A 111490-nucleotide genomic window follows, 5' to 3' on the forward strand; every position below is an offset into this window, starting at 1 on the left:
TCTCATCTCCACTCTCTGATGGTTACGATGAGCCTGAAATCCTCCGCTACGCAATCAACCTAGTCTGTTCCATGGGTGCTGATGGCGGACAACTTATGGGGTGCGTGAAGGTTTGTGCGCGTCCCTACACATCCCTAGAAATCCAGATTTTCCACGCTTAGCGCATTTTGCTGGATGAATTCTCGGCGCGGTTCGACTACATCGCCCATCAGTTTGGTGAACAGGTCATCCGCCTCGACCATGTCATCCACGCGGACCTGCAACAGTGTACGTGCATCCGGGTCCAGCGTGGTTTCCCACAGCTGATCAGGGTTCATTTCGCCCAGACCCTTGTAGCGCTGCAGAGACAGGCCCTTTTCGCCTTCTTCCAGAATGGCGCGCAACAGGTCCAGCGGGCCGTGGATGGCCTGCGTCCGGTCGCGGCGGATCAGGGTGGCGGGGGTGTTGTAGACCTCTTGCAGGCTTTGCGTGAAGCTGCCGGTTTTGCGCGCCTCGCCAGACCGCAGCATGGGGCCGTCCAGTGTACGGACCTCCTCGACGCCGCGCAGGATGCGGGCCAGACGAATGCCGTGATCCTGTGTGATCCGGCCCTGCCAGCCGCGTTCATATTCCAGCGCGATCAGGTCCAGACGAGCGGCCACCTTGTCCGCGACGCCTTGCAGGTCGGCATCGACCGCACCGGGCACAAAGGCACCTGCCACCGCAGCCTGTTCCAGAATGTGACGCGGGTAGTGGGTTGGGAAGGCGTCCAAAACACGTTTCAACTGACGCGCTTCATCGACCACGCGAGTCAGGTCCTGCCCGATGATTTCCTCGCCCGAGCCCAGCTTCAGCACCGCGCCCTCGACCCCTTGATTGATCAGGTAGTCATCCAGAGCTGCCTGATCCTTCAGGTAAACCTCTGATTTACCACGCGAAACCTTATAGAGCGGTGGCTGCGCGATATAAAGGTATCCACCTTCGATAAGCTCTGGCATTTGCCGGTAGAAGAAGGTCAACAGCAGAGTCCGAATATGCGCGCCGTCCACATCGGCATCCGTCATGATGACGATCTTGTGGTAGCGCAGCTTTTCGATGTTGAACTCGTCCCGACCAATGCCGGTGCCCAGCGCCATCACGAGGTTGCCAATTTCCTGAGATGACAACATCCGGTCAAACCGCGCGCGCTCGACGTTCAGGATCTTACCACGCAACGGCAGTACGGCCTGAGTGAGACGGTCCCGACCCGTCTGGGCGGAACCACCGGCCGAGTCACCCTCGACGAGGAAAACTTCAGTCTTAGACGGATCTTTCTCGGAACAGTCCTTCAGCTTACCGGCCAAATAGTTCACATCCATCGCCGTCTTGCGGCGGGTCAGTTCGCGGGCTTTGCGGGCGGCTTCACGGGCTAAAGCGGCCTCGATGATCTTGCCGACGATCCCCTTGGCCTCATTCGGGTTCTCTTCGAACCACTCGGCCAGCTTTTCGTTCATCAAGCCTTCGACCGCTGGGCGCACCTCGGACGACACCAGCTTGTCCTTGGTCTGGGATGAGAATTTCGGATCAGGTACTTTAACCGACAACACGCAGGTCAGACCTTCGCGCGCGTCATCGCCGGTGAAGCTGACCTTTTCCTTCTTCGCGATCCCGCTGGACTGCGCGTAATTGTTGATCGTCCGGGTCAAAGCACCCCGGAACCCGGCCACATGCGTGCCGCCGTCCCGCTGAGGGATGTTGTTGGTGAAAGGCAGGACCGTCTCGTGATAGCTGTCATTCCACCACATGGCGATTTCCACGCCGATGTCGTCGCGTTCACCCTTGATATAGATCGGCTCAGGCATCGCTGGTGTCTTGGACCGGTCGAGGTATTTGACGAATTCTTTAACACCGCCCTCATAGAACAGCTCGGTTTCCAGCCGTTCGGCGGGGCGCTCGTCGATCAGGATGATCCGAACGCCCGAGTTCAGGAAGGCCAGCTCACGCAAGCGCTTTTCTAGCGTATCGAACGAATATTCGAGGTTCGAGAATGTATCGGTCGAGGCCAGAAACCGCACTTCGGTCCCGGTCCGTTCACCACACTCCTGAACCACTTTCAGATGCTCTGCTGTCTCGCCACCTTCAAAGCGCGCCACATGTTCCTTGCCGTTGCGCCAGACGCGCAGCTCTAGCCAATCGGAAAGGGCGTTCACCACCGAGACACCCACGCCGTGCAGACCGCCCGACACCTTGTACGAGTTGCTGTCAAACTTACCGCCCGCGTGCAGTTGGGTCATGATGACCTCAGCGGCGGACACACCCTCTTCGGGGTGAATATCCACCGGAATCCCGCGCCCATTGTCGCTGACTGAAACACTGGAATCGGCGTGGATTTTTACGGTTACATGGTCGGCGTGACCGGCCAGCGCCTCATCAATTCCGTTGTCGACGACCTCATACACCATATGGTGCAGACCCGAGCCATCATCCGTATCCCCGATATACATACCGGGACGTTTGCGAACAGCTTCTAAGCCTTTGAGAACTTTAATGGAATCAGCGCCGTATTCCTGTGGTGCCTGTGCGTCGTCGGACATGCCGTTAGTACCTATATTATTTTGGTAACTTATACGTTTTCTGGTGGGGAATGTCACGCGCTCCCCCAAGATTTTGTGGTTTTCTCCGCCGTTTTCGGCCGATCAAAGCCGGTCCAAATCCGACGCGATATCTGCGGCGATTTCTGCGGCATTCACATCGTTGCGTTCGGCGGACAATCGCAGGCCCAGAATGTCCGACTGATACCGTGCAGCCAGCCGATCCGGGTCGTGATCCGGCCCGATCTCTCCGGCTTGCTGGGCACGACGGAAGAGCGTGGCGAAACACTCTTTCATCTCGACCATGTGGCCACTCGCCTTGTCCGCCAACTCATGACCTTTGGCCTGCAATTCCGCATAGGTCTTGGCCAGCATACAGGCATGCGTCGGCACAGCACCCGCGTCGATCACCACATGCGGTTGCGCTTTTAGTGCCCGCAACGGACCCATCTCATCGGCCATTGCCATCAGACGCGCTACGCCGTCCTGCGCGTATCGCTCTAACGTCAGTGCGTAAAGCGCATCCTTCGACCCGAATGCGGCATAAAAACTGCCGGGTTTCAGGTTCAGCGCGCGTTCTAGATCTTTCAGCGACGTGCCGGCCCACCCCTGTCGCCAGAATATATCCCGCGCCTGCGCAATCAGCGCATCCCGGTCGTATGAGGGTTTTCTTGGCATCGCCGTCACCAATTCTTGAACGTTTGCTCAAATATATACTTGAGTGATCACTCAAGAAAGCCTAAATGTGATTCACTTCGCCAGAAACAGGAGCTTTGACATGGCAAACTTCCCCTCTCATGACCTCGAAACAGCGCCCGAAGGGTCCAAACCGCTGCTGGAAAAGTCGCAGGCCGCATTTGGGCGCCTGCCCGGCCTGCACAAGGTGATGGCCGAAAGCCCCCAGCACCTGGAAGCTTACCAGATGCTGCACCACCTGTTTCTGCAAACCGATTTCGACAATGACGAGAAAACCGTCGTATGGCAGACCATCAACGTGGAAAACGAATGCCACTACTGCGTGCCCGCCCATACCGGCATCGCCAAGATGATGAAGGTCTCGGACGAAATCACCGAGGCGCTGCGCAACGAAACCCCGCTGCCGTCCGCCAAGCTTGAGGCACTGCGCACCTTCACCCTGCAAGTGATGCAAAGCCGCGGCAACCCGAGCGAGGAACAGCTGCAAGCCTTCTTTGACGCAGGTTACTCGCACCGCGCGGTGCTGGACGTGGTGCTGGGTCTGGCTCAGAAAACCATGTCGAACTACATGAATCACATGGCGCAAACCCCGGTCGATCAGGTGATGCGCGGCTTCCTGTGGGAACGCAAGGTCAGCGAACCTGCCTAAGCGACGACCGAGGCCCCGTCGCTTTCGGTCACAACCAACGTCTGGGCCCGGTCGCCCAATTCCACAAACAGCTCAGGCCCGGTGCCCGTCATCCAGGCCTGCGCACCCAAGGCGCAAATCTCGTCATAGAGCGCCGCTCGCCGTCCGGCATCCAGATGGGCGGCCACCTCATCCAGCAGCACAATCGGCGGTGCACCCACCATCCCCGCCAGCGCCCGCGCATTCGACAGGATCAGCGAGACCAGCAGGGCCTTTTGCTCTCCGGTCGAGCAATCCTTGGCCGGAACACCCTTGGCCGCGAAGACACCGTACAGGTCCGATCGATGCGGCCCCACCAAGGTCCGCCCCGCCGCCAGATCGCGAAACCGGCTTTCATTCAGCGCCTCACGCAGATCCTCAACCGTACCCGGCATCGCACCCTCAGACTGCACCAATTCCAGATCAGCCGAGGGAAACGCGGTTTCAGCTTGCTCCTGCGCTCCGCGCAAATGCTCTAAGGCCGCCAAACGCGTCACATGGATGCGGTGCCCGGTCTCGGCCATCTGCCCTTCTAACGCGGCATACCAATGGGCATCTCGCACCTGCTCTTTCAGCAGGCGGTTGCGTTCGCGCATTGCCTTTTCATAGGTCAGTGAAGCCTCGGCATGGGCGGGATCAAAACTCAGCGCAATACGATCCAGAAACCGCCGTCGCCCCTCAGCCCCTTCGATCCACAGTCGATCCATCGACGGGATCAGCCAGACCACGCGCGCCAGCTTGCCCAGATCAATCTGACTGGCCGCCTTGTCATCAATCCGAACCTGCCGCGCAGCGCCCCCTTCGGACCATGTCTCGATCTCATAGCCTTGCCCCTGTGCGTTCAGCAGGCCTGACAGCTTCCACCCCAGCGCTTCGGGTCGTCGCGTCATCTCAGCGGCACTCGCCCTCCGCATGCCGCGACCGGGCGAAAACAACGACACCGCTTCCAGAATATTGGTCTTCCCGGCCCCGTTCGGCCCATGGATCGCCACCGGCCGCCCATCCAGAGACAAACGCGCCAGCTTATGAGACCTAAAATGCGAGACCGTAAGCTCGGTCAGGGCCAATCCCATGACCCCTCCCTTCTTCTGTTCAAAAATACCTCCGCCGGAGGCATCGCGCGCCAGCGCGACTAGACGCGCATCGGCATGACAACATAAACCGCGCTTTGGTCATTGCCCTCGCGCATCAGGGTTGGATCACCGGCCGAATTGAACAGGAACACCGCATTCTCGCGATCCACTTGAGACGCAATCTCCAGCAGGTATTTCGCGTTGAACCCGATCTCCAGCCGCTCATCGCCATATGCCACGGCCAGTTCTTCCTCAGCCGCACCGCTATCGGGCGCATTGACCGACAAAACCAGTTTATCCGTATCCAACTGCAACTTCACCGCGCGCGAGCGTTCGGACGAGACGGTCGCCACCCGGTCCACAGCCTGAGCGAACTCGGCGGCATCCACTTCCAACTGGCGCGTGTTGCCTTGCGGAATAACACGAGTGTAGTCGGGGAAGGTGCCGTCGATCACCTTGGAAGTCAGCGTGATATCGGGAGTAGCAAAACGCACTTTCGTCTCGCTGACCGAGACAGCGATGTCCATCTCGTCATCGTCCAGCAGCTTGCGCAGCTCACCTACGGTTTTACGTGGTACGATCACGCCCGGCATGTCTGCCGCCCCATCAGGCAAGTCCGCATCGATGCGCGCCAGACGATGCCCATCGGTGGCCACACAGCGCAGCACCTTGCCGCCATCTGACCCGTCGGCCACATGCATATAGACGCCGTTCAGATAATAGCGCGTCTCTTCCGTCGAGATTGCAAATTTCGACTTGTCGAACAGCCGCCGCAGCAGCGCCGCAGAGGCTGTAAAGTTCGATTGATATTCCGAGGACGCCATCACCGGGAAATCCTCTTTCGGCAGCGTCGCCAGCGAGAAGTTCGACCGCCCGGCCTCGACCGTCAGACGCCCTGCGGCGCTTTCAGCTGTCAGCGTAACCAGCGCGCCATCGGGCAGTTTCCGCACAATTTCATGCAAGGTGGTGGCGGCCACTGTGGTCGCGCCCGCGCGTTCTACCTGCGCAGGGGCCTTGTCGACCACCTCGATATCCAGATCGGTGGCCCGGAACATGGCCTGATCACCTTCGGCCTCGATCAGCACATTGGCCAGTATCGGAATGGTGTTGCGACGCTCCACAACGGATTGGGCCTGCGAAACGGCCTTGAGAAGGGTGCCGCGTTCGATGCTGATCTTCATACCCTCAATTCCTCTGACTTGCGTGCCGATAGGGGCGGGACTGGCACGTTAGCGGTTCCACCCTGAGGCACAAGGATTTTTTATGGATTTCTGAGTCGGATTGCCCAAAGGGTCAAGGGCCACGTGGCCGCTTGAGCACAGTTCCCAATCAACCGTGGAGTTTATCGCACAAGAAAACGCCCCGGATGTGAGGCGCCGGGGCGTTTTCCTGTTTTCTGAAGATACGTCCTACGCCTCCAGAGCGCGGCGCAGCATTTCCACGTCTTCGGCGATTTGACCGTCGGTGGTCTTCAGCTCTTCGATGCGCTTCACACCATGCATAACGGTCGTGTGGTCGCGCCCGCCAAACCGACGCCCGATCTCGGGCAGCGAGCGGCTGGTCAACTGCTTGCACAGGTACATCGCCACCTGACGCGGGCGAGCATAAGACCGCAAGCGCTTGGGGCCGATGATATCCGACAGACGGATGTTGTAGTATTCGGACACTTTGCGCTGAATCTCCTCGACGGTGATCTTGCGCTCTGAGGCACGCAGCACGTCAGCCAGACAATCCTGCGTCAGTTCCATATCGATCTCGCGACCTACCAGCGAGGCAAAAGCAAACAGACGGGTCAGCGCACCTTCCAGCACCCGCACATTGGTCGAGATGCGGTGGGCCAGAAATTCCAGCACGCCATCAGCGATCTGCAGGTCGGGATAGGTGGCGCTATAGTGCTGTACCTTGTTCTGCAAAATGCCCAGACGCAGCTCATAGTCAGTGGGATGCAGATCCACAACCAGACCACATTGCAGGCGCGATTTGACACGGTCTTCCAGATCCTTGATCTCACCCGGCGCACGGTCGGCCGAGATGATGATCTGTTTGTTCTGATCCACCAGCGCGTTGAAGGTGTGAAAGAACTCTTCCTGCGTGGAATCCTTGCCTGCGATGAACTGCACGTCATCAACCATCAGCACGTCGACCGAGCGGAACAGGTGTTTGAAATCCATCATCCGGCGTTCGCGCAGGGCCTGAACGAAACGATACATGAACTGTTCTGCTGACAGGTACAGCACGTTCAGATCAGGGCGCTTGGTCTTCAACTCCCACGCAATGGCGTGCATCAGGTGGGTTTTACCCAGACCAACACCACCATACAGAACCAGCGGGTTGAAGGTCACCGGACCGCCTTCGGACACGCGGCGCGCGGCGGCATGGGCCAATTCGTTGGGTTTGCCGACAACAAACGTATCAAAGGTAAAACGGGTATCCAGTGGAGCAGCTTGCAGGGACTCAAGCGCCTCGTTTCCGACGGCGGCCTGCTGCGACAGAAGCTCATCCTGCGGGACTTCGACCGCAGGTGTAGCTTCGACCGAAGGGCGCGCAGGCGAGTTGGCCGCGACCCTAAAGGCCAGACGCTGAACGGATTCCCCGGATGTATTCATCTCATACAGAATCAGGTCGGCAAAATTCTGGCTGACGTAATTGCCCATAAAGTTCGTCGGCACCGAGAACACCGCGACGCCATCCTGAACTTCTTGGAATTGCAGAGGTTCAATCCAGGTCGTGTAATTGTTCTTGCCGATTGCCTTGAGCAAATTGTTTTGCAGTAGTCCCCATTTCTCTTGTGTCATTCAGCGCCTCACGCATCCCATTCTTTATTGGCCTGTCGGCCTTATTAATGTGTCCGGTTGCCCGGTTCTGACGCTCACTCGCAAAAGGATACCCACCCGCCGAACCCGCAAAGTTCAGCGCCTTCGTCCCAGAAAGCCTGCACAGACCAATTTCGCAGACGTTCCATAACCGGATCGCCCCGAAAACCGGGTCGTAGCTCGCAATCTCAATTTTCGACAGGGCCTAGGTTCTTGGTGCGCCAAGTCCCACAGCAGACCGGCAATCCGGTGCAACCGGTTGCCGACAATTGTTCCCTGACCATCCTGATGCCCGTCAGTCCGGTCGGTGAAACAGCCTGTCCCCCCAAGCGAGTGAATCGCTAAAACAGTGGTAGCAAGAGGGTGACGCTCGGGGCAACGAAACTCTGATATTGACTCGGGTCTGGGGGCGAAAGAATCTCTCGGTTTCGTGAGGACGCGGTATTCTGGCAACAGCAGAAAGGGCGCCGCACTGCGCGACGCCCTTTAAATAGATCAGTCTTGCTTACGTGACCTAAGGTCACCAGCGGTCACTGTGCGACTCAGCCCAGCGCTTTGACGCGGGCCGACAGCCGCGACATTTTACGCGATGCGGTGTTTTTGTGGAAAACGCCTTTGGTGACGCCGCGCATCAGTTCGGGTTGTGCTGCGCGCAGGGCAGCAGTTGCTGCGTCCTTGTCTCCGGAAGCGATCGCTTCTTCGACTTTGCGCAGGTAAGTGCGGATGCGCGAACGGCGTGCTTTGTTGATTGCAAAACGCTTTTCGTTCTGACGTGCGCGTTTCTTTGCCTGGGGCGAGTTAGCCATGTGTCTCTGACCTTTGTTCGGTACGGTTATCTAGGGTTGCGCGCCACGGAATTATCCGCACCGGATCAGAAATCACGAGTGTGAGTCGGGCCAAGCGGGCCGCACGCGCATGTATAGCGGCGCTTACTATCCAAACTGCCGGGGTTTGCCAAGCAGATTCTTGTAGCCGCATATCAGACATGAAAAAAAGGCGGGCCCTGCCCGCCTGATCCGATATGCCGCCCGCTTACTTGTCGCGGAATTGCGCGGCGCGTTTTTCAAGAAACGCAGCCATACCCTCTTTTTGATCTTCAGTCGCAAACATCGAATGGAAGACGCGGCGTTCGAACAGCATCCCCTCGCTCAGCGTCAGTTCGTAGCTGCGGTTGACCGCCTCTTTCGCGGCCATTGCACTCAGCTGAGATTTCTCTGCGATCTTCTGTGCCGCGGCCATCGCCTCTTCTAGAAGTTTCTTGGCCGGCACCACGCGGCTGACAAGACCGGCTCGTTCTGCCTCGTCCGCGTCCATGAACCGACCGGTCAGGTTCATGTCCATCGACTTGGACTTGCCCACGAAGCGGGTCAGTCGCTGGCTGCCGCCCAAACCTGCGATCACGCCCAGATTGATCTCGGGCTGGCCGAACTTGGCGCTGTCCGCGGCGATGATGAAATCGCATAGCATCGCCAGTTCACACCCACCGCCCAACGCATAGCCTGCCACGGCTGCAATGATCGGCTTGCGGATGGCCGTCATGCGGTCGTTCAGATCCGCAAACAGATTCGTAGTGTAGACGTCGACAAAGCTCATCGTGGACATTTCCTTGATGTCCGCGCCTGCAGCAAATGCCTTGTCCGAGCCGGTGATGACGATGCAGCGCACCTTGTCATTGCTATCGGCATCTTCCAATGCCGCGCACAATTCGCCGATAAGCTGCGAATTCAGCGCGTTCAGGGCATCGGGTCTGTCCAGCTTGATAAGAGCGACGTGGTCTTCGATTTCGACGATGATCGTCTCAAAAGCCATGAGGTGTAAGCTTCCGGTTGTTCCGTTCAGATACGATTCATTATCACGCGCAAAAGCTGGATCAAGTTATCTTTGGCATTGCGCGCAATAGAAGGATGAGCGACCGGACTGGGTGATTCTCTTGATCGGCGCGCCGCAGCCTTCGGTGCGGCAGGGTTCGCCTTCGCGCCCGTAGACATCAAAGCTGTGCTGAAAATATCCAAGTTCTCCATCGGCTTGGCGGAAATCACGCAGGGACGACCCGCCAGCCTGAATGGCATCTTGCAGGACCTGCCGGATAATCGGGACCAGTGCTGCAACACGCGGCGTCGAAATTTTCCCAGCTTTGCGACGTGGCGACACTCTGCCGCGATAAAGCGCCTCGCAGACATAGATATTCCCTAATCCGGCAACGATTCCCTGATCCAGCAGTGCGGATTTGACAGGGGTGTTCTTGCCCATGAACGCATCAATCAGGTGCTGCTCGTGAAAGTCATTGCCCAAGGGTTCCGGCCCCAGAACCGAGAGCAGCTTATGCGCCTCGGCATTCGCGGTGGGCAACAGGTCCATCGCCCCGAACCGGCGCGGGTCGTTAAAGGTGACGCGCGCACCATTAGCCATGTGAAAGACCACATGGTCATGTTTTTGCGCCGCAGGATGATCATGCACGAACTGACCCAACGGATCGCCCGAGACCGTCATCCGCCCCGACATGCCCAGATGAATCAGCAAGGTCTCGCCGCTGGAAAGATCGGCCAGAATGTATTTTGACCGCCGCCGCAACCGATCTATCCGCTGCCCCGTCAGCCGCTCGGCCATACGGTCGGGGAAGGGCCAGCGCAGATCGGGACGGTTCACATCTGCGCGTTCGATCACCACCCCCTCCATCGCCGGGGTCAAACCGCGTCTTACTGTCTCGACCTCGGGCAATTCGGGCATTAGATGGCTCCTATTCCAAAGGGCCGCATTGTGCCCGCCTCTTATGGCCCTATAACAGAGGCGAAATTCGACGAACGGCAAGGCTTATGTCCGACAACAGCGACAAGACCACTCATTTCGGGTTCGAAACCGTACGCGAGGCTGAAAAGGCCGGGCGTGTGCAAGGCGTGTTCAACTCGGTTGCCTCGAAATATGACGTGATGAACGATGTCATGTCGATGGGGATCCATCGGGTCTGGAAAGACGCGATGATGGACTGGCTGGCTCCGCGCCCCGGTCAGCGCCTTCTGGATGTCGCGGGCGGTACCGGAGACATTTCCTTTCGTTTCCTCAAGCGCGCGGGGCACGGCCACGCCACCGTTCTGGACCTGACCGAGCCGATGCTGGTCGAAGGCCGCCAACGCGCCGAAGCAGATCAGATGGCCGACAGCCTGAACTGGGTGGTGGGCGACGCCATGTCCCTGCCCTTCGAGGACAACACCTTCGACGTCTACACGATTTCCTTCGGCATCAGAAATGTGACCCGCCCGCAAGAGGCACTGAACGAAGCCTACCGTGTGCTGAAACCCGGCGGCCGCCTGATGGTACTGGAGTTCAGCCAGTTGCCAAATGACGGGCTGCAAAAGCTCTATGACCTCTACAGCTTCAACGTCATCCCGCGCATGGGCAAGCTGATCGCCAATGACTACGACAGCTATCAATATCTGGTCGAGTCGATCCGCAAATTCCCCGATCAGGAAACGTTTCTGGGCATGGTCCGCGCGGCCGGGTTCGAAAACGCCAAATACCGCAATCTCAGCATGGGTATCGCCGCGCTGCATTCCGGTTGGAAGATCTAAATGCGCGGCCCTCACAACATCATCCGCCTGATCCGCACAGGCGCCACGCTGGAGCGCACGGGCGCCATGAGCGTGGTGCTGGACGCGTTCGAGGCTCCGCCTGCGCTTCGCTTTGTAGCCCACGCTCTGGGCAAACCTTTTCAATGGCTGGGCTACAAGGGCGACCCCGACATGCCCCCCGCCACCCGCGCCCTGACGGCGCTGGGTCCGGCTTATATCAAATTCGGTCAGGTGCTTTCGACCCGCCCTGACGTGGTTGGCAATGAACTGGCCGCCCAATTGCGCGTGCTGCAAGACAAACTGCCCCCATTTTCCCGCGATGAAGCCATGGCCGAAGTCGCCAAAGAACTGGGCCAACCCGTGGATGAGGTGTTTTCGGAATTCAGCGAACCCATCGCCGCGGCTTCCATCGCGCAGGTTCACAAGGCCAAGCTGTCTAGTAACGGTGAGAATGTCGCCGTCAAAGTCCTGCGCCCCGGCATCGAACGCGCCTTCCGCAAGGATGTGGACGCCTTCTATTTCGCCGCCCGCATCGTGCAGCTGTTCGCCCCCGGTGCACGCCGCTTGCGCCCGATGGAGGTGATCGAACATTTCGACGGTGTCGTGCGGGGCGAACTGGACCTGCGTCTGGAAAGCGCCGCAGCCTCGGAATACGCGGCCAACACCAAAGATGATTCCGGGTTCTGGCTGCCTCCGGTGGTTTGGTCGCTCTCTGCCCGCAGGGTCATGACCCTTAGCTGGGCGGACGGTATCCCGTTGGGCGACAATGACGCCTTGGACGCCGCCAATCATAACCGTCGCGATCTGGGCGAACGCGTCCTGCGGCTTTTCCTGTTGCATGCGCTTCGAGACGGCTATTTCCACGCCGACATGCATCAAGGCAACCTCAAGGTCGCGGCCAATGGCGATATCATCGCCTATGACTACGGCATCATGGGGCATATCGACGAATATACCCGCCGGGTTTACGCCGAAATCCTCTTTGGCTTTATTCGCCGCGACTACAAACGAGTTGCCGAGGTGCATTTCGAAGCGGGCTATGTCCCCGCCAATCAAGATGTCGACGAGTTCGCCCGCGCCCTGCGCGCAGTCGGAGAGCCCATCTTCGGCATGGACGCCACCCATATCTCGATGGGCCGCCTGCTGAATTACCTGTTCGAAGTCACCGAACGCTTCGGCATGGAAACCCGCACCGAACTTATCCTGCTGCAACGTACAATGGTCGTCGTCGAAGGCGTGGCCCGTTCGCTCGACCCGCAGGTTAACATCTGGGAAGTCGCCCGCCCCGTGGTCGAGGATTACATCAAGAAATCCATCGGCCCCCGTGCCGCCCTGCGCGATTTCAGCAAAACTGCACTGGTCCTTGCCCGTTTCGGCCCTCGTCTGCCTGCGCTGGTCGAAAACGCGCTGATCGCCCAAACCCAAAAAGACGACCCCAAGTCTGCTCGCTTCTGGTCCGCGGCGCTTCCTGCAACGATCGGAGCCGCCGCAGGCGCAGCCATCGTGCTGATTCTTTCGGTGCTCAGCTAAAACCGATCCGCCCTTCATCTGGCTGAAAATATCCTCGGGGGGATTCGCGCCCAAAGGCGCGAAGGGGGGCAGACAGCCCCCCGACACGGTCTCAGATCAGAGCAGTTCGAATGCAATGGCGATACCTTGACCGCCGCCAATACACATGGTCACCAGGCCTTTCGAGCCGCCGATGCGTTCCAGCTCATACAGCGCTTTCAGCGTGATGATCGCCCCGGTTGCCCCCACCGGGTGGCCCAGCGCAATCGCGCCGCCATTCGGGTTCACCTTGGTCGCGTCCAGACCCAGTTCCTTGTTCACCGCCAGCGCCTGCGAGGCGAAGGCTTCATTGCTTTCGATCACATCGAAATCTTCGATCGACAGACCCGTTCGGGCCAACAGGTTCTGCACCGCAGGCACCGGACCAATACCCATCACCTCAGGGCGCACACCGGCGTGGCCATAGCCTAGAATACGCGCCTTGGGCTTCAGACCCGCCTTTTCAGCAGCATCAGCCGTGGCCAGAACCATCGCCGCCGCACCGTCGTTGATGCCCGACGCATTGCCCGCCGTCACCCGACCATCCTTCTTGAACGCCGGGCGCAGACCTGCCAGCGCCTCGATTGAGGTCGTCTTGGGATGCTCGTCGACCATGAAATCGACCATGTCGCGCTTGACTTTGACCTGAACCGGCGTGATCTGGCTCTGGAAGTACCCAGCCTCAATCGCCGCAGCAGCACGGGTCTGGCTGGTCAAGGCGAACTCATCCATCTGCTCGCGCGTGACCTGGTGCTCATCCGCGACGTTCTCAGCCGTGACACCCATATGACCAGTGCCAAACGGACAATTCAGCGCACCCAGCATCATGTCCAGCGACTTGATATCGCCCATTTTTGCACCCCAGCGCGCCTGCTGTAGGATATAGGGGCTGCGCGACATGCTTTCGGCACCACCGGCCACAGCAAAATCTGCATCACCCAACTTCAGCGACTGCACTGCCGACACAATCGCCTGCGCACCCGAACCGCATAGTCGGTTCACGTTCATCGCAGGCGTTTCGACCGGAATTCCCGCCTGTTTGGCAGCGGCCCGAGACAGATACATATCACGCGGTTCTGTGTTGATCACATGGCCGAACACAACATTGCCGATCTGACCACCTTCGACGCCCGACTTCTCCATCGCGGCCTCAGTCACAACGGTCGCCAGATCAATCGGCGCGGTCGAGGCCAGTGCCCCGCCAAACGTACCAACCGCGGTGCGGGCACCATCCAGAATAACGATGTCTTTCATATCTCATCTCCTCTTGGGTCTGGCGGCACTATTACGTCCTGCAGCGTAGCTGTCCTATACGACGTACCGTCACAAGCAGAATTGACATCGCTCCTCCAAAGGCGCATGAGTTTCCGTAATGACGGAAACCACAGACGATATCCTGACACGCCTGCCTGCCCGCCTGAAAGAAGCGCGCCGCGCCAAAGGCCTGTCGCTTGAGGCCGTCGCCAACCTCAGTGGCGTGTCCCGCTCCATGGTCAGCCAGATCGAACGCGGGGAAAGCAGCCCCACCATTGCGACATTGTGGAACCTGACACGTGCGCTGAATGTAGACTTTGCCGGGCTTTTGGATGAAGAGGTTCAGGGCGACACAATTGAAGTACTGAAACAGTCGGATGTGCCCAGTATCGACAATATGGGGTATGGCTGTCGGATCGGCATCCTCTCCCCGCCAGAAGATGCCGGTGGGCACGAAGTGTACGATATCTGGTTCGAGCCGGACGGAAAACTGATCAGCCAACCGCATGCAAAAGGCTCTCGTGAACATTTGACTGTTTTGATGGGATCGGTCGAGATTGAATCAGGCACCGCAACTGAGGTTCTGCATCAAGGCGACACAGGGCGTTATGCAGCGGATGTTGCGCACTCGATCATTGCACATAATGGACCGGCACGCGTTTTTCTAATTGTGAAAACCGGTCTATAGGATCGACCGGCCGCCTGAACAGGCGGCCAGTCCGGATTGATAAATTATTACTCGTCGGGTAGGTCGTTTGCGCCGCGGGTTCCTCCACGGTTGGACACCTGACCGTCTGTACCGGTAATGCTGCTGAGACTGCTTCCAATATTGCCCCAGCCGCCATTTCCGCCGCCGCTCACCGCCGAAGCAGTGCCTTTGCCTTTGCTTCCAAAGTCCCGACCGAGCGTGGCCGCGCCACCTGAAACAGCCCCGGCCATCGACTGAGCAAGCCCACTGTTACCACCACCGGTGTTGCCATTGCCAGGCCCTGCGAAAGCCGCTGTTGCACCGAACATCAGAGCCAATGCCGCGACTGTTGAGATCTTAGTCATATCGTTTCCCTCCCAGTTGATATGCAAATGAATACGCGGCGTGGAAAAAAGTGGATCACATTGAGTTCAGCAAAAAGTTATCACTTAAAGCTTCCTTCAATCCGCAATGTAAGAAAATTTTCCGTAATACTGTAATTCTTCTATTTCGGAAATGCATCCGCTATGCTAGACACCGGGGAGCTATGGAGGCCCAGATGGCAAATGCATTCCTATCACACATCACGGACACGCTTTCGCAGATCGAATCCGAGGGTCTGTATAAACGCGAACGCATGATCACCTCGCCTCAGGGCGGTGAGATTACGGTGGGCGACAAGCAGGTCATAAACTTGTGCGCCAATAACTATCTGGGTCTTGCCGATCACCCTGCGCTGATCGACGCCGCCGTTGGTGCGATGGGCCCCAAAGGGTTCGGCATGGCCTCGGTCCGGTTCATCTGCGGTACACAAGACATCCACCGCGAGCTGGAACAGAAGCTGGCGCAGTTCCTGAACAAGGATGATGCGATCTTGTTTGCAGCTTGTTTCGATGCGAATGGCGGGCTGTTCGAGCCGCTACTGGGTCCTGAGGACGCCATCATCTCGGATAGTCTGAACCACGCTTCGATCATCGACGGGGTACGGCTGTGCAAGGCCAAGCGCTATCGCTACATAAACAACGATATGAACGATCTGGAGGCGTGGCTGAAACAGGCGCGCGCGGATGGGGCGCGGCATATCATGATCGCCACCGACGGCGTGTTTTCCATGGATGGCTATCTGGCCAACTTGCCAAAAATCCGTGAACTGGCCGATATGTATGACGCAATCGTCATGGTCGATGACTGCCACGCCACCGGCTTCATGGGGCCGAACGGTGCCGGCACGCCGGATCATTTCGGCGTCGATGTGGACATTCTGACGGGAACTTTGGGCAAGGCACTTGGGGGGGCAATCGGCGGTTATATCGCCGGGCCGCAGCCAGTGATCGACCTGCTGCGGCAGCGGGCGCGGCCCTATCTGTTCTCGAACTCGCTGCCGCCTTCAATCGTCGCCGCCGGGCTTGAAGCGATCCGTCTGGTCGAACAAGGCGACATGCTGCGCGCCCAACTGTTCGGCAACGCCAAATACTGGCGGGAAGGTCTGGAAAAACTGGGCTTTGACCTGCTGCCTGGCGAACACCCGATCATCCCGGTGATGCTGGGCGAGGCGACGCTGGCGCAGGACATGGCCAACAGGCTGTTTGACGAGGGCGTATATGTCTCGGGCTTTTTCTTCCCGGTCGTCCCGCGCGGACAGGCGCGGATCAGAACACAAATGAACGCGGCGCTGACCCGCGACGAGTTGGACCGCGCCTTGGCCGCGTTTGGCAAGGTCGGCAAGGAACTAGGAGTGATTTCGTGATCCTGCCCTCTGTCATCGACGCGATTGGGAATACACCGCTTGTTGACCTGTCGCGCGTCTGTCAGCACCTAGGTCTGGAGGGCCGCATTCTGGCCAAGCTGGAATACCTGTTGCCGGGGTTCTCGAAAAAGGATCGCGCCGCAAGGTCGATCATCGAACTGGCCCGCGCGGATGGCACCCTGTCACCGGGGCAGACGGTGGTCGAGCTGACCTCGGGCAATATGGGCACCGGGCTGGCGATTGTCTGCGGAATTCTGAGGCATCCTTTTGTAGCGGTGATGAGCGCCGGAAACTCGGTCGAACGGGCGCGGATGATGCGCGCCCTTGGGGCAGAAGTTGTGATCGTGCCGCAAGCCCAGGGCAGCAAACCCGGCGAGGTATCGGGCGCTGATCTGGCACTGGTGGATGAGACCGCACAACGCATCACGGCCGAGCGTAACGCCTTCCGGGCCGATCAATTCGGACATTCCGGCAATCCCAAATCCCACGCAACCGGCACTGGACCCGAAATCTGGGAGCAATCCGGCGGCACCGTCACAGCCTTTTGCGATTTTGCGGGCTCTGGCGGTACTCTGGCCGGGGCCGCCGCCTATCTGACGCCGCATGGCGTGCGCTGCTATGCCGTGGAACCCGAAGGCGCGCGGGCCATCGCTGGCGAAGCCATCACAAACCCCGATCACCCAATCCAAGGTGGCGGATACGCAATGGATGATCTGGTTCACCTGAACGGCATCTCATTGGCCGGGCATCTGTCCGTGTCAGGCGACGCGGCGCGGGGTGGGGCGCGGTTGCTGGCCCGAACCGAAGGCATTTTCGCTGGCTATTCGGCGGGTGCCAACCTTGCCGGCGCGATCCAGCTGCTGCGTGGCCTAGAAAAGGGCGGCTGCGTTGCGATTGTGATGTGTGACAGCGGGTTGAAATACCTGTCGACCGATTTGTGGGAGTAATCCAATGCGACCCAACACCATGAAAGCGCTTGAGAAATCCAAACCCAAGGAAGGTCTGTGGATGGTACAGGCCCCGGTGCCTGAGATCGGCCCGGATGAAGTTCTGATCCGCATCAACAAGACTGGCATCTGCGGCACCGACATTCATATCTGGAACTGGGATGAATGGGCCTCGGCCACGGTGCCGGTTCCGATGATCACTGGCCATGAATTCGCCGGTGAGATCGTGGAATTGGGGCGCAACGTGACCGGTCTGGCAGTCGGTCAAAGATGCTCGGGCGAGGGGCATCTTATCACCAATGACAGTCGCCAAAGTCGCGCGGGCAAGTTCCATCTGGACCCTGGCACGCGCGGAATTGGCGTGAACGAACAGGGTGCCTTTGCCCAATACCTGAAACTGCCCGCCTTTAACGTGGTGCCGCTGCCCGACGATATCCCGGATGAGATCGGGGCAATCCTCGATCCGCTGGGCAATGCCGTTCACACCGCGCTCAGCTTTGATCTGCTGGGCGAGGATGTTCTGATCACCGGCGCTGGCCCCATCGGCATAATGGCGGCAGCCGTGGCCCGCCATGCCGGTGCGCGCCATGTGGTGATCACCGATATCAACCCCGACCGCCTGAAACTGGCCGAACATGTGGTGCCAACCGTGCGCAGCGTCGATGTCTCGAATGAAGACCTGCAAGATGTTATCGCTGATCTTGGTATGACGCAGGGGTTCGATGTGGGGCTGGAAATGTCGGGCTCGCAAGCCGCGCTGGACCAGATGGTCGAGGCACTGGTGATGGGCGGCAAGATCGCCCTGCTGGGGATTCCGCCCGGCAAATCGCCCGTCGACTGGTCGCGCATCGTGTTCAAAGCGATCACCATCAAAGGCGTCTATGGCCGTGAGATGTTTGAAACCTGGTACAAGATGATCGCCATGCTGCAGAACGGTCTGGATGTCAGCCGAGTGATCACGCACCAGATGAAAGTCGACGACTTTGCCGACGGCTTCGCCGCGATGAAGTCCGGCCAATCGGGCAAGGTGGTGCTGGACTGGACCTGACACACTGGATAGTTGCAAAATGGCGCCTTAGACAGGTGCGAAATACCGCATCAAGGGGGCGTCATGAGCGACAAGACCGACAGATATCTGGAACGTGGGATCGAACCATCCCTTGTAACCGATTTCACCCAGACCCACCGCAAGAGCTATGGCGACTTCCTTCAGCTCAAGACGCTTCTGAACCTGCAAAAGACCTTTCAGGACCCGGCCCAACCCGATGAGATGTTGTTCATCATCATCCATCAGGTCAGCGAACTGTGGCTGAAATTGATGCACCACCAACTGGTCGAGGTGCGCCACTTTCTGCAACAGGACGAATTCGGCCCGGCGATGAAGAATCTGGACCGGGTGAAGGCAATCCAGCGTCAGTTGATCGCCGCGTGGGAAACCCTGCTGACCATGACCCCGGCCGATTACATGACCTTCCGGCAGGCGCTTGGCAGCTCATCAGGGTTCCAAAGCTATGGCTATCGTCAGATCGAGTTTATTCTGGGCAACAAGGACGCCGCGACCCTGAAAGTGCACGCCCATGACCCCGAAGTGATGCAGATACTGACCGCCGCGCTGACCAAACCATCCCTCTATGATGAGGTTCTGTTCATGCTGGCTCGGCAGGGATTTGAGGTGCCCGAGGATCTGTTGAACCGAGACTATGCGCAGCCCTATTCCGGCGATCCGCGCGTTGTGAAACTGTGGGTGCAAGTGTTCCGCAACACGGACAAGCACTGGGACCTCTACGCGCTGGCCGAAAAACTGATGGACGTGGAATCCCTGTTCCAGCGCTGGCGCTTTGACCATGTCACCGCGGTCGAACGTGTAATTGGAAACCAACCGGGTACCGGAGGCTCCAGCGGCGTGTCATTCCTGCGCAAAGCCTTGGATTTGCGGTTCTTTCATGATCTCTACGATGTACGCACCGAATTGATGTATGCGGATCAGGAGTAGCCCATGCTGTACCGAGGTTTCACCCAGGCCGAACTGGATCAGGAATATTCCCCGCGCTCGATGATTGGCGGCGACCTGACGCCCTATGTCGAAAGCTGGGCGGCGCTCAGCGCGCAGCACCGGGCGCAATTGGATTGTCATGAGAACCTTAGCTACGGCGACAGCCCTACGCAGGTGCTGGATTTCTTCCCCGCAAAAGGCACAGGCGCACCGTTGCATGTGTTCATCCACGGCGGCTATTGGCAGGCGCTCAGCCAGCGTGAATCCGCCATGGTGGCCCCGGCGATGATCGAGGCCGAGCAATCCTTTGCCACCCTCAACTACACTCTGGCCCCCGATGCGCGGATCGGCGACATGATCGAGGAATGCCGCACCGCCCTGTTATGGCTGGCCGCTAACGCCGGTGATCTGGGGTTTGACCCAGCGCGGATCACCCTGTCTGGTCACAGCGCCGGGGCGCATCTGGCAGCGATGGTTATGGCGACCTCAGCCGACGCGCTGGCCCGCGCGGGACTGCGCGTGCGCGATGTGATCCTGATCAGCGGGGTTTATGATCTGGAGCCAATCAGCCTGACACCCGTCAACGATCCTCTGCAACTAACCCCTGTCGAAGTGCACGACCTGTCCCCCATCCTGCACCTCCCCGCACCCGGTCCGCGCTATCGCGTGACTGTGGGTGAGCGCGACACGCCCGAATTCATCCGTCAAAGCCGGGATTATGCGGAACTGCTGCGCAAGGGCGGGCATTCGGTGAGTTTCGATCTGCAGGACGAGGTGCATCATTTTGATATCATCATGCATGCGGGGACGTTTTGGGCGGCGACGAAATAGGCAAGGGCATTTTCTGCGACGCCAGTAGCGTCCGGTTCGAGCCCTTGGCGTACCTTTAATTGACAAAACTGCGCCATTCCGCAGCGAACGACTGCACAAAGCCCGTGTAGCTGTAAGTTTCCAGGCCGCTAACAAGAAGGTCAAAGGTTTTTAGCCTGCAAGCATTTCTTCGACGCTCGCGTTAAATCGGTGTAGCGCGCCTTCGAAACGTCCGAATAGATGGCTTGGGTTGCCGCGCGAGGCAAAGCCGGATTGGATTTCTTCGCCCAATTCGAAATCCTCCATCAATGCTGTCACTGTGATTTTTTGGTTCTTGTCCCAATGTGCTTGCATCTCCTCCGTATCTGGCAAGGCACGTGGAACCAGCGTTGCCATTCGGACATGGGTCAAGTCATGGGCAATGGGTTCGAAATGGAACCACATAACATGGTCCTGTTGCACTAAAAGCTGAGAGTTTGACATCAAGGTATACACAATATTGGCATCCCGTCGTATTTCCCACTTGTCTTCGGGCGTATCGCGCATATCTGGCATTGAAATCCGAGGCAGAATTGCGCGCGTATGCGGACCGAACATCTGGTAGGTCAGCAGATTGTCGGGGAAATAGGGACCTATCGTGTTCTTGTGGGCGACCCGGAAGTGATAAGCTTCCATTCCACCTTCCATCAACAACTTCCAGTTTGCCTTAATGTCAATCTCTTCGATCGCGGCGATACGGTGCTGATCCAGCCCGATCCAATCCAGCTCCGCACCGATCCCCGCAAACCAGCCATCAATATCCGGCATCTCAGCGATATCTGGGTCTGCAACGATCCAAATGAACCCATTTTTCTCGGCGCAGGGCAATCGACGCAGGCCGCGCTCAGCACGTGGAAGGTCGGGAAAACCCTGCGCTTCTTGCGGCACTGCACGCAATTCACCTTCGTTGGTCCAGCTCCAGGCGTGGTAGGGGCAAGTAAAGACTCGCTTGCAGCCCTTTGCCTCGCGTTCCAATTTCGCGCCGCGGTGACGGCAAACGTTAAGGAAAGCACGAACATTCCCATTTTCGTCGCGTGTCAGCAAAACAGGCAAGTCTAAAAACCGTTTGGTCAGAAAAGCACGAGGCACTTCAAGCTCCGAGCTTTGCGCGACGATAACAGGGCGCCGCGTGAAGATCATAGCCCGCTCACGCTCGAATCGTTCCGAGCTGGAGTAGCGTGAAATCGGGGAATGCGCGATCGCATCATCCAGGAAAGCCGATTTCTGATCGGCCAGTCCGATGATCTCTTTTATCAGTTCGATTTCTGTTTGTCTGTCCATCAATCCGTCCTCACTTACCAATCGGTAAGCTTCTTACCACTTGGTAAGCCAAAATTCATCTGATACCTAGCGTCACAAAAGGAGAGCGTTCCATGAATAGGCAAAACGATCCCAGGGCAGGCTATTTGACGGTCGCCTCAAAACAGTTTGCAACCCACGGATATCATGGCGCAAGCCTTGCCGCTTTGGCCGGCGAAGCAGGTGTATCAAAACAGGCCTTGTTGCATTTCTTCGGAACGAAGCAAAAGCTGTATTCCGAGGTTCTATCCGGTCTCGCCAACAGGCAATTTGCTGAAATCGAAGCGGCGAAACAGCCCGATCCAGTGATGCACCTAAAGACCTATTTTGATCGATTTCTGGCGTCCAACTTATCGCTGCCCGATGACGCGCGGCTGACTGTTCGAGCGTTACTAGACGTTCAGACGAATGCCAAAGTTTGGCCGATGAAGGTCTATCTGGACAGTTTGATTGAGATCGCCAGTCATACCCCGGTCGGGCAAGAAGCAAGTGAAACCGAACTGCGCGCCCGGGTATTTCAATTGATCGGAGCAGTGCAGTATTTTGCCATTTCAATGAATGCGATTGGTGGGATGTACGGCAAAACGCAGGCCAGTGAATTGACGGCTCGGTTTTCAAAACAAATCTCAGACACGGTTGACAGCTTGTTCGGGCGGTCAAGCTGACGCGTGCCGAACGGAAGTGACCGTTCAGGGCTTGTCACTTTGCTTCGTTGGCTGACCGCAGGTGGGACAGTGATCAACCCGTGGCATCGTTTCGGCATGCACGCGGTTTCGGATATGATCTGCAGCGCGGCGCGAGAGACCCAATTGCTTGCGAACTGCGTCGATTTCCTTCTCATCGGCTTCGCAGATATCGCCATCTTCCAAGGCCCTTCGAAATTCACGTTCCAGACTGGCCCGTCGGCGGTGCAACTGGTCGTTTAGGCCGCTGGCAATGATCCCTGCAGGCAACGCAGCCATACCAATGCCAATCACCGTGATCGCAGCGCCGAAGACCTTACCGGCAACTGTCACGGGCGTCACGTCGCCATAACCAACGGTCGTCAGCGTTGCCATCGCCCACCACATCGCCGCTGGGATCGAGCCGAATGCCTCCGGTTGCGCCTCGTGCTCTGCCAGCCAAGCACCACTGGCCGCAAAGATCAGCATCACCATCAGGATGAAGAAACCTGCAAAGAATGCGCCGGCCTCTTCCTCAAACACAGCAAGCAGCATGCCGAGTGCAGGCGAGTACCGAGTAAGTTTGAGTAGTCGCAGCATGCGGAAGGTCCGGAGTAGACGCAGATCAACCGGGAAGATCAAGTAGAGCAGCGCAGGTAAAATCGCTAGTAAATCGATGATGGCGATCGGGGAAACGGCCCAAGCAGCGCGCGATTTGTACTTTGGATTTTCGGTGGCGACCCACAGCCTTGCCGAGTATTCGACCACGAATACGAACAGAGAAAGACCCTCAAAGAGGTTCAGCGCCAGGCCCCAGCGGGTGTATATGGAATCGACCGTCTCTAGGATAACGGCGGCCACATTCAGCGTGATTAGGGCAATCAGTGCTATCTCAAGCAACCAGGGACCGATGGCCGCCCGGTCCGGGCGCTCGAGCCACCAATATACTTTCCTTCTTAGATAGCCCGAACTTGTGACTGCCTCACTCATGTCGAAACTGCGTCCAGGCGCGCGTGAGGGGGATCGCGATTTGCGATAGCAAAGCTGTCCCCCAGATCAGATTGCCAACCGAGGAGGGGACATGTGGGACGACAAAGAAACAGATGATTGCCAGCACTATCCCGAATACACGCACATCCCATCGCCCGAAATCCGTTGCCAAACGATGTTCTATGACGTTTTGCAGCACCCACAGCATGGCGATGTAACCGGCAAGTCCGAAACAGCCAATGGCAGCATATTCTGTTGGGTATGGTTCCCAAAATCCGACTTTCACCTCGGCAGCAAGAGCCACGCCGACCATGACGCCGCAAAGCATCAAGATCAGGTGCGCAAGCCACCAGATGACCAACGTCGATACCTTTTTGTCCTTTGGTTTGGCATTGCCGACAAAGTCGAAATAGACCCAACACATCACGAACATCGAGACGCCGCCGATGACGAAGTTGACCAATACGTCCGGCGATACTTTGTAAATTCCTTTTTCGGACAGGGTAACGACCAGTTTGAAGAACCCTTCCCCCAATACGATCAACGTCAACAGAGCAAACCGCTCAGCCATATGACCAAGGCGCGGGACAAACCTCTCGAAACGCAGGACTGTTACACCGGGGATCATGTACATTGCCTGTGTAGCCACCATTGCGGCGGCAAACGCCCAGTAAGCAAGAGGTGTGGGCAAAAAGGCTGTAGTCGCAAAGATTACCGCAAAGACCGAGAAATTGCGGATTTGCGCCGAGGACATTGACTCGCCTGATGAATTGGCCCGCCGAGCGCGGTAGTACAGCGCCGCGATCATGGCCCGGTTCGCTGCAAATCCTAACGCGAAGAAAACCCAACCCTTTCCTTCAATAGCCGGGATCGCTGCTGCCATGAACATCACCGTGCAGATCATCACGGCCATAATCAGCCGGTGCCAGAAGTCAGTGCTGACGTAGATCGAGTTGAATATGCTGAGTTCGCCCCACGCGTACCAGAGCGTGATGAAGACCCCAGCGAAGACAAGAAAACCATGCAGCTCAAGATGATGCGACAAGTAGTTGCCCAGCAGAAAGATCGTCACGACATGAATCAGGTCGTAGAACAGCTCGGCCCAGTGGACATGATCATGTGCGTGGTCGAGGTCCTGGTGATGTTGGGGCTTTCGCCACATGGGGTGGTCATGCAGTGCCATAAATTGGGAACTCTTCAAGATTGAAAGGCTATAGTGGCCGATATGCGGCCACTCCGACTAGGTTTTTTCTACAAGAGGAAGGTTGTCGCGGAGACTTACGTCATGCAACCCCCGCTATGGTTTCTCAACGGTGGCATGCCGGGCAACACCCGTCCGATCGTGGGTTTTTGCGCTGGAAGCGCCCGGTATTCACGGGTTTTACGCGGCCCTGTCGTCTTGTAGATCCAGCAAGATGCGGGCGTATTTTTGCTCGCCCTGTGCGCTGGTCACAAGGTGACGTTGGTCGAACACCATTGCGGGCACGCCCCGAACACCTTGGCTGATCCAGAATTGCTCTTTCTGGCGCACGAGATTGGCTCGATCTTGGCTTTGCAACATGTCCAACGCATCCGCTCGGTTCAGCCCGATGCCTGCTGCCACTTCGGCCAGAACCTGTACATCAGAGACGTTTTCGCGACGTGTAAAGAACACCGAAAAGAGGGCCTGCTTCATGTCGCGGCCTTTGCCTTGCTCGGCTGCCCAGTCAATCAATTGATGCGCGCGGAAGGTGTTATACATCCGCATGTCATCGGCGTAATTGAACGTGAATCCCAGTGCCGCGCCCATCTCGGTCAGGCGGGCTCTCGCCTGGTTCGAGCCTTCCAACGTGGTCCCGTATTTCGATACCAGATGGTCGCGCAGGTTCTCTGCGCCTTCTGTCATCTGAGGGTTCAGCTCGAATGGGTGCCAGTGGATATCAAGTTCGACGCCTGTGTCGCGGGCGGCCTTGGCGAGCTGGTGGTAGCCAATCACACACTATGGACAAACAACGTCTGACACGACATCGACACGGATAGAGGGCGCAACTGGCATGGCTTAGGTTCCTTTCACGTCGCCGGAAAAACGCGCTGCGTTTTCCTTGGCAAAGGCGCTGGCATCTGCGTCAGCATCCCAGAATTGTGGGTTGGCCTTGGGGATGGTCAGCGCTCGCTGCACAGCGGGTCGGGCATCAATCCGGTCGAACCAGGCGTTCAAATGCGGAAGGTCCGACACATCCACTCGGGCCCAAACATAGGCACGCGCCCACGGGTACAGCATCATGTCGGCAATTGTGTATTCGTCCGCTGCGATCCATTCACGCCCCTCCAGACGTGTATTCATCACCTCCATCAACCGGCGGCTTTCGTCCACGTAGCGACGGATCGAGAATGGCTCTTCATGGCCATTGGGGGCGGCGATATGCTGGAAATACATTGCCTGTCCCATCATTGGTCCCACGTGGCCGACCTGAAACAGCATCCACTGCATAACCTCGGACCGCTTGACCGGGTCCGACGGCAGGAATTTTCCGTGTTTCTCAGCCAGATGCCACAGGATCGCACCGGATTCGAAGATCGCGCGGCCTTCCGAACGATCCTCGATTGTCGGGATCTTTCCATTTGGGTTCAGCGCCAGATAGTCCGGCGCCTTTTGTTCCTGTTTGGAAAAATTGACATGAGTCAGGTCGTAGGGAACACCTGCCTCCTCCAAAAAAATGACCGGTTTGTAGCCGTTCATCGTGCCTGCAGTATAAAGGTGAATATCAGGCTGGGACATGTTCGACCTCGGAAAAAGTGGTTTTCAGATGCGCGTCAAATCGAGCGAAATCAGCCTCGATTTCGGGGTTCTTCATAACATCGAAGGCAGCGAATGTCGGTAGGGCCTGCATACCAAAGAACTTGGCGTTCAGATGCATGGGGCGCAGCAGATCGTCAACGCTTGCCCCGGCAAAGAACGGCTCGGTGGGGTTGTCGAATGCTTCCTTCGGCGCATTAAATGTCACCGAAAGCATGTATGTCTTGCCGTGCAGTGACCCACCCATGCCGTAATTGGCCTTTGGTGCGTTGGTGGTGCGACCGTCACCATCGCATAGGCGGCCATCCATCCCGGCTGTGTAGACCTCATCCATATATTTCTTGAAGATCCATGGGACGCCCATCCAGTTTACCGGGAACTGCATGATGACCGTATCGGCCCAAACATGCGCCTCAACCTCTGAATTTGCGTCATAGCCATCCGCAACGGTGGTCATACGTACTTCGTGGCCCATTGAGGCCAACGTGTTGCCTGCGCGTTCGACCAGGCTAGCGTTCAATTGTCCGGGGGCGAACTCATACGGCTGAGTGCCGTTCACGATCAGGATTTTGCTCATGTCCATATCCTATATGTGCACTGTATGAACCCCTTGACGAATGAGGGGGTTGAGAGCATTTGAGTATTGAGGTGAAGAAAATCAACTAGTATACTTTTTGTAACCTTATGCATAAGGAAATGGATAGCGATGCGGGCGCGGGTGGACGAAGATGTAAAAGGGCGCAAAATTGTGACAGAGGCCTGTCAGGAGCCATGCGCAATTGAGCAGGGCATGCGGATCATCGGGGGCAAATGGACCGGGTCCATCCTATGGCACCTGAAGGATCGTCCGGTGCGTTTCAACGATCTTGCTCGGTTGCTGGGCGGGGCCAGCAAAAAGATGATTGCCGAGCGGCTGCGCCAGCTAGAGGATCAGGGGCTGGTGAGCCGACACGTGAAGGATACCGCGCCGGTTTCCGTGCAGTATTCTATCACTGACCTTGGCCGCACGGCACTTGGGTTTCTCGACGAATTGCGAAAGTGGAGCGAGAAGCTGCCTAACGGCTTAAAGCGATGACTTTGGTCTGTGTTTAATGATCAGAAAGCTAGAGCTTTTTCCGACCATATACCAAACGAGGTTTTCACCAATCTGCGGATGAAGTGACAAGGTTACTTGAAACAGTCTCCCAAGGGTTTGTTTTCCCGAAGAATGTAGTGCGAACAAATTTCTGCCGGCCGCTCAGCGCCATTTGAACAGAACGGTGACGTAACACCTGTCCCGCAGGCCGAGAGTTTTGTTGAATTAGGTTCTGGCATCTTCAGCAAACGGCTGCTTTTACGGCCGCGCCGCGGCAGCGGCTTTGCCAAGTAAGTGGCCGCAAAGGCCAGTCGATACGCATTGCGATTTCCGCTTTGTCCCGCAGTTCAGTCGTTGGAGCTTAACAAAAGCAAAAAAAGCGGCCCAATGGGACCGCTTTTGTCAATTTCTTCTGTAGCAATCGGATCAGTCCAGCGTCCGCGTGACCTCTTCGCGCTCGAAGATCTCGATCACGTCGCCGGCGCGGATGTCGTCGTAATTTTCGAACGCCATACCGCATTCCTGACCCGACTGAACCTCGGTCACTTCGTCCTTGAAGCGCTTCAGCGTTTTCAGCGTGCCTTCGTGGATCACCACGTTGTCGCGCAGCAAGCGGACACCTGCGGAACGACGTGCGACACCTTCTGTAACCAGACAACCAGCAACCTTGCCGACGCCTGTGACCTTGAAGACTTCGCGGATCTCGGCGTAACCGATGAACTTCTCGCGGATCTCGGCACTCAGCAGGCCCGAAGCAGCTGCTTTCACGTCATCCACGAGGTCATAGATCACCGAGTAATAGCGGATTTCCACACCCTTCTGGTTCGCCGTGTTCCGCGCCGAGGCGTTCGCACGGACGTTGAAGCCAAAGATCGGTGCGCCGGAGGCTTCGGCCAGACCGACATCCGTCTCGGTGATTGCACCGACACCCGAATGCAGAACGCGCACGCGCACTTCTTCGTTGCCGATCTTCTCCATCGCCTGAACGATGGCTTCGGCCGAACCTTGTACGTCCGCCTTCATCAGAATCGGCAGCTCGGTGACATTTTCGTCTTCCTTGGCCTTCTGCATCAGCTGCTCAAGGGTGGTCGCGGCACCGGCGGCGGCGCGTTTGTCCTTGGCGGCTTGCTCACGATAGGCAGCAATCTCGCGGGCTTGCGCTTCGGTCTCGGTCACGTTCAGAACGTCACCGGCTTCGGGCGTGCCGTTGAGACCCAGAACCTCAACCGGAACCGAGGGGCCTGCCTCTTTGACGCGGTCGCCCTTGTCGTTGATCAGCGCACGGACCTTACCGTATTGCTCACCCACAACAAAGATATCGCCCTGACGCAGCGTACCGTTCTGAACCAGAACGGTGGCCACGGGGCCACGACCCACATCTAGCTGCGCCTCGATCACAGCACCTTGGGCGGCGCGGTCGGGGTTGGCTTTCAGTTCCAGAATCTCAGCCTGCAGCGCGATGGCTTCCAGCAATTCGTCCAGACCCTGACCGGTGATGGCGGAGACTTCGACGTCCTGAACCTCACCTGACATTTTCTCGACGATCACTTCATGCTGAAGCAGATCGGTGCGCACCTTGTCCGGATTTGCATCCGGCTTGTCGACCTTGTTGATCGCCACGATCATCGGCACTTCGGCCGCTTTAGCGTGGTTGATCGCCTCGATGGTCTGCGGCATCACCGCGTCGTCGGCGGCAACCACCAGAACCACGATATCCGTGACCTGAGCCCCGCGCGAGCGCATCGAAGTAAAGGCCGCGTGGCCCGGAGTATCCAGGAAGGTCAGCGTAGTGCCGCCATCGGTTTTCACCTGATAGGCGCCGATATGCTGGGTGATGCCCCCGGCTTCACCGGCCACAACGCGCGCATCGCGGATCGCATCCAGCAGCGAGGTTTTACCGTGGTCAACGTGACCCATGATGGTGATGACCGGCGGACGCGGCTGCAGGTCCTCGTCCTTGTCCTCGACCTCTTTGATGACGTCTTCCACATCCGAATCGGAGACACGAGTGACCTTGTGGCCAAACTCTTCGATGATCAGTTCCGCGGTATCGGCGTCGATGGTCTGGTTTTGCGTGACCATCATGCCCATCTGCATCAGCGATTTGACAACATCAGCGACACGCTCGGCCATACGGTTGGCCAGTTCCGAAACCATGATCGCCTCGGGCAGCTGAACGTCGCGGATCACCTTTTCGCGTTCAACCGAACCACCCATGGCTTTCTGGCGCGCACGTTCCTGCTTGCGCTTCATCGCAGCCATCGAGCGTTGGCGGTTGCCTTCGCCACCGGTGGCCTGACCCAGAGTCAGTTTACCCGAGCGGCGGTTGTCATCACGGCCCTTGCCACGACCGCGCTGTTCACGCTCGCGATCCTGCTTGCGCGGAGCAGCCGCAGGTGCGGGCTTGCTGGCTGGGCTGCGCGCGGCTTTGGGCTCTTCGGGCGCGGGGGCAGCGGCGGCGCGTTTGGCGGCTTCTTCTGCCTCCTGACGCTTGCGCACTTCTTCCTCGGCCTTGGCACGTGCCTTTTCTTCAGCCTCACGCTGTTCGCGTTCCTTGGCTTCCTGTTCCGCGCGGCGACGGGCGCGTTCTTCTTCACGCGCCTTTTCAGCAGCCTCACGGGCGGCGGCCTCTTCGACCTCGCGCGCTTTGGCGGCCTGCAGCGCCTTCATCCGGCGGGCCATTTCGGCGTCGGAAATCCCGGCAGGACGGCGCGACGGATCACCCGAAGGCGTTGCACCGCCGCTCGGCTTTCCGGCACCCGGCTTGGGGACCACCACGCGTTTGCGTTTGGTTTCCACCACGACATTCTTGGTGCGTCCGTGGCTGAAACTCTGTTTCACATTTCCGGGGCGTGCCCCGCCACGAAGACCCAATGTCTTTTTGCCGTCACTATCGCTCATAAAGCTTCTTACCCTTCCGTGCGGCCCTTGACGCCGTCATCCGTTTCGCGCAAGCCACGCAGGCGCTGCGCTTCCTCTACAACACGTTTGGCGAGTCCGCCAGAGGCCAGCGCCGCATGAATCACGGTTTGGCGCCCAAATGCCGCCCCTAATTCATCCGCAGTCAGCCATCCGATGTATTTTCCGAAGTGCGGCGTGCTGAGTTTCGACTTGCCGCGCCCCGATCCATCGCTGGCCTGAATCAGTACCTGAGCCTCTTCCCGGTCCAGCCACGTCTTGACCTTTTCATACCCGGCGACCGCGTCACCGGACTTGCGCGCCAAGCTGATCAGCTCGATCACCCGTCGCGCGACTTGCTTTTCAACCTCATCCGCCAGGTCCGTTTGCGCAGTCGCCTGCGTCTTGAACCCGCGCGAGAACAGCTTTTTGCCAACGGCCTTGTCCAGCGCGGCGCGATCCGCCGCCACATAGACCCCGCGCCCCGGCAGTTTTGCCGCAACATCGGGAAAGACCTGACCGTCCGGACCCATTACAAAGCGGATCAGCCCATATTTCGGCTGAACCTCGCCCGTGGCGATGCACTTGCGTTCGGGTCCGTCCGACCGATCCTTATGGACGCCACCGCGACCCATTAACGCCACCCCGAGGCCCTGAGATCAGGCCTCGGCCTCCTCTTCTGCTTCGCCGTCTTCGTCCGCCTGCTCCAGCTCGGCCGGGTCAACCCAGCCCAGCATGATGCGTGCCGTCATGACCAAGTCCTGTGCCTCTTCCAGCGTCACGCCGAAAGGTTCCAGAACACCATCATCCTTGATGCGCTCGCCGTCGACCGTGGTCCAGCCACCGGCCAGTTCCCAGTCGGCGCAAGTGGCGAAGTCTTCCAGAGTCTTCACGTCATCCTTGGCCAGCGCCTCTACCATCTGGGGTGTGAGGCCTTCGAATTCAATAAGGCTATCCTCGACGCCCAACGCACGGGCTGCGTCCAGAGCCGCCTTGGCCTGTGCTTCCAGGAATTCACGGGCCCGGGTCTGCAATTCCTGAGCGGTGCCTTCGTCAACGCCGTCGATGACCAGAAGCTCGTCCAGCTCGACATAGGCCACCTCTTCGAGGTTGGTGAAGCCTTCGGACACCAGCAGTTGGGCAAAGAACTCGTCCAGATCCAGCGTCTCCATGAACAGCTGGGTGCGGGCTTCGAATTCCTTCTGACGACGTGCCGATTCTTCGGCCTCGGTCATGATGTCGATGTCCAGGTTGGTCAGTTGGCTGGCCAGACGCACGTTCTGACCGCGACGGCCGATTGCCAGCGACAGCTGTTCTTCGGGTACGACAACTTCGATCTTGCCAGCTTCTTCATCCAGAACCACCTTGGAGACTTCCGCGGGCTGCAGGGCGTTCACAAGGAAGGTCGGCTGATCTTCATTCCACGGGATGATGTCGATCTTTTCACCCTGCAGCTCGTTCACAACCGCCTGTACACGGCTGCCGCGCATACCAACGCAGGCACCGACAGGGTCGATCGAGCCGTCATAAGAGATCACGGCGATCTTGGCGCGCGAACCGGGGTCGCGGGCCACGGCCTTAACCTCGATGATGCCGTCATAAATCTCCGGCACTTCCATCTTGAACAGCTCGGCCATGAACTCCGGCGCGGTGCGCGACAGGAAGATCTGGTGGCCACGAACCTCGCGGCGCACTTCCTTGATGTAGGCGCGCACGCGATCATTCGGGCGATAGCTTTCGCGGCCGATCTTGTCATTGCGGCGCAGAACGGCCTCGGCACCGCCCAGATCGACGATGACATTGCCAAATTCTTCGCGCTTGACCGCACCGTTGATGATGGTGCCTGCGCGATCCTTGAACTCTTCGTACTGGCGATCACGTTCCGCTTCGCGGACCTTCTGCAGGATCACCTGCTTGGCCGATTGCGCCGCGATCCGGCCCATTTCAACCGGCGGCACTTCTTCGACGAAGACGTCACCGACCTCGGGGTTTTCCATGTACTGCTTGGCTTGTTCGACGGTGAACTCGGCCTGATAGTTTTCCAGCTCTTCATCCTCAACCACGGTGCGGACGCGGGTAAAGGTCGCCTTACCTGTCTTGCGGTCGATGCTGACACGGATGTCCATCTCGGCGCCGTAGCGGCTCTTGGCGGCACGGGCGAGCGATTCTTCCATCGCTTCGACAACCAGACCGGGGTCGATCATCTTTTCGCGGGCCACGGCCTCGGCGGTCTGCAGCAGCTCCAGCTGGTTGGCTGAGGTGATTGCCATCAGTTCGTCTCCTCTTCGGACCCTTCGGTCTCAATCTCGTCGAAAGCGTTTTCGTTTAAGGATCCAGCGTCTTTGCGCTGGCGCAGCATTTCCTTGATCAGGTCATCGGTCAAAACCAGCTTGGCATCGCTCAGCCAGTCGAATTGCAGACCGATGGTGATCGTCTCATCTCCCTCGGGGATATTAATCAGAACTTCATCCCCTTCGATCCCGGCCAGCTCACCCTTAAAGCGGCGGCGGCCGTCGATCAGTTCCGCGGTTTCAATCTTCGCTTCATACCCTTCGAAATTCTCAAAATCCTTGAGACGGGTCAGAGGGCGGTCGATACCAGGGCTGGACACCTCTAGCGTATAGGCGTCCAAAATCGGATCCTCGACATCCAACGTGGCGCTGACGGCGTTAGAAATCTCAGCGCAGTCATCCACTTCGATGCCACCATCGGGCTTGTCAGCCATGATCTGCAACGTGGTGGTCTTGCCGCTCATCAGGCGGATACGAACAAGCTCATACCCCAGATCCTCGATCACAGGGGTGATGATCTCGGCCAGTCGCCGGTCAATGGCAGCTTTGGCAATCAGGTCGTTTGTCATTCAGATCTCTACCCTTCAATCGGGCACAAAAAAACGGGCGCGCGGCCCGTCGTATTTTCCGGTGGAGCCTTGAACCAGAAGTCCAACGCGCCGCTGTTGCAACTGCATATACGCAGGCTTTCCCGAGTCTGCAACCCCCGGCGTGAAACGTGATCAGGTCAGGCCAGCCACCACCGTTCGGCGATGCGCCCATCGTCCAGCGCACGGCCCCCGATCTGGCGTGGCATACCCACCTGTCCAGCCACGGCCAGCGCCATGTCATCTTGGCTGGGGTGGTACCGCAGGCCGCGCTGATCCTTCAGGCCATCGCTGTCGGGCAGCGCTGCCACGTCCACGTAACCGTCGCGCAACGCCTCGGCCCGGACGCGGGCGTCAGGGATCACGATAACCTCAAGCGCATCGGCCCATCCGGCCTGTCCGTCCTTGTAGTGATCCGCCACCCGGCGGCCCAGAAAATGCCGATCATCCTCGGCCCGTTCGACCTTGTAGCACCCGGTTCCATTGGCGGTGCACAAAGGCGTCACGCCCTGCCCGTCCCTTGTGATGGCGAACCGGGTATCGGCCAGCAGGAAAGGCAGACCGGGATTGGCCTCGGTCAGTTCCAACCGCAGCGAATCTGCCGTCAGCGCCTCGGCCCGCCCGACCCGTTGCAGCACCGACACCACATCCGCAACATCCAGCGCCGCGCCGTCATGGAAAGTCACATTAGCCCGCAGATCAAAGCTCCAGACCCGCGCATCCGCATTCGTGTGCCACCCGGTCGCCAATTCGCCGCGCAAGGTGCCATCGGGCGCGATCTCGGTCAGAGTGTCAAAGACAGCCCCACGCGCAATCTGCTCCAAACTGTTATCACGCGGCACGGCCAGCCGCAGCGTTCCGCCCTTTTTAGGCGTATCCGCCAGCGAGGCCCCTGTGGCCGCCAGCAATGCCGCCGCAGCACCCGAGGCGAATAAGGCACGACGGTCCATCCGGGTCATGCGATGCCCTCCGCCACACGGTCCATGATGCGCACCAATTCGGCGCTGATGCCGGGTTCGGACAGGGCATGGCCTGCGTGGCGCACCATCTTCAGTTCCGCATTCGGCCAGCGTTCGGCCAAAGACCACGCGGCCTGCGGCGGGCAGATCATGTCATAGCGCCCCTGCACGATATGGCCGGGGATAAGGGCGATCCGGTCCATCTGATCCAGAATCTGCCCGTCTTTCTCAAGGAAAGCCCCATGGGTGAAATAGTGATTCTCAAGCCGCGCAAAGGCGCGCGCGTATTCTCCGGGGCTTTCCCCCGTAGACCCGTGCGAATGGATCGAGGCCAGCGCGTTCTCCCACGCTGACCAGGCCCGCGCATACAGGATTTCCGTCGCACGATCGCCCGAAAACAGGCGTTTGTGATAGGCACCTATGGTGTCGGTCAGTTCATCCTCGGTCAGCAAAGCGGTGAATTTCGCCCATTGCTCGGGCCAGAACTTGCCCGCGCCGCCGCCATAGAACCAATCCAGCTCGGCCTGCGTGGCCAGAAACACACCGCGCAGCACCAGCCGGTTCACCCGGTCCGGATGCGCCTGCGCATAGATCAGCGCCAGCGTCGCGCCCCAGCTGCCGCCAAACACCGTCCAGTCGTCGATATCCAGCAGCGTCCGCAGGCGTTCGATGTCATCCACCAGATCCCACGTCGTATTATCCACCACCGAGGCATGCGGCCGCGACCGGCCACACCCGCGCTGATCAAACAGAATCACCCGGAACACACGCGGATCGAAATACCGCCGCATCGCTGGGCTGCACCCGCCACCGGGGCCGCCATGGAGGATCACGACCGGCAGCCCTTCGGGATTGCCGCATTGCTCCATATAAATACGGTGCCCGTCGCCCACATCGACCATCCGCTGATCGAACGGGTCGATTGGCGGGTACAGATATTGAACTGCGCGCTTTTGGTCCGGGTACTTATCCATTAGGGCCCTATATAGTCTTTAAACGTAAAAGAGCACACGGAGACAGGAATGCAAGCGCATCCGAACACGGTGGACCCGTCCGAGATCGCAAAATTCGAGGCGATGGCCGCCGAATGGTGGGACCCCCATGGGAAATTCAAACCTCTGCACATGCTCAACCCGTGCCGTCTGGACTATATCACACAGCAGATTGCGGGTGAATTTGACCGTGATCTGACGACTGCGAAACCCTTCGAGGGCCTGCGCCTGCTGGATATCGGCTGCGGCGGCGGGCTGCTGAGCGAACCGATGGCGCGTCTGGGCGCGACGGTCGTGGGTGCAGACGCCGCCGAGGGCAACCTGCCCGTCGCCCGCATCCATGCCGAACAATCGGGGTTGGACATCGACTACCGCCACACCACCGCCGAGGCCATGGCCGCCGCGGGCGAGCAATTCGACGTGGTGCTGAACATGGAAGTGGTCGAGCACGTGACCGACCCCTTGGGTTTCCTTACAGCCTCGCAACAGTTGCTGAAACCGGCCGGGTTGCTGATCTGCTCGACCATCAACCGCAACCCGAAATCCTACGCTATGGCCATTTTCGGGGCCGAAGTCGTCATGCGCTGGCTGCCGCGCGGCACGCATGAATGGAACAAGTTCATCACACCCGATGAGCTGTTCGACCTGCTGCGTCAGGCCGGGCTGGAGCCGGTGGACCGCAAGGGTTTCGTCTTCAACCCGATCCTGTGGAGCTGGTCGATCTCGAACCGGGATTTGAGCGTGAACTATGTGACGGCGAGTGTGAAGCCTACCTGAGGCTACTCCCCCTCCAACTGCAACCGCAAATCCCGCAGTACGGGCAGCGTGCTGCGGACGCGCTCCAACCCCAGCTCTCCGACTACGCGGTTGATCAGCGGGGCAATCGACGAAATCGCCTGATCGCGCGCGCGACGACCGGCGGGACTGATGGCAACCATCTTGCGGCGGGCGTCGTCCCAGTCGGGGCGGATGTGGATGTATCCGGCCCATTCCAGCTTGGCCAATGTGTTGGTCATCGCCCCGCGAGTGACGTGGAACGTGCTGGCCAGTTGCGCCGGGCTGCGCTCATCGCCGACGAACACAAGATGGTTCAGGACCGAGAAATGCGAGATCTCCATACCCTTTGGCAGCACCCGGCTGAGCCGGTTGCGCAATAGCTGGTCGGCGGTCAGGATCTCGCTGAACAGCGTGACCGCAAGGGCATTGGTGTCGTTTGCCATGGTCCGATCTTGAGTCAGGGCCCATCGAAGGGCCGCAGGTGCGTCAGTGAGGGCACGCGGCGGCGCGCCTCTGACACAGAACTATCATCCAAATCGAAAATGTGAATGCCCGGATCAGTGCCTGCGTCGATGACTACCTCTCCCCACGGGGCAATGGCCATGGTATGGCCATGCGTATGTCGTGTTTTTCCGCGCGTTTTAGGGTGCGAACCCGTTTGCGCCGGAGCCAGCACCCAACAGCCGGTCTCAATCGCCCGAGCGCGCAGCAGCGATTCCCAATGCGCCTTGCCCGTGACCGGAGAAAACGCCGCCGGAACGGTCAGAATTCGCGCACCTGCCTGCGCCAAGGCAGCAAAGAGATGCGGAAAACGGATGTCATAGCAAATGGCCATACCGACCTTACCGAAATCGGTCTGCGCAATCACGGCCCGGTCGCCGGGGCGATAGTTCTTCGACTCGCGGAAGGTTTCAGTTTCCGAGACCTGCACGTCGAACATATGGATCTTGTCATAGCGCGCCACGATCTGCCCTCGCGGATCGATCATAAACGACCGGTTGGCAAAGCGCCCATCGGCGTCGTGCGTCTTGATCCCAAGCGAGCCGATCAACAACCACACGCCCAGCGCAGCAGCCTGTTCGCGCAAGCCCGCCAGCGTCTGGTCATCTTCTTCGTGCTGCAACACCTCGCGTTGCCGCGTGGTCGAGGTCGAGACGCAGTTCGTCACCTCGGGCGTCAGAATGAACAGCGCGCCCTGCGCGGCCGCCTCGGCCATCAGTGCGCGCACCATGTTCAGATTGTCAGACGGATCATCCGACGAGGTGATCTGCAGCAGCGCAGTCTTCATGCCGCCAGCAGGCGATCCAACTTGCCCTGACGGTCCAGCTCGTACAGATCATCACAGCCGCCCACGTGCTGGGTGCCGATGAAGATTTGCGGCACGGTGCGTTTGCCGCCGGCGCGCTTGATCATCTCGGGCTTGCGTTTGGGGTGCATGAAGACGTCAACCTCTTTGAATTCGACGCCTTTCTGCTTCAGCAGACGCTTGGCCGCATGGCAGAAGCCGCACAGAGGCGATGTGTAGATCTCAACCGGTTTCATAAATCATCCCTTCGGGTTTCGCGTAATCCTGCGCGAATTAGGCATCCTTGGCAACGCGCGCTAGGGTCAACACGAAAATATGATTTGCCCCTGCATCCATGCAGACACGCGCACAGGCCGCCAGCGTCGCACCCGAGGTCATCACGTCATCGACAAGCAGGACATCCCGACCCTGTATCCGGCTGATGCGCCTGGGATGGGGCGCGATGGCGTTTTCCAGCGTCTCGGCCCTTTGCGCGGCGGTTTTCCCGTCCAGAACCGGCGTTTTGACCCGGCGGGTCAGAAGATCGGGGCAGACCTCCAGCCCGGTTTGCTGGCCCAAATGCTGCGCCAACAGAGCGGATTGATTGTAGCGTCGCTTCAGCAATCGGGACCAATGCAAGGGCACCGGCACCACAAGCATGTCTTCGCGGAACAAATCCCGACCTGCCTCGGTCATCCAGCGCGCAGCGGGGCGCGCCAGTTCGGGCCGGTCCCCGTGTTTGAACGCCAAAATCAGTCCTCGCGCCTTGCCGTCATACAACAATGCCGACCGTCCATCCCGCCATGGCCGGGGCGTCTTCATGCAGTCATCGCATTCGATCCGGTACCCATCCGCCTCGCCCGGCAGAGGCAACCCGCAGCTTTCGCAGACGACCCCGCCGATGAACGGCGTGTCACGCCAGCACGCGCCGCAAAGGCCAAAGTCAGACTCGGTCAACTCGCCGCAGCCCATGCAACGCGGTGGATAGATCATCTGAAGGGCGGTTTGAATCCGCGGCCAGATGCGATACTTGCGCCTTATGAAACTGCCTGCTTCCAACGCACCCTCTCTGTTCGACCGCGAGGCCCTGACCCTGCATCGCGCCCGCACCCGGGACGAGGCCCTGTTCCTGCACCGCGCCGCCGTGGACGAGGTTCAGGATCGACTCAGCATGGTTAACAAAACCTTTACGGCCCCGGCTGTGGTGACGCCGTTTGCCCATATCTGGCGGGATGTGTTCCCAGAGGCACAGATCGTGGCCGATGATGAGGTGCTGGCCCTGGCCCCCGGTGCGCATGATCTGGTGATTCACGCAATGGCGCTGCACTGGGCCAACGACCCCGTAGGCCAGTTGATCCAATGCCATCGGGCGCTAAAGCCTGACGGGCTGCTGCTGGTGGTCTGTCTGGGCGGAGAAACCCTGCACGAGCTGCGCGCAGCATTGGGTCAGGCCGAGATCGAGGTCTCGGGCGGGCTCAGCCCACGCATCGCGCCGATGGGAGAGCTGCGTGATATGGGCGGCTTGCTGCAACGGGCCGGGCTGGCCCTGCCGGTGGCCGACACGGCGCGACTGACGGCCGAATACCGCGACCTGCGACATCTGATGCAGGATCTGCGCGTAATGGGCGAGACCAACAGCCTAACCGACCGCATCAGACGCCCCACTCGGCGACAGGTCTTTGACCGCGCCCAGCAGATATACGCCGAACACTTCGCAACCCCCCAAGGGCGGTTGAAAACCACCTATGAACTGATTTGCCTGACCGGCTGGTCCCCAGATGACAGTCAGCAAAAGCCCCTTCGCCCGGGATCGGCCCAAACCCGCCTTGCCGATGCATTGGGGACAAAAGAAGGCAAACTGTCCGATTGACGGCGGACCATTTCCGTTTATCTCAGCCCGGAACACGACGAATTCAGGAAACAATCCCATGTTTGACGCCACTCGACCCGCTCATGCCCCCGAAGACCACCCCAAGGTCAAAATGGGCCGCGTCGGCATCCTGCTGGCCAATCTGGGCACTCCGGACGATTACACCTATTGGCCAATGCGCCGATATCTGAACGAGTTTCTTTCGGACCAGCGCGTCATCGACTATCCGAAATGGAAATGGCAGCCGATCTTGCAGGGGATCATCCTCAGCAAGCGGCCCTTCAGTTCGGGCGAGGCCTACAAATCGATCTGGAATCACGAAAAAGGCGAAAGCCCGCTGATGACGATCACCAAGGATCAAACCGCCAAGATGCGCGATGCGATGCAAGCGCGCTATGGCGATCGGGTGATGGTCGATTTCTGTATGCGCTACGGCAATCCCTCGACCAAATCCAAAGTGCGCGAAATGGTGGCAGCGGGCTGTGACCGAATCCTGTTCTTCCCGCTCTATCCGCAATATGCGGGCGCCACGACCGCCACCGCCAATGACCAGTTCTTCCGCGCGTTGATGGAAGAAGCCTGGCAACCTGCGTCACGCACCGTGCCTGCCTATTTCGACGAACCCGCTTATATCGACGCGCTGGCCGGATCTGTGGAACAGGCTTACGCCGCGATGGAGACCAAGCCTGATATTCTGGTCTGCTCATATCACGGGATGCCGGACCGCTATTTGCAGCAGGGCGATCCCTATCACTGCCAATGTGCAAAAACCTCTCGCCTGCTGAAAGAACGGTTGGGCTGGGCGGATGATCAGCTTGTATCAACCTTCCAGTCGCGATTCGGGCCCGAGGAATGGTTGAAACCCTATACGGTCGATCACGTGGCGGACCTGGCACGTCAGGGGAAGAAAAACATCGCCGTGATCGCTCCGGCCTTTTCCGCCGATTGCATCGAAACGCTGGAAGAGATCAACGAAGAGATCAAGGAAAGCTTTGAAGAAGCCGGCGGCGAGAGCTTTACCTACATCCCCTGCCTCAATGACGACGACGCGCATATCGCAGCTCTTGGCAAGGTCATCGAAGACAATCTGAAGGGCTGGCTGGACTAAACCCGACCTGATCCCGCGCCTGCATGAGCGCATAAAAAAAGGCGGTGGAAAGCTCCACCGCCTTTTCTGTGTATTTCGCTCGTCGAATTAGCTTGCTGCAACAGCTGCGGCAACCACAACCAGCAGGACCAGCGGCAGGATGATGCCCTGCGACGAACCCTGAGTTTCTTCGACAACAACAGGTGCTTCAACAACCGGCTCTTCCAGGTTGCCAGCAAAAGCGGTCGATGCAGCAGCGGTCAGTGCAGCGGCGAGAACGAGTTTCTTCATATTAACCTCCAGAATAAGTACGGCTCCAACTAGCGAAACCGCACACCCAAGACTTACCTCGTATATTTTTCTAACCAGCTATCCGACTGGAATGCAAATGGAACTTGCGTCGCAAGCGGGTTCACGCGCGATTTTGTCGTCAAATTAGCAACACTTGCGTGCCAACATTGGCCATCGAAAACAACTCGGCAATATCTTCGTTGAAAAGACCGATGCAGCCATTGGATGATCTACGCCCGATTTTGCGCGTATCGTGGGTTCCATGAATGCGATAGTATTTCCAGCTTAGATATAAAGCGTGCGTTCCCAACGGGTTATCCGGACCCGGTGGAATATAGTCCGGCCATTCCGGGTTGCGTTTCTTCATCGACGGCGTCGGCGCCCAGCTTGGACCTTCGACTTTTCGGATCACGCTGGTGCGTCCCCGGCGGGTCAATTCCTCGGTCAAGGGCACTGAAGACGGATACAGTTTGTACACACTTTGATCTTCTGACCAATAATGTAGCGCCCGTGAGATGGTATCGACCAAAATTGCGCCGTTTCGAGTGTTGTCGAAATAGGGTTTCCAATCCAAAGCGCGGAAGCCAGAAATATTGCGGCGCACCTGAGGTTCGGGCTCTGGGGCCGGCCTTAGCGGATCACCGGGGATGTATTGCGCAATCGCAGGTGACGCCAGCGCCGCCGTGGCGGTCGTCAGAAATACGCGGCGACTTGTCGCCGGAATAGGTTTCTTGACCATATCGAGCGGTCCCTCTCTATACCAAATCTGAAAAACTGACGTATTTTATTGCCAGAATGCGTCTTTCGCAAACCAAACCGGCAAAATCACGCGAGAATCGGCTATTGCAGGTTTGCCCAACCACCTCGAGCGCGCTATGCCCTAGGACAACAGAAACATCAGGCCCACCATGACGCGTATTATTTCTTTATTGTTTGCTTGCCTCGTTGCTCTGGCAGCATGTACCCCCAGCAGCACGCCGACTTACGGTGCCGACGGGCGTCCTTTGCCGACTGTCTACAAGATTCGAGGCAATCCCGAAAAACTGCAATTCCGCATGCTTGATTCGGTCAACGCGCTGCGTCAGGCGTCGGGACTACAACCGGTTCAACTGAATGCGCAGCTGAACGCCGCTGCCGCGACCCACTCCAAGGACATGGCGCGTCAGAACCGGCCATGGCATTTCGGGTCCGACGGCTCTTCGCCAATCGACCGGGCGGCGCGTGTGGGATATTTCGGCACATTTCTGGGCGAGGCGATTTCCGAGACATTCGAAACCGAAACCGAAACGCTGGCCGCCTGGATGCAGGAACCGGGGCCACGCTCGGTTATTCTGGACCCAAAGGCCACACAAATGGGCTTTGCCTGGCATCAGGAGAATGGCGGGAAAATCTGGTGGACTCTGGAAATGGGGACCGGCGGCTGACCACAGCCACTTAAATAAGAAGCCCCCAATATTCGGGGGCTTTTCTTTTTCAATCAGACGATTAAGCCGCCTGCATGGATTGCGCTTCGGTCAAAATCGCATAGAGCTTGACTGGATCGGGATTGGCCCGCAGCTTGGCGCAAACCGAGGTATCGCGCAGCGTCCGAGATACCAGCGCCAGTGCCTTCAGGTGATCCACTCCCGCCTCTTCGGGGGCGAACAATGCAAAAGCGATATCAACAGGCTGCCGGTCTACCGACCCAAAATCAATCGGCTTTTCCAGCATGACAAACACGCCCGAGACATCCTGTAGCTCGGTCAGCCGCGCATGAGGCAGAGCAACGCCATGGCCCACGCCTGTGGGCCCAAGGCTTTCACGCTCCAGAAGCGCATCCACAACGACCTGCGCGTCCAGACCCAGTGTCGCAGCCGCAACATCGCCGATTTCCTGAAACAACCGCTTCTTGCTGGATGCGGCGGATAACACACGCACTGCTTCGGGCTTCAGAATGCTCGAAAGCTCCATGATAACGCTCCATGACGATGCCCCCACTGGCGCAGGGGCACGTCTTTCTAATCTTGCCTGTTACGGATCAATCCAGCCGATGTTTCCGTCTTCCCGACGATACACGACATTCAATCCATCCTTGTTCTCATTCCGGAACACCAGCACCGGGGCACCAGCCAGTTCCATCTGCATAACGGCTTCACCAACACTCAGCGATGGGATCTTGGTTTCCATCTCAGCCACGATCATCGGCTGCAGAGTTTCAGGCTCATCCGCCGACTCAGATTCGTCAGAGGCGAGGATATAAGAGGAAGCTCCAAAGAGTTCAACCGGCTCGGACCGATCCTTGTGATGGTCCTTGAGACGGCGTTTGTATCGGCGCAATTGTGTTTCCATCTTGTCACAGCACCCCTCGAATGCTGCGTAAATCTCGGTTGCGTGGGCTTTGGCCTGCGCCGTCAGGCCGGTGGAAAGATGTACGGTGGTCTCGCACACATATTCATGCGCAGAACGGGAAAAGACGACATTGGCGTCGGTCGGTCGCTGGGCGTATTTGCCCACCACCTCGCCAAGTTCGGTCTGCACATGGGTCTGAAGTGCTTCGCCGATGTCGATCTGTTTTCCGCTGATTTGGTAACGCATGTGATCTCCTTCACAATTCACACCCATTTAGACGCTGTGAAATACAACGCGCTTTTTTTTATCGGGTGGGGGGTATCGACATGTTCCGCGGTAGCCGGAACTTGATCCCTTCGAAGAAGGGGCATCGTGATCCAGACTGGAACCGAGGAAATGCCATGCCCCAATTGAGGCAAGAGACGGAGGAAGAGTCAATCAAAACAGGCGTGTATATACGAGATTTCCGCCATGCATCCGGCGCAATACCACGCAAACCTATGAAATACGGAAGTTTTCGCCCAGATAGACGCGGCGCACGTTTTCGTTTTCGACTACTTCGTCCGGCGTTCCGGACATAAGTACCTGACCATCATGCAGAATATAGGCGCGATCTACGATCTCGAGCGTCTCGCGCACGTTGTGATCAGTGATCAGAACACCGATCCCGCGCTTTTTCAGATCGGCCACAAGGTGACGGATATCGCCCACGCTGATCGGGTCCACACCGGCAAAAGGTTCGTCCAGCAGCAAATACTTGGGGTCAGCCGCCAGACAACGCGCGATCTCGACCCGGCGCCGTTCGCCACCAGACAGGGCCAGCGCAGGCGCGCGACGCAGATGTTCGATCGAGAAATCGGACAACAGCTCTTCCAGCCGTTCCTTGCGGCGATGCGCGTGTCTTACGGTGATATCCAGCACGGCAGATATGTTTTCTTCAACGCTCATACCCCGGAAAATCGACATTTCCTGCGGCAGATACCCAATACCAAGCCGTGCACGGCGGTACATGGGCAGGGTCGTCACCACCTGACCGTCGATGGTCACGGTTCCAGCCTCGGGAAAAACCAGCCCAGCCACGGAATAAAAGGTCGTGGTCTTGCCCGACCCGTTGGGGCCCAACAGCGCCACAACCTCGGACCGGCCCAATGTCATCGAGACATCGCGGATAACCGTTTTCTTCCGGTAGGATTTGCGCAGCTTTTCGATCCTGAGCCCCGATGTGCCCTCGGTCACGCTCAGACTGGGTCGCGCCATCAGTTGGCCCCCTGCTGAAGGATCGTCTTGACGTTGCCCGTCACCGTTGCCGACCCAGAGGTCAGGTTTGCATTCATCTGATCGCCGCTGATCGTGCTGGGGCCCTGGGTCAGCAGAACGTTACCGCGCATGACGATCTGGCCCGAGTCGATGGTATATTCCGCCCAATCCCCTTCCGCCGCATCGGGCGGGCTGACCAGAACAACGTCTTCCGTGGCCTCCATCCGCTCGATACCCGAGCGGTCCTCATTGTAGATCACTAGTACCCGACCCGCAGTCAGCCGCATTTCTCCCTGGATGACGATCACGTTGCCCACGAACTCGGCCGAGCCGTCCTCCTGGTTCACGTTCAGCGATTCCGATGTCACCTCGACCGGCAGGCTGGGGTCTGCCTTGACGGCACCAAACGCGACCTGGGTTCCCTGCGCCGCAGCCAGATTGGCACCGGCCAGCAAAGAGACGGTAAGAAGGACAGTACGAAAATCGAACACAGCTTATCTTTCTGCTTATTGCGGCTGGTATATCAGCTTCACGCCATCTGTAAAAAGAATATGGACCGGACCGTCCTTTTTTTCCGCCCCGAATGTCATACGACCGGCCGAGAAATCGCCGATCGCGCCGGTTCCGTCAATCTGACCCGGCGTATCACCCCGAATTTCGTCCAAGGCCGTGTTCAGGTGATCAGTTGTCACCCGAATACCGTCGGTCGTGGTAATCACGACATCTCCCACGAAGGTTGCCGTGTTCTTGTCAGGGCGGATCGTGCCCGAATTGGAATCCAGCGTGATGATACCGCCATTCAAAAGCCCCAGCCTGCCCTGAAACTCGGATGCCGTGGGCACAGAGTTCTCGGTTCCTTGCGTGGCTTGCGTGGCTTCGATCAGTACCTCTTCGCCCTTGCGCGTGGTGCCACGGTAGCTGGGATTGGTGACCACCTGATCGGCCAGACGTTCCTCGATATCGCGTTGGGTGAAGGGGACCGTCACGTCGGTTTCGATGCTGCGCGACAGCAGGAACACGGTGGACAACAGCACAATGGCCGCCAGCGGCAGGACCACCTTCAAGAACTGCACCATCCGAGAGTGGCTGTCCACGGCCCCGCCCTCTTATCCCAGCCCGACGCGCAGGCAATCGTGAATGTGCAGCAGACCCAGCGCGGGGCCGTCCGTATCCGGTTCGACCACAAACAACGAGGTGATCTTGCGGTCATTCATGATCGCCACGGCTTCTTCAGCCAATGCATCGGGTCCGATTGTCGTCGGGTTCTCGGTCATCACCTGCGCGGCTGTTTTGGACAGCAAACCATCCATGTGACGGCGCAGGTCCCCATCGGTGATAATCCCCGAAAGCTGGCCACCGCTTTCTGTCACGCCCGCGACGCCGAACCCTTTCTGGCTGATCTCTATCAGCGCATCGCTCATGGCGACATCGGATGCCAGCAGGGGCAGGGCCTCGCCCGTATGCATCAGGTCACGCACCGTGCTGAGCCGCGCACCCAGCTTGCCTCCGGGGTGGAAAGCACGGAAATCCTCGGGCTTGAAATCGCGATGTTTCATCAGCGCGATCGCCAGCGCGTCGCCCATCGCCAATGTCAGCGTGGTCGAGATCGAGGGCACCATGCCAAACCCACATGCCTCGCCCATCGAGGGGATCAGCAAGTGCACATCCGCCTGTTTCATCAGCGTGCTTTCAGGCTTGCTGGACAGGCCGATCAGCGGAATCCCAAACCGGCGGGTAAAGGCCAGCAAGTTTGCCAGTTCCGGCGCTTCGCCAGAATTCGAAATAGCCAGAACAACGTCGCCCTTGGACACCATGCCCAGATCGCCATGGCTGGCCTCGGCAGGGTGAACGAAATAGGCGGGCGTGCCGGTGCTGGCCAAAGTTGCCGCGATTTTGTGGCCGATATGACCTGATTTGCCGATGCCGCTGATGATAATGCGGCCTGTGGCTTGCAGGATCAGCTGCACGGCCTCGGCAAAGTCTTCGTTCAGGCTGTCGGCCAGCACGTCCAGCGCGCGGGCTTCGTCGGTGATCACCTGTCGGGCGGTTTTCAGGAAGGCGTCTGTATCGGTCATGAGTGCGCAAAAATATCCGTTTCGGGCCAACCGGCGAGGTCAAGCTTCGCTCGCATCGGCAAGAAGTCAAAACAGGCCTGGGCCATTTCCGTCCGGCCTTCGCGGGCCAGCCGACCGTCCAGCGCCTCGCGCAGACGGTGCAGATACAAAACGTCCGAAGCCGCATAGTCCAGCTGCGCCTCTGTCAGGGTTTCGGCACCCCAATCGCTCATCTGTTGCTGTTTCGAGATATCGACCCCGATCAGTTCCTGGCACAGGTTTTTCAGCCCGTGGCGGTCGGTATAGGTGCGCACCAAACGGCTGGCGATCTTGGTGCAATAGACAGGTGCGGCCAGCGCACCAAAGGCGTGATACATCGCGGCGATATCGAAGCGACCGAAATGGAACAGCTTCAGTACGTCGGGGTTTTCCAGCATCGCGCACAGGTTTGGGGCCTCGGTCTGACCTTTGGCGACCTGCACAATATGGCTGTTGCCATCGCCGCCCGACATCTGGATCACACACAGACGGTCGCGATGCGGGTTAAGCCCCATGGTTTCGCAGTCGATGGCCACGACAGGGCCAAGGTCCAACCCGTCCGGCAGGTCGTTTTGATAAAGATGGTTCGCCACGGGGTCTTCCTTTGTGCGGTATCGCCCCCGAGATAGGCGGTTTGGCCCGTGAACTCAACGCCATCCATAGAATGCAATCAAGATACGCGATTCTTGACCATCCGAAACTGGGCTGGGAAAACCAACCAAGTATCCGTTTCCACTGGAAAGGACCGCCCGGCCCATGCTGAGCATCTTGCGAAACCGCGTTTACCGCCACCTGTTGGCCGCCCAGATAGTGGCGCTGACCGGCACCGGTTTGGCGACGGTTGCGCTAGGGCTTCTGGCATTTGATCTTGCAGGTAATGCTGCAGGCATGGTGCTGGGCACGGCGCTGACGATCAAGATGGTCGCCTATGTGCTGGTCGCGCCCATTGCTGCCGCCGTGGCCGAGCGGCTCGATCGCCGCAAAATGCTGGTGGTGTTGGATCTGGTCCGTGCGGCTGTGGCTGTCTGCTTGCCCTTCGTGACCGAGATCTGGCAGGTCTATGTGCTGATTTTTGTCCTGCAATCGGCCTCGGCCGGGTTCACGCCCGCGTTTCAGGCCACAATACCGGATGTGCTGACGGATGAGCACGACTATACAAAAGCCCTGTCGCTGTCCCGGCTGGCCTATGATCTGGAGAGCGTCGTAAGCCCACTGCTTGCCGCTGCTTTGCTGACGATTGTCAGTTTTGACAGCCTGTTCTGGGGCACTGGGGTTGGTTTTGTCGCCTCGGCCCTGCTGGTGGTTTCGGTCGTCCTGCCCTCGCCCAAACCCAAACAACCCCGCGGTATCTTTGACCGCACCACCCGCGGCCTGCGCATTTATTTGGCCACACCACGCCTCAGGGGGTTGCTGGCGCTGAACTGGACGGCTGCAGCCCTCAGCGCGACGGTTATTGTCAACACGGTGGTTATCGTGCGCGGCGATCTAGGACTGTCGGAAAGCGCAGTGGCAACGGCTCTGGCCGGGTTCGGAGGCGGTTCGATGCTGGCCGCTTTTGCCCTGCCCGCCCTGTTAGAGAAACTGCGGGACCGCGACGTCATGCTGACCGGCGCGAGCTTTGGCACGTTGTCGATGGCCGTGGCCGCCGCGATGTCGGCGCTGTCACTGATCTCGCTGCCCGGCCTCGCGCTGATCTGGGCCTGCGTCGGGTTTGGCTATTCGGCAACGCTGACCCCGGCAGGCCGCTTACTGACCCGCTCGGCCCCGCCTGAGGATCGCCCTGCGCTTTTCGCCGCGCAATTCACACTGTCGCATCTATGCTGGTTGGTGCTCTATCCCCTTGCGGGCTGGCTGATGACAGACAAGGGCACAACCCAAACCTTTGCCTGGATGACCTTTGCGGCGGCCTGGGGGATCGGGTTTATGGGCTTTCTGTGGCCCCGGTCCCTGACCCGTGCGCCCCATAACAAGCCTTGAGCCTCTGCCCGCCCTTGCACTACATCTGGCGTCATGGATCAACTGGACCGCCGCATCATCGCCGCCCTGCAACACAATGCCCGCGAGTCGACCACCAAGATCGCGGCCAAGCTGGGCGTAGCCCGCACCACCGTGCACGAGCGGATCAACCGCATGGAAGAGCGCGGCGTGATCGCGGGTTACTCCGTCGTACTGACTACACCCGAAGACAGCCCCCGCGTACAGGTCGTTGTCCTGCTGGAGGTGCAGCAAAAGGAAACCACGCGCATCATCAAGCGGCTCGAGGCCTACCCCGAGGTCAAACTGTGCCTGTCCATTAACGGAGAGTTCGACCTGTTGCTATCCGCCGAAGCCCCAAGATTGGAAGATTTGGACATTCTGGTGGATGAGCTGGCCAAAATCCCCGGCGTTCTGCGCACCAATACCAGCGTCGTGTTCGGGCGGCGGATTGATCGAATCTGATTGGCCGATAACCCTCTGTAAACCTAAGCAGGACTAGCTTGGCCGGGACTGATCAGAATCCCGGACCGGCAGAATGCCCCATCGTTTCATCTCAGGACTGGTTGTCGCGCTTTTCGTCGCGCAATCGCTAGCCGCCGCGCCAGATGCCCGCACTGCCGGGATCTGCGACCATGCCGCCCGACGCGCGGCACAGGCGCATGACGTGCCGCTGGACGTGCTGCGCGCCATATCGCGGGTCGAAACAGGCCGTGCGGTGGACGGCCAGCTTGCCCCATGGCCTTGGACCATCAATGTTGAGGGCAAGGGGTTCTGGTTTACTTCGGAATACGAGGCGAAAACCTATCTTTTCAACATCTTCAAAGCAGGCAAACGCAGCTTTGATGTCGGCTGCTTTCAGATCAACTACCGGTGGCACGGTAAGGCTTTTCGGTCGATCGACGCGATGTTCGACCCACTCGAAAACGCACAATACGCCGCCCGGTTCCTGAAAAAACTGCATGCCGAGCTTGGGTCATGGACCGCTGCCGCCGGGGCCTATCACTCGCGCACGCCGGATCTGGCACAGGCCTATTCTGGCCGATTCCGGCGCGTTCTGGCCGGGTTAGAGCAGGTTATCGACACGCCTCTGGCGGCGCGAGACCCGTTCACCGGGGCGGCTGCGCCGCTGATCCCGCAGGACACCGACCAAACGCGCGGCACTGCACTTGGCTCGCTGGTTCCTGCGACCGGAACCGCCACCGCCTTCATCCCATTCAACTAGGAGGGTCGCGTGCCCAAGATCGACCCTCGTTCCCTGTTCTCGCCCACCGTCCTGCTGGCGCTGGCGCTGATGACGGTCATCGTGATGATGATCCTGCCGATGCCCGCCTGGGTGCTGGATGTAGGTCTGGCGGCGTCTTTCGCGCTGGCGATCCTGATCTTCACTCTGACCCTGTTCATCGAACGGCCATTGGATTTCTCATCCTTCCCCACGATCCTGCTGGCCTCACTGATGCTGCGGCTGTCGCTGAACGTGTCGTCAACCAAGCTGATCATCGGTCAGGGGCACACCGGCCCCAGCGCCGCCGGGGACGTGATCGAGGGATTCGCCAATTTCGTCATGGGCGGCAGCATCTTTCTGGGGCTGGTGGTGTTCGGCGTACTGCTGATCGTGAACTTCATGGTCATCACCAAGGGCGCTGCCCGCATGGCCGAGGTCGGTGCGCGCTTTGCCCTGGACGGAATGCCGGGCAAACAGCTGGCCATTGACAGCGACATGTCCGCCGGAGCCATCGACCACCAGCAAGCCAAGGAACGGCGCGAGCGCGAACAGCAAGAGACGACATTCTTCGGCTCGCTCGACGGTGCTTCGAAATTCGTCAAAGGCGATGCGGTTGCTGGTCTGCTGATCACACTGCTGAACCTCGTGATGGGCCTGATCATGGGAGTGATTGTGCATGGGATGCCGATATCCTCGGCGTTTGAAACCTATGCCATCCTGACCGTGGGCGACGGGTTGGTGTCGCAAATCCCAGCCGTGATCATCTCGATCGCTTCGGCGCTGCTGCTGGCGCGTGGCGGTACGCAGGGGGCCACGGACAACGCTATTTTCTCACAACTGGGGAAGCATCCGGCGGCGCTGGGGACGGTAGCGATGTTGATGGTGCTGTTTGCTTTGGTGCCGGGTCTGCCCTTCCTGCCCTTCATCCTTGGGGCAGGTGTACTAGGCTATGCGGCCTACAGCGTGCACCGCAAACAAAAGGCCGAGGCCGACGCCGCCATCAGCCCAGCGACCACCGACGACACGCCGGTTTCTCAGGCGATTGGAGACATTCTGGATCTGGACGACGTGCATCTGGAATTTGCGCCGGATCTGGTCAGCATGGTGCTGAACCCCGGCACCGGGTTGGATGCCCGGATCGCCAATATGCGGACCTATGTGGCCTCGACCTTTGGTCTGATCCTGCCAGACATCCGCCTGACCGACCGCGCCGATCTGCCCATGGGCACATATGTGGTCAAGGTCCACGGGGTTGAACAGGCGCGTGGCGAGTTGAACCCTGATCTGGTGCTGGCGCTGGTGCAGGACGACCGTGATTTGCTACCCGACGGCACCGACGTGACCGAACCCGTCTATGGCGCCCCTGCCCGCTGGATTCTGCCCAAAGATCAAGAGGCTGCGGCGATGAGCGGGGCCACCATCGTCTCGCCCCCCGAGATCCTCGCCACGCACCTGCTTGAGATCATCAAACAGAACTTCTCGCGCCTGCTGACATTGAAATCTCTGCGCCGGCTGCTGGCCGAGATGACCAAGCTCAGCGATCCCATCCGGGCCGAGGCCAACCGCAAGCTGCTGGACGAGTTGATCCCCGACAAAGTGCCGATCGACACGCTACATGCGGTGTTGCGGCTGCTGCTGGATGAGCGTGTTTCGATCCGCAACATGGCCCTGATCTTGGAAAGCGTGGCCGAGGTGCGCCTGACCACGACACAGCCTGAAGGTATCTGCGAACTGGTCCGTCAGCGCTTGGGCTTCCAACTGGTGGCCGAGATGAAGCGCGAGGATGGCTCGATCCCACTTATCCAACTGGCCCCGGAATGGGAGGATACGTTTTCGACCTACCAGATCGACGCGCCAAATGCGGGGCTGGACGTCGCGCTGCCGCCGAACCTGTTCAACAAACTAGCCGATGGAGTCGTTAACACGGTGTCACAATCGGCCGATCATGGGCTGTTTCCGGCGGTTGTGACTTCGACCCGGCGACGGCGATTGTTGCGCACGATCATGCACGCGCGCGGCGTCGCGAACCCGGTCCTCTCGTTCGAGGAAATCGGACTGGAAGCACGCCCTGCCCTGGTCGGAACGGTGCCCGCGTGATCGCCCTGCCGCCCGAGCTTCTACCCCAATTGGGGGATGGGCTGTGGCACCTCTTTGCCGTCTTACTGCGTGTCTCTGCACTGGTTTCTCTGCTGCCCGCATTTGGCGAGCGCAGCATTCCGACCCGCGTGAAACTGGGCATCTCGGTGGCGTTCACACTGATCATCCTGCCTGCCACCCCGGCACCAATCCCGTCCCCCGGCCTACTGCCGATGGTACGGCTTATCGTGACCGAGATATTGGTCGGCGTGGCACTGGGGCTGGGGTTGCGACTTTTCGTGCTGGCCCTGCAAACCGCCGGCTCTATCGCCGCGCAAGCGACCTCTCTGTCCCAGATCCTGGGTGGCGCGGCCGCTGACCCGGTTCCGGCTATGGGCTACATGCTCACCCTGGCCGGCCTGACCCTGGCTGTATTGCTGGGGCTGCATGTTCACGTCGCGCAATTCCTGATCCTAAGCTACACGCTGTTTCCGATGGGCGTGGCCCCGGCAGCCTCGGACCTGTCGGAATGGGGCGTGCAGCGGATCGCGCGCAGTTTCAGCCTTGCGTTCAGCCTCGCCATGCCCTTCGTCATCGCATCATTGATCTATAACCTCGCGCTTGGCGTGATCAACCGAGCCATGCCACAGCTTATGGTGGCTTTTGTCGGCGCCCCCGCGATTACCTTTGCCGGTCTGTTCCTGTTGTTTGCCGGCACGCCTTTGATTTTGTCGGTCTGGGCCGACGCGCTGTTTTCCTTCATCGTCAACCCGGTCGGAGCCAGCAGATGAGCAGTGATGACGACAGTGACAAGTCATTCGAGCCAACGCCACAGAAGCTTCAGAAAGCACGCGAGAAGGGCGAAGTTGCCAAGTCTAACGACCTGTCGGTTGTCGCGGCCTATTCGGGGTTACTGGTGGCTCTGCTGTCCGCAGGCAGTTATGGCGTCCAGCAAATGGGGACACTGTTTGTCGTTCTGGTCGATCAAGCCAGCGACTTGTCAGAATTGTTGATCGAGGGTCCAGCCGTCAATCCGGTCGCTGGGCTACTACAAACCGCTCTGGTGGCGATGTCCATCCTGTTCGCCTTGCCCGCCGCGGCCGTATTGCTCAGCCTGATTGCCCAGCGGGCCCTGATTTTTGCGCCCAGCAAGCTGAAGCCCAAACTCTCGCGTATTTCGATCCCATCCAACGCCAAGAACAAGTTCGGGCGTGGCGGTCTGTTCGAATTTGCCAAGAGCTTTGTGAAACTGGTGATCTATGGAACGTGCCTGGCCCTGTTTCTGCGCGCCAATCTGGACCAGATCCTGTCAGCCAGCGCGGCACCGGCCAAGGCATCTTTGCTTTTGATGATGAATTTGTTGTTTCGGTTCCTGTTTATCGTCGTCGCCGTGGCTCTCGCGATCGGAGCGGTGGATTACCTTTGGCAATATGCCGAGCATATCCGCAAAAACCGGATGTCACGCAAAGAAATTCAGGACGAAACCAAGGACGCCGAGGGCGATCCGCATGTCAAACAGCAGCGCCGCCAGCGCGCGCAAGAGATCGCGACAAATCAGATGATGGCGGACGTGCCCAAGGCAGATGTGGTTGTTGTCAACCCAACCCATTTTGCAGTCGCGCTAAAGTGGTCGCGGGCCGCCGGCTCGGCCCCGGTCTGTGTTGCCAAGGGCGTGGACGAGGTGGCAGCCGCCATTCGATCGGCGGCTGGAACAGCGGGCGTTCCAATACACTCGGACCCGCCAACCGCGCGCGCGCTGCACGCGACCGTCGAGATCGGGCAGGAGATTGCAGAGGAACATTATAAACCCGTCGCTGCGGCTATTCGGTTTGCCGAGGCAATGCGCAAAAAAGCAAAAGGGCAGATTTGATGAAACGCCAAAAGCTTTCAAACTTGCAAATAGCCACAGACGCACTTTTCCAGAAAGAGCATCAAGCCCTGGCACCCATCTTGCAGGCCGAGATCCGTATCCAAAACCAGCTGGCACGATTGGACGGTCAAGTTCGGCAAACGCGCCGGGATACCAACGACACCGAAGGATATCGTGTCACCGGAACAGATATCCTGTGGCATGGGTGGGAATCCAATACCCGTCGTCAGTTGAACATGGAACTGGCGCGGGTGAGATCGCAAAAGCTTGCAGCTCTGGACGCGTTGCGATCCGCGTTTGGGCGCCAGCAGGCGGTTACCCGGCTGTCTGATATCGAAACGGAAAACCGACGCCGCGCTTTGCAGAAGAAACAGATACCTTAATGCGCTCAGGCATCCTGCCGGTTCACGCTCAGGATCATCACGTTCGAGATTTCCTTGCCCAGGTCTTTCTGCGCCACTTCCAACAAGGACTTACGCAGCGTGTCCAGATTTTCCGAAGTGGTGAAATTGCCGTCAAACCCACCTGTGTTCGCGTGATCGAACAGAACTTGCAGGAAGCGGTCGCGCAATTTCGGCTCTATGGCATAGAAAGTGTCGGTCATGCCCGGTTTAGCCTCAAGGCTAACGGACATCGTTACCATGGCCGAAATGCGCTCGGCTTCAACAACTGGTATCACAAACTGTTTGGTCAGTTTCAGATATTCCACATCGCTGCTCTTGTCGTCTTTCTCCGACGTTTTGAACTTCGGTTTGGGTTTCTCATCTTTGGCCTTTTTGTCCTTGGGCTCCTTTTCCGCGGACGCATATTCCTTGCCCTCTTGTGCGGGCGCGTCGGATGGGGCCAGGAAAAGCCCGGCCCCGACACCTACGCCAAGGCCTGCCAACAGAAACAAAACGGGGATCAGTTTTTTCATCAATCAACCCTCAAAACGGTAGAAGAGTGTCTAGAACCTGCTGCCCATAGCGCGGCTGCTGCACATCGGTAATCTGACCGCGCCCCCCATAGGACACCCGCGCAGAGGCAATCTTGTCATACGTGATTTCGTTCTGGCGCGAGATATCCTGCGGGCGCACATAGCCGGTTACCAGCAGCTCGCGCAGTTCGAAATTCACCCGTAATTCCTGCGAACCCGAGATCGCCAATACGCCATTGGGCAGCACATCAATCACGGTTGCTGCAACGCGCAGCGTCAGTTTCTCTTTGCGCTTTACCGACCCTTTGCCGCGACTGTTGGAGGCTGAATCAATCGACACCGCCTCATCCAAAGAGGCGCCTTCGGGCAGTTGCTCTGCCGCTCTTTGCGGCAGCCCGAACAGACCGGGCACCGAAAGGCTTTCGGATCCCGCGCGGGACCGGTTGGTGTCGTTGGAAATCTCGGCTTTTTCATCCAGCTCGATCACGACCGTCAGGATATCGCCTTTCTTGATCGCCCGCTGATCGCCCAGCAGCGATTGCTGCCCACCCGTCCACAGCGACGATTGATCGACCGCGCGTTGGGGCTGCGTATGCAGCGGCAGACCGGGCCATAGCATGGCGACATGTTCGGGCGAATCCTCATTGGGTGTGAAGCTGGGGGGTTTACCCAGGTGATCGACGCGGCCACAGGCGGTCAGAACCAACGCGCCCAGTAGGAGTGATTTGGTATATACTGGCATCATTTTACCTCGATTTGTCCGTCGGTTCGGATAAAGCCGGTCACGGTGGTTCGCGACGACAGGTTCATCACCCGAATGCGATCGCCGACTGCCCCGCGACCCAACGCGCGCCCTTCGGCAGTGATCGACAGCGGCTGGCGATCAAAAATCAGAACCACCAGATCATTGCGGTCGACGATTGCGGGCGGTCCGAAGTCACCCACGCGAATAGGGCGGCCGGGATAGAGCGCCACGCGTGCCTCCTGCCCAACCAGCACGTCCGGGTTGGAAATCGCGCCGGGTATGTCCTGTTCCTTGGTGGCCAGATCAGTGGGCGCGATGATCTCTTTCGCGCGGATCGTACGGATCGGGACCACAATATCGGCCATCGCCGCGCAAGGTCCTGCCATCACAAGTGTTAAAAACAGCACCCGCATCAACGCACCTGTGTGGTTGCGCCCATCATCTGATCGACGGCCGAGATCACCTTGGCGTTCATCTCGTATCCCCGCTGGGCTTCGATCAGTTCGGTGACCTCGCGCACGGCGTCGACGGAACTGTCCTCAAGATAGCCCTGTCGCAGCGTGCCCAGGCCATCCTCGCCCGGAGATCCGACAACTGGTGCGCCCGAAGCTTCGGTTTCTTTGAACAGGTTGCTGCCGATGGCCTCTAAGCCTTTGGCATTTGAAAAACTTGCCAGGGCGAATTCACCCAGCAACTGCCCTTCGGCGGCATCGTCGAAATAGGCATAGACCTCGCCCGCTGCGTTGATTGAGATTGAGCGCGCGTCGTCGGGGATTGTAATCTCGGGCGCAACGGCGAACCCGTCCGAGGTGACAATCAGACCCTCGGCAGATCGCTTCAGGCTTCCGTCGCGGGTAAAGGCGGACTGACCGTTGGGCAACGTCACCTCCAGATAGCCACGCCCTTCGATCGCCACATCCAGATCGCTGCCCGTCGCCGACAACGCACCTTGCGCAAGTTGCACCGTTACGGCAGCGGGTCGGACGCCAAGCCCCAACTGAATACCCGTCGGCAAAACCGTGCCGTCATTGGCATTCACCGACCCGGCCCGCGCCATCTGCTGATAGTGCAGATCGGCAAATTCAGCCCGCCGCGCGTTGTAGCCGGTGGTGTTCATATTCGCGAGGTTATTCGAGATCGTCTCAACCCGCATCTGCTGCGCGGTCATACCCGTCGCTGCGATTTTCAATGCCCGCATGTCAAATCCTCCGTTCTAAAGTCAGCGCATCAGCGCCTTGAGCGCGCCACGCACCCGTTCGTCTTCGGTTTCAAGAAAGCTCTGGCCCAGCTCATAGGCGCGCTGGATTTCGACCAGCCGTGTCACCTGTTCGATCGCGTTGACGTTGGACCCTTCGAGAAAGCGATGAACGATCACCGGCTCTTCGATCGGCACTACGTCGCCTTCGCTACGGAACTGCGTGCTACCTTCGCGCACCAGGGTCTTGGGATCTTCGACCCGATAGACACCAAGCTGCCCCAGCAATTGCCCCTCAATACTGAGTGTGCCGTCGCTGCCCACGTCGATCGAGGCCGCGTCGGGGGCTACAAAAACCGGCGCGCCGTTGCTATCCAGCACACGGTGGCCATCCATCGTGACCAAATATCCCTCGGCGCTTGGCGAGAACGCCCCTGCCCGTGTCAATCGATTGCCGGCCGGAGTTTCGACCATGAAGAATCCATCGCCTTCGATGGCGAAATCAAAATCGCCTCCAGTCTCAGTCAGAACCCCTTGCTGCAATGACGTGTTGCGCACCTCGGCCCGCGCCATTGACAAGGACGGATTGCCGGGCATGTCGCGCACGAATTCGGAAAACACCAAGCCTTGCGCGCGGTATCCGGTGGTGTTGGCATTTGCGATATTGTTCGCCACCAGCCGCATTTCGTTCATCAGCCCCGACTGGCGGGACAAGGTGGTATAGGCGGTATCCATCAGCGACCTCCGGCGATCAGCGGGACGAGGGTTGTGGTGAAAAACGTCACCAGCGTCTGGGTCATGAACCCCATGGAAATCCAGAACACGATGACGATGGCGATCAGCTTGGGCACGAAGGTCAGCGTCATCTCCTGCACCGAGGTCAGCGCCTGGAACAGGCCCACGATCAGGCCCGAAACCAGCGCCACAGCCAGGATCGGGACCGAGGTGATCACCGCGACCCACAGCGCCTGACGCACGATGTCATAGAACAGACCTTCGCTGAGCATCGCGTCAGACCGGCATCCGCAGGATTTCCTGATAGGCCTCGACCACTTTGTTGCGCACGACCACGGCCGTCTCGACCGCCAGTTCGGTCTGCGCCAGCGCCTGCACCAGCGCGTGCGGATCAGCCTGGCCGGTCATCGCGGTCTGCGAGATGGCCTCGGACTGTTTCAGCGTTGCGGCAAAATCCTGAAACGTGCTGCGCAACCCCTGCGCCATTCCGGCGTGATCGGGATCGGCCTGCGTTGCGGGGCGCGCGCCGGCATAGTTCTGTGCGGCATTCAGGGCTCGGATATCCATTCTGGCGTCCTTTATTTTCTGAGGAGTTCCATCAGGCTCGACGACATCTGACGTGTCTGGTCGAACATCTTGAGATTGGCTTCGTAACTGCGCTGCGCCTCGCGCGCGTCTGCGATCTCGATCATCAGATCGACATTTGATCCGCGATAATGGCCGGTCTCATCCGCCATCGGATGACCGGGGTCGTAAACACGTGACCCGTCGCGGCGGTCCAGCTTGACCCGCCCGGCCTGTACCACCTCACGCCCGTCTTTTTGCACGGTTTCGAACGCTACAGTCTTGCGGCGATACCCCGGCGTATCGGCGTTCGAGATGTTCTCAGACACATGTCGCAGACGCGCCGATTGCGCGCGCAGGGCGCTGGTCGAGGCGGCAAGGGAATGGGAAAAATCACTCATCTGGTTGCCTCCTTATGACCGACCGAGGCTGGTGCGCAGGATGTTCATCGAGGATTTGTAGATGGTCAGCGCGCGGTCATGCTGGCGCTTGACCTCGACCGCCTTGAACATCTCTTCCTCGACAGACACACCATTGCCATTGGGATCACCCGAAGGCGCGACGTCGTATTCGGCCCAGGGCTGCGACGCGTTGTTGCCGTTCAAATGCCCGGCGCGCGTTGCGGTCATCGCAGCCCCGCGCCCGGTCATTTCAAATGCTTTTTGAAAGGCCTCAAGATCACGGGGCTGGTAGCCCGGCGTATCCGCATTGGCCATGTTACGCGCAATTACGGCCTGCCGTTGCCCGGCATGGGTTGCCATTGCGTGCGCTGTCTTAAAGACGTTCAGGTCATAGAACATCGGGGCTTCTCCCTCGATCAATTTCAATCAAGGCTTAACCCCGATTCCTTTAGAAACCGTTTTCAGAAACCCGTTGGAGAACCCACGATGTCCGATCTCGACCCAAGCTTTCTAAAATGCGAATTCGACCGTCTTTCCGCTGTGCGCCATATGGGGCGTGTGTCCAGCGTGGCGCGCGGAGTTGTTGAAATTCAAGGGCTTGAAGGGCAGGCACGGATCGGCGACCACCTGACCCTTCGGCGACGCAGCAGTCCGGATCTGGGCGGGGAGGTGCTGCATGTCGAATCGGATTTGATTCATATGATGCCCGCGTCCGCGCCCGATGGTGTTTGTCTGGGCGACCGGGTGATTCTAGAGCAGACGCCTGAGTTTGCGCCGGGGATGCATTGGCTTGGACGGGTGGTTGATCCGTTCGGGAAACCACTGGATGGCAAGCCTCTGCTGCCCGGCACACAGGATCGCGACATCATGCAGGCCCCGCCCGCTGCCGTCGCCCGCAAACCGCTGGGCACGCGGATGGAGACCGGGCTGGCCATGCTCAACACCATGCTGCCGGTGGTACAAGGGCAGCGCGTGGGGTTGTTCGCGGGTTCGGGCGTGGGCAAGTCGACGCTGTTGGCCACGCTGGCCAAGTCGATGCAGGCGGATGCCGTTGTCGTCGCATTGGTTGGTGAACGCGGGCGCGAGGTGAATGAATTCGTCGAACACGCGCTGGGGGCCGAGGGGATGAAACGGTCGGTTGTGGTGGCCGCGACCTCGGATCAGTCCGCGCTGGCCCGCCGACGCTGCGCCTGGTCGGCGATGTCGGTGGCTGAATATCTGCGCGATCAGGGGCTGAACGTGCTGTTTCTGGCCGATTCGGTCACTCGCTTTGCCGAGGCGCATCGCGAAATCGCCGTCGCCATGGGCGAATCCCCGTCCCTTCGCGGTTTCCCTCCGTCGGTCACGCCGCTGATCGCCGGTCTGTGCGAACGCGCCGGACCGGGGACGGCGGATCAGGGCGATATCACCGCCGTGTTCAGTGTTCTGGTGGCCGGATCGGATATGGATGAACCCGTGGCCGACATTCTGCGCGGCGTGCTGGACGGCCATATTGTCCTGAGCCGCGAAATTGCCGAGCGCGGGCGATTCCCGGCCATCGACCTCAGCCGCTCGGTCTCGCGCAGCCTTCCGGGTGCGGCGACCCAAGATGAAAACCGAATGATCGCCGAGGCCCGCAAGCTGGTCGGCAGCTATGAACAATCCGAGGTGATGATCAAGGCGGGGCTGTATTCCGAGGGCGCGGACCCGCTGCTGGATCAGGCCGTGCGGGTGCATGAGGAACTGGATGCTTTCTTTGCTAAATCTGAATCAGATGGAATCAAGAACAGCTTCAACCACCTGCAGCTGATCCTGCGACGGGCCGGGTCCACGCTGGCGCGACAGTGAAATCCGAACAGTTTTAAGTGTTAAGCCCACCTTAAGACCTGCCCGGCTACCCCTGTAGTCGGGTGATAGAAAAGGTGGTGGAGATGGGTGCGCAATCCAATGCGGCGCCAATCATCATCAAGAAGAAACGTGTGTCAGGTGGCGATGGTCACCACGGTGGCGCGTGGAAAGTCGCATATGCCGACTTTGTCACGGCCATGATGGCGTTCTTTATGTTGATGTGGCTGCTGAATGCAACGACGGAAAAACAACGCAAAGGGCTGGCGGACTATTTTTCGCCGACGATCCCGGTGAACCCGGTTTCGGGTGGAGGTAGCGGGGCCTTTGGTGGCGACAATATGTTCTCGGAGAAGACCCTGGCCATGAGCGGCTCTGGCGCCAGTCAACGCAGACCGACCGAAGCAAGGCAGGCGCAGGGTTCCATCGGGGTCAGTGCAGATGGCGGCGAGCGCGAGGTTCAGGATTTCACCACGCTTGAGGCCGAACTGATGGGGCGGACAGGCGAAAGCATGGTCTCGAACAAGGTCTTGCAGCACATCGTCACGCGCGTCACTGACGAAGGTCTTGTGGTCGAGCTGTTCGATACCGAAGACCAGCCCCTGTTCGAATCGGATAGTGACACACCAACGGCGATGATGCGGGCGCTGGCACTTTTGGTGGCGCGGTCCTCGGACCTGGTGACAAATGCGGTGGCCGTCGAAGGGCATGTGCGCGCCTCGCCCGTGGTTCTGGCACAGAACCCGGCCTGGGACGTATCAACCGCGCGCGCTCAGAAAGTGCGGCAAATGCTGCAGGATAAAGGGGTTACGCCGTCTCGACTGGATCGCGTCACGGGACATGCTGACCGAGAACTGACGGCCAAAAACCCGATGGCCGTGCGCAATAACAGGGTTGAGGTCATCTTTCTACGCAATCCTTGACCGCAAAAGGTAGGACGCATTTTACCTGTTAGCGCGCTGTTAAGGCCCAGCGCGTTAGCTGTTGCATCAAGAATTGACGCAACAGAAGGGCGTGCCAATGACTATTTCTTCTTCGCTGAATGCCGGTGTGGCCGCATTGAAGGCCAATGCCAACCGGCTGGCGACCATTTCCGACAACATCGCGAACTCATCGACTTTCGGGTACAAACGGGTCGAGACGGATTTTCATTCCATGGTCACGTCCGGTCAGGGGGGCAGCTATTCCGCGGGGGGTGTCCGCACCACCAGCCAGCGTCTGATCGACCAGCGCGGCTCGCTTGTGACCACCAACAATTCGACCGATCTGGCCGTACGCGGGCGTGGGATGCTGCCGGTGCGGCCCAGCTCGCAAATCGCGAGTGGCTCGAATGAGATGTTGCTGACCACTACGGGCTCGTTTCGCACCAACGAAGAAGGGTATCTGGTCACGGAATCCGGACTGGTGCTGCTGGGCTGGCGCGCCAATCCAGATGGCACTATCCCGGCTGTACCGCGCGACACGCCCGCCGCGCTGGAACCGATCCAGCTGAGCGTCAACCAACTGTCCGGTGCGCCGACCACACAGATGAACCTGCGTATGAACCTGCCCGCCACGGCCACGGATGCCGGGGCGCCGGGGGACACTCAGCCCCTGTCGGTCGAATATTTCGACAATCTGGGAAAATCGGAAAGCGTGGATATTGAGCTGGTCCCAACCGTTCCCGCTGCGGGCAGCAGTAATGAATGGACCATGATCCTGCGCGATTCGGCATCGGGCGGTGCAATTGTCGGGGAATACTCCCTGACCTTCACCGACAGCCGTACGGCGGGCGGGACTCTGGCCAGCGTCACGGCGGTGTCCGGTGGGGCGTATGACCCGGCGACAGGCAGCCTGATGGTGAACGTGGCAGGGGGGCCTATGGAGGTCAATATCGGTCAGATTGGCGACGCCGATGGCATCACGCAGTTGTCGGATACGTTTGCTCCGGTCTCGATCACCCGCGATGGCTCGGCGGTTGGAACGATGACCAGCGTTCAGGTTGACGAGAACGGATATGTCTACGCGTTTTATGACACGGGCGTCAGTCGCCGCATGTTCCAGATCCCGCTGGCGGATGTGCCCAACCCGAACGGGCTGACGGCACTAGACAGCCAGACCTACGCGCCCTCACGCGAAAGCGGGACCTTTTTCCTGTGGAACGCGGGCGAGGGTCCCACCGGCGATCTGGTCTCATTCGCGCGCGAGGAATCCACGACAGATGTGGCGACCGAACTAACCTCGATGATCCAGACGCAAAGGGCTTATTCCTCAAGTGCCAAGGTGATCCAGACGGTGGATGAGATGCTTCAGGAAACCACCAATATCAAACGATAACCCAGGGGGATCTGTCTCATGAACATGTCGACAGCCTTGAACAACGCCATCGGCGGCCTGACCGCCGCCAGCCGCGGCGCCGCAGTTGTCTCCGGCAACATCGCCAATGCGCTGACACCGGGATACGCGCGCAGGTCGCTGGAACTGACGACCAACACGATTTCCGGCCACGGCGTTCGGAGTGTCGGCGTGGTTCGGCACCAGGACCCGGTCCTGACGGCCAATAGGCGAAGCGCGGACGCGGATCTTTCCCTTCAAACAGCTGTTTCGGGGTTTCATACTCAACTCGAACGTCTGGTGGGCGGACCCGAAGATTCGACCTCGCTTGCGGCTAGGCTTGCCGATTTCGACGGCAGTCTGATTACCGCCGCCAGCCTACCTGATTCGTCCGAACGGTTGGATCAGGTGGCGCGTACGGGGCGCCATCTTGCAGACAAATTGAACGCGACCTCGGAAGGGTTGCGTCAGATGCGATCGGACGCCGATCGCGCAATCGGCAAACAGGTGGACAGCCTGAATCAGACACTCAAAGATCTGGAAGAGATCAACGCCAAAATCCCCGCCGTGAAATATTCGGGGGGCGACATCGGCGCGCTTCTGGATCAGCGCCAAGTACTGATTGATCAGGTGAACCAGATCTTACCCGTCAACGTCGTGCCGCGCGCGAATGATCAGGTATCGATCTATTCTGACGGCGGCTTGATCCTCTTAGAGGGCAGCGCGGCCGAGTTCTCTTACACCACGACCGGTGACACCAAGCCCCATATGACCGTCGACAACGGGCTGCTTTCGGGTCTGACACTAAACGGTAACTCGGTTCGAACATTAGGCGACAACGCGCAGATCCGAGGCGGCGCACTGGCCGCGCAGTTCCATATCCGCGACGCGCTTGCAGTTGAGGTTCAGTCCAATCTGGACACGGTGGCCCAAGACCTGATCGACCGGTTCGAAACACCGGGGCTGGACCCCACCGCCCTCCCAACTTACGCAGGGGTGTTTACGGATGCAGGCAATCGGTTTGACCCGGCTGCTCCGGCTGGACTTGCGTCGCGAATCAGTCTGAACCAAATCGTCGATCCTGATGCGGGCGGCCAAAGCTGGCGGCTGCGCGCGGGGCTTGGGGCGGCGGCTCCGGGTGATCCGGGGGATGCCGCGCGATTGCGTGCGTTCAGCGCCATCCTCAGTGCGGCCCGGCCGGTTGCAAACCCGGTTTTCGGCACCGGAGATATGCGCGCCTCGGACTTGACCGAAGCGCTGATGTCCAAAACCGGGGCCGACGCGCATACGGCCAATCAGCGTCTGGTTTTCGCCAACAGCACGCAAGAAGAGATGACCCGGATCGAAGCCGAGCAGGGCGTCGACACGGATCAGGAATTACAGCGCCTCATCCAGATCGAGCAGACCTACGCCGCCAATGCGCGGCTGATCTCGGTAGTGGATGAGCTGATGGAAACCCTGTTGAGGTTGTAAGAATGAGTCTGACGTCTATCGGAGATCTGGCGCGGGGTTTGACGTTGAAAACTCGCGCGACCGACATCAAAAACCAGATCGAAACACTGTCCTACGAAATGGCCACCGGCAAAGTGCAGGATGTATCGGGCCGTTTGGACGGAGATTATTCGCATCTCTTGGATCTGGATCGCAGCCTTGCCCGACTTGATGCCTTTCAGGTCGCCACGTCCGAGGCCGGGTTGTTCACCGATGCCATGCAGCTGAGCCTGACAACCGTTGACCATTCCGTCTCGGAAATCACTGCATCTCTGCTGTCATTCGGAACATCCAACCAGGCCGTGACCCACGAAAACGCCTCGGTTCAGGCGCAGAATGAGTTGGACACGGTTATTTCTGCGCTGAACACGCGGGCGGGCGGGCGCAGCCTGTTTTCCGGAACGGCGACCGATGTCTCTCCTTTGCCGCCGGCGCAAACCCTGCTGGCCGCGCTCAAGACCGAGCTAACCGGGGCGGTTACAGTGGCCGATATCCGTCAACGCGCCGAGGATTGGTTCAACGATCCGGCAGGTTTTGATGCGGTGATCTATCAGGGCTCTGCAACGACGCTGTCCCCAATGCAAATATCGGAATCAGAAAGCGTCAGAGTCCCGGTGACGGCAACCGATCCTGCGCTCAAGGCGGCCTTGCGCGATATCGCTGTTGCGGCGGCTGTCGCCGACCCTGCCTTGGGAATTCCACGGGATCAACGAACAGATCTCTTCAAGCAACTCGGGGTTGATCTGGCCAATACCCAGAACGAAACCGTCAATCTACGGGCCAGGGTCGGTGTGGCCGAGGCGCGGATTGAACAAGCCGCCACACGCAACAATGCCGCCCGGACCAGTCTGGAATACAGCCGCAACAAACTGATCGCCGCAGACCCCTATGAAACGGCGGCACAGCTGCAAACAGTCCAGTTCCAGTTGGAAAGCCTGTATTCCGTCACCGTCCGCAATGCAAATCTGTCACTGGTAAATTTCCTGAGATGAGAGTTCTTGTTTTCCTTTTAATGTTGCTGCCCAGCCTGGCATCTGCGGGGGCAATCCGCCTGAAAGACCTGGTGGATTTCGACGGAGTGCGCGGCAACGATCTGGTCGGTTATGGTCTTGTGGTCGGGCTGAACGGAACCGGGGATGGGCTGCGCAACTCGCCGTTCACCGAAGAGATCATGTCGAACATTCTGGAACGGCTGGGCGTGAACGTCACCGGTGAAGATTTTCGTCCCAAAAACGTAGCGGCTGTGCTGGTGACAGCCAGCCTGCCGCCATTTGCGCGGGTAGGTGGGCAGATTGACGTGACAGTCTCTGCCATAGGGGATTCCAGCAGCCTGTTGGGTGGGACATTGATCATGACCCCGCTGAACGCCGCCGACGGGCAGATCTATGCGGTCGCGCAGGGTACAGTACTTGCGGGCGGTGCCTCGGCTGAAGGTCAGGCCGCAACCGTGGTGCAAGGCGTGCCGACCGCGGGCGTGATCCCTTCGGGTGCGCGGGTGGAACGGGAAATCGACTTTGATCTGTCGACCCTGACACAGATGCGATTGGCCCTGCGCGAACCGGATTTCACCACCGCAGGCCGGATCGAAGTGGCAATCAATACCGAATTCAACCGACCTGTTGCCATCATGCGGGATTCGGGCACCGTTGAGCTGAACATCGCCGCCACTCAGGCTATATCAACAGCACACGCGATTGGCCGGATCGAGAACATCCTGGTCGAGCCCGAAACAAAAGCCCGCGTGGTCGTTGATCAAAGGTCAGGCACAATCGTAATGGGACAAGAGGTGCGCATTTCGCGCGTCGCAGTCTCGCAAGGAAACCTGACCCTAACGGTCGAGGAAGCCCCAATTGCGATACAACCCAACCCATTTGCCCGGGGAGAAACTGTTGTGGTGCCCCGCACGATCGCCGGGATCGAAGAGGAAGAAGGCACGGGATTGGCCGAAATTCCCGAGGCGACAACCTTGTCCGAGGTTGTCGCCGGCCTGAACGCGCTTGGTGTGTCGCCGCGTGACATGATCGACATCCTCAAGACAATCAAAGCCGCTGGGGCGCTCCACGCGGAATTTGTCGTTCGCTAGATGTACAAGGGTCTGCTTCGGCAAAGAATGGCAGCAGACCCGGTATCTGGAATACGTTACTTCGATTTCCAGGTATTCAGCCACTTTTTGAAACGGCTGCTTTGTTCGCCGATCGCGTCGCCGGCAGCGTAGAGCCCATCCTCAACATTCTCGATCACCGGATCGACCCGCGCCGCGCGGAAGCGTCGCCAGCGCACCCAAATGGCCCAGATCAGCGCTGCGAGCACCGTCAGAAAAATGATGTTGAACCAGGGGATCAGGCGCACATCCGGGCTGTCGACGGGGCGTACGGAAACAGCGTTGGGAAAGATCGACATCAGCTGATTGCGCCAGCCATAGTGGCGCAAAACCACCCATTGCGGGTTGTCTGCTGTCGAAACAAGGTTGGTCAACTCGGCCTGCAAGTTGGAACTATCCAACTTGAAATAGGGTGGCCAGCCCCAACCGGTATCTTCGTTGCGATAGACGCGCGGCTTGCCGTTGGGGCGGAAGGTTTCGACAAAGCGCACGTCGCGGTTGACGGTCTGCGCACCTTCTTGCCCGGTGTCCTGCTGCGCCCAAAAGATCGAATTCTCACCGAAATCGACGCGCCGCACCTCGGTCTTCACGATACGCACCACATCCTGTTGTGGCAGAGTGTATTCCAAAACCGAGGCAATCAGCCCCCAGAACACAATGATGAACGCCCATTTGACATAGACCATCTATCCGGTCCTCACATGAAATTTGTTATATAGATCAACAGGGCAATCGCCCCAAGCGGGATGACGTAGACACCCAACAACAGTTTCTTGCGAAACGAGTTGTCATACTGCCGCATCCCACGTTCAAGAAATGCGTCACGATCACCGCGCAACCCTTTCTTTTCCCAATGGGCAATCAGCTTGCGGCGACGCACCAGACGGGAATAGATCGACAGCCCAACATAGATCACGGTCAGGACAATCAACAGGGGGATCAGAAATCGTATCGCGACGAACATTCACCCTCTCTCCAATGCGCCCCAGGGGCCGACCCGCGCAATCACCGCCTCACTGACCCGGTCCTGGCCGCTCATGTCGGGCTCATGCCCAAACAAGGCGGCGCGAGCCCCGGCCTTGTCCACCTGATACTCGCGCGCGAGAAAGTCGGCAACATAGGTTTTCTTGTTCTCAGGCCAGGTTTTGTAGGTGCTGTAGAACAATTCCTTGTGGCAGATGAACAACTGGCGCGGGTCTAACGGGGCCAATTCGGCCAGCAGCATATTCACCAGATCCCGATGCGGGGTGTCCTTTGCGCGCAGGGTGTAGAAATAGGCCGGATGGTCCGAAGTGATTCGCGGCCACGGCCCGCCATCGGTCGCCCAGCGCAGCAATTGCGCCAACCCGAGATAGGCCTCGGGCAGGTGGTCGGCGTGGTTTCGGGCCAGACGACGCATGTCGCGGCGCTCCAACCCTGTCAGATCAACCCCTGAACCCGCAGCCGCCGCCACGGTCAGAAAATCCATCTTTTGTTGCAGAATGGCGGCGGAATCCACGCCGCGCGCCTCGATGACCGTTTCGACAAGATTGTTGTAGCCCAGAAACTTGGCGATCTGATTGCGCTGCGATTTGTGGAACACATACTTCATCGACAGATCGTCAGGCGTATCACCCATACAGATCGCCGCCGGATGGTCGAGGTCCGGAAAAAGGTAAAGCCCGCCATAATGCGCGGTCCAGAAATTCGGCTGCTCAAAGGCTGTGTGGCGCAGCCGAACCGGGTTGCGGGTGACGTCACCGGTGTCTTTGGCGGTATCGATCATCTCGGCAATCAGAACATCATCGAACCAGGCGTCCTGTTCGGTCTTGAACCGTTCGACCAAACCCGCAAGCTGTTCAGCCTTGCGCAAGGTGCCGCCGACCGTATCGGCCTCGATCTCAATCTTGCGCAGGTTCAGCAGATCATTGGGCGTGCTGAGTTTGAAGACCGAGTTCACCAGCTCTCCGGCCACGGCATCGGTGGCGGTCAGGGCGAACAACTGCGCCTCGTTCATCTCGATAAACTCGCGCAGAATGTCGCGCGAGGTCGAGAATTTGACGTTCAGCAAAGGCGCGCGTTTCTGCTCGGTCGTCAGCAGGATGAACTGCCGGTTCACCCCGTTTGGATTGAGGTAGAGCGGGTCGTCCAATTCCTGCCCGATCTCTGGGGAATAGCCCGAGATATCCACGTGGAAATCCGTCAGCTGAGTGGCCTTGCCCGCCAGATGCTGCAACGCGCGGTTATACCGCTCGACCAGAGCCGGGCTGGAGATGTGGACGAGATTGCCAAACATCAGGCCTTTTTCGATGAGGCGGATCATGGGCGATTATTCCAAAGGCTGTCTTCTGAAAGAAGATCAGAGAACGCCATCATAGCAGCATCAAAATGCAGTATTTCCAACTGTATGCACTCTGCTTGCGAGAGATCAGGTTTAAGTTCTTCGATCTGCCTATAAACACTTAGAATATCACTGTATTTTTCATCGTATTCAGCGCTAGTCTCGATTGTGTCTAGATCGAAACTTGAAAAAATGTCCTTGCAGACGTCCACGCAGGAAAGGTTGAAGCTCTTGACTAGCTCAACCGGATCTGAAGTCTCTCTGGAAATACGGAGTATCGCAGCTGCGCGTTGGTCATCTACAACAGGATTTGTTAGTTTAGCCTCCCAATACAGGTCACGAAACGGAAGTCGTTCAATCATATCCGCAGATTGCTCGACCAATTTGTACAGTACCTTCCTTGTCCTCTCTTCTTTGCGGGCCTGTTGCTCGTCTTCGAAGATTTTTGCCTGCGCCTCCAATGCTGCTGCCATTTTGGCAGACTCTCGCCGCGTCAATCTCAATTCCTGTCGTTGCGCAGCGAGTTCTTTGCTTTGGAGCATTACAGTTACGATGATCCAGAGGAATGCTAGGCCGCTCGCCAGCCCAGCAAGAGTGTCACCCATTTCATTTGCAGGAGCATCCAAGACTGAAGCAAATCTAGTTTCGCAACCAAAAAAGCCGCATGTGTCGTCCACTGCGAAAGCGACAACAATGACTATAAATACCAACGTCGCAGCAAGCCCAAATTTAATAAGACTATCGACAGTCGCCCAGTAGCGTCGGGAGTACCTGTAAACGAATTTGTCGTCCTTGTCGTGAAGCGTCCACCAAAAATAGGCGTAAATCACCCAGACTGCTATTCGGTTCACCCCTTCCCCTCCAAATACCGCCGCTTGGCCTCTTCCATCCGGCCCATCTCACGCACCGCGTTCTCGATGGCGACCTCATCGCTCTTGTCGGCATAGCGGAACTCGCTGTCGGCGTAGCGGTTGATCTCTTGGATCACCATTTCCACCGTAATCGGCTGACGCAGGTCCTCGATCATCGCCTTCTTGGTGTCGTAGTCGCGGAACAGGAACAGGTCGGGGTTCTCCATCCACTCATCGGGTAGTTCGAAATCCATCGCGCGGACCTTGATCGCGTCGGTGATGTTCTTGATCGCGCGACCGGTGAAGCGTTCGTCCGCCTGTTGGATCGCCTTGAGGTAGGTGCCCAGCTTGGCGATGGTATCCATCTGGCCGACCTCGCCGGACACCCGGTCATAGACCTGCAGCAGAGCATCCTCATGCGGACGGGAGTGGCTTTCGAAACTGGCGGCAACGGCCTTTTTGATCTCCTGCGCGGCATAGGCGTCGTGCTCGCCCAGCGGGATGTCGTGGTTGCGGCCCATCAGCAGGTGCAGGATGTCGATGTAATCCTCGCGCGTTTGCGGCCCGTCCACCAGGAACCGCGCGCCCGCCCGCTGGCGCAGGGCGTCGTCCACATTCTCGGGGTAGTTCGAGAACATGCCAAAGGTGCAGTTGCCGCGCACGACGGTATTGGCGCCCGCAAAGCTCTCCATCAGCACCGCGGTGATTTCCAACTGCCCGGCCGAGGACTGCCGGTCGCCGCGTTTGCCCGCCAGTTGGTCGATGTCGTCGATGGTGCCGAAACCGATGACCGAGGGGTCGATGATCGTGTTGATAAACGCCTTTGCGTTCTGGCCGGATTTGCCCTGATAGCTGTCGATATTGTCGGTGCTCAGGTTTTGATAGCGGAACGGATAGCCTGCGTTCTGGCAATAGTCGTTGATCAACCCCGCCATCATCTGGATCAAGGTGGTCTTGCCGGTACCCGGTTTACCATCGCCCATGAATGTAAAGATGAACCCCCCAAGCTCAGCAAACGGGTTCAGGCGGCGGTCGAAATCATAGGCCATCAGCATCTTGGCCAGCTTCATAGCCTGATATTTGGCGATATGGTTGCCCACCACCTCGTTCGGTTTCTTGAACGTCATGGTCAGGGTGGAGGATTTGGCTTTGGACGCGGGTTCGAACCCCCGGATCGTCAAGTCATCCGCCTCGATATGCCAGGCGGCGTTCTGAAACGGGGCCATATGGCCCGCGGACTGCGCGCGCAAGGCGGCCTTGTCCATCAGTTGTTCGGCATAGGCGCTCGTGGCCGCGATCAGATGCGCATCATCGGGTGCGTGTTTTGCCAACACCTGATCCAGCTCCCACAGGGCACCATGCAGCGCAAGCTGACCATTGTCGGTCAGGACCTCTTCGATCTCGCCGAGGTCGACGGAGGTCTCGCCCAGATGCGAAGACATCAGATAGGCCAACGCATTCCCGAAGGTATGGGACGTGATCAAAGCCTCAGCCGTCAGCAATTCCGAAAACTCGCTCTTGCGCGCAGCGGGCAAATCCCCCGCCAGATTGGCGCGCTTCAGATCGGCCAGAGCGGTTTGCTCCGCATAAGCCTCGGCCACGGCCAGGGCGATGGCAATCGCGCGGCGCACAGCCTGCTGCGTCGTGGCCTGTTGCGGAGAAACCAACGCATCGCCATCATCCGCAGCCTCGATCCGCTCGACCAGATGCACCCCATCCACGCGCACGGTACGCCGAGTCACCAACCCCGGTGTGGTGGATCGAAACCGCCGCCCCGTCGACACGCCCGAGGACCGCTCGACCGCCGCCTCAACCGGTTTGGCAATCCGCGGCGCATGCTCGAACCCGTTCAGCAAGGCGGTCGCTGCCGGGTAATGCTTACGAATATCGTCTTCGCGCAATTCCATCTGATCTGACGTCAAACTCATCTCAAAAACTGCCCTTGCTTCTTCTGTTCAAAAATACCTCCGCCGGAGGCAAAAAATCTAATAGCGCAACACTTGCCCCGTCTTGCTGACAACGAATTTGCGCACGTCACCAAAGCCCGGCGGGTCGCGCTCTGCCAGAACCTGAAACGGGCGCTGAGGCAGGATAATCGACCGCTGCGTGCGCGTGGCCCCAGTCTCGGCCCCTTGCGTGCCGAACGGATCCAAAGCAAAAATCTCGCGCTCAACGGTCGAGAACCACCCGGCGCGTTCCTCGATGACATCTTCGCTTTCCAGCGCTTCGGTGGTCCATGCCAGCGCCCAATCCTGACCCTCTGGCGCTTGTGCATCCTCCAGCACCTGCCGCAGAGGGCCGGATTGCTCGGTATAGGCCGAGGAATACATCGGCCCCACATGAATGCGACGCAGGTGTTTGGGGTGCAGGTCGTCGAAATCCTGATCAAAGCCCTTGGCAATCGTTACCAGTTTCAACCCGCCCAACGATTGCGCCATCAGATGCGCCTGCACCTCCGGCCAGCGGCGTTGATCCTTGGGCAGGGCCGTCTTGCCGCTGTCCTCCAACTGCATCAGGTAGATGACCGGCAGGTTGATCTGGCTGTCATAGACCGCCCAGTGGATCATGAACTTGCGCCGTTCACCCTCATTCCCGATCCAGTGGCATTCGGGATCATTGCGGGCCCAGAACAGCTGACCTTTCAGCAATTCCTCGTAATAGAGCCTTTGGGACAGCGCGAATTGCAGCTTGGTCGGGATTTCGCGATCCCCGATGATGGTGCGCACCATGTCGGTTTTCAGATCAACTTCCGAGGGCATATTCGCCAGATGTACCTGCGCCTGCTGCGCGTCATTGGCCATGGTCAACAACTCGGCCGCCACCGGAAATCCGCTGTCGCGCTTGTCCATCGCAAGGCTGCCGAAGAACCGCCCCGTATCGCGCCCGACCAGCAGGTATTTCATGCTGAGCGCCCGGAAGGTGTAGAGCAGCCCCGAGAGGTAGCGCGACACGATCCGCACCTCTTGCTTGCTGATCGCGCCCTCGGCCTCCATCGTCGCGGCCACGCGCAGGAGGTGGACTGTAATCACCTCGAATTTGCGGAAGTAGCGCCGCGAGGCGAAAGTGTCGGTCAGGCCGACATGGTCTTGGGTGGGGTTAGTTTCCATTAGTCACCACCATCTCCGTCACCATCCTCGCCGCCCGAATGATAGCCATCATTTTCGTTGTGGAACGCAATTTCAGCGGAAACGGGGTCTTCTTTGCGATACAGACGATAGACGATATGACCGACCGCGAAGAAAACCAGCATACTCAACGCAATGACCCAATAGGATTCGGTGATCCAATACAGGACAACGCCAATCCCAATGGCGAACCATCGCGTGATCATTGCCGTCTCGACCCAATCCGGCAAATCAATGTCTTTCCGAGATAACGCCGGAGGAGGACGTCTTTCGCCGTCAAGCATAGCGGCGCCCTTCCTCAAGAGCCCCCATACAAATTCTTATCATGCTTCTCGACAATCGAGGCAAAGCGGCGGGCAAAGCGTTCATCCGCCTTGGCCTTTTTCTCCAGCACGTCGCGGGCAAAGACCATGTGATCCTCATGCGCTTCAAGCATGTCGGCCATCTTCTGGTTGGTCGCGGTGCCGATGGCGGCCATCGCCGTCTGAGCCTCTTGGTCGGTCTGCACGCCGATCTCGTTGATGCGGTGGGCCACGTCCTGCTGCTGCGCGGTTTTCAGCGATTTGGTCAGGGCGTCATACAGCACCACACGTTGTTGCGTGTCTGTCTGCAGCTTGTTGATCAGCACCATCTGCGTCGCCGCCTGGTTCTGCAATGAATCGACCCAGGTCTTGCCCTTTTCGATATAACGCTCCAGCGTCTGGGACTTGGCCAGCTTGACTTGTTCCTCCTGAACCTTGGCGTTGTATTGCTTGTTCAGCTCGGCCAATTCAGTCTCTAACTGGGTCCGCGCAGCGGCGTCCTGTTCGACGCTGATCTTGTTTTCCAGAGTGATAATGGTCGGGTCCATACCCTGAATCTCGGCCCGCAGCGATTCCAGCTCGGCCACGGTGGCCTCACGGTCGTCCAGAGTGCCGGTCAGGTTGTTTTCGACCTTCACTCGCTGTTCTTCCAGCACGGACAGCTGCCCTTCCAACAGCTTTACGATCACGTCCGATTTGGCGATCAGGTCCTGCAGCTTGTCGTCGATATTGGCGGTGCGCATCCGTTCCTGCCGCATCGACTCGGACTTGGCTTTGGCGAAAATGCCCACAAAGCTCTCCCACCCGGTTTTCGAGCGCATCTCGTCGAAATCCTTGGAGAACGCGTTGGTGACGTCATCCAGCCCCATAATCAGCTCAGCAATATTGGCGTTCATCACCTCGGTATGGGCATGTACGTCTTCAAGCGTGGCGTTTTCGATGTCGATATCTGCCTCGGCCGTGCCAATCTTGGCCCGCGCCGCGTCAATCCGCGAGGTCAGGCTTTCGATCTGCGACTGGCTTTCACGCACTTTCGTCTGCGTTTCTTCGATCAAGGCGTCAAATTGATGGTTCGACATCTGCTATCCCTTTTTTTGTTAAAATCCCCAATAAGATAGGCAATGTTACGCCTATTTACATCCCCTTGGGCGGAAAATTCCTGCAAAGACTGGCAAAAATACATGGCAAAAGATAGACCCTGCAATCTGGGCGCGACCTGAAACGAACAAACGCATCGCGGCAGCAAGAAGGCAGCCCATCTTGTCACCAATTTGAAACAAAACCGTCACGCCAGCGTAATGAACCGCGTCCATCCCCCCTTGCAACCAAGCAAGAGAGGATACCAACCGATGTCATTGCGCTGTGTCTGCCTGACATCTGCCTTGGCACTGACCGCCGGTCAGGCCGTGGCAGAGATGAATTTCAACCGAATTGCGTCATTTCCAGTTGTGAAGAACATGGCTGAGGGTGCGGATATGAACCGCGAAACCTCGCCTGAGATCATCGCGGCGACCGCAGATGGCATGACGCTGGTCTACACCGACAGCCCGCTGGGCGTGATCGGGATGGTCGACATCACCGATCCCGCGAACCCTGCGCCCTTGGGTGCGATGGAGGTTGGTGGCGAGCCGACCTCAGTCGGGATCGTTGGCGCAAATGCTTTCGTTGGCGTGAACACTTCGGACAGCTATACCGCCCCGTCGGGCAAACTTATTTCGGTCGATATCGCGGGAAAGGCGCAGACCGGCGCCTGTGATCTGGGCGGTCAGCCAGACAGCGTCGCCATCGCTCCCGATGCCAGCTTTGTTGCTGTGGCGATAGAAAATGAGCGGGACGAAGACCTCAACGATGGCATCATCCCGCAGCTGCCCGCAGGTGAGCTAGCGCTGGTGCCGCTAATAGATGGCGTGCTGGATTGCGCAGGCATGAAAATGGCCTCGCTGACCGGTTTGGCCGAGGTTGCGCCGACCGACCCCGAGCCCGAGTTCGTGGACATAAACAGCTTGGGTGAAACCGTCGTCACCCTGCAAGAAAATAACCACATCGCGGTTATTGCCAAAGATGGCACCGTGATCAGCCATTTCTCGGCCGGCAGCGTGGATCTGGAAGGCATCGATGCCACCGATGAACGTGGCGCGCTAATCTTCACCGAAAGCCAGCCGGGCCGCTTGCGTGAACCCGACGCTGTGAAATGGATCGACGACAACCACTTCGCCACTGCCAATGAAGGCGACTATGAGGGCGGCTCGCGCGGTTGGACGATCTTCCACAAGAACGGCACCGTTATTTACGAAAACGGCACCGAGTTCGAGAAAGCCATCATCCAGATCGGTCACTACCCCGACAAACGCTCGGACAGCAAAGGCGTTGAGCCGGAAAGCGTGACCGCAGCCACCTTTGGCGGTACTCCGATGATCTTTGTGGGGGCCGAGCGCGCCTCGGTCGTGGGGGTCTATGACGCCACCGACCCTGCGAGCCCGGTTCTGAAACAGCTGCTGCCCTCAGGCGTTGGGCCGGAAGGTTATGTTGCCATCCCCGAGCGCAATCTGCTGATCTCAGCCAACGAAAAAGACCTGATCGAAGATGGAGGCCCGCGTGCGCATGTCTCGATTTTTGAGTATCAGGCCGCCCCCGCCAACTATCCGCATTTGACCTCGGAAGGCGCGGATGAGCTGATCGGTTGGGGCGCCCTCTCCGGTCTGGTCGCGGATGAGGACGGCATGATCTATGCGGTCAATGACAGCTTCTACGGCTTCCAGCCTTCGATCTTTAAGATCGACCCTAGCCAGCAGCCCGCCCGCATCGTGGACGTGATCCGCATTCACCGTCAGGACGGCAACCCGGCGCAAAAGCTGGACCTTGAGGGCATCACGCTGGATGGCAAGGGTGGCTTCTATGTCGCGTCCGAAGGGCGGACCGACCGCGTTATCCCGCACGCGATCTACCACGTCTCTGCTGAAGGCAAGATCAAGGACCGCAAAGGCGAGATCGGCCTGCCGCCTGAACTGATGGCAGTCGAGAAGCGTTTCGGTTTCGAGGGCATAACCAAAGTCGGCGAAACCCTGTGGATGGCCGTACAGCGCGAATGGAAAGACGACCCGGAAAACCACGTGAAACTGGTCGCGTACAATCTGGACACCAAGGAATGGGGTGCAGTGCACTATCCCAAGGCTGACCCGGAAATAGGCTGGGTCGGTCTGTCGGAGATCGTGGCCTTTGGTGATCATGTCTATGTCATTGAACGCGACAACCAGCACGACCACCGCGCCGTGACCAAAAAGATCTATCGCATCCCGCTGTCAGAAATGACCCCTGCCCCGCTGGGTGGTGAGCTGCCAGTGGTCACCAAGGAAGAGGTCCGCGACCTGCTGCCAGACCTGACCTCAACGGGCGGCTACGTGCTGGACAAGATCGAAGGTCTGGCCATCCTGCCTTCGGGCGAGGCTTTCGTGATGACCGACAATGACGGCGTCGACGATGCCTCGGGCGAGACGATGTTCTGGTCGATCGGACAGGTGACGGCTGGGAACTGAAGCACATATTCCTAAATTATTGGCGCCGCGCAGGTAATGCGCGGCGCTAAACTTTTCAGCATGTAACTTTTCGTCAGTTGCAAGCCGACTGACCTGCATACATTCCAAGTCCGGCACCTGCCGCAGTCGCCAGTGTTTGACCTGACCCGCCGCCAAAGCGATTGCCGACAACGCCACCAAGAGCCGCGCCACCCAAAATACCTGCTGCGCAACGCGCATCGTGCTGGACCTGGGCCTGTGTTGGTGTCGTTGGCGCCCCGCACGCCGCTAACGCAAGCGTGCCCACAAGCAAGCAAGATACAGTTACTTTCTTCATTTCAGATTCCTTCCATTCACTCGCACTCAATTGTCCTTACTTTTGGTCATGTAAGACCCAACGAACCCCTACCCACCACGGAACTGACCCAGATCAAGACGGCTGGGTTCAAGTAGCTCGTTGAACATTCAACCTCTGCACTATTGCGCAGGATCGATATTGGTTTGGGGAACAACGCCCCGCGTCTGGAGGAACGCGGGGCGTGCAGTCTGCGATAGCCCCGAGAGGCAGGACTATCGCGGTGGTCGGACGGCCTTAGTTCACGGCTTTGGCGTCAACCACGTCCTTTTCGATGGCCTGACCAGACGAAATCTGAATCCGGCGCGGTTTGAGCGCTTCGGGCACCTCGCGCTTGAGGTCGATGTTCAGCATGCCGTTCTCATGGCTCGCACCGGTCACGCGGACGTGGTCAGCCAGTGCAAAGCGGCGCTCGAACGCGCGGGTGGCGATGCCACGGTGCAGGTAGGAACGGTCCTTGTCCTCGGCGGCTTTCTTGCCGGCCACGATCAGGGCGTTTTCCTTCACCTCGACCGACAGATCGGCCTCGGCGAAACCGGCGACAGCGACGGAAATCCGGTAGGCGTCAGCGTCGGTTTTTTCGATGTTATAAGGCGGATAGCTGGGCTGAGCCACGTCATTGGTCAGAACGCGATCCATCATGTCGGCGATCTGGTCAAAGCCAATGGTTGCGCGGTGCAGCGGAGCAAAATCAAAAGTACGCATGTGTCATATCCTCAAGTCTGAGCGATCTACGATATGCCCTCCGGTTCGGACGGGCGGTTTGCTGTATCAGGCCCCGTTCGTGGCGACCCGATACAGTTCACATGGGTAACGATTTGGCCGAGTTCAACCCCCGCCGGGGCTGATGAATTTCGCACCGGAATTGGACTTGCCCGACCCGACCTGTAGACGATTGATCGAGGCTTTGGGCTGCGGTGCGTCGCGGCGCAGATCGGCCTTCAGATCCGAGACAATTCCGGCCAGTTCCATGCCAAACCCAACCTTGCGGCCATTAACTGCGCCAACCGCCGAAACCACCGACAGAATCTGCCAGCGCGACCCTTTGCGCGCCAACAGGGCCGAGCCCGAAGACCCAAAGGTGATATCGCAGTTAAACAGGATTAGCCCCTGCACTCTTTGCAGAATATCGCAGGACCGTTCGCGGGTAATCGCCTCGGATCGACCCCGCCCGTACGAGGCCAGGCTGACCTCACCCCCCGTCACACGCCCGCTGTGCAAGGCAAAAGGGTCCGCAATGGAAAGAGGGATCGGTTGTTCCAGCTTCATCAGGGCAACGTCGGCCCGAACGCCAGCATTCGAAAGCGATGGATGCTTGGCATAGTCGGGATGAACTGCGATCTGTACAACCTTTCGGTCTGCCAGCGATTGCCCCTGACCTAGACCCGCGCGGAACGTCACTTGCCCCGGCGCATAGGGTCGGCCCGTTGCCCTATCCAGCGCACAATGCGCGGCGGTCAGTACAATGTCCTGCGCGATCAGGGTGCCAGTGCAAAAGCCTTGGGTTCCGATATCCAGACGCCCGACCGCTTCCCAACCATAGAGGTCTTCCCGGTCGGTCAGCTTGCGCTTGGCACTTTGGGCGCTTGCGGTTGTCGCCATCACCAGCAGACACAATAGGGTCGCAAGAATACGCGTCACGGTTTGACAAACCTCGCACCCACATTGTTGCGGGCCGCCCCTGGCGGCGTGTCGGCGATGAACCCGCGCCCGGCGGATAATTCACGGTGCAGAACATCCAGTGAATCCTCGACCGTTGTGCCCACGGCCACACGTTGGCCATTGAATTCGGCCTTGGCAGCCACGACCGAGACGATGCGCGGGCGGTCGCCTTCGAACGAAAACACAGGCGCCCCGGACGCGCCGAATTCCACATCACAGGACATCACCAAAACGTCCGAACGTCGGGTCATGACCGAGCAGACCTCTTGCAACGATGGCGCTTCAGCCCTGTCCTGCGCGTATGAGACCACGCCAACCTCTTCCCCTCGCGCCGGGCGTGCGCCGGTTTCAAACGGGATGACGGTGGTGTTGCGGATCGGTTGCCACAGCTCGACCAGCGCGATATCGCTGCCAATCCGGGCAGTGGAGTCCCCGCCAAACTGGTATTCGGGATGAATGACAGCTCGCCGCGCCGCCCGATAGGCCGACGCTCGACCCAAGCGCCATGCGGCTAGAAACTCGACATCTGACAAGTCCACGCGTTGGCCAGTAACCTTGTCAAACAAACAATGCGCGGCGGTCAGTACAATAGTCGGCGAAATCAGGGTGCCTGTGCAAAACCCGGCACCGCCGATATCCAGCCGCCCAACAGCCATCCACGCGCGCCCGGCATCGGTGGTTTCCAGGCTTTTCAACCTTGAATCCTGAGCCATTGCGGCCATGGGCATCAGCGCCAGTGCTAAGACCTTGATCCAGTTTCGCAAGCGGTTCTCCGGCGTAGCTTCGACTTATCCTCCTACGCAGTGCGTAAGGCGAAATTAGGGCGCTCGCTTGACAGCCGGGATCTGAACGCGACCGTAGTCGTCTTCAGACACCTACCTTAAGATCGGCACCTCGCGGTCCGGCCTGTGGTCCTGCTGCATGGCCCTTGGCAGGGGCCCTCCGGTCGTCCAGTCCAACAACTCGACCGTGTGCAGAATCGGAACCTCGGTAGCCGATCCGATCTGCATCATACATCCGATGTTGCCTGCGGCAATCACATCAGGGTTACCAGCCTCCAGCGTCCTGACCTTGCGTTGTTTGAGTTTCCCGGAAATCTCAGGCTGCATCAGGTTGTAGGTTCCGGCGCTGCCACAGCACAGATGGCTGTCCGCAGGTTCGACCACAGTAAACCCCGCACGTTTCAAAAGGTCCTTAGGATAGGTTTTGATTTTCTGACCATGCTGCAACGAACAGGCTGCGTGATAGGCCACAGTCAGACCCTTTTCGCCACCTTCGGGCATATCCAGCTGCATCAGTAGCTCGCTGATATCCATGGCAATCTCCGACACCCGCGCCGCATCTTTGGCCAACGCGTCATTGCGGAACATGTGCCCGTAATCCTTCACGGTCGTCCCACAGCCCGAAGTGTTGATGACGATGGCATCCAACCCATCCCCGTCCATCTCGGCCACCCAAGCGCGGATATTGGCAGCGGCTGCTTTGTGGCTGTCATCGGACTTGCCCATATGATGCGTCAGCGCCCCACAACAGCCCGCACCTTCGGCCACGACAACCTCACACCCCAGCCGGGTCAGCAAACGGATGGTTGCATCGTTGATATCAGTGTTCAGCGCCTTTTGCGCACATCCTGTCATCAGCGCCACACGCTTTTTGCGCGCACCGTTTGGGGCAAAGCTCTGCGGATCGTCGTTGCGACTGACCGGAGGGATATGTTTTGGCGCCATATCCAGCATCGCCCGCAACCGCGCATCTGGCATCAGGAATTTGAACGGACGGCCCAGCTTGGCCCCGATTAAAGCCCAGCGGAACCGCATCGGATAGGGCAGAATCTGCGCCAGCACCCAGCGCAGGGCGCGATCGGTGAAGGGCCGTTTGTAATTCTGTTCGATATATTCACGCGCGTGATCGACCAGATGCATGTAATGCACTCCGGATGGACAGGTGGTCATGCAGGCCAGGCAGGACAGGCACCGGTCGATATGTTTGACCGTTTTCTCATCCGGCACACGCTCGTTTTCCAGCATGTCCTTGATCAGGTAAATCCGCCCGCGCGGGCTGTCCAGCTCATCGCCCAGCACCTGATAGGTGGGGCATGTGGCGGTGCAAAACCCACAATGGACGCAGTTACGCAGGATCTCGTTCGAGCGCTGAATCGCCGGGTCTTGCAGTTGTTTTTCAGTGAATGTTGTCTGCATCTGTTTACCCCATCAGACCCGGGTTGAATAACCCGCGCGGGTCGAAACGCTGTCGAATGCCCTGTGTCAGAGCCTGAATTCCGGCGTTTTCCGGCTGAAACCGCCCCAGGGCCTCAACCGTTTCGGCATCGGCCCTGACCAGGGTCGCGTGACCTTCAAAAGCGCCGAGACGTGCGCGCAGGTCCGTGCCTTTGGGCACCAGCGCCCAGATCAGCCCGCCGCCCCAGTCATAGAGGGTTCGATCCGCTCCAATCCGCTGCGCAATCCCGGTCGCATCCGAAGGTTTGACCGAAATCCGCCACACATCCCCATCCACACCATGAAACGCAGATACGTCCCGAATGGCCTGCCACCGCTCGACCGAGCCATCGATCTCAGCAATCTCTCCGAAACCGGCCAATGTCGATTTCAACTGCTCAACACGATAGGCGACAGAGTCCGTGAACCCTTCGACCCTCAGAAGAACCCGCATCTCTTGCGGGTCATAGGCCGCACCCGACACTTCGAACGGGGATTTCAACGCCGCTGACATCACCGCAACAGCCGCGCTGACATCATCAGCGCGCAAGGCCAATGTCGCCACCGCCTCTGGCTTGGGCAGCACTTTCAGCGACACGTCGGTCAGAACACCCAACGTGCCCCATGACCCGCCCATCAGTTTGACAAGATCATAGCCGGTGACGTTTTTCATCACCCGCCCGCCATTCTTGACCACATGGCCCTTGCCATCGACATATCGCACGCCCAACAGGAAATCACGGCAAGCCCCGGCCTGAATGCGGCGCGGGCCTGAGATATTAGCGGCCACGACACCGCCAATGGTCGGCGCACCATTCGTGCCCAACAGACCGCGATGATCCATCGGTTCAAACGCCAATTGCTGCCCTTCGGCCTCTAACGCCGCCTCGACCTCGGCCACCGGAGTACCGGCCTGCGCCACAATCGTCAGCGCGCCGGGTTCATACAGGGAAATACCGCTCAGTCCGCCGGTTTCGATGGTCATCTCTGGCCCGCCGATCCCGCGGGATCCACCACCGGCAATTCGCACGGGGCCCTGCAGCCCGGCCACTATTTCGGCCAGTTCGGCCTCTGTTTCAGGTCTCATGACACTTCTTCTGTTCAAAAATACCTCGGGGGAATCGCGGCTTGCCGCGATGGGGGCAGCGCCCCCTTACTCGGCTGCAATCCGGCGCGCCTCAGACACATCCAGCGGGAACACCTTAGCTGGGTTCAGCAACCAGTTCGGATCAAACACATCCTTGATGGCCATCTGCGCTTCAAGGTCCGCTGGCGCGTATTGATGCAACATCAGATCCCGCTTTTCGATGCCCACTCCATGCTCGCCGGTCAGGCAGCCACCCACATCCACGCACAGCTTCAGGATATCCGCCCCGAACGCCTCGCATTTCTCAAGATCACCGGGCTTGTTGGCATCAAACAGGATCAGCGGGTGCATATTGCCGTCGCCCGCGTGGAACACGTTGCCCACCGGAAGGCCATATTCCTCGCTCAGCTCTCCGATACGGCGCAGTACCTGCGGCAAGGCAGAAACTGGGATTGTCCCATCGAGGCACATGTAATCGTTCATCTGCCCCATCGCGCCAAAGGCGGATTTTCGGCCCAACCAGATTTTCGCGCTTTCCTCAGCCGACTGACTTTCGCGCAGCTCGACCGGATTGTGACGCTTGGCAATCTCTATGATTTTGGACAGCTGATAGTCGATCTCGGCCTCTGATCCTTCGACCTCGACAATCAGCAAAGCATGGCAATCGGGATAGCCCGCCTGCGCAAAATTCTCACACGCCTTGATGCACAGTGTATCCATGAATTCGATCGCCACCGGCAGAATGCCCGATTTGATAATGTCAGAGACACATTGCCCGGCGACTTCGTTATCATCGAACCCCATCAGCACGGGCCGCGCACCCTCGGGCTTTCGCAGAATTCGCAACGTTGCCTCGGTCACAACGCCTAACTGCCCTTCCGAACCACAGATCACGCCCAGCAGGTCCAACCCGCCCGCGTCCAGATGCGCGCCGCCGATCTCGACCACGCTGCCGTCCATCATCACCATTTTGACGCCCAATAGATTATTTGTGGTCACGCCATATTTCAAACAATGCGCCCCGCCCGAATTCATTCCAATATTGCCCGCTATCGCACAAGCCAGCTGCGATGAAGGATCAGGAGCATAGAAGAAGTCTTCCGCCTCCACCGCGCCGGTCACGCTCAGGTTGGTGCGGCCGGTCTGCACGCGGATGATGCGGTTGTCATAGTCGGTCTCCAACACATCGTTCATCCGGGCAATGCCCAGAATAACACTGTCAGCCGTGGGCAACGCCCCACCCGCCAGCGAGGTACCCGAGCCGCGCGGCACCACCGGAACCCCCTCTTCACTGCAGATGCGCAGCACGTCCGAAACTTCGCCGGTCGTGGACGGCAGCACCGCCAGCATCGGAGGGCAACGATAAGCTGTCAGCGCGTCGCATTCATAAGCGCGCGTCTCGGCCGGGTCGTGAATAACGGCGTCTTCAGGCAGCACTTGCAGCAAACGGCGCAACACCGCATCCTTTCGGCGCAGAACGTCAGGGTTAGGCGTCGGCATTTCCATGGCTGATCCTCCAGTTTGGTAAAATAATATTACCAATTTTCCGATCTGGCAAGTTTTTCCCGTAAAACGTAGGGTCCAATGCATGTCCTGGATTTATCAATCAATGCCCTTCGCACCGTTGGATTTCGTCGGTATCGCCCTGCTGATCGGCGCGTGGCTGGGGATCGGCTGGCGGATCGAAAACCCGCCACCGAACAAGCCCTCGGTTGGAATGATCATGGACGACTACCGCCGAGACTGGATGAAAGAAATGGTGACCCGTCAGCCGCGCATGTTTGACGCGCAGGTCGTCGGCACGATGCGGCAGGGCAGCACGTTCTTTGCCTCAACCACGATGATTGCCATCGGGGGTGGACTAGCTCTGCTGGGCAACACAGAGCGCCTGGCCGGGCTGGCGCAAGATCTGGCTCTGGGAACCGCGCCCGCGCTGGTGTGGGAGGTCAAAATTCTTGTGATCCTGCTGTTTTTGGCGAATGCTTTTCTAAAATATGTCTGGGCACACCGGTTGTTTGGCTATTGCGCCGTATTGATGGCGGCTGTGCCAAATGACCCTGAAGAGCCCGCCGCCTATCCGCGCGCCGCCCAAGCGGCCGAGATTTGCGTCACCGCCGCGCGTAGTTTCAATCGTGGTCTGCGGGCGACCTATTTTGCGCTGGCTTCTGTTGCATGGATCTTGGGCCCCTATGCGCTGATTGCGGGCACGGTGATCACGCTGGCTATGCTCTATCGGCGTGAATTCGCGTCGCATTCCCGCACAATTCTCCTAAACACCGGATCGTGATCCCTCAGCTCACCACAAAAGGTTAAGTTCATATCATGAGATATCTTGTTCTGAGCGCCCTTCTGGCAACTCCGGCCCTTGCAGATGACCCCGTGATCGAAGCCGTCACCGCGAAATCAAACGGTGGCACATGGCGATTCGATGTGACCGTCTCACATCCTGAAACCGGATGGGATGACTATGCAGATGGCTGGCGTGTGCTGGATATGGAGGGGAAAGAGCTGGGACTACGCGTGCTGCATCACCCGCATGAGAATGAACAGCCCTTTACGCGCTCACTAAGCGGTGTGGCGATCCCGGCGGGCACGTCGCAAGTGCAGGTACAGGCCCGCACCAATACCGATGGCTGGGCCAAAAATACCTTTGTGGTCGACCTGAACTGAAGTCAGAACACGCCCATCTGCAAACCGGCGGCCATGGCAAGACCCAGCTCGCGGCAATTTTCAAGCTGGTCGTCGGGGATGGTTTTCTCGGCCAGAATCGCCTCGGGTGTTTGCGCATGGGTGCAGATGATCAGCGGCGGCTGCACCTCTTTCAACCGCCAACCGGTTGCGATGCGGGCGGTTTGTCGCGCGGCGTTTTCGCCATCAGACCCGGCGCAGATCATCTGCGCATAGGGGCGGCCTGCGATCCGACCCAGCACCGGATAATAGCTGCGGTCGAAAAACTCTTTCATCAGACCCGAAATCGCGGCCAGATTCTCGGGCGCGCAGAAGATATAGCCGTCGGCTTGCAACAAATCTTCGGGTCCGGCCTGATCGGCGGGTTTCAGAACCACATCCGCCTCATCCCCTGCAGCCTTGGCTGCAGCTTCGGCCATTTGCCGGGCCCCGCCGGTGCGCGAATGGTAAATGATCAAAAGCTGCGCCATATCAGACCCGGTGATAGGGGCCGCCCGACAAAATGGTTGCGGCCCGATAGAGTTGCTCGGCCAGCATCACACGGACCAGCATATGGGGCCATACCATCGAACCAAATGAGATCGAAAAATCCGCCTCGGCACGCAGATTAGGGTCTATTCCGTCTGCCCCGCCGATGATCAGCGCCAAATCTTGCCGCCCGGCATCGCGCCAGCCGCCCAGCTTTTTGGCAAATTCCGGCGAGGACATCACACGGCCCCGTTCGTCCAGAGTACAGATGACCGCGCCTTTGGGCAGCGCCTTGCGAAGCAGCGTCGCCTCGGCGCCCATTCCAGCGTTTTTCTTGTCTTCAACCTCGATCACCCGCGCAGGACCAAGGCCCAAAGCGCGTCCGGTCCGGTCAAAGCGTGTCAGGTAATCGTCAAGCAGGGTCTTCTCGGGTCCGGCGCGCAATCGCCCGACCGCAACTATGCTAATCCGCATATCTCTCTCGCCTCCGGCCTTTCAATACAGGCCGGGATAGCGCCTCAGTTCGCCGAGGCGCTGCCGCCCTGAGGCAGCCACATCTTTTCCAGCTGATAGAATTCACGCACTTCGGGGCGGAAGATATGGACGATAACGTCGCCCGTATCGATCAGCACCCAGTCGCCGGCATCCTTGCCTTCGACCTTCGAGGTGAAACCGAATTCCTGCTTGATGCGATCCGTCAGCTTTTCCGCCATGGCCGAGACCTGACGGGTCGACCGACCCGAGGCAATCACCATGTGATCCGCAACAGAAGACTTACCTTGCAGGTTAATCTGCACGACGTCTTCGGCCTTGTCATCGGAAAGTGAGGAAAGGATACGCTCAAGCAGCTTGTCGCTGATTGACTGAGAGTGGGCCATCACGCTGGCCCCGTCATCGGCGGGCAACCCCGCCTGGGTATGTAGAGACAGGACATAGTCCTCCTTTGCTGCGCGCCATCAAATCCCGGCGCCGGGGTACTAATAAGGTAACAAGGGGAATGCAACATTTCAATGAACGCGCCATCAACGCAGCGTCAATCCTCTACGATCTGTTGCGGGTCTGCGTCGGGCAGCAGGCGCACCTCGCGCTGCGGGAAGGGCAGCGAGATACCCTCGGCCTGAAACGCATCCCAGAGCGCTAGGTAGACATTGCCGCGGATATTGGTCAGCCCCTTGGTTGGGTCGCTGATCCAGAACCGCAGCACGTAGTCGACGCTGCTGTCCCCGAATCCAGTGATATGGCAGACCGGTTCATGTAGACCGCCACTCAGCACGCGGGCCACGGACTTCACTGAACGGATAGCGGTGGCGCGCACCTTGTGGGGATCGTCGCCATAGCTGGTACCAAACTCCAGATCCAGCCGCACGAACTTGTCGGAATGCGACCAGTTCACGACCTGACTGGTAATCAGATCTTCGTTCGGGATCAGGTATTCCCGCCCGTCCCGTGTCACGACCGAGACATAACGCGCGCCCAGCGCGTTGATCCACCCAAACGTATCCCCCAGCGAGATCACGTCGCCCGGCTTGATCGAGCGATCCATCAAGATGATGATTCCCGAGATCAGGTTAGACACCACCTTTTGCAGCCCAAACCCGATGCCCACACCGATCGCACCAGACAGCAGCGCGATTCCGGTCAGGTCAAACCCTAGCGTCCGGATCGCAGCCATGAAGACGGCCCCATACAGAACCACCTGAATGCCTTTGGCCAATAGCACCTGCATGGAAGGCGTGATGTCATCATTGCTTTTCAAACCACGTTCGGCTGCGCGCGTACCCACACGCGCCAACGTCAGCAGAACACCGATCAACAGCGCCGCCTTGATGATCCCCAGCACCGAGATATGCAGATCTCCAATAGAAATCGCGACTCCGTCCAAAAACTCGGCCACGTCATCAGTCAGATTCAGGGCGACAAGCGTTGCATAGACCCACATGGCCCATTTGAAGATCCGCCGCAGCGTCCGGTTGCGCACCAGTCGCGCCGCCAGCGCTATGGCCAACCACGCCGTCGCCAAAGTCGCGATAACGCCAATGATATAACTGCGGGACGGCCATGTGATCTGCTGCATGACCAGATACAGCGCCCAGGACAGCAACACGAAATAGACCAGCGTCAAGCGCTGCATCAGCTGTACTAAAACGCGCAAACGCCATTTGGGCCACCCAGTGCGCGCCCGCGCCCAAGAATCCCACCGGCCTTGCGTGAAAAGCTTAAGGCCAAATGCCAAAGCCCATAGCAATAGAATGATCACCAGCTGGTGCTGACGCCAGCCCGGCGTGACCACCAGTTCAAGAAGGTTTTCGAATTGCACAGAAAAGCCCGCGACCATGTTGTCATAAAGGTCCGACAGCGAGCTGGGGATCAGGTCTTGATTCATACCTGCAGCTTGGACAGCACAGCCCCATGATGCAAGCCTGACGCGGTTTTGAACCTTGATTGACGGCAATGGGCAATATATCTGGACGCCATGAGACTCACCGTAGCCCAGATTCAGAACCTTGAAGATCGCGCCCGTCTGCGCGAACGGTTCTATGGGGCTGCCCGCACGGTTCTGGCCCGCCTATCGGCGGCCTAAGCCACCTCGCCAGCCAATTCTCATTACATACGGGAGAGGACCGATGTCCCCCAAAACACTCTATGACAAGATCTGGGATGCCCATGTCGCGCATGAAGCCGACGATGGCACCTGCCTGCTGTATATCGACCGCCATCTGGTACACGAAGTGACCAGCCCTCAGGCCTTCGAAGGCCTGCGCATGGCGGGCCGCAAGGTGCGTGCGCCGGAAAAAACCATCGCCGTGCCGGATCACAACGTGCCCACCACGCCGGACCGCGTGAACGGGATCGAAAACCCGGAATCACGCATTCAGGTCGAGGCGCTGGACAAGAATGCCAAGGATTTCGGCATTCACTACTACCCGGTGCATGACGTCCGTCAGGGCATCGTCCACATCGTCGGCCCCGAACAAGGTTGGACCCTGCCCGGCATGACCGTTGTCTGCGGCGACAGCCACACCGCCACCCATGGCGCGTTTGGTGCTCTGGCCCACGGCATTGGTACTTCTGAGGTTGAGCATGTTCTGGCCACGCAGACTCTGATCCAGAAGAAATCCAAGAACATGAAGGTGGAAATCACCGGCAAATTGCAGCCGGGCGTGACCGCCAAGGATATCACTCTGGCCGTGATCGGTGAGACCGGCACAGCAGGCGGCACCGGCTATGTCATCGAATATTGCGGCGAAGCGATCCGCGATCTGTCGATGGAAGGCCGCATGACCGTCTGTAACATGGCGATCGAAGGCGGTGCCCGCGCGGGTCTGATCGCCCCCGATGAGACCACGTTCGAATACGTCAAAGGCCGCCCCCACGCCCCGAAAGGCGCCCAGTGGGAAGCCGCAATGGAGTGGTGGAAAACGCTTTACACCGATGAAGGCGCGCATTTCGACAAGGTCGTGACCCTGCGCGGCGAAGATATCGCGCCCGTGGTGACATGGGGCACCAGCCCCGAAGACGTGTTGCCGATCACCGCAACCGTGCCGAACCCCGAAGATTTCGAAGGCGGCAAAGTTGACGCGGCCCGCCGCTCGATCGAATACATGGGACTGGAAGCCGGTCAGAAGCTGAGCGACGTGGAAATCGACACCGTCTTTATCGGGTCTTGCACCAATGGCCGGATCGAAGATCTGCGCGCCGCTGCTGAAATCCTCAAAGGCAAAAAGATCAAGGACGGGATGCGCGCAATGGTCGTGCCCGGTTCGGGTCTGGTCCGATTGCAGGCCGAGGAAGAAGGTCTGGCCGACATCTTCAAAGAGGCCGGTTTCGAATGGCGTCTGGCAGGATGTTCGATGTGTCTGGCGATGAACCCCGACCAGTTGCAACCGGGCGAGCGCTGTGCCGCGACCTCGAACCGTAACTTTGAGGGTCGTCAGGGCCGCGGAGGACGCACCCACCTGCTGAGCCCGGCAATGGCTGCCGCAGCGGCCTTAACAGGACGGCTGACAGACGTCCGAGACTTGATGTAAGGTACCCTCATATCTAGATATTTGAGGGATTGAACAAATGAGTGACTGGATCAAATGGCTGCTGCTTGGACTTCTGTCCATCGTGTTTGGCATCTTTGTGCTGGGCGCGCCGGCGGTGGCGTCGATTGCCGTAACGGTGGTGACGGGTGTGTTGCTGCTGATCTCGGGCGCGTTGCAGGTTGTCGGCGGCTTTACCGTCGAAGGCACGGGTAACAAAATCCTGTCACTCATCATGGGTGTGGTGATGCTGTTTCTGGGCTGGTCCTTTCTGGGTCACCCGTTGCAGGGCACGCTGACGCTGGCCACCGTTTGTCTGATCCTGTTTCTGGCAGGCGGTATCGCCCGAGTTATCCTGTCGTTCCAGATGCGCGGCACTCAATATTTCTGGGCCACGCTGATCTCTGGCATCATGTCGATTGTCCTGGCGATGCTTATCTGGCGCTTTGCCACAGTCGAGCCTGCGATCATGCTGCAATTGCTGGGCATTCTACTGGGCATCGAGATGATCTTTAACGGGCTCGGCCTGGTCTTTATGGCGTTCTACGTCAAAGACGCACCCAAAGACGAAACAACAGAAGCGAAAGAAGCTTAAACGCGGGGCACGGGCGCGGCCCTCTCCCGCAGGAGTGTGAACATGGAAAAGTTTGACAAAGTCCACGGGGTGGCCGCCCCAATGCCACTGATCAATATCGACACCGATATGATCATTCCCAAAGTGCACCTGAAAACCATCAAACGGTCTGGCCTTGGCGTCGTGCTGTTCGACGAGATGCGCTATCACGACCATGGCGGCGAGAATGAAGAATTCGTTCTGAACAAACCTGCCTATCGCAACACCGAGATTCTGGTAGCAGGCGACAATTTCGGCTGCGGCTCGTCGCGGGAACACGCGCCCTGGGCGATCAAGGATTTCGGCATCAAGGTCGTGATCTCGACCAGCTTCGCGGACATCTTCTTCAACAACTGCTTCAAGAACGGCATCCTGCCCATCGTCGTCGAAGAAGAGCATCATGCGATCCTGATGGACGACGCGCACAAGGGCGAGAACGCCCGCATGACTGTGCATCTGGAAGATCAGAAGATCACGACCTCGGACGGCGTCGAGATCGAATTTGACATCGACCCTCACCGCAAGCACTGCCTGCTGAACGGTTTGGACGATATCGGCCTGTCGATGGAAAAAGAACATCATATCGACAAATTTGAAGAGCACGCCTCTCAGGCGCGTCCGTGGGTGTGATTCTTTTAGACATCGTATGCAATGCAACTTAAAGGGGTCGCTTCGGCGGTCCCTTTCGCATTCTTGGGGTCTGAAATTCAGCAACCACAACATGTTGCGGTGACCTTAAACTAGACGACGGTTTTGCGTCAGGAATGATGCAAACCAGCACCAGTTTTGCCATCTTTTTGCCTCAAATGGCGTGTTTTCTGCACCTTGGCTTGAGCGAATTGCCTTGGGGGGTCAATGTTGGCGCTAATGAGGCATCCGTCAAAATAATCAATGACGGGCACAAGTTGGAATGAAGTCGGCAAAGATCGGCCCGTCCAGTTTGAAAGGGTTCGGAAAGTGATTGCGCGCACAACAGGGGCGGCAATTCGGGGCATTCTTGTTGCACTTGTGGTGCTGACCCCCGCGTTGTATCTGCCCGTATCGTCAACGAATGGGACCGAGATCGTCGTCTTTCTCGCCATTCTCGCATTTTTTCTGACCTTTGCCGAATATAACTCGGCCTTTCCCAGCTTTATCGAATTCCGCGATGCGCCGCCGGTGAACCGGTTGCGCTTTGTCGGGTTAGTTACAATGGTCACCTTCCTGACGCTGATCTGCAAGAACGCCTATATGCCCACCAGCCTGACCGAGGTTTTCTATTCGGTCGGCCTAGGTATCGCGAATATCGTGGACTTCCCCTATTCTCCGGTCCGCCTGATCGTCCTGATCCTGCCGTCAGGGGCAAGTGCGCCACTGACCGAGCTAGTGCGTATTTCCGCCAGCGTCGCCTATGTCGCCGCCTTGGTGACTATCGCGGCTTTTGCTTATGCGGTGAAGCTGCGTGGTTGGCCAACCGGCAACGGTGCATTCAATGTCTGGACAAATCTACCGCTATTCGACCCGACCAAGGGCGGCGACGTCGTCACCCGGCTGCAACGGGACGGACGGCTGAACATCTCGATCGGGGTGCTGTTGCCCTTCCTGATCCCGGCGTTGATCAAGATACTGACGGAATACGCCGATCCCATCTCGCTTAATAACCCGCAAACCCTGATCTGGACGATGAGCGCATGGGCCTTCCTGCCCGCTAGCATGATCATGCGCGGGATGGCGACTTTGCGGATTGCCAACCTGATCGTCGAAAAACGCCGCGCCTATTCCACAACCGAGTCCACTCAGGCCGCATGATCCGTGCCCTGATCTTTCTGCTGCTGCCGATCATGGCGCAGGCAGAACCTTTACGCGTGGCCACCTTCAACACCGAACTCAGCCGCGACGGGCCCGGACTGTTGCTGCGCGATATCCAGCGCGGCGATGCACAGGTTCAAGCGGTGGTAGAGGTCCTGTTGGCGGTTCAGGCCGATATCGTCGCGTTGCAGGGGATCGACTGGGACCTGAACGGTAAGACGATCCGGGCGCTGACCACGCAAGTGTCATCACAGGGGCTGAGCTATCCACATATCTATGCCGCCCAGCCGAACTCTGGCCTGGAAACCGGGCTGGATATGGATGGCGATGGCCGCACATCAGGGCCCGGTGATGCCCAGGGCTGGGGCCGGTTCACCGGTCAAGCGGGGATGGCAGTGTTGTCGCGCTATCCCATCACCACGGGTCAGGTGCAGGAATTTACCGCGCTGCGCTGGCGCGACCTGCCGAATGCCAAGTTGCCGCTGGTCGATGGGCGACCCTTCCCCTCCACCAACGCGCAGGACATCCAGCGACTTTCGTCCGTGGCCCATTGGGCGGTCCCAATAGAAACCCCACAAGGGCCGCTAACTTTGATGACCTTCCATGCTGCCCCTCCGGTGTTTGATGGGCCAGAGGACCGCAATGGTCTGCGCAATCATGATGAGATCATGCTGTGGCGCGCAGTTCTGGATGGCGATCTGGGACAGGCCCCCAATGGCCCTTTCATCATCGCCGGGGATGCAAACCAGGATCCGACGCAGGGTGAAGGCCTCAAACTGGCGATCCACAGCCTGCTGACCGACCCGCGCCTGACCGACCCGCGTCCGCAGGACCCTACCGGTGCATTGACTACGGTCACATGGAAAGCGGTCGGGGATCTGAGGGTCGACTATGTTCTGCCCTCGGCCCACTGGACCGTGCAGCGCGCGGGCGTGTACTGGCCCAAACCGGGCACGCCAGAGCGGGACGCGGCCAAAAAAGCCAGCCGCCACCGGCTGGTCTGGGTCGACATAGACATGGACTGAAGAAAAAAGGGCCACCAAGCGGTGGCCCAATTTCAGGTCGAGGATTGTCAATTACCCGGACAGACTCGTTACTATACAGACTTAAAAATCGAAAAACTTACGTGCGCGGCGTGCCGGGTGCGGACGACCCCCCCGTTGGGTCACGCCCATCTCCGGTCGAGGTGCTGTCGCTTGGATCGCGCCCTCCGTCAGGGTCACGCCCACCGCCGGATGTCGAACTGTCGCTTGGGTCACGCTCTTCCCCCGGAGGGGTGCAAGGAACAGACGCCGTTCCAGCAACCGAGGAATCATCACAGCCTTCCGGTGGAGGCGGCGGCGGCACACAGGGCTCGGTTGCCGTACCTGCGGGTGATGAACCGTCCGAGCATCCGATAACGTCACCATACTTGTTGAAAATCGGCTCAGCCTGAATGGGCTGCGGAGCCTCGGTTTGACTGCACGCCGCCACAAATGTCAGGCAGACCGCCGTAGTCCAAACTTTCGAAAAAACTTGCATTCACTTGTCCTTTATCACGGGATCTAGAACAGACCCCAACACCCCAAAAAGAAAACTCGTAACCCACTGTGAACTTTGGAAAGTGCAGTGCCTCTTCTGGATTGCCTGAATTTAGATTTGATTTCTGCTGACAAAAAGGCACTAAACTGCATCAAGATCATGCAATTTTGCAGGTAACTGACATGAATTGGGACAATCTGAAAGTGCTTCTGGCCATTGGTCGGGCCGGTTCACTGACCGGCGCGGCGCACGCGCTTGACGTCGACGCGACGACGATGGGGCGGCGTCTGACTGCGCTTGAAAAAGAGCTGGGAGTTATCCTGTTCGTGCGCTCTAAATCCGGCTTTGTCCCGACCGAGGCGGGCGTCATCGCGATCCGGCAGGCCGAACAGATCGAGGCACATTATCACCAGATGACCGACCAGATTTCGCAATCGCAGGCCAGCGCCGTAGGCGTGATGCGGCTGGTTGGAAATTCATGGACAATGCAACGGCTGGCAATGACCGGCATGGATCGCTTTCTGGCCACCAATCCGGGGCTGGATCTGCGACTGATGACCCGCGCACCGTCTGCGCGTGTCTCGGGTGAAGCATCGATCCAGATGTGGTTCGAGGTTCCACCCGAAGCTGCGGAATACACCGTCACGCTTGGTCAGGTGCCATATGCCGTATACCGTGCGGCGCATCTGGACACACCCCCTGCCAATTGGGTCGCCTTTTTTGACGAAGAAGCAAGTCGCCCGATCATCAGCCGGGCTGTCGAGCGGCTGAGCAAAAGTACCGAAACCATGCGAGTCACCGCCACCGATGCCAGCGTTCTGGTTTCAGCCGTCGCCGCAGGGGTCGGCAAGGGTCTGTTGCCGATGTGTCTGGCCAAAGGGCGCGACGATCTGGTGCGTGTGGGCACAGGCCGGCCCGAATTTAACCGAAGCCTGAACCTCTATCTCAACCCCGACACAGTCGGATACAAACGGGTTCAGGTCACGGTCGAATGGCTGCGCGCCGCCTTTTCGGACGCATTTGGGCCCTCTGGCTGATCCAGAAGGCCCATCTACCACCACCTACAGGGCACCGGTATAGGTGCCGCGCGGGGGATAGCCGTTGTTCAGCGCAAATTTGATGCCTCCGGCAATATCGGCAATGGCGGGGCGGGCAAAGGGAATGGTCTGCTGCCACGCGAAATACAGGTTGCGGTCGGGCGAGATGTAGAAATGTCCCGGCTCGGCGAAGAACGCGGCCTCTGCAGTCCCTTCACGTCCTTCCGAGATGTTCAGCCCCCAGTCTTCCCGCGCCTCGGCCATAGGCAGACTGTGACCCACACGCAGGCGCGACACGCCCGCTTTTTCAACCGTTTCAGCAGCGCGCTCGGCGGTGTCCGTGGTGATCATCACCACCTCGATCCCCAGTTCGGCAAAGTCATCCAGCGCCGCTTCGACCTCGCCCATCTGACGAATGCAGATCGGGCAATGCAACCCGCGATACTGAATCACCAACGTGCCGTTTTCGCCCTTGTCGCGCTCAAGATCGAAATCCCCACCGGCGACGGTTTCAATTTTCAGTGCGGGAACCGGGTTTCCGGGTGTCAGCATGTGTTTTCCTCGTGGTTTGGCGGGATCGTCTCATTGACCCGATGCGATGCAGACGCTAGGGCCTGTGCGACGAAACGCAAGGAGACCTTTCATGTCCAACCCCTCGCTCCTCATCCTGCCCGGAGACGGAATTGGCCCGGAAGTTATGGCCGAAGTGCGCAGAATCATCGGCTGGTTCGGCGAAAAACGCGGCCTTCACTTTGACGTGAGCGAGGATCTGGTCGGCGGTGCCGCCTATGACGCGCATGGCACGCCTTTGACGGACGAAACCATGGCCAAGGCGCAAGAGGTGGACGCGGTTCTGCTGGGCGCCGTGGGTGGCCCGAAATACGACGATCTGGATTTCAGCGTAAAGCCCGAGCGCGGCCTGCTGCGCCTGCGCAAGGAAATGGACCTGTTTTCCAACCTGCGCCCGGCCCAGTGCTTTGACGCACTGGCGGATTTCTCGTCGCTGAAGAAAGACATCGTGGCCGGTCTGGACATCATGATCGTGCGCGAGCTGACTTCGGGCGTCTATTTCGGCGAGCCGCGCGGCATCTTCAACGAAGGCAATGAACGCGTGGGCATCAACACCCAGCGCTATACCGAGTCCGAGATCGAACGCGCCGCGCGCTCGGCCTTTGAACTGGCGATGCGCCGGAACAAGAAGCTGTGCTCGATGGAGAAAGCCAACGTGATGGAATCGGGCATCCTGTGGCGCGAGGTCGTGGACCGTGTCGCAGCGGACTACCCCGAGGTCGAGCTTTCCCATATGTATGCCGATAACGGCGCGATGCAGCTGGTGCGCGCACCCAAGCAGTTTGACGTGATCGTCACCGACAACCTGTTCGGCGATATCCTGTCGGATTGCGCGGCGATGCTGACCGGTTCGCTGGGTATGCTGCCATCCGCTTCGCTGGGTGCGCCCATGGCCAACGGCCGCCCCAAGGCGATGTACGAACCCGTCCACGGCTCGGCCCCCGATATCGCGGGTCAGGGCAAGGCCAACCCGATTGCTTGTATCCTGAGCTTTGCCATGGCGCTGCGCTACAGCTTTGACCAAGGGGATGAGGCCGATCGCCTGGAAGCCGCGATCGAGAAGGTTCTGGCCGATGGTGTCCGCACCGCCGACTTGCTGGCCGAAGAGGGCGTTGAGCCGGTCTCGACCACAGAAATGGGCGACGCCATTCTGGCCGCACTGAACGAAAGCGTCTGATTTCGCCTCACCACGTGTAGAAAAGGCGGTGCCCAGCGCACCGCCTTTTTTTGTGACTTAGTTGCCGAATATATTGTTCAGCAGGTTGTTGATGGCCTTCTCAAACCCGTTGTTCTGCCTGCGGCGCTGCTGCCGAGGCTGTTCGGTTCGCACCGGCGGGTCCGGGGCCAGCATGGGCAGTGGGGTGGGTGTCATCCCTTCGGTCACGCGCACCATCGTCTCTTTCCAGATCTCGGCGGGCAGGCCGCCGCCTGTGACGCCAGACAGCGGCGTGTTGTCGTCATACCCCATCCAGACACCGGTCACATAATCCGCCGTGAAGCCAATGAACCAAGCATCCCGCGCCGCCTGCGTGGTGCCGGTCTTGCCTGCCACCTGCCACCCCGGCAGTTTGGCGCGCCCACCAGTGCCCTCGGACACGACACGCTCCATCATCCAGGTCAGTTGCTTGGACGCCTTGTCATTTATGACACGCTCACCAATACCGGTTGTCGTCACCATGACAGGGGTATCGTCACCCAACAGCTTCAGCTCGGTCAGGCCATAAGGTTCAACCGCAGAGCCTCCGTTCAAAATACCCGCATAGGCGCCCGTCATCTCGATCAGCGTGCTCTCAGACGCGCCCAATGCCAGTGCCGGGCCTTCGGCCAGATCGCTGGCGATACCGAATTCGCTGGCAACGGTGCGCACATTCTCTAGCCCTGAAATCTCGGCCACTTTCACCGCCGGGATGTTCAGCGAGTTCTTCAGGGCATCCGCCAGTGTCACCCGACCATAGAACTTGTTGGTGTAATTCTTGGGACACCACTGGCCCGAGCCGGGGATATCGATGCAGTAAGGCTCGTCCATCACCGTATCCAACGGCGAATAGCCCAGTTCCAGCGCCGTGGCATAGACGAACGGCTTGAACGATGACCCGGTCTGTCGCAGCGCCTGCGTGGCGCGGTTGAACGCCCCCGACACGCGGGTCTTGCGCCCGCCAACCATGGCGCGCACCGCCCCATCGGCCGACATCACCACAATGGCGGCCTGCGCCTTGGACCCTTCGCGCACCTTTTCCTGAAAGATGTATTGCAGCGCCTCTTCCGCTGATGTCTGGATACGCTGATCCAACGTGGTGCGGATCACCACATCCTCGGTCGTATTGCGGGTAAAGAATTCAGGCCCGCTGGCCATGACCCAATCGGCGAAATACCCCCCGGCGCGGGCAGCGGCAGCATCCGACAAAACCGCCGGGCGGGCGCGGGCTTCGCTGGCCTGCGCGGTGGACAGGTATCCTTGGTCCTCCATCAGCCCGACCACCAGCCGCGCCCGATCCTGCGAGCGTTGCAGGTTGTTCGTCGGCGCATAGCGTGTGGGCGCGACCAGCAACCCTGCCAACATTGCCGCCTCGGACGGCGAAACCTCGGCCGCCGAAATCCCGAAATAACGCTGGCTGGCAGCCTCGAACCCACGGGCACCGGCCCCAAGGAAAGCGCGGTTCAGGTAAATGGTCAGAATCTCGTCTTTGGAATACTTGACCTCCATCGCCATCGCATAGACGGCCTCTTTTGCCTTGCGCCAGAGCGAACCCTGACGGCAATCCGCCTCATACGCGGCCTCGGACTCCCACTCGGCGGGATCGTAGGGCACGCCAAGACACAACAGCTTGGCCGTCTGCTGGGTAATGGTCGACCCGCCATGGCCCGACAACGGCCCTCGCCCTTCGCTGAGGTTGATGCGCACAGCACTGGCAACGCCACGGGGACTGACGCCGAAATGGCGATAGAAGCGTTTGTCCTCGGTCGCGATGACCGCATGTTTTAGATGCGGCGACACGGTATCGGCGGTGATGACCCCACCAAACTGATCCCCGCGCCACGCATAAACCTTACCATCGCGGTCCAGCATCGTGACCGAACCGCGCGCACGACCGTCCAAAAGCGAATCGACATTGGGCAGCGTTGAGTAGACAACGCCGATCGCCAGCGCCAATAGCAGCGCACACACAGCCCCAACGCGCCAGGTCACGCCCCAGACCAGACGCCACAGCCAGCGGAACATCCGGCGGAAGATTCCGCCACCCTCGCCACCGGATTTCTTTCGTGTTTTCTTACGCGTGGCCTTGCGCGAGGTGGTTTTGCGCGCAACAGATTTCTTGCCCGCTGGCTTGGCCGCGCGCTTGGTCGTCTTGGGCTTGCGGCCCTTGGACGGGTATCTTTTATCCGCGACCAGAGGGGTCTTGCGGCGCCTGGACTCAGTCATTTCCGAACTCTGCCCGATTATCGTTTTGACGCACCATACCCTGCCGTACCGATGAAGTTGAGGTCAGAATTACTGGTAAATTCCCTCTCTTGAATGCATAATTTTTAATCGTTTTGCATTATTTGTGCAAAAATTGTGCACCTTGCCACAATTTTCCCCCTCTTCGCAGACCCGGGACGTTTCCTATAGCACCCGAGCACGCTTTTTTGCTGCGAGTGCAAACAAGCCGGACAGACCGGGGAAGCAGAGGGGATCAACGTGAAACTGATCATTGCGACAATCAAGCCGTTCAAGCTCGAGGAGGTGCGCGAGGCACTGACCGAAGCAGGCGTGCGCGGCATGATGGTGACCGAAATCAAGGGCTTCGGCTCGCAATCGGGTCACACAGAAATTTATCGCGGCGCAGAATATGCCGTGAACTTCGTACCCAAGATCAAGCTGGAGATCGTGGTGCCCGCCACGATGGCCGATCAGATCGTCGAAACCATCACCAAAACCGCCAAGACCGGCAAGATCGGCGACGGCAAGATTTTCGTCCTCGACGTCGAGCAGGCCCTGCGCGTGCGGACCGGGGAAACCAACGAGGAAGCGCTGTAATCCGCGCCCATCCGTAAAAGGACAGATATCAAATGAAACTAAACCGAATTCTCGCCACAGCCGCTGTGCTGGTCGCCTTTCCGGCGGCTGCATTCGCGAATGACCCGCCTTCTTCGATGGAGGACGTGGGCTATATCTTCACCACTCTGCTGTTCCTGATGGCCGGTTTCCTGGTCTTCTTCATGGCGGCCGGGTTTGCCATGTTGGAAGGCGGCCTTGTGCGTTCCAAGAACGTGGCGATGCAGATGATCAAAAACATCGCGCTCTTTTCCATAGCGGCGATCATGTATTGGTTGGTCGGCTTCAACACGATGTATCCCGGCGACTTCAATGGTTTCTTTGCCATTGGTGGTCCGACCGTGCTTGATCCAGTGGGTATTGGTTCCGATGCAGCGGCGCTTGACTATGCCTCGATCGGCTCGGATTTCTTCTTCCAGCTTGTATTCGTTGCGGCAACCGCCTCGATCGTGTCAGGTGCCGTCGCCGAGCGGATCAAGCTGTGGCCCTTCCTGATCTTCGTCGTTGTTCTGACTGGTATCCTGTACCCGATCTCGGGCTCGTGGCAGTGGGGCGGCGGCTGGTTGTCTGAGGCTGGCTTCTCGGATTTCGCAGGCTCGACCGTAGTACACTCGGTCGGTGGCTGGGCGGCACTGGCCGGTGCAATCATCCTTGGCCCGCGTATCGGCAAGTACAAGGACGGCAAAGTGCACCCGATGCCCGGTTCGAACCTGGCGCTGGCCACTTTGGGGACGTTCATCCTGTGGCTGGGTTGGTTCGGCTTCAACGGCGGCTCGCAACTGGCGATGGGCACCGTGGGTGACGTATCGGACGTGTCGCGCATCTTTGCCAACACCAACATGGCCGCAGCCTCGGGTGCTGTAGCAGCCCTGATCCTGACGCAAGTTCTGTACAAGAAACCTGACCTGACCATGGTGCTGAACGGCGCGCTGGCCGGTCTGGTCTCGATCACCGCTGAACCCCTGGCCCCGACCCTGTTCGGCGCGCTGTGGATCGGTGCGGTTGGCGGCATCATCGTAGTATTCGCGGTTCCGATGCTGGACAAGTTCAAGATCGACGACGTTGTCGGTGCCATCCCGGTTCACCTGTTCGCAGGCATCTGGGGCACCATCGCCGTGATCTTCTACGGTGAGGCCTCGCTGGGCACACAGCTGCTGGGTATCGCGGCCTACGGTGTGTTCACCTTTGTCGGTGCACTGGTTCTCTGGGGTATCCTGAAAGCCACCGTTGGCATCCGCGTCAGCGAAGAGGATGAGATCAACGGCCTCGACATGGCAGAGCTGGGTATGGAAGCCTACCCCGAGTTCTCGAAGGGCTAAGACTCGAGAGTATTCAAATCAAAACCGGGCGTTCGCGCCCGGTTTTTTTGTTTTCCAAAAAAGAAAGCCGCGCAGGAAAGCGCGGCTTTGCTTGATTTTGAAAGGGCCTCAGACGCCGACGTCAACAATCGCCTTAGCCAAAATCGGCACCGTCGTTGCGTTCAGACCGGCGATGTTCAACCGGCTGTCGCCCACCATATAGATGCCGTGATCGACCCGCAGTTGCTCGACCAGTTCCGGCGCGGCACCCAGGCGCGAAAACATGCCTCGGTGCTGAGCAACAAAACCAAAGCGGTCAGAACCGGTCAGGCGTTGCAGCTCGTCCGCCAGTTGCTGGCGCAGACCCAGCATCGACAGGCGCACCTCTTCCAGTTCTGCCGCCCAGTCGGCGCGCAGGGCGTCGTCATTCAGGATCGTGGTCACAACGCGCGCGCCATGGTCAGGCGGGAAGGAATAGTTCTGACGGTTCAGGAAGGCCAGCGTCGATTGGTTCAGCGATGTCTGCGCCGCGTCATCGCTGATCGCCATCAGCAGGCCAGTCCGTTCGCGGTAGACGCCGAAGTTCTTGGAACAGGAGGCCGCGATCAGGCAACGCTTGACCGACGAGGCCACTAGACGAGTCGCCTGCGCGTCCTCTTCCAGACCATCGCCAAAGCCTTGATATGCGATGTCGATCATCGCCACGAGGCCTTGCGCATTGATCAAGTCCACGACCTCTTGCCAGTGCACCATGTTCAGGTTTGCACCGGTGGGGTTGTGGCAGCAGCCATGCAGCAGCACCACGTCGCCCGCCTTGGCCGTTTTCAGATCGGCGATCATGCCGTCGAAATCGACGCCGCGCGTCTCGCCGTCGAAGTAGCGGTACGGGACGGTTTCGATGCCCAGATAGTTCAGGATCGACAGGTGGTTGGGCCATGTTGGGTTCGACACGAACACGCGGGCCTCAGGGTTGGCCATGCGGATCATCTCAAACGCCTGACGACAGGCACCGGTGCCCCCGGGGGTCGCCACGGCAGCGATATTGCCGCGCGGCACGGCATCGCCAAGGATCAGGCCGATCATCGCATCCGCATAGGCCGGATCACCAGCCAGACCGGTATAGGCTTTGCTCTCCTGCTCTTCCAGAATGCGCTTTTCGGCGGCCTTGACGGCGCGCATCACCGGGGTCACGCCTTCGGCATTCTTGTAGACGCCCACACCCAAGTCGATCTTTTGATCGCGCGGGTCGTCGCGGTACATCTGCATCAGCGCCAAGATCTTGTCGGCAGGCTGCGGTTTGAGGTTCTCGAACATCAGTTCTCTCCGGTTGCGACGGGCAGGGTCGGGAAGGCACCCCATTCAGCCCAGGAGCCGTCATAAAGCGAATGGTCTTTCTTGCCCATGCGTTCCAACGCAAGGCTGAGGATCGCGGCGGTCACGCCCGACCCGCATGAGGTGATGGCGGGTTTCGACAGATCAACGCCAGCGCCCTCGAACACGGCGCGGCACTCCTCGGGCGATTTCATCGTGCCATTTTTGTTCAGCAATTCGCCAAAAGGCACGTTGCGCGACCCCGGAATATGGCCCGAACGCAGCCCTTCGCGCGGCTCGGGCGCGGTGCCTGCAAAGCGGGCGGCCGCGCGGGCGTCGATGATTTCGTGATCGTTCAGCTTGGCTGCGGCCGAGACCTGCGTCACATCCCGCACCAGATGGTTCTGCACGCGCACTGTCATGTGACGGTCCCGGATCACAGGAGGCAAATCCTCGATCTCGCGACCCTCGGCCTGCCATTTGGGAAAGCCGCCGTCCAGAACGGCCACGTTCTCTTGCCCCATCAGGCGGAACAGCCACCAGACCCGTGCCGCCGACATCAGGCCTGCGCCGTCATAGACCACGACCTGATGCCCGTCGCCGACACCCATCGCCCGCATCCGCGACATGAATTTCTCGACCGGAGGAGCCATGTGCGGCAGGTCGGACCGCGCATCCGAAATCTCGTCGATATCAAAGAACCGCGCACCGGGGATATGGGCCGCATCATATTCAGCCTTGGCGTCGCGCTGCTGTTGCGGCAGGTACCACGACCCGTCCAAAACCCGCAGATCGGGGTCTTTCATATGGGCTGCAAGCCATTCGGTGGAAACGAGGGTTTTCGGATCGTCCTGCATCTGGGCCTCCGCTGTGCGCGCTTGCGTTTTCCCTATACGCGCGCGAATGCGGGTTCAAGGCTGGATGGGCGGCAGAACAGCTACCTTGTGCGGCGCAGGCGGAAAAACTGCACAATACCGATCAGGCTGATCAAGATCCAGAATGTCTCGATCAGCATAGAGGCGAGGTTGAAATTCTCGAGCAGGGAATACACGATCAGGATGGACCCGGCGAGGTTCAGGATCGGGAAGGCCAGATCGTCTGAATTCATCATCCGCATCTGAGTGGCAAAATACGCGGCCACAACGACAAGCGCCCCGAAAGACCCGATGGCATCCGCCAGCGTGAGTGAGGTGATGAAATCTGCCACTAGAGCCCCTTTTCTAAGACCTTCAGACGGATGCGACCCGCGCGTAGTGATGCATATTCAAAAACGCGGCCCCCTCGGGCCCGGCGCGATAGCCATGCGGCAAGTCGGCGGCAAAACGCAGCCCCTGTCCGGCCTGCAAAGGCACCCATTCGCCATCGCGCAGAATTTCAAGCGATCCATTCAGAACGAATACCTCTTCGGTCACCCCTGCGGCATGGGCGGCGGATTCGTGGCTTTGGTTTGGGGCAAGATCAACGTGAAAGGTCTCGGCTCCCAGGGCGGGGTCATAAGGAAAGACAATCTTGACCTCGATGCTGCCGGGGAAAGTCACGGTTCGGAACAGGCTGGCATCCGCCGGGTCACGCAGAACGGACGATCCGATCAACGCGCTGAGCGGCAGCTGAAACCCTTTGGCGATCTTCCATAGGGTCGCGATGGTCGGGCTGGACTCACCACGCTCGATCTGGCCCAGCATGGCTTTGCTGACGCCTGTCATCTCGGCCACCTTCGACAGGCTCAGCCCCGAGGCCGCGCGCACGTCCCGCAGTTTCAGCGTTATTTCATCCGGTGCCATGTCGTTCGTCTTTCGAATCCTCTTGTGCGTTATAGCGCACATGTGATACGTGCGCTATAACGTACGAACCCCAAGACATGCAACCCGAGGCAATAGGGAAACAGCGTCATGCCACTCTACCGATCCAGAACCTCTACCCATGGCCGTAACATGGCCGGAGCCCGCGGCCTGTGGCGCGCAACAGGTATGGGGGATGACGATTTCGGCAAACCGATCATCGCCATCGTCAACTCGTTCACGCAATTTGTGCCCGGTCACGTTCACCTGAAAGACCTTGGCCAGATGGTCGCGCGCGAGGTCGAAAAAGCCGGTGGCGTCGCCAAGGAATTCAACACGATCGCCGTGGATGACGGCATCGCAATGGGCCATGACGGGATGCTGTATTCGCTGCCCTCGCGCGAGGTGATCGCGGATTCGGTGGAATATATGGTCAACGCACACTGCGCCGATGCGATGGTCTGTATCTCGAACTGTGACAAGATCACGCCGGGTATGCTGATGGCCGCCATGCGCCTGAACATCCCTGCAATCTTTGTTTCGGGCGGGCCGATGGAGGCCGGCAAGATCGACATCGCCGATCTGGACGCCAAGAAAATCGACCTTGTAGACGCCATGGTTGCTGCCGCGGATGACCGGTTCACCGACGAACAGGTTCAGCACATCGAAGAAAATGCCTGCCCCACCTGCGGGTCGTGTTCCGGCATGTTCACTGCAAACTCGATGAACTGTCTGGCCGAAGCGCTGGGTCTGGCCCTGCCGGGCAATGGCTCGACGCTAGCCACCCATTCGGATCGCAAAGAGCTGTTCCTTGAAGCAGGCCGCCGCATCGTCGAGATCACCAAGCGCCACTATGATCTGGACGAAAAGGGCTTCCTGCCCCGCGAAATCGCCACGTTTGACGCGTTCGAGAACGCCATGTCGCTGGACATCGCCATGGGTGGCTCGACCAACACCGTGCTGCACCTGCTGGCCATCGCGCATGAGGGCGGCGTGGATTTCGACATGTCCGACATGGATCGGCTCAGCCGGAAAGTGCCGTGTCTGTGCAAGGTCGCGCCCAATACTGAGAACGTGCATATGGAGGACGTCCACCGCGCCGGTGGCATTTTCTCAATCCTCGGCGAACTCAGCCGCGCCGGTCTCCTGCACGAGGGGTGCAGCACCGTACATTCCGGCACCATGGGCGAGGCGATTGCCAACTGGGACATCAAGGTCGCCAACAACCCCAAGGCGCAAGACCTGTTCAAAGCCGCGCCGGGCGGCGTGCGCACCACGCAGGCCTTCAGCCAGTCGAACCGGTACAAAGAGCTGGACACCGACCGCGAGGGCGGCGTGATCCGGTCCAAGGAACACGCGTTTAGCCAAGATGGCGGTCTGGCCGTTCTGTTCGGCAATATCGCGCGCGACGGCTGTATTGTGAAAACCGCCGGTGTGGACCCGGCCAGCCTGACCTTCACCGGCTCGGCCTATGTCTGCGAAAGCCAAGATCAGGCGGTGAACGACATCCTGACCGGCAAGGTGAAAGAGGGCGACGTGGTCGTCATCCGCTATGAGGGCCCGCGCGGTGGGCCGGGGATGCAGGAAATGCTCTACCCGACCTCATACCTGAAATCCAAAGGTCTGGGCAAAGCCTGCGCCTTGCTGACCGATGGGCGGTTCTCGGGCGGCACCTCGGGCCTGTCGATCGGCCACGTCTCGCCTGAGGCGGCCGAAGGCGGTGTCATCGGTCTGGTGCGTCAGGGTGACAAGATCGAGATCGACATCCCCAAACGCTCGATCCATCTGGCGGTCTCGGACGAAGAACTGGCCACCCGCCGCGCCGAGCAGGACGAAAAGGGCTGGGAGCCCGCTGCACCGCGCAAACGCAAAGTGTCCACGGCGCTGAAAGCCTATGCCAAGCTGACCACAAGCGCGGCCAAAGGGGCTGTGCGTCAGGTCTGAGTTAGACGCCGCTCAACATAAATGGCCTACTTATCCGGTAGGCCGTTTTTGTTCTGTTGTGCGGGCAAATCGGCCATTCAGCATGTTATGGCGGGCTCAGGTTCGCTCCTCCCAGTTCAAAGCGCATTTCGCCACCTTTACCGTCAACGAATACCAAGCTGCTTTCTTCCGAACTAACCTGTTTCATACTGAGAAACTTTTGCACCATGGGTGAATCCGCATCAATTCCAGGAGAACCCCAGGCGCATGCTGGCGAAGCAGAAGTTGGTTTGATCCTTAACTTGGGATAGCGACCTTTCATAACGCCTGTAGCACAAAGACAATGACCACAAATTGCGAATGCGGAGTTCTCGCCAATGTAGAACCTGAGGGGGCGTATTGGCGGCTTTCCATCGATTTCCACCAGGTCATAATCCCGCATAGTTTTGATGTGACTAACCACTGTGTCTGCTTGTGTATAAGAGGCCGTCGCGCATACGAATGCCAGGACAAAGACCGCGATGGCACCACTTCTCAGAAAACGCATACATCTGCTCCTAGATAGTGTTGAAATCTAAGACTTTAGGGAAAGACTTACCCAGACATTTTTCTGATTAAGTTATTGAGCCGCGCAAAGTGTCTCTTTGACTTGGGTCAATCAGTTTGTTTGTCGCCAGAGCCAATCAACTGGTCGAAAAACACATCTTTCGCAGCTTCTGCTCTGGGCTCAATGCAGGCACTCACCTGCAAATCATGTTCTAAACAGATGCATCGTATTGCTCTTCAATCGCCAAGTTTGGCGTGGACCTCGTCCAGATCAATCTCGCCGATTGGCATCTTGTTGACCGGGTTCTCGAAATCGTATTTGAACAGCTCGAAATCCTGTTTGTAGATTTCGTAGACCAGATGCATCGACAGATCATCGAAGTAATCCTCGACCGGATGGGCGCGCTTGGGGCCGTGGCCCTCGGATTCGTTGAAGCGCGGGATCTGGGACAGGTTCACATCGTGCGGCGTGTCCAGATGGTTCAGAACATCCTGCATCCCGTCGTTGAACGCTTCGGTCCAGAAAATCCGGTCATATCGCCCGCCGTTGACGATAAAGGTCGAGACATGGCCTGACATGGCCGACCAGTGAATATCGGGGTCCATCGGCCTACGCCAGCGGATCGTATCACGCGCGAACAGCAAAAACCGACGGAAGCTGGCGATCTGGTCGAACTCACCCTTGCCGTCATCGCCGCCAACCTCAATCCCATAATTATAGATCAGCGTCGGCACCAGATTGCCGCGATAGCGCTTGCCGTTGCGCTGAATCCCGCAGATCTTGTCAAAAAACGAACTGAGAATCCGCGTGTAAGGATTGCGCACGCATGTGAACGCGTAAGACGCATGAGACCTGACATTGTCCGAGATCGGCCCCTGACTGCCGTCAAAGGCCCATTTGTGCATCCCATCCTTGGCGTCATGGATATCACCGTCGAAGAAGCGGCCATGATCCGAGTAGTACATGATCTGGCCAATGGTCGAGCAGGCACATTTCGGCACCACCCGGTACACCATGCTTTCACTCTCGGTCATCCATGTACCGGGAAAACCCATCTGCTATGCCTCCTGCGCGGATCAGAACCTTGAAATCTTGTCCGCATTTTCAAATCAGAGAACCAAAAATATTCTGTTTATTCAATCGCTCATCCTCAGTATCACGGTTGCAAACGGGCAGAAACGGAAATTGTGAAACAAATGGCAAAGATTGCCTATATTTTGCTGTGCCACAAAGACCCTGATGCGATCATCGCGCAGGCTGAACAACTGACGGCCGCAGGCGATTGCATGGCGATCCATTTCGACGCACGCGCCAGAAAGGACGCCTTTCAGCGCATTCAAGACGCGTTAAAGGGCAACCCGAACGTCACCTTTGCCAAAAAGCGCATCAAATGCGGCTGGGGGGAATGGTCGTTGGTTCAGGCCACCCTCAATGCGATCGAAGCCGCCGTTACAGCCTTTCCACGCGCCACGCATTTCTACATGGTCTCGGGCGATTGCATGGCGATCAAGACGGCCGAGTACACGCACAACTTTCTGGACGAACGCGACCACGACTTTGTCGAAAGCCACGATTTCTTTGACAGCAACTGGATCAAGACCGGGATGAAGGAAGACCGGCTGATCTATCGTCATTTCTTCAACGAACGCACGCAAAGCTGGTCGTTCTACACCTCATACGAATTGCAGAAACGCTTTGGCCTGACCCGCGATGTTCCGGCAGACATCCAAGTGATGATCGGCAGTCAATGGTGGTGCCTGCGCCGCCGCACGATTGAGATGATCCTGGAATTCCTGCGCCAACGGCCGGACGTGAAACGGTTCTTCTCGACCACATGGATTCCGGATGAGACCTTCTTTCAGACCCTCGTCCGCCACCTGGTTCCCCGCGACGAAATCGAGAACAGAACGCCCACTTTCCTGATGTTTTCGGACTACGGGATGCCGGTCACGTTCTACAACGACCACTATGACATGTTGCTGGGGCAGGATTACCTGTTTGCCCGCAAAATCAGCCCCGAGGCGCATGAGCTGAAGGACCGGCTTGGCGCGCTCTACGCGGCTGAGGGGGTGGAGTTTCAGATCTCGGATGAGGGGCGCAATCTCTACGGCTTCCTAACCGGCCGTGGCCGAGTCGGACGTCGCCACGGCCAAAGGTTCTGGGAGGCCGCCAATACGCTAGGCCCGGATCGTGACCTGTACCTGGTGGTGTGCAAAAAGTGGCACGTGGCCAAGCGGTTGATTGATCAGATCGTCTCGGAAACTGACATGGCCTGCGTCGAATATCTGTTCAACGAACAAGACACTGCGTTACCTGATCTGGGCGGGATCGAGACCACTTTGCTGAAACGCTCACGCCACAGGCGGGCGATTGTGGGTATGCTGTTCGACAGTTTCAACACCGACAAGCTGGTTCTGTGCGTTGACCCAGCCAATCTGGACATCGTTCAGGACTTCTGCGCCGATCAAGCGCGTACCCATGTGCTTGAGGTCGAGTGCGAGTATTCCGACGATTACTTGATCGGGCACGCCCGTCGGGTCGGTTTGGCAGGCGCGCAAAGCCCCGAACAGACGGTCGCGCCCCTGATCCCCACTCTGCGCCATTCGCTGGCCTACGAATCCGAAATGATCCGCGCGGCTGCCTCGGACGATTATTTCCGCATTCGTGAAACCAATACAAAAGACGAGAATGCGGCGGCTGTTGCCGGGTTTTTGAACGCCACGACGGACATTGCGGAACGCATTCTGCGTCTGGACTACCTGTTTGCAGATTAATCCCGGCGACACTCCGAAAAGGCCGCCGGGACAACGATCAGATGTCGAATTTCACACCCTGCGCCAGCGGCAGTTCGGCCGAGTAATTCACCGTATTGGTCTGGCGCCGCATATAGGCCTTCCACGCGTCCGATCCGCTTTCACGCCCGCCGCCGGTTTCTTTTTCACCACCAAAGGCTCCGCCAATCTCGGCCCCAGACGGACCGATATTGACGTTGGCAATACCGCAATCTGATCCGGCTGCGGTCAGGAACTGTTCCGCTTCGCGCATGTTCAGGGTGAACACGCAAGACGACAGGCCTTGCGGCACATCGTTCTGGATCTCGATGGCGTTATCAAAATCGTCGTAGCCCATCACATAGAGGATCGGCGCAAAGGTCTCGGTCTTTACGGTGGCCGTCTGGTCGGGCATCTCAACAATGGCGGGCTGCATATAGACGCCATCCGGCACGCCCTCGGTGACGCGCTGACCGCCAAAGACCGCGCCGCCCTCGGCCTCGGCTGCCTTCAGCGCGGCAGTCATAGCTGCGCCCGAGGCCTCATCGACCAGCGGGCCAATCAGCGTGCCCTCGGTCAGCGGGTTGCCGATGGGCAGACCGGCATAGGCCTTTTTCAAGCGACCCACCAGTTCCTCACGGATCGAGTTATGCACGATCAGGCGGCGCAGCGTGGTGCAGCGTTGACCGGCTGTTCCCACGGCTGAGAAGACAATTGCGCGCACCGCCATTTCCAGATCGGCCGAGGGGCCAACGATCATCGCGTTGTTGCCGCCCAGTTCCAGAATACACTTGCCAAAGCGGGATGCCACCACAGGAGCCACTGCGCGACCCATGCGGGTGGAACCGGTCGCCGAGATCACCGGCACATCCTCGCTGGCCACCAACGCCTCGCCCAGCGCGGCACCGCCGACCAGGGTTTGCAGCAGGTGATCCGGCGCATCACCGAACCGGGCCAGTGCCCGTTCGAAAATCTTCTGGCAAGCCATCGCGGTCAGAGGTGTCTTTTCGGACGGTTTCCAGATCACCGTATCGCCGCAAACCAGCGCGATCGCCGCGTTCCACGACCAAACCGCAACCGGGAAGTTGAAGGCCGAAATCACGCCGACTGGTCCCGCCGGGTGCCACGTCTCCATCATCCGGTGGCCGGGGCGCTCGGACGCAATGGTCAGACCGTATAGTTGCCGTGACAGGCCCACGGCAAAGTCGCAGATGTCGATCATCTCCTGCACTTCGCCCAAACCTTCCGAGGTGATCTTGCCCGCCTCCCAACTGACCAGCGCGCCCAGATCGTCCTTGGCGGCGCGTAGTTCCTCGCCCAGCAGGCGGATCAGTTCTCCCCGGCGCGGGGCGGGCACGGTGCGCCAGGCTTTGAATGCAGTTTTGGCATTGGCAAACACCGTCTCCATGTCGCCCGCCGGGGTTTCATGCACCTCGGCCAGCAGGCTGCCGTCAATGGGCGAATGCACGGCCAGCGAGCCGCCGGTCAGCTCAGCCGCTGTCAGGTCCAGATTGGCAAGGGTGGTTTGCGCATTCATCACGATGTCTTTCATATCTCAGGCCGCCTTGTTTTGTTGGGTTGCATCGCCAGCGCGATAAAGCTGGCCAAATTCGGTGTTCAGGAAATCGGGCAGGGCCACTTGTTCCTGCCGGACAAAGCCCTTGGCAGGCAGCGCACCGGTGCGCATCAGATCGACCACGCCCAATACGCCTGCGGCAGTGGTGACTTGAATGGCGCTCCAGACCTGTCCGTTGATCTTGCGGGCATAGCTTTTGTTGATCAGGGATTTCTCGCGCAAGCTTCCTTCGATCATGCCTTTGGCTGTGCAATAGACCAGCACTACGTCTTGATCCGTGCGCGGAAGGGCGGTCTCGAAAATATCCTTGAGCAGATCGCGCCGGCGTTCCAGCCCCAGATCCTTGAGCAGCAGCTTCAGGATATCGCAATGGCCGGGATACCGGATCGAGCGATAGGACACCGCGCGCGCCTTGCCCTCCAGCGTTTCGGGCAAAGTGCCCAAGCCGCCCGAGGTGTTGAAACACTCATATTCCACCCCGTCGTGGCCCAGCAGTTCGTAATCTTCCAGCGGCGCGGTCTTGATCCGTTCACCATTCACGATGGCGTCGCAAGGGTTGCAATACTCGTTGATCAACCCGTCGGTGGACCATGTGAGGTTATATTTCAACGCATTGGTCGGGAACAGAGGCAACGCCCCCACCCGCATATGCAAACTGTCCAGCGTGTCGAATTCGACCGCCAGTGCAGCCCCAGCGATGCCGACAAAACCGGGTGCCAGACCACATTGCGGCATGAAGGCGGTTTCGCTGCCGTCGGCCAGTTCGCGCACGGCATTGGTGGCCGCCACATCCTCGGTCAAGTCAAAGTAATGCGCCCCTGCCGCTTTGGCCGCCTTGGCGATCTGCGGGGTCAAAAAAAACGGCGCGGCCGAGATCACGGTATCAAACCCCGCCAAGCCCTGCGCCAATTGCGTTTCATCGCCGACGTCGATCTGCCGGGTCGAGATACCTTGCCGGTTCAGCACCGAAAGGGCCGACAAGTCGCGGTCGGCCACGGTGACCGAATAGTTGGATGACGATTTCAGCAGGGCGGCGATCATATGACCGATCTTGCCTGCTCCGATGACACAGATATTCCAGCTCATAGTGCGCCTCCTCAAGTGTTTTGGAAAAGTATGAAGGCGCGGTTGTTCGATCCGCAGAGGCAATCTTGACGAAATAGCCAATTGATCCGTCATAATGTCGGTTTTTTCGTCTTTTAGACGGACCACACGAATACCGAGTAGATATGCAACTATCCAAATACTTCCGTGATTTTCCGCCTAACCTAAGGTAAGGTGCAGGCTATTGGGCCATTTTGTCCGCGCCAATTCCGCGTCACGCGTGGCCCTGACCCTGTCGGGAAACGCATTGCGCCCAATTACCGGACCAATGCGCCTGTTCTGGTTGATCCCGACATCGGTCCTGAAATGCATTGAAGCCAACGTTCAGGGGGGAACAGGCGTGCCTAAAGATCCGATTGAGAATTTCCGTACATTCAATCCATCCGAGTCTGACTGGTCAGTGATCTATGCGATCCTGTCCGCATCGGAAGACAAACCCATCAAACCGCATTTCGAGTGCTTCGAGGTTGAAGCCGACACCATCCTGCCACCCGAAGGCATGTATGTTGTTCTGTCCGGTCTGGTCCAGTTGCAGCAGGATGAGGTGGTTTTGGCCACCGCTGACGCCGGTGACTATTTCTATGAAGAACATCTTGAGATTTTCGATATCCCCGTCAGCCTTCAGGCGCTGGCCACGGCGGGGACCAGGCTGGCCTATTTGTCCAGCAGCCAATGGCTGGAAATCCCTATTGCGATCCGTAAACACTGTTACGACACCCTGTTTGGGGATCTGGTCAGCGTGCATCTGCACAACTTTCAGCAACCCATCAACTGTTGCAGCGTGACAGCGGCAGCGCTGAGCATGTCGGCGTTGGGGTTCAGCTACGAGGTCAACGACATCTTCCGCGAATGCGCCTTGCCCACATCCTTTGTGGTCAATGACGGGATTTCGCTGGGCGAGCTCTACGACGTCGCTTGCACATTCATCAACACGCAGGACCTGCGTGAGAAGATACAGGTTCAGGCCTATTTCATGGATGAGGCCACAACCTCGGTTGAGTTGCTGTTGCAGGCGATTGATGAATCCAACCGGGTGGGCGGCGACAACGACATTCTGGTGGCCAATTTTCAGGTCGGCGTGGCCCATGGCAAGCAGAACATGCCGGGCGGGCATTTTGCGATCATCGCCAAATGCAACCCCAGCACCGGTCTGGTGCATATGATGGATGTCCACCCCGAGAAATACGGCAAGCTTTGGGTCACGACGATTGACCGACTATGGGCGGGCATGTCCGACCGCGACGGAACCTCGATGCGGTCGCGGGGGATTTTGCGGTTCTCGGCGCTCGAGGCTGTGAAGACAACGCTGCAAACGCTGCAACAGGATTGCAACTATGTGGACAGCACCGAATATCTGGCGAAAGACCCCAAGAAACGCCGCAACCTATTCCGGCGGGCCAGCCCGAACATGAACTCGCTGGGGGTTCTGGCGGAAAGCCTCAACATCCTCGGGGATGAACAGGTGGATGAAGACAAGCTGTTGATCGCCACGCAGACCAATCTAACCGACAAACTCAACCGGGTGTCCACGGCCAAGGAAATGCACTTGCTGGCGCAGCGCTATCTGGGACAATCCCCCGATGTGCATTTGGGCAGCACTTTCCGCAGCTTTGCCGAACACCCCGGAAAGGGGAACCCAACGCCGGAAGAGTGGTTTCGCGCTCAATTG

118 protein-coding genes (1 of these 118 cut by a window edge) are annotated in these 111490 nt (G+C 58.8%); 44 read left to right on the forward strand and 74 right to left on the reverse strand.

Annotated features, from left to right (window positions below; translation table 11 throughout):
- Positions 1-134 precede the first annotated feature (134 nt).
- Both gyrB and ACR0C5_RS09805 read right to left on the reverse strand, forming a co-directional pair.
- Entirely contained in the window at positions 135-2552 is a 2418-nt protein-coding gene (gene gyrB, locus ACR0C5_RS09800; protein WP_170770902.1) for a DNA topoisomerase (ATP-hydrolyzing) subunit B, read from the reverse strand.
- A gap of 102 nt (positions 2553-2654) precedes the next feature.
- Positions 2655-3227 (reverse strand): TetR/AcrR family transcriptional regulator, encoded by a 573-nt coding sequence (locus ACR0C5_RS09805; protein ID WP_480876228.1) that lies wholly within the window; start codon positions 3225-3227, stop codon positions 2655-2657.
- A 100-nt stretch (positions 3228-3327) separates the two neighbouring features.
- Here ACR0C5_RS09805 and ACR0C5_RS09810 point away from each other — a divergent pair, with 100 nt between their 5' ends.
- Positions 3328-3894, forward strand: coding sequence for a carboxymuconolactone decarboxylase family protein (locus ACR0C5_RS09810; RefSeq protein WP_170786474.1), 567 nt, complete (start codon positions 3328-3330; stop codon positions 3892-3894).
- Here the strand turns inward: ACR0C5_RS09810 and recF are convergent.
- The 6 genes from recF to mutM all read right to left on the reverse strand — a co-directional run bounded on the left by recF (position 3891) and on the right by mutM (position 10525).
- Positions 3891-4985, reverse strand: coding sequence for a DNA replication/repair protein RecF (gene recF, locus ACR0C5_RS09815; protein ID WP_480876230.1), 1095 nt, complete (start codon positions 4983-4985; stop codon positions 3891-3893). The two genes, ACR0C5_RS09810 and recF, sit on opposite strands and share 4 nt — an antisense overlap.
- Before the next feature lie 59 nt (positions 4986-5044).
- Positions 5045-6166 carry a DNA polymerase III subunit beta gene (gene dnaN / locus ACR0C5_RS09820; RefSeq protein ID WP_480876232.1) on the reverse strand — a complete coding sequence of 374 codons (1122 nt, stop codon included), beginning with the start codon at positions 6164-6166 and terminating at the stop codon, positions 5045-5047.
- A gap of 228 nt (positions 6167-6394) precedes the next feature.
- Positions 6395-7780, reverse strand: coding sequence for a chromosomal replication initiator protein DnaA (gene dnaA, locus ACR0C5_RS09825; protein ID WP_170770912.1), 1386 nt, complete (start codon positions 7778-7780; stop codon positions 6395-6397).
- 560 nt (positions 7781-8340) lie between these two features.
- Positions 8341-8604 carry a 30S ribosomal protein S20 gene (gene rpsT, locus ACR0C5_RS09830; RefSeq protein WP_170351928.1) on the reverse strand — a complete coding sequence of 88 codons (264 nt, stop codon included), beginning with the start codon at positions 8602-8604 and terminating at the stop codon, positions 8341-8343.
- Between the two features lie 226 nt (positions 8605-8830).
- Positions 8831-9607, reverse strand: coding sequence for an enoyl-CoA hydratase (locus tag ACR0C5_RS09835; protein WP_170790064.1), 777 nt, complete (start codon positions 9605-9607; stop codon positions 8831-8833).
- Between the two features lie 66 nt (positions 9608-9673).
- Positions 9674-10525 (reverse strand): bifunctional DNA-formamidopyrimidine glycosylase/DNA-(apurinic or apyrimidinic site) lyase, encoded by an 852-nt coding sequence (gene mutM, locus ACR0C5_RS09840; RefSeq protein ID WP_170786465.1) that lies wholly within the window; start codon positions 10523-10525, stop codon positions 9674-9676.
- An 86-nt stretch (positions 10526-10611) separates the two neighbouring features.
- Between mutM and ubiE the strand changes: the two genes are divergently transcribed.
- The gene (gene ubiE / locus ACR0C5_RS09845) at positions 10612-11364 is read left to right on the forward strand and encodes a bifunctional demethylmenaquinone methyltransferase/2-methoxy-6-polyprenyl-1,4-benzoquinol methylase UbiE (RefSeq protein WP_480551709.1); all 753 of its coding nucleotides are present in this window, start codon (positions 10612-10614) and stop codon (positions 11362-11364) included.
- Entirely contained in the window at positions 11365-12894 is a 1530-nt protein-coding gene (gene ubiB, locus ACR0C5_RS09850; protein WP_170790067.1) for a 2-polyprenylphenol 6-hydroxylase, read from the forward strand. It begins immediately after the preceding gene.
- 96 nt (positions 12895-12990) lie between these two features.
- Here ubiB and ACR0C5_RS09855 read toward each other — a convergent pair whose 3' ends face one another.
- Positions 12991-14166: an acetyl-CoA C-acyltransferase family protein gene (locus tag ACR0C5_RS09855; RefSeq protein ID WP_170770921.1), complete on the reverse strand. Its 1176-nt coding sequence runs from the start codon at positions 14164-14166 to the stop codon at positions 12991-12993.
- 118 nt (positions 14167-14284) lie between these two features.
- On the opposite strand from ACR0C5_RS09855, the gene ACR0C5_RS09860 reads away from it, so the two are divergent.
- Positions 14285-14854 (forward strand): XRE family transcriptional regulator, encoded by a 570-nt coding sequence (locus tag ACR0C5_RS09860; protein WP_170770923.1) that lies wholly within the window; start codon positions 14285-14287, stop codon positions 14852-14854.
- Positions 14855-14901: 47 nt separating this feature from the next.
- Here the strand turns inward: ACR0C5_RS09860 and ACR0C5_RS09865 are convergent, their stop codons facing one another.
- Positions 14902-15219, reverse strand: a complete 318-nt coding sequence (locus ACR0C5_RS09865) for a hypothetical protein (protein ID WP_170770925.1) — start codon at positions 15217-15219, stop codon at positions 14902-14904.
- Between the two features lie 194 nt (positions 15220-15413).
- On the opposite strand from ACR0C5_RS09865, the gene ACR0C5_RS09870 reads away from it, so the two are divergent.
- The 5 genes from ACR0C5_RS09870 (at position 15414) to ACR0C5_RS09890 (ending at position 20372) form a co-directional block, all read left to right on the forward strand.
- Entirely contained in the window at positions 15414-16601 is a 1188-nt protein-coding gene (locus tag ACR0C5_RS09870; protein ID WP_170770927.1) for a glycine C-acetyltransferase, read from the forward strand.
- Positions 16598-17548, forward strand: a complete 951-nt coding sequence (locus tag ACR0C5_RS09875) for a PLP-dependent cysteine synthase family protein (RefSeq protein ID WP_480876236.1) — start codon at positions 16598-16600, stop codon at positions 17546-17548. Before ACR0C5_RS09870 ends, ACR0C5_RS09875 begins: the two co-directional genes overlap by 4 nt.
- 19 nt (positions 17549-17567) lie before the next feature.
- Positions 17568-18596, forward strand: a complete 1029-nt coding sequence (tdh, locus tag ACR0C5_RS09880; protein ID WP_480504269.1) for an L-threonine 3-dehydrogenase — start codon at positions 17568-17570, stop codon at positions 18594-18596.
- A 63-nt stretch (positions 18597-18659) separates the two neighbouring features.
- The gene (locus ACR0C5_RS09885; protein WP_480876237.1) at positions 18660-19541 is read left to right on the forward strand and encodes a tryptophan 2,3-dioxygenase; all 882 of its coding nucleotides are present in this window, start codon (positions 18660-18662) and stop codon (positions 19539-19541) included.
- A 3-nt stretch (positions 19542-19544) separates the two neighbouring features.
- On the forward strand, positions 19545-20372 hold the full coding sequence (locus ACR0C5_RS09890) for an alpha/beta hydrolase (protein WP_480876239.1): 828 nt from the start codon (positions 19545-19547) through the stop codon (positions 20370-20372).
- A 150-nt stretch (positions 20373-20522) separates the two neighbouring features.
- Here the strand turns inward: ACR0C5_RS09890 and ACR0C5_RS09895 are convergent, their stop codons facing one another.
- Entirely contained in the window at positions 20523-21671 is a 1149-nt protein-coding gene (locus ACR0C5_RS09895; RefSeq protein ID WP_480876241.1) for an aromatic ring-hydroxylating oxygenase subunit alpha, read from the reverse strand.
- A gap of 125 nt (positions 21672-21796) precedes the next feature.
- On the opposite strand from ACR0C5_RS09895, the gene ACR0C5_RS09900 reads away from it, so the two are divergent.
- Positions 21797-22354: a TetR/AcrR family transcriptional regulator gene (locus ACR0C5_RS09900; RefSeq protein WP_480876243.1), complete on the forward strand. Its 558-nt coding sequence runs from the start codon at positions 21797-21799 to the stop codon at positions 22352-22354.
- A 24-nt stretch (positions 22355-22378) separates the two neighbouring features.
- On the opposite strand, the gene ACR0C5_RS09905 is transcribed toward ACR0C5_RS09900, so the two are convergent.
- The 5 genes from ACR0C5_RS09905 to ACR0C5_RS09925 form a co-directional block, all read right to left on the reverse strand.
- Positions 22379-23341: an ion transporter gene (locus ACR0C5_RS09905; protein ID WP_480876245.1), complete on the reverse strand. Its 963-nt coding sequence runs from the start codon at positions 23339-23341 to the stop codon at positions 22379-22381.
- Positions 23334-24524 carry a low temperature requirement protein A gene (locus ACR0C5_RS09910; protein WP_480876247.1) on the reverse strand — a complete coding sequence of 397 codons (1191 nt, stop codon included), beginning with the start codon at positions 24522-24524 and terminating at the stop codon, positions 23334-23336. The genes ACR0C5_RS09905 and ACR0C5_RS09910 overlap by 8 nt, the downstream gene beginning before the upstream one ends.
- A 198-nt stretch (positions 24525-24722) precedes the next feature.
- Entirely contained in the window at positions 24723-25316 is a 594-nt protein-coding gene (locus ACR0C5_RS09915) for a DsbA family oxidoreductase (RefSeq protein WP_480876249.1), read from the reverse strand.
- A gap of 63 nt (positions 25317-25379) precedes the next feature.
- Positions 25380-26099: a glutathione S-transferase family protein gene (locus ACR0C5_RS09920; protein ID WP_480876250.1), complete on the reverse strand. Its 720-nt coding sequence runs from the start codon at positions 26097-26099 to the stop codon at positions 25380-25382.
- Positions 26086-26694 (reverse strand): NAD(P)H-dependent oxidoreductase, encoded by a 609-nt coding sequence (locus ACR0C5_RS09925; protein WP_170786440.1) that lies wholly within the window; start codon positions 26692-26694, stop codon positions 26086-26088. The genes ACR0C5_RS09920 and ACR0C5_RS09925 overlap by 14 nt, the downstream gene beginning before the upstream one ends.
- Positions 26695-26907: 213 nt before the next feature.
- On the opposite strand from ACR0C5_RS09925, the gene ACR0C5_RS09930 reads away from it, so the two are divergent.
- Entirely contained in the window at positions 26908-27192 is a 285-nt protein-coding gene (locus ACR0C5_RS09930) for a winged helix-turn-helix transcriptional regulator (RefSeq protein ID WP_480876252.1), read from the forward strand.
- Between the two features lie 426 nt (positions 27193-27618).
- Here ACR0C5_RS09930 and infB read toward each other — a convergent pair whose 3' ends face one another.
- The 6 genes from infB to pip form a co-directional block, all read right to left on the reverse strand.
- Positions 27619-30093 (reverse strand): translation initiation factor IF-2, encoded by a 2475-nt coding sequence (infB, locus tag ACR0C5_RS09935; RefSeq protein ID WP_480876254.1) that lies wholly within the window; start codon positions 30091-30093, stop codon positions 27619-27621.
- 8 nt (positions 30094-30101) lie between these two features.
- Entirely contained in the window at positions 30102-30725 is a 624-nt protein-coding gene (locus tag ACR0C5_RS09940; RefSeq protein ID WP_480876256.1) for an RNA-binding protein, read from the reverse strand.
- Between the two features lie 24 nt (positions 30726-30749).
- Positions 30750-32360 (reverse strand): transcription termination factor NusA, encoded by a 1611-nt coding sequence (nusA, locus tag ACR0C5_RS09945; RefSeq protein WP_170770955.1) that lies wholly within the window; start codon positions 32358-32360, stop codon positions 30750-30752.
- Complete coding sequence (gene rimP, locus ACR0C5_RS09950) at positions 32360-32950, reverse strand: ribosome maturation factor RimP (protein ID WP_170770957.1); 591 nt, start codon at positions 32948-32950, stop codon at positions 32360-32362. The genes nusA and rimP overlap by 1 nt, the downstream gene beginning before the upstream one ends.
- Before the next feature lie 158 nt (positions 32951-33108).
- Positions 33109-33927 (reverse strand): ABC transporter substrate-binding protein, encoded by an 819-nt coding sequence (locus ACR0C5_RS09955; protein ID WP_480876258.1) that lies wholly within the window; start codon positions 33925-33927, stop codon positions 33109-33111.
- A complete protein-coding gene (gene pip / locus ACR0C5_RS09960; protein ID WP_480876260.1) occupies positions 33924-34901 on the reverse strand; it encodes a prolyl aminopeptidase in 978 nt (325 codons plus the stop codon). The genes ACR0C5_RS09955 and pip overlap by 4 nt, the downstream gene beginning before the upstream one ends.
- Positions 34902-34949: 48 nt before the next feature.
- Here pip and ubiG point away from each other — a divergent pair, with 48 nt between their 5' ends.
- Positions 34950-35696, forward strand: a complete 747-nt coding sequence (gene ubiG / locus ACR0C5_RS09965; protein WP_480876262.1) for a bifunctional 2-polyprenyl-6-hydroxyphenol methylase/3-demethylubiquinol 3-O-methyltransferase UbiG — start codon at positions 34950-34952, stop codon at positions 35694-35696.
- A gap of 2 nt (positions 35697-35698) precedes the next feature.
- Here ubiG and ACR0C5_RS09970 read toward each other — a convergent pair whose 3' ends face one another.
- The 4 genes from ACR0C5_RS09970 to ACR0C5_RS09985 are packed head-to-tail and all read right to left on the reverse strand — an operon-like array spanning position 35699 to position 37974.
- Complete coding sequence (locus ACR0C5_RS09970; protein WP_170790083.1) at positions 35699-36139, reverse strand: MarR family winged helix-turn-helix transcriptional regulator; 441 nt, start codon at positions 36137-36139, stop codon at positions 35699-35701.
- Positions 36140-36153: 14 nt separating this feature from the next.
- Entirely contained in the window at positions 36154-36984 is an 831-nt protein-coding gene (locus tag ACR0C5_RS09975) for a carbon-nitrogen hydrolase family protein (RefSeq protein ID WP_480876264.1), read from the reverse strand.
- Positions 36981-37238 carry a glutaredoxin 3 gene (grxC, locus tag ACR0C5_RS09980; RefSeq protein ID WP_170790085.1) on the reverse strand — a complete coding sequence of 86 codons (258 nt, stop codon included), beginning with the start codon at positions 37236-37238 and terminating at the stop codon, positions 36981-36983. Before grxC ends, ACR0C5_RS09975 begins: the two co-directional genes overlap by 4 nt.
- Before the next feature lie 37 nt (positions 37239-37275).
- Positions 37276-37974: a ComF family protein gene (locus ACR0C5_RS09985; protein WP_170770971.1), complete on the reverse strand. Its 699-nt coding sequence runs from the start codon at positions 37972-37974 to the stop codon at positions 37276-37278.
- Between the two features lie 46 nt (positions 37975-38020).
- On the opposite strand from ACR0C5_RS09985, the gene ACR0C5_RS09990 reads away from it, so the two are divergent.
- Both ACR0C5_RS09990 and hemH read left to right on the forward strand, forming a co-directional pair.
- A complete protein-coding gene (locus ACR0C5_RS09990; protein ID WP_480876267.1) occupies positions 38021-38851 on the forward strand; it encodes a methyltransferase domain-containing protein in 831 nt (276 codons plus the stop codon).
- 58 nt (positions 38852-38909) lie between these two features.
- Positions 38910-39959, forward strand: coding sequence for a ferrochelatase (gene hemH, locus ACR0C5_RS09995; protein WP_170786430.1), 1050 nt, complete (start codon positions 38910-38912; stop codon positions 39957-39959).
- A gap of 87 nt (positions 39960-40046) precedes the next feature.
- Here the strand turns inward: hemH and ACR0C5_RS10000 are convergent, their stop codons facing one another.
- Both ACR0C5_RS10000 and ACR0C5_RS10005 read right to left on the reverse strand, forming a co-directional pair.
- On the reverse strand, positions 40047-40229 hold the full coding sequence (locus ACR0C5_RS10000) for a hypothetical protein (RefSeq protein WP_170770974.1): 183 nt from the start codon (positions 40227-40229) through the stop codon (positions 40047-40049).
- A gap of 139 nt (positions 40230-40368) precedes the next feature.
- Positions 40369-40968, reverse strand: a complete 600-nt coding sequence (locus ACR0C5_RS10005) for a L,D-transpeptidase (RefSeq protein WP_170770976.1) — start codon at positions 40966-40968, stop codon at positions 40369-40371.
- 169 nt (positions 40969-41137) lie between these two features.
- Between ACR0C5_RS10005 and dalA the strand changes: the two genes are divergently transcribed.
- Entirely contained in the window at positions 41138-41653 is a 516-nt protein-coding gene (dalA, locus tag ACR0C5_RS10010; protein WP_170770978.1) for a divisome-associated lipoprotein DalA, read from the forward strand.
- A 61-nt stretch (positions 41654-41714) separates the two neighbouring features.
- On the opposite strand, the gene ACR0C5_RS10015 is transcribed toward dalA, so the two are convergent.
- From ACR0C5_RS10015 to ACR0C5_RS10045, 7 genes are all read right to left on the reverse strand, one after another.
- A complete protein-coding gene (locus tag ACR0C5_RS10015; RefSeq protein ID WP_170770981.1) occupies positions 41715-42179 on the reverse strand; it encodes a PTS sugar transporter subunit IIA in 465 nt (154 codons plus the stop codon).
- Between the two features lie 60 nt (positions 42180-42239).
- Entirely contained in the window at positions 42240-42803 is a 564-nt protein-coding gene (gene hpf, locus ACR0C5_RS10020) for a ribosome hibernation-promoting factor, HPF/YfiA family (RefSeq protein ID WP_170770983.1), read from the reverse strand.
- Between the two features lie 252 nt (positions 42804-43055).
- Positions 43056-43814, reverse strand: coding sequence for an LPS export ABC transporter ATP-binding protein (lptB, locus tag ACR0C5_RS10025; RefSeq protein WP_170770985.1), 759 nt, complete (start codon positions 43812-43814; stop codon positions 43056-43058).
- Positions 43814-44305, reverse strand: a complete 492-nt coding sequence (locus ACR0C5_RS10030; protein ID WP_170770987.1) for an LptA/OstA family protein — start codon at positions 44303-44305, stop codon at positions 43814-43816. The genes lptB and ACR0C5_RS10030 overlap by 1 nt, the downstream gene beginning before the upstream one ends.
- 15 nt (positions 44306-44320) lie before the next feature.
- A complete protein-coding gene (gene lptC, locus ACR0C5_RS10035) occupies positions 44321-44908 on the reverse strand; it encodes an LPS export ABC transporter periplasmic protein LptC (RefSeq protein ID WP_480876271.1) in 588 nt (195 codons plus the stop codon).
- Between the two features lie 12 nt (positions 44909-44920).
- Positions 44921-45889: a KpsF/GutQ family sugar-phosphate isomerase gene (locus ACR0C5_RS10040; protein ID WP_170770991.1), complete on the reverse strand. Its 969-nt coding sequence runs from the start codon at positions 45887-45889 to the stop codon at positions 44921-44923.
- Entirely contained in the window at positions 45886-46500 is a 615-nt protein-coding gene (locus ACR0C5_RS10045) for a ribonuclease H-like domain-containing protein (RefSeq protein WP_170786424.1), read from the reverse strand. The genes ACR0C5_RS10040 and ACR0C5_RS10045 overlap by 4 nt, the downstream gene beginning before the upstream one ends.
- A gap of 163 nt (positions 46501-46663) precedes the next feature.
- On the opposite strand from ACR0C5_RS10045, the gene ACR0C5_RS10050 reads away from it, so the two are divergent.
- From ACR0C5_RS10050 to ACR0C5_RS10080, 7 genes are all read left to right on the forward strand, one after another.
- On the forward strand, positions 46664-47884 hold the full coding sequence (locus ACR0C5_RS10050) for an MFS transporter (protein ID WP_480876273.1): 1221 nt from the start codon (positions 46664-46666) through the stop codon (positions 47882-47884).
- A gap of 33 nt (positions 47885-47917) precedes the next feature.
- Complete coding sequence (locus ACR0C5_RS10055; protein ID WP_170770997.1) at positions 47918-48346, forward strand: Lrp/AsnC family transcriptional regulator; 429 nt, start codon at positions 47918-47920, stop codon at positions 48344-48346.
- Positions 48347-48419: 73 nt separating this feature from the next.
- On the forward strand, positions 48420-49106 hold the full coding sequence (locus ACR0C5_RS10060; protein ID WP_480504185.1) for a lytic transglycosylase domain-containing protein: 687 nt from the start codon (positions 48420-48422) through the stop codon (positions 49104-49106).
- 9 nt (positions 49107-49115) lie between these two features.
- Complete coding sequence (gene flhA, locus ACR0C5_RS10065; protein WP_480876276.1) at positions 49116-51203, forward strand: flagellar biosynthesis protein FlhA; 2088 nt, start codon at positions 49116-49118, stop codon at positions 51201-51203.
- The gene (locus tag ACR0C5_RS10070) at positions 51200-51973 is read left to right on the forward strand and encodes a flagellar biosynthetic protein FliR (protein ID WP_480876278.1); all 774 of its coding nucleotides are present in this window, start codon (positions 51200-51202) and stop codon (positions 51971-51973) included. The genes flhA and ACR0C5_RS10070 overlap by 4 nt, the downstream gene beginning before the upstream one ends.
- On the forward strand, positions 51970-53052 hold the full coding sequence (gene flhB / locus ACR0C5_RS10075; protein ID WP_480876280.1) for a flagellar type III secretion system protein FlhB: 1083 nt from the start codon (positions 51970-51972) through the stop codon (positions 53050-53052). The genes ACR0C5_RS10070 and flhB overlap by 4 nt, the downstream gene beginning before the upstream one ends.
- On the forward strand, positions 53052-53435 hold the full coding sequence (locus tag ACR0C5_RS10080) for a hypothetical protein (protein ID WP_170790095.1): 384 nt from the start codon (positions 53052-53054) through the stop codon (positions 53433-53435). Before flhB ends, ACR0C5_RS10080 begins: the two co-directional genes overlap by 1 nt.
- 5 nt (positions 53436-53440) lie before the next feature.
- Here the strand turns inward: ACR0C5_RS10080 and ACR0C5_RS10085 are convergent, their stop codons facing one another.
- The 9 genes from ACR0C5_RS10085 to ACR0C5_RS10125 are packed head-to-tail and all read right to left on the reverse strand — an operon-like array spanning position 53441 to position 58007.
- Entirely contained in the window at positions 53441-53968 is a 528-nt protein-coding gene (locus ACR0C5_RS10085; RefSeq protein WP_170790096.1) for a flagellar basal body-associated FliL family protein, read from the reverse strand.
- 10 nt (positions 53969-53978) lie between these two features.
- Positions 53979-54710 (reverse strand): flagellar basal body L-ring protein FlgH, encoded by a 732-nt coding sequence (flgH, locus tag ACR0C5_RS10090; protein ID WP_408015519.1) that lies wholly within the window; start codon positions 54708-54710, stop codon positions 53979-53981.
- Positions 54710-55126 carry a flagellar basal body P-ring formation chaperone FlgA gene (gene flgA, locus ACR0C5_RS10095; RefSeq protein WP_480876283.1) on the reverse strand — a complete coding sequence of 139 codons (417 nt, stop codon included), beginning with the start codon at positions 55124-55126 and terminating at the stop codon, positions 54710-54712. Before flgA ends, flgH begins: the two co-directional genes overlap by 1 nt.
- Positions 55126-55911 carry a flagellar basal-body rod protein FlgG gene (flgG, locus tag ACR0C5_RS10100; protein WP_480876285.1) on the reverse strand — a complete coding sequence of 262 codons (786 nt, stop codon included), beginning with the start codon at positions 55909-55911 and terminating at the stop codon, positions 55126-55128. Before flgG ends, flgA begins: the two co-directional genes overlap by 1 nt.
- 21 nt (positions 55912-55932) lie before the next feature.
- Positions 55933-56643, reverse strand: coding sequence for a flagellar hook-basal body complex protein (locus ACR0C5_RS10105; protein ID WP_480876287.1), 711 nt, complete (start codon positions 56641-56643; stop codon positions 55933-55935).
- Positions 56643-56915, reverse strand: coding sequence for a flagellar biosynthetic protein FliQ (locus tag ACR0C5_RS10110; RefSeq protein ID WP_170353788.1), 273 nt, complete (start codon positions 56913-56915; stop codon positions 56643-56645). Before ACR0C5_RS10110 ends, ACR0C5_RS10105 begins: the two co-directional genes overlap by 1 nt.
- Positions 56916-56919: 4 nt before the next feature.
- Positions 56920-57210 carry a flagellar hook-basal body complex protein FliE gene (gene fliE, locus ACR0C5_RS10115; protein ID WP_180887912.1) on the reverse strand — a complete coding sequence of 97 codons (291 nt, stop codon included), beginning with the start codon at positions 57208-57210 and terminating at the stop codon, positions 56920-56922.
- 11 nt (positions 57211-57221) lie between these two features.
- Complete coding sequence (flgC, locus tag ACR0C5_RS10120) at positions 57222-57608, reverse strand: flagellar basal body rod protein FlgC (protein ID WP_480876289.1); 387 nt, start codon at positions 57606-57608, stop codon at positions 57222-57224.
- Between the two features lie 12 nt (positions 57609-57620).
- Positions 57621-58007, reverse strand: coding sequence for a FlgB family protein (locus tag ACR0C5_RS10125; RefSeq protein WP_170755360.1), 387 nt, complete (start codon positions 58005-58007; stop codon positions 57621-57623).
- Between the two features lie 87 nt (positions 58008-58094).
- Here ACR0C5_RS10125 and ACR0C5_RS10130 point away from each other — a divergent pair, with 87 nt between their 5' ends.
- The 6 genes from ACR0C5_RS10130 (at position 58095) to ACR0C5_RS10155 (ending at position 65319) form a co-directional block, all read left to right on the forward strand.
- Complete coding sequence (locus ACR0C5_RS10130; protein ID WP_480876291.1) at positions 58095-59435, forward strand: FliI/YscN family ATPase; 1341 nt, start codon at positions 58095-58097, stop codon at positions 59433-59435.
- 83 nt (positions 59436-59518) lie between these two features.
- Positions 59519-60355, forward strand: coding sequence for a flagellar motor protein MotB (locus tag ACR0C5_RS10135; protein ID WP_170790103.1), 837 nt, complete (start codon positions 59519-59521; stop codon positions 60353-60355).
- 97 nt (positions 60356-60452) lie between these two features.
- Positions 60453-61748, forward strand: coding sequence for a flagellar hook protein FlgE (locus tag ACR0C5_RS10140; protein WP_480876293.1), 1296 nt, complete (start codon positions 60453-60455; stop codon positions 61746-61748).
- A gap of 18 nt (positions 61749-61766) precedes the next feature.
- The gene (gene flgK / locus ACR0C5_RS10145) at positions 61767-63218 is read left to right on the forward strand and encodes a flagellar hook-associated protein FlgK (RefSeq protein WP_480876295.1); all 1452 of its coding nucleotides are present in this window, start codon (positions 61767-61769) and stop codon (positions 63216-63218) included.
- 2 nt (positions 63219-63220) lie between these two features.
- On the forward strand, positions 63221-64228 hold the full coding sequence (locus ACR0C5_RS10150) for a flagellin (protein ID WP_480876297.1): 1008 nt from the start codon (positions 63221-63223) through the stop codon (positions 64226-64228).
- Complete coding sequence (locus ACR0C5_RS10155; RefSeq protein ID WP_170771031.1) at positions 64225-65319, forward strand: flagellar basal body P-ring protein FlgI; 1095 nt, start codon at positions 64225-64227, stop codon at positions 65317-65319. The genes ACR0C5_RS10150 and ACR0C5_RS10155 overlap by 4 nt, the downstream gene beginning before the upstream one ends.
- Before the next feature lie 56 nt (positions 65320-65375).
- Here ACR0C5_RS10155 and ACR0C5_RS10160 read toward each other — a convergent pair whose 3' ends face one another.
- From ACR0C5_RS10160 to ACR0C5_RS10195, 8 genes are read right to left on the reverse strand one after another with little or no spacing between them, the layout of a single operon-like run.
- Positions 65376-66023 (reverse strand): DUF1523 family protein, encoded by a 648-nt coding sequence (locus tag ACR0C5_RS10160; RefSeq protein ID WP_480504199.1) that lies wholly within the window; start codon positions 66021-66023, stop codon positions 65376-65378.
- A gap of 11 nt (positions 66024-66034) precedes the next feature.
- Positions 66035-66301 (reverse strand): hypothetical protein, encoded by a 267-nt coding sequence (locus ACR0C5_RS10165; RefSeq protein WP_170790109.1) that lies wholly within the window; start codon positions 66299-66301, stop codon positions 66035-66037.
- Positions 66302-67639, reverse strand: coding sequence for a DUF6638 family protein (locus ACR0C5_RS10170; protein WP_480876299.1), 1338 nt, complete (start codon positions 67637-67639; stop codon positions 66302-66304). It abuts the gene before it with no gap.
- A complete protein-coding gene (locus ACR0C5_RS10175; RefSeq protein ID WP_480876301.1) occupies positions 67636-68508 on the reverse strand; it encodes a hypothetical protein in 873 nt (290 codons plus the stop codon). The genes ACR0C5_RS10170 and ACR0C5_RS10175 overlap by 4 nt, the downstream gene beginning before the upstream one ends.
- Complete coding sequence (locus ACR0C5_RS10180; protein WP_480876302.1) at positions 68505-70436, reverse strand: AAA family ATPase; 1932 nt, start codon at positions 70434-70436, stop codon at positions 68505-68507. The genes ACR0C5_RS10175 and ACR0C5_RS10180 overlap by 4 nt, the downstream gene beginning before the upstream one ends.
- 57 nt (positions 70437-70493) lie before the next feature.
- Positions 70494-71615, reverse strand: a complete 1122-nt coding sequence (locus tag ACR0C5_RS10185; protein WP_480876304.1) for a hypothetical protein — start codon at positions 71613-71615, stop codon at positions 70494-70496.
- The gene (locus ACR0C5_RS10190; protein ID WP_170657833.1) at positions 71615-71917 is read right to left on the reverse strand and encodes a hypothetical protein; all 303 of its coding nucleotides are present in this window, start codon (positions 71915-71917) and stop codon (positions 71615-71617) included. The genes ACR0C5_RS10185 and ACR0C5_RS10190 overlap by 1 nt, the downstream gene beginning before the upstream one ends.
- Before the next feature lie 14 nt (positions 71918-71931).
- A complete protein-coding gene (locus tag ACR0C5_RS10195) occupies positions 71932-73014 on the reverse strand; it encodes a hypothetical protein (protein WP_480876306.1) in 1083 nt (360 codons plus the stop codon).
- A gap of 270 nt (positions 73015-73284) precedes the next feature.
- Between ACR0C5_RS10195 and ACR0C5_RS10200 the strand changes: the two genes are divergently transcribed.
- A complete protein-coding gene (locus ACR0C5_RS10200) occupies positions 73285-75468 on the forward strand; it encodes an esterase-like activity of phytase family protein (RefSeq protein WP_480876308.1) in 2184 nt (727 codons plus the stop codon).
- A 73-nt stretch (positions 75469-75541) separates the two neighbouring features.
- On the opposite strand, the gene ACR0C5_RS10205 is transcribed toward ACR0C5_RS10200, so the two are convergent.
- The 7 genes from ACR0C5_RS10205 to ACR0C5_RS10235 all read right to left on the reverse strand — a co-directional run bounded on the left by ACR0C5_RS10205 (position 75542) and on the right by ACR0C5_RS10235 (position 82273).
- Positions 75542-75784 (reverse strand): glycine zipper 2TM domain-containing protein, encoded by a 243-nt coding sequence (locus tag ACR0C5_RS10205; RefSeq protein WP_170771051.1) that lies wholly within the window; start codon positions 75782-75784, stop codon positions 75542-75544.
- Positions 75785-76039: 255 nt separating this feature from the next.
- Positions 76040-76507 carry an Hsp20 family protein gene (locus ACR0C5_RS10210; protein WP_170771055.1) on the reverse strand — a complete coding sequence of 156 codons (468 nt, stop codon included), beginning with the start codon at positions 76505-76507 and terminating at the stop codon, positions 76040-76042.
- 123 nt (positions 76508-76630) lie between these two features.
- Positions 76631-77443 carry a trypsin-like serine peptidase gene (locus tag ACR0C5_RS10215; protein WP_480876310.1) on the reverse strand — a complete coding sequence of 271 codons (813 nt, stop codon included), beginning with the start codon at positions 77441-77443 and terminating at the stop codon, positions 76631-76633.
- Positions 77440-78228: a trypsin-like serine peptidase gene (locus tag ACR0C5_RS10220; RefSeq protein ID WP_480876312.1), complete on the reverse strand. Its 789-nt coding sequence runs from the start codon at positions 78226-78228 to the stop codon at positions 77440-77442. Before ACR0C5_RS10220 ends, ACR0C5_RS10215 begins: the two co-directional genes overlap by 4 nt.
- Before the next feature lie 111 nt (positions 78229-78339).
- The gene (glcF, locus tag ACR0C5_RS10225) at positions 78340-79662 is read right to left on the reverse strand and encodes a glycolate oxidase subunit GlcF (protein ID WP_170771060.1); all 1323 of its coding nucleotides are present in this window, start codon (positions 79660-79662) and stop codon (positions 78340-78342) included.
- A 4-nt stretch (positions 79663-79666) separates the two neighbouring features.
- Positions 79667-80767: an FAD-binding protein gene (locus ACR0C5_RS10230; protein ID WP_480876314.1), complete on the reverse strand. Its 1101-nt coding sequence runs from the start codon at positions 80765-80767 to the stop codon at positions 79667-79669.
- Positions 80768-80833: 66 nt separating this feature from the next.
- Positions 80834-82273: an FAD-linked oxidase C-terminal domain-containing protein gene (locus ACR0C5_RS10235; RefSeq protein WP_170771064.1), complete on the reverse strand. Its 1440-nt coding sequence runs from the start codon at positions 82271-82273 to the stop codon at positions 80834-80836.
- An 82-nt stretch (positions 82274-82355) separates the two neighbouring features.
- On the opposite strand from ACR0C5_RS10235, the gene ACR0C5_RS10240 reads away from it, so the two are divergent.
- Complete coding sequence (locus tag ACR0C5_RS10240) at positions 82356-83054, forward strand: DUF599 domain-containing protein (RefSeq protein ID WP_170771067.1); 699 nt, start codon at positions 82356-82358, stop codon at positions 83052-83054.
- 35 nt (positions 83055-83089) lie between these two features.
- Positions 83090-83437 carry a hypothetical protein gene (locus ACR0C5_RS10245; RefSeq protein ID WP_170786363.1) on the forward strand — a complete coding sequence of 116 codons (348 nt, stop codon included), beginning with the start codon at positions 83090-83092 and terminating at the stop codon, positions 83435-83437.
- 2 nt (positions 83438-83439) lie between these two features.
- Here ACR0C5_RS10245 and ACR0C5_RS10250 read toward each other — a convergent pair whose 3' ends face one another.
- The 4 genes from ACR0C5_RS10250 to ACR0C5_RS10265 all read right to left on the reverse strand — a co-directional run bounded on the left by ACR0C5_RS10250 (position 83440) and on the right by ACR0C5_RS10265 (position 86306).
- Positions 83440-83925, reverse strand: a complete 486-nt coding sequence (locus ACR0C5_RS10250; RefSeq protein ID WP_480876316.1) for a flavodoxin family protein — start codon at positions 83923-83925, stop codon at positions 83440-83442.
- Position 83926: 1 nt separating this feature from the next.
- Complete coding sequence (gene rlmH, locus ACR0C5_RS10255; protein WP_170771073.1) at positions 83927-84397, reverse strand: 23S rRNA (pseudouridine(1915)-N(3))-methyltransferase RlmH; 471 nt, start codon at positions 84395-84397, stop codon at positions 83927-83929.
- Positions 84398-84441: 44 nt separating this feature from the next.
- Positions 84442-84801 carry a ribosome silencing factor gene (rsfS, locus tag ACR0C5_RS10260; protein ID WP_058276550.1) on the reverse strand — a complete coding sequence of 120 codons (360 nt, stop codon included), beginning with the start codon at positions 84799-84801 and terminating at the stop codon, positions 84442-84444.
- A gap of 155 nt (positions 84802-84956) precedes the next feature.
- Complete coding sequence (locus ACR0C5_RS10265) at positions 84957-86306, reverse strand: mechanosensitive ion channel family protein (protein ID WP_170790124.1); 1350 nt, start codon at positions 86304-86306, stop codon at positions 84957-84959.
- Positions 86307-86396: 90 nt separating this feature from the next.
- On the opposite strand from ACR0C5_RS10265, the gene ACR0C5_RS10270 reads away from it, so the two are divergent.
- From ACR0C5_RS10270 to ACR0C5_RS10295, 6 genes are all read left to right on the forward strand, one after another.
- A complete protein-coding gene (locus tag ACR0C5_RS10270) occupies positions 86397-86504 on the forward strand; it encodes an isopropylmalate isomerase (RefSeq protein ID WP_174819376.1) in 108 nt (35 codons plus the stop codon).
- 43 nt (positions 86505-86547) lie between these two features.
- Positions 86548-87951, forward strand: coding sequence for a 3-isopropylmalate dehydratase large subunit (gene leuC / locus ACR0C5_RS10275; RefSeq protein ID WP_170786357.1), 1404 nt, complete (start codon positions 86548-86550; stop codon positions 87949-87951).
- Positions 87952-87988: 37 nt separating this feature from the next.
- Entirely contained in the window at positions 87989-88543 is a 555-nt protein-coding gene (locus ACR0C5_RS10280) for an HdeD family acid-resistance protein (protein ID WP_170771080.1), read from the forward strand.
- A gap of 42 nt (positions 88544-88585) precedes the next feature.
- Positions 88586-89191, forward strand: a complete 606-nt coding sequence (gene leuD, locus ACR0C5_RS10285) for a 3-isopropylmalate dehydratase small subunit (protein WP_170771083.1) — start codon at positions 88586-88588, stop codon at positions 89189-89191.
- A gap of 327 nt (positions 89192-89518) precedes the next feature.
- Positions 89519-90349 (forward strand): hypothetical protein, encoded by an 831-nt coding sequence (locus tag ACR0C5_RS10290; RefSeq protein ID WP_480876319.1) that lies wholly within the window; start codon positions 89519-89521, stop codon positions 90347-90349.
- Positions 90346-91374: an endonuclease/exonuclease/phosphatase family protein gene (locus ACR0C5_RS10295; protein WP_480876321.1), complete on the forward strand. Its 1029-nt coding sequence runs from the start codon at positions 90346-90348 to the stop codon at positions 91372-91374. Before ACR0C5_RS10290 ends, ACR0C5_RS10295 begins: the two co-directional genes overlap by 4 nt.
- 97 nt (positions 91375-91471) lie before the next feature.
- On the opposite strand, the gene ACR0C5_RS10300 is transcribed toward ACR0C5_RS10295, so the two are convergent.
- The gene (locus ACR0C5_RS10300) at positions 91472-91870 is read right to left on the reverse strand and encodes a hypothetical protein (protein WP_170771090.1); all 399 of its coding nucleotides are present in this window, start codon (positions 91868-91870) and stop codon (positions 91472-91474) included.
- Positions 91871-92052: 182 nt separating this feature from the next.
- Here ACR0C5_RS10300 and ACR0C5_RS10305 point away from each other — a divergent pair, with 182 nt between their 5' ends.
- Entirely contained in the window at positions 92053-92907 is an 855-nt protein-coding gene (locus ACR0C5_RS10305; RefSeq protein ID WP_480551606.1) for a LysR family transcriptional regulator, read from the forward strand.
- Between the two features lie 24 nt (positions 92908-92931).
- On the opposite strand, the gene ACR0C5_RS10310 is transcribed toward ACR0C5_RS10305, so the two are convergent.
- The gene (locus tag ACR0C5_RS10310; protein WP_170786347.1) at positions 92932-93459 is read right to left on the reverse strand and encodes a redoxin domain-containing protein; all 528 of its coding nucleotides are present in this window, start codon (positions 93457-93459) and stop codon (positions 92932-92934) included.
- A 91-nt stretch (positions 93460-93550) separates the two neighbouring features.
- Here ACR0C5_RS10310 and leuB point away from each other — a divergent pair, with 91 nt between their 5' ends.
- The gene (leuB, locus tag ACR0C5_RS10315; RefSeq protein ID WP_170786345.1) at positions 93551-94654 is read left to right on the forward strand and encodes a 3-isopropylmalate dehydrogenase; all 1104 of its coding nucleotides are present in this window, start codon (positions 93551-93553) and stop codon (positions 94652-94654) included.
- A 57-nt stretch (positions 94655-94711) separates the two neighbouring features.
- On the opposite strand, the gene ACR0C5_RS10320 is transcribed toward leuB, so the two are convergent.
- Positions 94712-96898, reverse strand: a complete 2187-nt coding sequence (locus tag ACR0C5_RS10320) for a transglycosylase domain-containing protein (protein ID WP_480876324.1) — start codon at positions 96896-96898, stop codon at positions 94712-94714.
- Between the two features lie 258 nt (positions 96899-97156).
- Between ACR0C5_RS10320 and ACR0C5_RS10325 the strand changes: the two genes are divergently transcribed.
- Positions 97157-97495 carry a P-II family nitrogen regulator gene (locus ACR0C5_RS10325; RefSeq protein ID WP_058273036.1) on the forward strand — a complete coding sequence of 113 codons (339 nt, stop codon included), beginning with the start codon at positions 97157-97159 and terminating at the stop codon, positions 97493-97495.
- 32 nt (positions 97496-97527) lie between these two features.
- Positions 97528-98832 carry an ammonium transporter gene (locus ACR0C5_RS10330; protein ID WP_170771102.1) on the forward strand — a complete coding sequence of 435 codons (1305 nt, stop codon included), beginning with the start codon at positions 97528-97530 and terminating at the stop codon, positions 98830-98832.
- A 108-nt stretch (positions 98833-98940) separates the two neighbouring features.
- Here the strand turns inward: ACR0C5_RS10330 and ACR0C5_RS10335 are convergent, their stop codons facing one another.
- The 4 genes from ACR0C5_RS10335 to ACR0C5_RS10350 all read right to left on the reverse strand — a co-directional run bounded on the left by ACR0C5_RS10335 (position 98941) and on the right by ACR0C5_RS10350 (position 101903).
- The gene (locus ACR0C5_RS10335) at positions 98941-100125 is read right to left on the reverse strand and encodes an amino acid aminotransferase (RefSeq protein ID WP_480876326.1); all 1185 of its coding nucleotides are present in this window, start codon (positions 100123-100125) and stop codon (positions 98941-98943) included.
- Positions 100125-100979, reverse strand: a complete 855-nt coding sequence (gene sseA / locus ACR0C5_RS10340) for a 3-mercaptopyruvate sulfurtransferase (RefSeq protein WP_170790129.1) — start codon at positions 100977-100979, stop codon at positions 100125-100127. Before sseA ends, ACR0C5_RS10335 begins: the two co-directional genes overlap by 1 nt.
- Before the next feature lie 80 nt (positions 100980-101059).
- Positions 101060-101329, reverse strand: coding sequence for a CBU_0592 family membrane protein (locus ACR0C5_RS10345; RefSeq protein WP_170786337.1), 270 nt, complete (start codon positions 101327-101329; stop codon positions 101060-101062).
- Positions 101330-101351: 22 nt separating this feature from the next.
- On the reverse strand, positions 101352-101903 hold the full coding sequence (locus ACR0C5_RS10350; protein ID WP_480876328.1) for a helix-turn-helix domain-containing protein: 552 nt from the start codon (positions 101901-101903) through the stop codon (positions 101352-101354).
- 108 nt (positions 101904-102011) lie between these two features.
- Here ACR0C5_RS10350 and ilvD point away from each other — a divergent pair, with 108 nt between their 5' ends.
- Positions 102012-103844: a dihydroxy-acid dehydratase gene (gene ilvD, locus ACR0C5_RS10355; RefSeq protein WP_170353840.1), complete on the forward strand. Its 1833-nt coding sequence runs from the start codon at positions 102012-102014 to the stop codon at positions 103842-103844.
- Between the two features lie 85 nt (positions 103845-103929).
- Here the strand turns inward: ilvD and ACR0C5_RS10360 are convergent, their stop codons facing one another.
- Together ACR0C5_RS10360 and ACR0C5_RS10365 are read right to left on the reverse strand one after the other, a co-directional pair.
- The gene (locus ACR0C5_RS10360) at positions 103930-104370 is read right to left on the reverse strand and encodes a hypothetical protein (RefSeq protein ID WP_480504223.1); all 441 of its coding nucleotides are present in this window, start codon (positions 104368-104370) and stop codon (positions 103930-103932) included.
- A 236-nt stretch (positions 104371-104606) separates the two neighbouring features.
- Entirely contained in the window at positions 104607-105425 is an 819-nt protein-coding gene (locus tag ACR0C5_RS10365; RefSeq protein ID WP_480876330.1) for a sulfotransferase family protein, read from the reverse strand.
- A gap of 141 nt (positions 105426-105566) precedes the next feature.
- Here ACR0C5_RS10365 and ACR0C5_RS10370 point away from each other — a divergent pair, with 141 nt between their 5' ends.
- Complete coding sequence (locus ACR0C5_RS10370; protein WP_480876332.1) at positions 105567-107144, forward strand: DUF5928 domain-containing protein; 1578 nt, start codon at positions 105567-105569, stop codon at positions 107142-107144.
- 37 nt (positions 107145-107181) lie between these two features.
- Here ACR0C5_RS10370 and amaB read toward each other — a convergent pair whose 3' ends face one another.
- Positions 107182-108678, reverse strand: a complete 1497-nt coding sequence (gene amaB / locus ACR0C5_RS10375; protein WP_480876600.1) for an L-piperidine-6-carboxylate dehydrogenase — start codon at positions 108676-108678, stop codon at positions 107182-107184.
- 18 nt (positions 108679-108696) lie between these two features.
- Positions 108697-109803: a saccharopine dehydrogenase family protein gene (locus ACR0C5_RS10380; RefSeq protein WP_480876333.1), complete on the reverse strand. Its 1107-nt coding sequence runs from the start codon at positions 109801-109803 to the stop codon at positions 108697-108699.
- A 202-nt stretch (positions 109804-110005) separates the two neighbouring features.
- On the opposite strand from ACR0C5_RS10380, the gene ACR0C5_RS10385 reads away from it, so the two are divergent.
- Positions 110006-111490, forward strand: partial view of a flavoprotein gene (locus ACR0C5_RS10385; protein ID WP_170790134.1) — the 5' end (the start) only. It continues 2301 nt past the right edge of the window; 1485 of the gene's 3786 nt are visible here — the first part of the coding sequence; it begins with the start codon at positions 110006-110008; the stop codon falls past the right edge of the window.

The organism is Ruegeria sp. N8, from assembly GCF_056531325.1.

What these genes read in the sequence shown, in the direction of transcription:
- ACR0C5_RS10195 (WP_480876306.1), bottom strand. Translation starts at nt 73,014, where the DNA reads ATGTCGAACCATCAATTTGACGCCTTGATCGAAGAAACGCAGACGAAA.
- flgC (WP_480876289.1), bottom strand. Translation starts at nt 57,608, where the DNA reads ATGAGTGATTTTTCCCATTCCCTTGCCGCCTCGACCAGCGCCCTGCGC.
- ACR0C5_RS09835 (WP_170790064.1), bottom strand. Translation starts at nt 9,607, where the DNA reads ATGGCTTTTGAGACGATCATCGTCGAAATCGAAGACCACGTCGCTCTT.
- ACR0C5_RS09955 (WP_480876258.1), bottom strand. Translation starts at nt 33,927, where the DNA reads ATGACCCGGATGGACCGTCGTGCCTTATTCGCCTCGGGTGCTGCGGCG.
- ACR0C5_RS09860 (WP_170770923.1), top strand. Translation starts at nt 14,285, where the DNA reads ATGACGGAAACCACAGACGATATCCTGACACGCCTGCCTGCCCGCCTG.
- ACR0C5_RS10320 (WP_480876324.1), bottom strand. Translation starts at nt 96,898, where the DNA reads ATGACTGAGTCCAGGCGCCGCAAGACCCCTCTGGTCGCGGATAAAAGA.
- ACR0C5_RS10125 (WP_170755360.1), bottom strand. Translation starts at nt 58,007, where the DNA reads ATGTTCTATGACCTGAACGTCTTTAAGACAGCGCACGCAATGGCAACC.
- leuD (WP_170771083.1), top strand. Translation starts at nt 88,586, where the DNA reads ATGGAAAAGTTTGACAAAGTCCACGGGGTGGCCGCCCCAATGCCACTG.
- ACR0C5_RS10185 (WP_480876304.1), bottom strand. Translation starts at nt 71,615, where the DNA reads ATGGAAACTAACCCCACCCAAGACCATGTCGGCCTGACCGACACTTTC.
- ilvD (WP_170353840.1), top strand. Translation starts at nt 102,012, where the DNA reads ATGCCACTCTACCGATCCAGAACCTCTACCCATGGCCGTAACATGGCC.
- rpsT (WP_170351928.1), bottom strand. Translation starts at nt 8,604, where the DNA reads ATGGCTAACTCGCCCCAGGCAAAGAAACGCGCACGTCAGAACGAAAAG.
- ACR0C5_RS09925 (WP_170786440.1), bottom strand. Translation starts at nt 26,694, where the DNA reads ATGAGCAAAATCCTGATCGTGAACGGCACTCAGCCGTATGAGTTCGCC.
- ACR0C5_RS09930 (WP_480876252.1), top strand. Translation starts at nt 26,908, where the DNA reads ATGCGGATCATCGGGGGCAAATGGACCGGGTCCATCCTATGGCACCTG.
- ACR0C5_RS10170 (WP_480876299.1), bottom strand. Translation starts at nt 67,639, where the DNA reads ATGATCCGCCTCATCGAAAAAGGCCTGATGTTTGGCAATCTCGTCCAC.
- rimP (WP_170770957.1), bottom strand. Translation starts at nt 32,950, where the DNA reads ATGACAAACGACCTGATTGCCAAAGCTGCCATTGACCGGCGACTGGCC.
- flhB (WP_480876280.1), top strand. Translation starts at nt 51,970, where the DNA reads ATGAGCAGTGATGACGACAGTGACAAGTCATTCGAGCCAACGCCACAG.
- ACR0C5_RS10040 (WP_170770991.1), bottom strand. Translation starts at nt 45,889, where the DNA reads ATGACCGATACAGACGCCTTCCTGAAAACCGCCCGACAGGTGATCACC.
- ACR0C5_RS10190 (WP_170657833.1), bottom strand. Translation starts at nt 71,917, where the DNA reads ATGCTTGACGGCGAAAGACGTCCTCCTCCGGCGTTATCTCGGAAAGAC.
- ACR0C5_RS09865 (WP_170770925.1), bottom strand. Translation starts at nt 15,219, where the DNA reads ATGACTAAGATCTCAACAGTCGCGGCATTGGCTCTGATGTTCGGTGCA.
- ACR0C5_RS10305 (WP_480551606.1), top strand. Translation starts at nt 92,053, where the DNA reads ATGAATTGGGACAATCTGAAAGTGCTTCTGGCCATTGGTCGGGCCGGT.
- sseA (WP_170790129.1), bottom strand. Translation starts at nt 100,979, where the DNA reads ATGCAGGACGATCCGAAAACCCTCGTTTCCACCGAATGGCTTGCAGCC.
- ACR0C5_RS10050 (WP_480876273.1), top strand. Translation starts at nt 46,664, where the DNA reads ATGCTGAGCATCTTGCGAAACCGCGTTTACCGCCACCTGTTGGCCGCC.
- ACR0C5_RS10265 (WP_170790124.1), bottom strand. Translation starts at nt 86,306, where the DNA reads ATGAATCAAGACCTGATCCCCAGCTCGCTGTCGGACCTTTATGACAAC.
- ACR0C5_RS10210 (WP_170771055.1), bottom strand. Translation starts at nt 76,507, where the DNA reads ATGCGTACTTTTGATTTTGCTCCGCTGCACCGCGCAACCATTGGCTTT.
- ACR0C5_RS10200 (WP_480876308.1), top strand. Translation starts at nt 73,285, where the DNA reads ATGTCATTGCGCTGTGTCTGCCTGACATCTGCCTTGGCACTGACCGCC.
- ACR0C5_RS10360 (WP_480504223.1), bottom strand. Translation starts at nt 104,370, where the DNA reads ATGCGTTTTCTGAGAAGTGGTGCCATCGCGGTCTTTGTCCTGGCATTC.
- ACR0C5_RS10160 (WP_480504199.1), bottom strand. Translation starts at nt 66,023, where the DNA reads ATGGTCTATGTCAAATGGGCGTTCATCATTGTGTTCTGGGGGCTGATT.
- ACR0C5_RS09975 (WP_480876264.1), bottom strand. Translation starts at nt 36,984, where the DNA reads ATGAAGACTGCGCTGCTGCAGATCACCTCGTCGGATGATCCGTCTGAC.
- ACR0C5_RS10140 (WP_480876293.1), top strand. Translation starts at nt 60,453, where the DNA reads ATGACTATTTCTTCTTCGCTGAATGCCGGTGTGGCCGCATTGAAGGCC.
- ACR0C5_RS10055 (WP_170770997.1), top strand. Translation starts at nt 47,918, where the DNA reads ATGGATCAACTGGACCGCCGCATCATCGCCGCCCTGCAACACAATGCC.
- ACR0C5_RS09985 (WP_170770971.1), bottom strand. Translation starts at nt 37,974, where the DNA reads ATGATCTATCCACCGCGTTGCATGGGCTGCGGCGAGTTGACCGAGTCT.
- ACR0C5_RS10310 (WP_170786347.1), bottom strand. Translation starts at nt 93,459, where the DNA reads ATGCTGACACCCGGAAACCCGGTTCCCGCACTGAAAATTGAAACCGTC.
- flgG (WP_480876285.1), bottom strand. Translation starts at nt 55,911, where the DNA reads ATGCGGGCATTGAAAATCGCAGCGACGGGTATGACCGCGCAGCAGATG.
- ACR0C5_RS10380 (WP_480876333.1), bottom strand. Translation starts at nt 109,803, where the DNA reads ATGAGCTGGAATATCTGTGTCATCGGAGCAGGCAAGATCGGTCATATG.
- gyrB (WP_170770902.1), bottom strand. Translation starts at nt 2,552, where the DNA reads ATGTCCGACGACGCACAGGCACCACAGGAATACGGCGCTGATTCCATT.
- ubiG (WP_480876262.1), top strand. Translation starts at nt 34,950, where the DNA reads ATGCAAGCGCATCCGAACACGGTGGACCCGTCCGAGATCGCAAAATTC.
- ACR0C5_RS10165 (WP_170790109.1), bottom strand. Translation starts at nt 66,301, where the DNA reads ATGTTCGTCGCGATACGATTTCTGATCCCCCTGTTGATTGTCCTGACC.
- dnaA (WP_170770912.1), bottom strand. Translation starts at nt 7,780, where the DNA reads ATGACACAAGAGAAATGGGGACTACTGCAAAACAATTTGCTCAAGGCA.
- glcF (WP_170771060.1), bottom strand. Translation starts at nt 79,662, where the DNA reads ATGCAGACAACATTCACTGAAAAACAACTGCAAGACCCGGCGATTCAG.
- ACR0C5_RS09890 (WP_480876239.1), top strand. Translation starts at nt 19,545, where the DNA reads ATGCTGTACCGAGGTTTCACCCAGGCCGAACTGGATCAGGAATATTCC.
- leuB (WP_170786345.1), top strand. Translation starts at nt 93,551, where the DNA reads ATGTCCAACCCCTCGCTCCTCATCCTGCCCGGAGACGGAATTGGCCCG.
- flgK (WP_480876295.1), top strand. Translation starts at nt 61,767, where the DNA reads ATGAACATGTCGACAGCCTTGAACAACGCCATCGGCGGCCTGACCGCC.
- grxC (WP_170790085.1), bottom strand. Translation starts at nt 37,238, where the DNA reads ATGAAACCGGTTGAGATCTACACATCGCCTCTGTGCGGCTTCTGCCAT.
- ACR0C5_RS09990 (WP_480876267.1), top strand. Translation starts at nt 38,021, where the DNA reads ATGAAACTGCCTGCTTCCAACGCACCCTCTCTGTTCGACCGCGAGGCC.
- ACR0C5_RS10000 (WP_170770974.1), bottom strand. Translation starts at nt 40,229, where the DNA reads ATGAAGAAACTCGTTCTCGCCGCTGCACTGACCGCTGCTGCATCGACC.
- ACR0C5_RS10250 (WP_480876316.1), bottom strand. Translation starts at nt 83,925, where the DNA reads ATGGCGCAGCTTTTGATCATTTACCATTCGCGCACCGGCGGGGCCCGG.
- ACR0C5_RS10270 (WP_174819376.1), top strand. Translation starts at nt 86,397, where the DNA reads ATGAGACTCACCGTAGCCCAGATTCAGAACCTTGAAGATCGCGCCCGT.
- ACR0C5_RS09895 (WP_480876241.1), bottom strand. Translation starts at nt 21,671, where the DNA reads ATGGACAGACAAACAGAAATCGAACTGATAAAAGAGATCATCGGACTG.
- leuC (WP_170786357.1), top strand. Translation starts at nt 86,548, where the DNA reads ATGTCCCCCAAAACACTCTATGACAAGATCTGGGATGCCCATGTCGCG.
- ACR0C5_RS10365 (WP_480876330.1), bottom strand. Translation starts at nt 105,425, where the DNA reads ATGGGTTTTCCCGGTACATGGATGACCGAGAGTGAAAGCATGGTGTAC.
- infB (WP_480876254.1), bottom strand. Translation starts at nt 30,093, where the DNA reads ATGAGCGATAGTGACGGCAAAAAGACATTGGGTCTTCGTGGCGGGGCA.
- ACR0C5_RS10015 (WP_170770981.1), bottom strand. Translation starts at nt 42,179, where the DNA reads ATGGAGCTTTCGAGCATTCTGAAGCCCGAAGCAGTGCGTGTGTTATCC.
- ACR0C5_RS10240 (WP_170771067.1), top strand. Translation starts at nt 82,356, where the DNA reads ATGTCCTGGATTTATCAATCAATGCCCTTCGCACCGTTGGATTTCGTC.
- ACR0C5_RS10155 (WP_170771031.1), top strand. Translation starts at nt 64,225, where the DNA reads ATGAGAGTTCTTGTTTTCCTTTTAATGTTGCTGCCCAGCCTGGCATCT.
- ACR0C5_RS10230 (WP_480876314.1), bottom strand. Translation starts at nt 80,767, where the DNA reads ATGAGACCTGAAACAGAGGCCGAACTGGCCGAAATAGTGGCCGGGCTG.
- amaB (WP_480876600.1), bottom strand. Translation starts at nt 108,678, where the DNA reads ATGAATGCGCAAACCACCCTTGCCAATCTGGACCTGACAGCGGCTGAG.
- ACR0C5_RS10180 (WP_480876302.1), bottom strand. Translation starts at nt 70,436, where the DNA reads ATGAGTTTGACGTCAGATCAGATGGAATTGCGCGAAGACGATATTCGT.
- ACR0C5_RS09920 (WP_480876250.1), bottom strand. Translation starts at nt 26,099, where the DNA reads ATGTCCCAGCCTGATATTCACCTTTATACTGCAGGCACGATGAACGGC.
- fliE (WP_180887912.1), bottom strand. Translation starts at nt 57,210, where the DNA reads ATGGATATCCGAGCCCTGAATGCCGCACAGAACTATGCCGGCGCGCGC.
- ACR0C5_RS09855 (WP_170770921.1), bottom strand. Translation starts at nt 14,166, where the DNA reads ATGAAAGACATCGTTATTCTGGATGGTGCCCGCACCGCGGTTGGTACG.
- ACR0C5_RS09870 (WP_170770927.1), top strand. Translation starts at nt 15,414, where the DNA reads ATGGCAAATGCATTCCTATCACACATCACGGACACGCTTTCGCAGATC.
- flgA (WP_480876283.1), bottom strand. Translation starts at nt 55,126, where the DNA reads ATGCGGGTGCTGTTTTTAACACTTGTGATGGCAGGACCTTGCGCGGCG.
- ACR0C5_RS10300 (WP_170771090.1), bottom strand. Translation starts at nt 91,870, where the DNA reads ATGCAAGTTTTTTCGAAAGTTTGGACTACGGCGGTCTGCCTGACATTT.
- ACR0C5_RS10370 (WP_480876332.1), top strand. Translation starts at nt 105,567, where the DNA reads ATGGCAAAGATTGCCTATATTTTGCTGTGCCACAAAGACCCTGATGCG.
- ACR0C5_RS09905 (WP_480876245.1), bottom strand. Translation starts at nt 23,341, where the DNA reads ATGAGTGAGGCAGTCACAAGTTCGGGCTATCTAAGAAGGAAAGTATAT.
- ACR0C5_RS10005 (WP_170770976.1), bottom strand. Translation starts at nt 40,968, where the DNA reads ATGGTCAAGAAACCTATTCCGGCGACAAGTCGCCGCGTATTTCTGACG.
- rlmH (WP_170771073.1), bottom strand. Translation starts at nt 84,397, where the DNA reads ATGCGGATTAGCATAGTTGCGGTCGGGCGATTGCGCGCCGGACCCGAG.
- tdh (WP_480504269.1), top strand. Translation starts at nt 17,568, where the DNA reads ATGAAAGCGCTTGAGAAATCCAAACCCAAGGAAGGTCTGTGGATGGTA.
- ubiB (WP_170790067.1), top strand. Translation starts at nt 11,365, where the DNA reads ATGCGCGGCCCTCACAACATCATCCGCCTGATCCGCACAGGCGCCACG.
- ACR0C5_RS09805 (WP_480876228.1), bottom strand. Translation starts at nt 3,227, where the DNA reads ATGCCAAGAAAACCCTCATACGACCGGGATGCGCTGATTGCGCAGGCG.
- ACR0C5_RS10330 (WP_170771102.1), top strand. Translation starts at nt 97,528, where the DNA reads ATGAAACTAAACCGAATTCTCGCCACAGCCGCTGTGCTGGTCGCCTTT.
- rsfS (WP_058276550.1), bottom strand. Translation starts at nt 84,801, where the DNA reads ATGGCCCACTCTCAGTCAATCAGCGACAAGCTGCTTGAGCGTATCCTT.
- nusA (WP_170770955.1), bottom strand. Translation starts at nt 32,360, where the DNA reads ATGGCAATCACCTCAGCCAACCAGCTGGAGCTGCTGCAGACCGCCGAG.
- ACR0C5_RS10105 (WP_480876287.1), bottom strand. Translation starts at nt 56,643, where the DNA reads ATGGATACCGCCTATACCACCTTGTCCCGCCAGTCGGGGCTGATGAAC.
- ACR0C5_RS10135 (WP_170790103.1), top strand. Translation starts at nt 59,519, where the DNA reads ATGGGTGCGCAATCCAATGCGGCGCCAATCATCATCAAGAAGAAACGT.
- ACR0C5_RS10235 (WP_170771064.1), bottom strand. Translation starts at nt 82,273, where the DNA reads ATGGAAATGCCGACGCCTAACCCTGACGTTCTGCGCCGAAAGGATGCG.
- ACR0C5_RS10080 (WP_170790095.1), top strand. Translation starts at nt 53,052, where the DNA reads ATGAAACGCCAAAAGCTTTCAAACTTGCAAATAGCCACAGACGCACTT.
- dalA (WP_170770978.1), top strand. Translation starts at nt 41,138, where the DNA reads ATGACGCGTATTATTTCTTTATTGTTTGCTTGCCTCGTTGCTCTGGCA.
- ACR0C5_RS10295 (WP_480876321.1), top strand. Translation starts at nt 90,346, where the DNA reads ATGATCCGTGCCCTGATCTTTCTGCTGCTGCCGATCATGGCGCAGGCA.
- ubiE (WP_480551709.1), top strand. Translation starts at nt 10,612, where the DNA reads ATGTCCGACAACAGCGACAAGACCACTCATTTCGGGTTCGAAACCGTA.
- ACR0C5_RS09970 (WP_170790083.1), bottom strand. Translation starts at nt 36,139, where the DNA reads ATGGCAAACGACACCAATGCCCTTGCGGTCACGCTGTTCAGCGAGATC.
- ACR0C5_RS10110 (WP_170353788.1), bottom strand. Translation starts at nt 56,915, where the DNA reads ATGCTCAGCGAAGGTCTGTTCTATGACATCGTGCGTCAGGCGCTGTGG.
- ACR0C5_RS10150 (WP_480876297.1), top strand. Translation starts at nt 63,221, where the DNA reads ATGAGTCTGACGTCTATCGGAGATCTGGCGCGGGGTTTGACGTTGAAA.
- pip (WP_480876260.1), bottom strand. Translation starts at nt 34,901, where the DNA reads ATGGATAAGTACCCGGACCAAAAGCGCGCAGTTCAATATCTGTACCCG.
- dnaN (WP_480876232.1), bottom strand. Translation starts at nt 6,166, where the DNA reads ATGAAGATCAGCATCGAACGCGGCACCCTTCTCAAGGCCGTTTCGCAG.
- recF (WP_480876230.1), bottom strand. Translation starts at nt 4,985, where the DNA reads ATGGGATTGGCCCTGACCGAGCTTACGGTCTCGCATTTTAGGTCTCAT.
- ACR0C5_RS09810 (WP_170786474.1), top strand. Translation starts at nt 3,328, where the DNA reads ATGGCAAACTTCCCCTCTCATGACCTCGAAACAGCGCCCGAAGGGTCC.
- ACR0C5_RS10130 (WP_480876291.1), top strand. Translation starts at nt 58,095, where the DNA reads ATGTCCGATCTCGACCCAAGCTTTCTAAAATGCGAATTCGACCGTCTT.
- ACR0C5_RS10245 (WP_170786363.1), top strand. Translation starts at nt 83,090, where the DNA reads ATGAGATATCTTGTTCTGAGCGCCCTTCTGGCAACTCCGGCCCTTGCA.
- ACR0C5_RS10205 (WP_170771051.1), bottom strand. Translation starts at nt 75,784, where the DNA reads ATGAAGAAAGTAACTGTATCTTGCTTGCTTGTGGGCACGCTTGCGTTA.
- ACR0C5_RS09940 (WP_480876256.1), bottom strand. Translation starts at nt 30,725, where the DNA reads ATGGGTCGCGGTGGCGTCCATAAGGATCGGTCGGACGGACCCGAACGC.
- flgH (WP_408015519.1), bottom strand. Translation starts at nt 54,710, where the DNA reads ATGCCAGTATATACCAAATCACTCCTACTGGGCGCGTTGGTTCTGACC.
- hemH (WP_170786430.1), top strand. Translation starts at nt 38,910, where the DNA reads ATGTTTGACGCCACTCGACCCGCTCATGCCCCCGAAGACCACCCCAAG.
- mutM (WP_170786465.1), bottom strand. Translation starts at nt 10,525, where the DNA reads ATGCCCGAATTGCCCGAGGTCGAGACAGTAAGACGCGGTTTGACCCCG.
- ACR0C5_RS10350 (WP_480876328.1), bottom strand. Translation starts at nt 101,903, where the DNA reads ATGGCACCGGATGAAATAACGCTGAAACTGCGGGACGTGCGCGCGGCC.
- hpf (WP_170770983.1), bottom strand. Translation starts at nt 42,803, where the DNA reads ATGCGTTACCAAATCAGCGGAAAACAGATCGACATCGGCGAAGCACTT.
- ACR0C5_RS10085 (WP_170790096.1), bottom strand. Translation starts at nt 53,968, where the DNA reads ATGAAAAAACTGATCCCCGTTTTGTTTCTGTTGGCAGGCCTTGGCGTA.
- ACR0C5_RS10335 (WP_480876326.1), bottom strand. Translation starts at nt 100,125, where the DNA reads ATGTTCGAGAACCTCAAACCGCAGCCTGCCGACAAGATCTTGGCGCTG.
- ACR0C5_RS09910 (WP_480876247.1), bottom strand. Translation starts at nt 24,524, where the DNA reads ATGGCACTGCATGACCACCCCATGTGGCGAAAGCCCCAACATCACCAG.
- ACR0C5_RS10280 (WP_170771080.1), top strand. Translation starts at nt 87,989, where the DNA reads ATGAGTGACTGGATCAAATGGCTGCTGCTTGGACTTCTGTCCATCGTG.
- lptB (WP_170770985.1), bottom strand. Translation starts at nt 43,814, where the DNA reads ATGGCGCGACCCAGTCTGAGCGTGACCGAGGGCACATCGGGGCTCAGG.
- ACR0C5_RS10060 (WP_480504185.1), top strand. Translation starts at nt 48,420, where the DNA reads ATGCCCCATCGTTTCATCTCAGGACTGGTTGTCGCGCTTTTCGTCGCG.
- ACR0C5_RS09885 (WP_480876237.1), top strand. Translation starts at nt 18,660, where the DNA reads ATGAGCGACAAGACCGACAGATATCTGGAACGTGGGATCGAACCATCC.